The sequence below is a fragment of the Streptomyces sp. NPDC033221 genome, from assembly GCF_055577005.1.
This window is the reverse complement of the sequence record NZ_JBVIQN010000034.1, coordinates 1-103,250: the sequence shown is the minus strand read 5'-3', so window position 1 is coordinate 103,250 and position 103,250 is coordinate 1. Positions and strand designations below refer to the sequence as shown.

111 protein-coding genes, 2 pseudogenes and 4 CRISPR repeat arrays are annotated in these 103,250 nt (G+C 69.0%); of the genes and pseudogenes, 49 read left to right on the top strand and 64 right to left on the bottom strand.

What is annotated here, in order from left to right; genetic code table 11:
• Window positions 1-171 precede the first annotated feature (171 nt).
• Window positions 172-600: a DUF4240 domain-containing protein gene (locus ACZ53K_RS33720; protein WP_468844269.1), complete on the bottom strand. Its 429-nt coding sequence runs from the start codon at window positions 598-600 to the stop codon at window positions 172-174.
• Between the two features lie 326 nt (window positions 601-926).
• Here ACZ53K_RS33720 and ACZ53K_RS33715 point away from each other — a divergent pair.
• From ACZ53K_RS33715 to ACZ53K_RS33705, 3 genes and pseudogenes are all read left to right on the top strand, one after another.
• Window positions 927-1,406, top strand: a pseudogene (locus ACZ53K_RS33715) (tyrosine-type recombinase/integrase); the annotation flags it as partial.
• Window positions 1,336-1,869, top strand: coding sequence for a tyrosine-type recombinase/integrase (locus tag ACZ53K_RS33710; RefSeq protein ID WP_468844283.1), 534 nt, complete (start codon window positions 1,336-1,338; stop codon window positions 1,867-1,869). The pseudogene ACZ53K_RS33715 and the gene ACZ53K_RS33710, both read left to right, overlap by 71 nt.
• A gap of 2 nt (window positions 1,870-1,871) precedes the next feature.
• Window positions 1,872-4,199 carry a tyrosine-type recombinase/integrase gene (locus ACZ53K_RS33705; protein ID WP_468844281.1) on the top strand — a complete coding sequence of 776 codons (2,328 nt, stop codon included), beginning with the start codon at window positions 1,872-1,874 and terminating at the stop codon, window positions 4,197-4,199.
• Window positions 4,200-4,442: 243 nt separating this feature from the next.
• On the opposite strand, the gene ACZ53K_RS33700 is transcribed toward ACZ53K_RS33705, so the two are convergent.
• Window positions 4,443-5,282 carry an IS5 family transposase gene (locus ACZ53K_RS33700; protein ID WP_468844267.1) on the bottom strand — a complete coding sequence of 280 codons (840 nt, stop codon included), beginning with the start codon at window positions 5,280-5,282 and terminating at the stop codon, window positions 4,443-4,445.
• Window positions 5,283-6,244: 962 nt separating this feature from the next.
• On the opposite strand from ACZ53K_RS33700, the pseudogene ACZ53K_RS33695 reads away from it, so the two are divergent.
• Window positions 6,245-6,352 (top strand): annotated as a pseudogene (locus tag ACZ53K_RS33695) (IS21-like element helper ATPase IstB); the annotation flags it as partial.
• 58 nt (window positions 6,353-6,410) lie between these two features.
• Here the strand turns inward: ACZ53K_RS33695 and ACZ53K_RS33690 are convergent.
• The 9 genes from ACZ53K_RS33690 to ACZ53K_RS33650 all read right to left on the bottom strand — a co-directional run bounded on the left by ACZ53K_RS33690 (window position 6,411) and on the right by ACZ53K_RS33650 (window position 11,716).
• A complete protein-coding gene (locus ACZ53K_RS33690) occupies window positions 6,411-6,623 on the bottom strand; it encodes a hypothetical protein (RefSeq protein ID WP_468844266.1) in 213 nt (70 codons plus the stop codon).
• A gap of 53 nt (window positions 6,624-6,676) precedes the next feature.
• Window positions 6,677-7,444 (bottom strand): MerR family transcriptional regulator, encoded by a 768-nt coding sequence (locus tag ACZ53K_RS33685; protein ID WP_468844264.1) that lies wholly within the window; start codon window positions 7,442-7,444, stop codon window positions 6,677-6,679.
• A 230-nt stretch (window positions 7,445-7,674) separates the two neighbouring features.
• Window positions 7,675-8,061, bottom strand: a complete 387-nt coding sequence (locus ACZ53K_RS33680; RefSeq protein ID WP_468844262.1) for a hypothetical protein — start codon at window positions 8,059-8,061, stop codon at window positions 7,675-7,677.
• A complete protein-coding gene (locus tag ACZ53K_RS33675; RefSeq protein WP_468844260.1) occupies window positions 8,058-8,756 on the bottom strand; it encodes a GGDEF domain-containing protein in 699 nt (232 codons plus the stop codon). Before ACZ53K_RS33675 ends, ACZ53K_RS33680 begins: the two co-directional genes overlap by 4 nt.
• Window positions 8,757-8,845: 89 nt before the next feature.
• Window positions 8,846-9,151: a hypothetical protein gene (locus ACZ53K_RS33670; RefSeq protein ID WP_468844258.1), complete on the bottom strand. Its 306-nt coding sequence runs from the start codon at window positions 9,149-9,151 to the stop codon at window positions 8,846-8,848.
• Window positions 9,152-9,242: 91 nt separating this feature from the next.
• On the bottom strand, window positions 9,243-9,965 hold the full coding sequence (locus tag ACZ53K_RS33665) for an NUDIX domain-containing protein (protein ID WP_468844256.1): 723 nt from the start codon (window positions 9,963-9,965) through the stop codon (window positions 9,243-9,245).
• A gap of 115 nt (window positions 9,966-10,080) precedes the next feature.
• Window positions 10,081-10,776, bottom strand: a complete 696-nt coding sequence (locus ACZ53K_RS33660) for a hypothetical protein (protein ID WP_468844254.1) — start codon at window positions 10,774-10,776, stop codon at window positions 10,081-10,083.
• A 96-nt stretch (window positions 10,777-10,872) separates the two neighbouring features.
• Window positions 10,873-11,259 (bottom strand): hypothetical protein, encoded by a 387-nt coding sequence (locus ACZ53K_RS33655; RefSeq protein WP_468844252.1) that lies wholly within the window; start codon window positions 11,257-11,259, stop codon window positions 10,873-10,875.
• Window positions 11,260-11,386: 127 nt separating this feature from the next.
• The gene (locus tag ACZ53K_RS33650; RefSeq protein WP_468844250.1) at window positions 11,387-11,716 is read right to left on the bottom strand and encodes a hypothetical protein; all 330 of its coding nucleotides are present in this window, start codon (window positions 11,714-11,716) and stop codon (window positions 11,387-11,389) included.
• 225 nt (window positions 11,717-11,941) lie between these two features.
• Here ACZ53K_RS33650 and ACZ53K_RS33645 point away from each other — a divergent pair, with 225 nt between their 5' ends.
• The 3 genes from ACZ53K_RS33645 to ACZ53K_RS33635 all read left to right on the top strand — a co-directional run bounded on the left by ACZ53K_RS33645 (window position 11,942) and on the right by ACZ53K_RS33635 (window position 14,352).
• Window positions 11,942-12,310 carry a VOC family protein gene (locus ACZ53K_RS33645; protein WP_468844248.1) on the top strand — a complete coding sequence of 123 codons (369 nt, stop codon included), beginning with the start codon at window positions 11,942-11,944 and terminating at the stop codon, window positions 12,308-12,310.
• On the top strand, window positions 12,307-13,182 hold the full coding sequence (locus tag ACZ53K_RS33640) for a sigma-70 family RNA polymerase sigma factor (RefSeq protein WP_468844246.1): 876 nt from the start codon (window positions 12,307-12,309) through the stop codon (window positions 13,180-13,182). The genes ACZ53K_RS33645 and ACZ53K_RS33640 overlap by 4 nt, the downstream gene beginning before the upstream one ends.
• A gap of 594 nt (window positions 13,183-13,776) precedes the next feature.
• The gene (locus ACZ53K_RS33635; RefSeq protein ID WP_468844244.1) at window positions 13,777-14,352 is read left to right on the top strand and encodes an Imm21 family immunity protein; all 576 of its coding nucleotides are present in this window, start codon (window positions 13,777-13,779) and stop codon (window positions 14,350-14,352) included.
• Window positions 14,353-14,355: 3 nt separating this feature from the next.
• Here the strand turns inward: ACZ53K_RS33635 and ACZ53K_RS33630 are convergent, their stop codons facing one another.
• From ACZ53K_RS33630 to ACZ53K_RS33610, 5 genes are all read right to left on the bottom strand, one after another.
• On the bottom strand, window positions 14,356-14,799 hold the full coding sequence (locus ACZ53K_RS33630) for a hypothetical protein (RefSeq protein WP_468844242.1): 444 nt from the start codon (window positions 14,797-14,799) through the stop codon (window positions 14,356-14,358).
• A 305-nt stretch (window positions 14,800-15,104) separates the two neighbouring features.
• The gene (locus ACZ53K_RS33625; RefSeq protein ID WP_468844240.1) at window positions 15,105-15,503 is read right to left on the bottom strand and encodes a RapZ C-terminal domain-containing protein; all 399 of its coding nucleotides are present in this window, start codon (window positions 15,501-15,503) and stop codon (window positions 15,105-15,107) included.
• Window positions 15,504-15,630: 127 nt separating this feature from the next.
• Complete coding sequence (locus ACZ53K_RS33620) at window positions 15,631-15,945, bottom strand: hypothetical protein (protein WP_468844238.1); 315 nt, start codon at window positions 15,943-15,945, stop codon at window positions 15,631-15,633.
• Between the two features lie 145 nt (window positions 15,946-16,090).
• Window positions 16,091-17,032, bottom strand: a complete 942-nt coding sequence (locus tag ACZ53K_RS33615; RefSeq protein ID WP_468844236.1) for a DUF4097 family beta strand repeat-containing protein — start codon at window positions 17,030-17,032, stop codon at window positions 16,091-16,093.
• 80 nt (window positions 17,033-17,112) lie between these two features.
• Entirely contained in the window at window positions 17,113-17,592 is a 480-nt protein-coding gene (locus tag ACZ53K_RS33610; protein ID WP_468844233.1) for a hypothetical protein, read from the bottom strand.
• Between the two features lie 266 nt (window positions 17,593-17,858).
• Between ACZ53K_RS33610 and ACZ53K_RS33605 the strand changes: the two genes are divergently transcribed.
• Together ACZ53K_RS33605 and ACZ53K_RS33600 are read left to right on the top strand one after the other, a co-directional pair.
• Window positions 17,859-18,437 (top strand): YrhB domain-containing protein, encoded by a 579-nt coding sequence (locus ACZ53K_RS33605; RefSeq protein WP_468844230.1) that lies wholly within the window; start codon window positions 17,859-17,861, stop codon window positions 18,435-18,437.
• Between the two features lie 90 nt (window positions 18,438-18,527).
• Window positions 18,528-18,905: a hypothetical protein gene (locus ACZ53K_RS33600; RefSeq protein WP_468844227.1), complete on the top strand. Its 378-nt coding sequence runs from the start codon at window positions 18,528-18,530 to the stop codon at window positions 18,903-18,905.
• A gap of 451 nt (window positions 18,906-19,356) precedes the next feature.
• On the opposite strand, the gene ACZ53K_RS33595 is transcribed toward ACZ53K_RS33600, so the two are convergent.
• The 19 genes from ACZ53K_RS33595 to ACZ53K_RS33505 all read right to left on the bottom strand — a co-directional run bounded on the left by ACZ53K_RS33595 (window position 19,357) and on the right by ACZ53K_RS33505 (window position 34,154).
• Entirely contained in the window at window positions 19,357-19,833 is a 477-nt protein-coding gene (locus tag ACZ53K_RS33595; RefSeq protein WP_468844224.1) for a DUF7919 family protein, read from the bottom strand.
• Window positions 19,834-20,030: 197 nt separating this feature from the next.
• Window positions 20,031-20,606, bottom strand: a complete 576-nt coding sequence (locus ACZ53K_RS33590; protein WP_468844222.1) for a DUF6197 family protein — start codon at window positions 20,604-20,606, stop codon at window positions 20,031-20,033.
• A gap of 61 nt (window positions 20,607-20,667) precedes the next feature.
• Window positions 20,668-20,856 (bottom strand): hypothetical protein, encoded by a 189-nt coding sequence (locus tag ACZ53K_RS33585; RefSeq protein WP_468844219.1) that lies wholly within the window; start codon window positions 20,854-20,856, stop codon window positions 20,668-20,670.
• An 80-nt stretch (window positions 20,857-20,936) separates the two neighbouring features.
• Window positions 20,937-23,063 (bottom strand): chromosome segregation protein ParM, encoded by a 2,127-nt coding sequence (locus tag ACZ53K_RS33580; RefSeq protein ID WP_468844217.1) that lies wholly within the window; start codon window positions 23,061-23,063, stop codon window positions 20,937-20,939.
• Window positions 23,064-23,143: 80 nt separating this feature from the next.
• Complete coding sequence (locus ACZ53K_RS33575; protein ID WP_468844215.1) at window positions 23,144-23,563, bottom strand: conjugal transfer protein TraB; 420 nt, start codon at window positions 23,561-23,563, stop codon at window positions 23,144-23,146.
• Between the two features lie 16 nt (window positions 23,564-23,579).
• On the bottom strand, window positions 23,580-25,826 hold the full coding sequence (locus ACZ53K_RS33570) for an ATP/GTP-binding protein (protein ID WP_468844212.1): 2,247 nt from the start codon (window positions 25,824-25,826) through the stop codon (window positions 23,580-23,582).
• A 562-nt stretch (window positions 25,827-26,388) separates the two neighbouring features.
• Complete coding sequence (locus ACZ53K_RS33565) at window positions 26,389-26,697, bottom strand: hypothetical protein (RefSeq protein ID WP_468844210.1); 309 nt, start codon at window positions 26,695-26,697, stop codon at window positions 26,389-26,391.
• Complete coding sequence (locus tag ACZ53K_RS33560) at window positions 26,694-27,212, bottom strand: hypothetical protein (protein ID WP_468844208.1); 519 nt, start codon at window positions 27,210-27,212, stop codon at window positions 26,694-26,696. The genes ACZ53K_RS33565 and ACZ53K_RS33560 overlap by 4 nt, the downstream gene beginning before the upstream one ends.
• Window positions 27,213-27,337: 125 nt before the next feature.
• Window positions 27,338-27,499: a hypothetical protein gene (locus ACZ53K_RS33555; RefSeq protein WP_468844205.1), complete on the bottom strand. Its 162-nt coding sequence runs from the start codon at window positions 27,497-27,499 to the stop codon at window positions 27,338-27,340.
• A gap of 35 nt (window positions 27,500-27,534) precedes the next feature.
• Window positions 27,535-29,208, bottom strand: a complete 1,674-nt coding sequence (locus ACZ53K_RS33550) for a DUF2637 domain-containing protein (RefSeq protein ID WP_468844203.1) — start codon at window positions 29,206-29,208, stop codon at window positions 27,535-27,537.
• Between the two features lie 239 nt (window positions 29,209-29,447).
• A complete protein-coding gene (locus ACZ53K_RS33545; protein WP_468844200.1) occupies window positions 29,448-30,296 on the bottom strand; it encodes a hypothetical protein in 849 nt (282 codons plus the stop codon).
• A gap of 101 nt (window positions 30,297-30,397) precedes the next feature.
• Window positions 30,398-30,589 (bottom strand): DUF5999 family protein, encoded by a 192-nt coding sequence (locus ACZ53K_RS33540; RefSeq protein ID WP_468844279.1) that lies wholly within the window; start codon window positions 30,587-30,589, stop codon window positions 30,398-30,400.
• Window positions 30,590-30,887: 298 nt separating this feature from the next.
• Window positions 30,888-31,028 carry a hypothetical protein gene (locus ACZ53K_RS33535; RefSeq protein WP_468844197.1) on the bottom strand — a complete coding sequence of 47 codons (141 nt, stop codon included), beginning with the start codon at window positions 31,026-31,028 and terminating at the stop codon, window positions 30,888-30,890.
• Entirely contained in the window at window positions 31,025-31,546 is a 522-nt protein-coding gene (locus ACZ53K_RS33530; protein WP_468844195.1) for a WhiB family transcriptional regulator, read from the bottom strand. Before ACZ53K_RS33530 ends, ACZ53K_RS33535 begins: the two co-directional genes overlap by 4 nt.
• A gap of 162 nt (window positions 31,547-31,708) precedes the next feature.
• On the bottom strand, window positions 31,709-32,095 hold the full coding sequence (locus ACZ53K_RS33525) for a hypothetical protein (RefSeq protein ID WP_468844192.1): 387 nt from the start codon (window positions 32,093-32,095) through the stop codon (window positions 31,709-31,711).
• A gap of 32 nt (window positions 32,096-32,127) precedes the next feature.
• The gene (locus ACZ53K_RS33520) at window positions 32,128-32,472 is read right to left on the bottom strand and encodes a hypothetical protein (protein ID WP_468844189.1); all 345 of its coding nucleotides are present in this window, start codon (window positions 32,470-32,472) and stop codon (window positions 32,128-32,130) included.
• 148 nt (window positions 32,473-32,620) lie between these two features.
• Window positions 32,621-32,785 (bottom strand): hypothetical protein, encoded by a 165-nt coding sequence (locus tag ACZ53K_RS33515; protein ID WP_468844186.1) that lies wholly within the window; start codon window positions 32,783-32,785, stop codon window positions 32,621-32,623.
• 107 nt (window positions 32,786-32,892) lie between these two features.
• A complete protein-coding gene (locus tag ACZ53K_RS33510; RefSeq protein ID WP_468844184.1) occupies window positions 32,893-33,504 on the bottom strand; it encodes a hypothetical protein in 612 nt (203 codons plus the stop codon).
• Between the two features lie 425 nt (window positions 33,505-33,929).
• On the bottom strand, window positions 33,930-34,154 hold the full coding sequence (locus ACZ53K_RS33505; protein ID WP_468844182.1) for a helix-turn-helix domain-containing protein: 225 nt from the start codon (window positions 34,152-34,154) through the stop codon (window positions 33,930-33,932).
• A 163-nt stretch (window positions 34,155-34,317) separates the two neighbouring features.
• Between ACZ53K_RS33505 and ACZ53K_RS33500 the strand changes: the two genes are divergently transcribed.
• From ACZ53K_RS33500 to ACZ53K_RS33490, 3 genes are all read left to right on the top strand, one after another.
• Complete coding sequence (locus tag ACZ53K_RS33500) at window positions 34,318-34,848, top strand: GntR family transcriptional regulator (protein WP_468844180.1); 531 nt, start codon at window positions 34,318-34,320, stop codon at window positions 34,846-34,848.
• Between the two features lie 2 nt (window positions 34,849-34,850).
• Window positions 34,851-35,612, top strand: a complete 762-nt coding sequence (locus tag ACZ53K_RS33495; RefSeq protein ID WP_468844178.1) for a GntR family transcriptional regulator — start codon at window positions 34,851-34,853, stop codon at window positions 35,610-35,612.
• 335 nt (window positions 35,613-35,947) lie between these two features.
• Window positions 35,948-37,522, top strand: coding sequence for an RNA-guided endonuclease InsQ/TnpB family protein (locus ACZ53K_RS33490; protein ID WP_468844176.1), 1,575 nt, complete (start codon window positions 35,948-35,950; stop codon window positions 37,520-37,522).
• Window positions 37,523-37,719: 197 nt separating this feature from the next.
• Here the strand turns inward: ACZ53K_RS33490 and ACZ53K_RS33485 are convergent, their stop codons facing one another.
• A complete protein-coding gene (locus ACZ53K_RS33485; RefSeq protein ID WP_468844173.1) occupies window positions 37,720-38,463 on the bottom strand; it encodes a hypothetical protein in 744 nt (247 codons plus the stop codon).
• Between the two features lie 972 nt (window positions 38,464-39,435).
• On the opposite strand from ACZ53K_RS33485, the gene ACZ53K_RS33480 reads away from it, so the two are divergent.
• Together ACZ53K_RS33480 and ACZ53K_RS33475 are read left to right on the top strand one after the other, a co-directional pair.
• A complete protein-coding gene (locus ACZ53K_RS33480) occupies window positions 39,436-42,078 on the top strand; it encodes a hypothetical protein (protein WP_468844171.1) in 2,643 nt (880 codons plus the stop codon).
• 178 nt (window positions 42,079-42,256) lie between these two features.
• Window positions 42,257-43,012, top strand: coding sequence for a DUF5131 family protein (locus ACZ53K_RS33475; RefSeq protein WP_468844169.1), 756 nt, complete (start codon window positions 42,257-42,259; stop codon window positions 43,010-43,012).
• Here ACZ53K_RS33475 and ACZ53K_RS33470 read toward each other — a convergent pair.
• Window positions 43,002-44,105 (bottom strand): three-Cys-motif partner protein TcmP, encoded by a 1,104-nt coding sequence (locus ACZ53K_RS33470; protein ID WP_468844167.1) that lies wholly within the window; start codon window positions 44,103-44,105, stop codon window positions 43,002-43,004. The genes ACZ53K_RS33475 and ACZ53K_RS33470 overlap by 11 nt on opposite strands.
• Before the next feature lie 533 nt (window positions 44,106-44,638).
• The gene (locus ACZ53K_RS33465; protein WP_167745406.1) at window positions 44,639-44,803 is read right to left on the bottom strand and encodes a hypothetical protein; all 165 of its coding nucleotides are present in this window, start codon (window positions 44,801-44,803) and stop codon (window positions 44,639-44,641) included.
• Window positions 44,804-45,780: 977 nt separating this feature from the next.
• On the opposite strand from ACZ53K_RS33465, the gene ACZ53K_RS33460 reads away from it, so the two are divergent.
• The 16 genes from ACZ53K_RS33460 to cas2e all read left to right on the top strand — a co-directional run bounded on the left by ACZ53K_RS33460 (window position 45,781) and on the right by cas2e (window position 65,157).
• Window positions 45,781-46,044, top strand: coding sequence for a hypothetical protein (locus ACZ53K_RS33460; RefSeq protein WP_468844277.1), 264 nt, complete (start codon window positions 45,781-45,783; stop codon window positions 46,042-46,044).
• A complete protein-coding gene (locus ACZ53K_RS33455; protein WP_468844165.1) occupies window positions 46,016-46,540 on the top strand; it encodes a DUF6879 family protein in 525 nt (174 codons plus the stop codon). The genes ACZ53K_RS33460 and ACZ53K_RS33455 overlap by 29 nt, the downstream gene beginning before the upstream one ends.
• 16 nt (window positions 46,541-46,556) lie before the next feature.
• The gene (locus ACZ53K_RS33450; RefSeq protein WP_468844164.1) at window positions 46,557-47,405 is read left to right on the top strand and encodes a helix-turn-helix domain-containing protein; all 849 of its coding nucleotides are present in this window, start codon (window positions 46,557-46,559) and stop codon (window positions 47,403-47,405) included.
• Entirely contained in the window at window positions 47,402-47,626 is a 225-nt protein-coding gene (locus ACZ53K_RS33445) for a hypothetical protein (protein ID WP_468844162.1), read from the top strand. The genes ACZ53K_RS33450 and ACZ53K_RS33445 overlap by 4 nt, the downstream gene beginning before the upstream one ends.
• A 304-nt stretch (window positions 47,627-47,930) precedes the next feature.
• A complete protein-coding gene (locus tag ACZ53K_RS33440) occupies window positions 47,931-48,209 on the top strand; it encodes a type II toxin-antitoxin system prevent-host-death family antitoxin (protein WP_468844160.1) in 279 nt (92 codons plus the stop codon).
• Window positions 48,206-48,457 (top strand): type II toxin-antitoxin system RelE family toxin, encoded by a 252-nt coding sequence (locus ACZ53K_RS33435; protein WP_468844158.1) that lies wholly within the window; start codon window positions 48,206-48,208, stop codon window positions 48,455-48,457. Before ACZ53K_RS33440 ends, ACZ53K_RS33435 begins: the two co-directional genes overlap by 4 nt.
• 1,937 nt (window positions 48,458-50,394) lie before the next feature.
• Window positions 50,395-50,912: a CRISPR direct-repeat array (repeat unit 29 nt).
• A 352-nt stretch (window positions 50,913-51,264) separates the two neighbouring features.
• Window positions 51,265-51,660: direct repeats of the CRISPR family, unit length 29 nt.
• A 451-nt stretch (window positions 51,661-52,111) separates the two neighbouring features.
• Entirely contained in the window at window positions 52,112-52,387 is a 276-nt protein-coding gene (locus tag ACZ53K_RS33430; protein WP_468844156.1) for a hypothetical protein, read from the top strand.
• Between the two features lie 50 nt (window positions 52,388-52,437).
• Window positions 52,438-52,629 carry a hypothetical protein gene (locus ACZ53K_RS33425; protein WP_468844275.1) on the top strand — a complete coding sequence of 64 codons (192 nt, stop codon included), beginning with the start codon at window positions 52,438-52,440 and terminating at the stop codon, window positions 52,627-52,629.
• 44 nt (window positions 52,630-52,673) lie between these two features.
• A CRISPR array of direct repeats spans window positions 52,674-55,328; the repeat unit is 29 nt; unit sequence CGGGTCACCTCCGCTCGCGCGGAGAGCAC.
• 463 nt (window positions 55,329-55,791) lie between these two features.
• Complete coding sequence (cas3, locus tag ACZ53K_RS33420; protein ID WP_468844155.1) at window positions 55,792-58,608, top strand: CRISPR-associated helicase Cas3'; 2,817 nt, start codon at window positions 55,792-55,794, stop codon at window positions 58,606-58,608.
• A 191-nt stretch (window positions 58,609-58,799) separates the two neighbouring features.
• Window positions 58,800-60,347: a type I-E CRISPR-associated protein Cse1/CasA gene (gene casA / locus ACZ53K_RS33415; RefSeq protein ID WP_468844154.1), complete on the top strand. Its 1,548-nt coding sequence runs from the start codon at window positions 58,800-58,802 to the stop codon at window positions 60,345-60,347.
• The gene (gene casB / locus ACZ53K_RS33410; RefSeq protein WP_468844153.1) at window positions 60,344-61,153 is read left to right on the top strand and encodes a type I-E CRISPR-associated protein Cse2/CasB; all 810 of its coding nucleotides are present in this window, start codon (window positions 60,344-60,346) and stop codon (window positions 61,151-61,153) included. Before casA ends, casB begins: the two co-directional genes overlap by 4 nt.
• 35 nt (window positions 61,154-61,188) lie before the next feature.
• Window positions 61,189-62,361, top strand: coding sequence for a type I-E CRISPR-associated protein Cas7/Cse4/CasC (cas7e, locus tag ACZ53K_RS33405; RefSeq protein WP_468844152.1), 1,173 nt, complete (start codon window positions 61,189-61,191; stop codon window positions 62,359-62,361).
• Window positions 62,358-63,182, top strand: a complete 825-nt coding sequence (gene cas5e / locus ACZ53K_RS33400; RefSeq protein ID WP_468844150.1) for a type I-E CRISPR-associated protein Cas5/CasD — start codon at window positions 62,358-62,360, stop codon at window positions 63,180-63,182. Before cas7e ends, cas5e begins: the two co-directional genes overlap by 4 nt.
• On the top strand, window positions 63,179-63,856 hold the full coding sequence (gene cas6e, locus ACZ53K_RS33395) for a type I-E CRISPR-associated protein Cas6/Cse3/CasE (RefSeq protein ID WP_468844149.1): 678 nt from the start codon (window positions 63,179-63,181) through the stop codon (window positions 63,854-63,856). Before cas5e ends, cas6e begins: the two co-directional genes overlap by 4 nt.
• Complete coding sequence (gene cas1e / locus ACZ53K_RS33390; protein ID WP_468844147.1) at window positions 63,853-64,821, top strand: type I-E CRISPR-associated endonuclease Cas1e; 969 nt, start codon at window positions 63,853-63,855, stop codon at window positions 64,819-64,821. The genes cas6e and cas1e overlap by 4 nt, the downstream gene beginning before the upstream one ends.
• A 27-nt stretch (window positions 64,822-64,848) precedes the next feature.
• The gene (cas2e, locus tag ACZ53K_RS33385; RefSeq protein ID WP_468844146.1) at window positions 64,849-65,157 is read left to right on the top strand and encodes a type I-E CRISPR-associated endoribonuclease Cas2e; all 309 of its coding nucleotides are present in this window, start codon (window positions 64,849-64,851) and stop codon (window positions 65,155-65,157) included.
• Window positions 65,158-65,197: 40 nt separating this feature from the next.
• Window positions 65,198-65,730: direct repeats of the CRISPR family, unit length 25 nt; unit sequence GTGCTCTCCGTGCGAGCGGAGGTGA.
• Window positions 65,731-65,783: 53 nt separating this feature from the next.
• On the opposite strand, the gene ACZ53K_RS33380 is transcribed toward cas2e, so the two are convergent.
• Window positions 65,784-65,927, bottom strand: a complete 144-nt coding sequence (locus ACZ53K_RS33380) for a hypothetical protein (RefSeq protein ID WP_468844284.1) — start codon at window positions 65,925-65,927, stop codon at window positions 65,784-65,786.
• Here ACZ53K_RS33380 and ACZ53K_RS33375 point away from each other — a divergent pair.
• Window positions 65,877-66,110: a hypothetical protein gene (locus tag ACZ53K_RS33375; RefSeq protein WP_468844273.1), complete on the top strand. Its 234-nt coding sequence runs from the start codon at window positions 65,877-65,879 to the stop codon at window positions 66,108-66,110. The two genes, ACZ53K_RS33380 and ACZ53K_RS33375, sit on opposite strands and share 51 nt — an antisense overlap.
• Window positions 66,111-66,252: 142 nt before the next feature.
• On the opposite strand, the gene ACZ53K_RS33370 is transcribed toward ACZ53K_RS33375, so the two are convergent.
• Window positions 66,253-66,513 (bottom strand): hypothetical protein, encoded by a 261-nt coding sequence (locus ACZ53K_RS33370; protein WP_468844145.1) that lies wholly within the window; start codon window positions 66,511-66,513, stop codon window positions 66,253-66,255.
• 550 nt (window positions 66,514-67,063) lie between these two features.
• On the opposite strand from ACZ53K_RS33370, the gene ACZ53K_RS33365 reads away from it, so the two are divergent.
• The gene (locus ACZ53K_RS33365) at window positions 67,064-67,471 is read left to right on the top strand and encodes a hypothetical protein (protein ID WP_468844143.1); all 408 of its coding nucleotides are present in this window, start codon (window positions 67,064-67,066) and stop codon (window positions 67,469-67,471) included.
• 41 nt (window positions 67,472-67,512) lie between these two features.
• Window positions 67,513-68,853: a VanZ family protein gene (locus tag ACZ53K_RS33360; RefSeq protein WP_468844142.1), complete on the top strand. Its 1,341-nt coding sequence runs from the start codon at window positions 67,513-67,515 to the stop codon at window positions 68,851-68,853.
• A 278-nt stretch (window positions 68,854-69,131) separates the two neighbouring features.
• Here the strand turns inward: ACZ53K_RS33360 and ACZ53K_RS33355 are convergent, their stop codons facing one another.
• The gene (locus ACZ53K_RS33355; protein ID WP_468844141.1) at window positions 69,132-69,407 is read right to left on the bottom strand and encodes a hypothetical protein; all 276 of its coding nucleotides are present in this window, start codon (window positions 69,405-69,407) and stop codon (window positions 69,132-69,134) included.
• 145 nt (window positions 69,408-69,552) lie between these two features.
• On the opposite strand from ACZ53K_RS33355, the gene ACZ53K_RS33350 reads away from it, so the two are divergent.
• Together ACZ53K_RS33350 and ACZ53K_RS33345 are read left to right on the top strand one after the other, a co-directional pair.
• A complete protein-coding gene (locus ACZ53K_RS33350) occupies window positions 69,553-69,870 on the top strand; it encodes a hypothetical protein (protein ID WP_468844139.1) in 318 nt (105 codons plus the stop codon).
• Between the two features lie 119 nt (window positions 69,871-69,989).
• Window positions 69,990-70,244, top strand: a complete 255-nt coding sequence (locus ACZ53K_RS33345) for a hypothetical protein (protein ID WP_468844138.1) — start codon at window positions 69,990-69,992, stop codon at window positions 70,242-70,244.
• A gap of 155 nt (window positions 70,245-70,399) precedes the next feature.
• Here the strand turns inward: ACZ53K_RS33345 and ACZ53K_RS33340 are convergent, their stop codons facing one another.
• From ACZ53K_RS33340 to ACZ53K_RS33250, 19 genes are all read right to left on the bottom strand, one after another.
• Window positions 70,400-70,654: a helix-turn-helix domain-containing protein gene (locus ACZ53K_RS33340; RefSeq protein ID WP_468844136.1), complete on the bottom strand. Its 255-nt coding sequence runs from the start codon at window positions 70,652-70,654 to the stop codon at window positions 70,400-70,402.
• Window positions 70,655-73,061: 2,407 nt separating this feature from the next.
• A complete protein-coding gene (locus ACZ53K_RS33335) occupies window positions 73,062-74,516 on the bottom strand; it encodes an FAD-dependent monooxygenase (protein WP_468844134.1) in 1,455 nt (484 codons plus the stop codon).
• Entirely contained in the window at window positions 74,513-75,655 is a 1,143-nt protein-coding gene (locus ACZ53K_RS33330) for an MAB_1171c family putative transporter (protein ID WP_468844131.1), read from the bottom strand. Before ACZ53K_RS33330 ends, ACZ53K_RS33335 begins: the two co-directional genes overlap by 4 nt.
• A complete protein-coding gene (locus tag ACZ53K_RS33325) occupies window positions 75,652-76,236 on the bottom strand; it encodes a hypothetical protein (RefSeq protein WP_468844128.1) in 585 nt (194 codons plus the stop codon). The genes ACZ53K_RS33330 and ACZ53K_RS33325 overlap by 4 nt, the downstream gene beginning before the upstream one ends.
• A 28-nt stretch (window positions 76,237-76,264) precedes the next feature.
• Window positions 76,265-76,798, bottom strand: coding sequence for a helix-turn-helix domain-containing protein (locus tag ACZ53K_RS33320; protein ID WP_468844126.1), 534 nt, complete (start codon window positions 76,796-76,798; stop codon window positions 76,265-76,267).
• A gap of 881 nt (window positions 76,799-77,679) precedes the next feature.
• Complete coding sequence (locus ACZ53K_RS33315) at window positions 77,680-78,201, bottom strand: helix-turn-helix domain-containing protein (protein ID WP_468844124.1); 522 nt, start codon at window positions 78,199-78,201, stop codon at window positions 77,680-77,682.
• A gap of 2 nt (window positions 78,202-78,203) precedes the next feature.
• On the bottom strand, window positions 78,204-78,422 hold the full coding sequence (locus ACZ53K_RS33310; protein WP_468844121.1) for a recombinase family protein: 219 nt from the start codon (window positions 78,420-78,422) through the stop codon (window positions 78,204-78,206).
• Window positions 78,423-78,609: 187 nt separating this feature from the next.
• Complete coding sequence (locus ACZ53K_RS33305) at window positions 78,610-78,960, bottom strand: hypothetical protein (RefSeq protein WP_468844119.1); 351 nt, start codon at window positions 78,958-78,960, stop codon at window positions 78,610-78,612.
• Window positions 78,961-79,314: 354 nt separating this feature from the next.
• Window positions 79,315-81,882 carry a M16 family metallopeptidase gene (locus tag ACZ53K_RS33300; RefSeq protein WP_468844116.1) on the bottom strand — a complete coding sequence of 856 codons (2,568 nt, stop codon included), beginning with the start codon at window positions 81,880-81,882 and terminating at the stop codon, window positions 79,315-79,317.
• A 14-nt stretch (window positions 81,883-81,896) separates the two neighbouring features.
• Entirely contained in the window at window positions 81,897-83,399 is a 1,503-nt protein-coding gene (locus ACZ53K_RS33295; protein ID WP_468844114.1) for a flavoprotein, read from the bottom strand.
• Window positions 83,396-84,358 carry an LLM class flavin-dependent oxidoreductase gene (locus tag ACZ53K_RS33290; protein WP_468844111.1) on the bottom strand — a complete coding sequence of 321 codons (963 nt, stop codon included), beginning with the start codon at window positions 84,356-84,358 and terminating at the stop codon, window positions 83,396-83,398. Before ACZ53K_RS33290 ends, ACZ53K_RS33295 begins: the two co-directional genes overlap by 4 nt.
• On the bottom strand, window positions 84,355-86,145 hold the full coding sequence (locus tag ACZ53K_RS33285) for an ABC transporter ATP-binding protein (protein ID WP_468844109.1): 1,791 nt from the start codon (window positions 86,143-86,145) through the stop codon (window positions 84,355-84,357). The genes ACZ53K_RS33290 and ACZ53K_RS33285 overlap by 4 nt, the downstream gene beginning before the upstream one ends.
• Window positions 86,146-86,163: 18 nt before the next feature.
• Window positions 86,164-87,174 carry a methyltransferase gene (locus ACZ53K_RS33280; protein ID WP_468844107.1) on the bottom strand — a complete coding sequence of 337 codons (1,011 nt, stop codon included), beginning with the start codon at window positions 87,172-87,174 and terminating at the stop codon, window positions 86,164-86,166.
• Between the two features lie 123 nt (window positions 87,175-87,297).
• Window positions 87,298-87,474, bottom strand: coding sequence for an LxmA leader domain family RiPP (locus ACZ53K_RS33275; protein ID WP_468844105.1), 177 nt, complete (start codon window positions 87,472-87,474; stop codon window positions 87,298-87,300).
• A 57-nt stretch (window positions 87,475-87,531) separates the two neighbouring features.
• Window positions 87,532-87,750 carry an LxmA leader domain family RiPP gene (locus ACZ53K_RS33270; protein WP_468844103.1) on the bottom strand — a complete coding sequence of 73 codons (219 nt, stop codon included), beginning with the start codon at window positions 87,748-87,750 and terminating at the stop codon, window positions 87,532-87,534.
• 90 nt (window positions 87,751-87,840) lie between these two features.
• Complete coding sequence (locus tag ACZ53K_RS33265; protein WP_468844100.1) at window positions 87,841-88,779, bottom strand: T3SS effector HopA1 family protein; 939 nt, start codon at window positions 88,777-88,779, stop codon at window positions 87,841-87,843.
• Window positions 88,776-90,086 (bottom strand): class V lanthionine synthetase subunit LxmK, encoded by a 1,311-nt coding sequence (gene lxmK / locus ACZ53K_RS33260; RefSeq protein WP_468844097.1) that lies wholly within the window; start codon window positions 90,084-90,086, stop codon window positions 88,776-88,778. The genes ACZ53K_RS33265 and lxmK overlap by 4 nt, the downstream gene beginning before the upstream one ends.
• 14 nt (window positions 90,087-90,100) lie before the next feature.
• Entirely contained in the window at window positions 90,101-90,763 is a 663-nt protein-coding gene (locus ACZ53K_RS33255; RefSeq protein ID WP_468844095.1) for a LuxR C-terminal-related transcriptional regulator, read from the bottom strand.
• Entirely contained in the window at window positions 90,760-91,638 is an 879-nt protein-coding gene (locus tag ACZ53K_RS33250; protein WP_468844092.1) for a DedA family protein, read from the bottom strand. Before ACZ53K_RS33250 ends, ACZ53K_RS33255 begins: the two co-directional genes overlap by 4 nt.
• A 609-nt stretch (window positions 91,639-92,247) precedes the next feature.
• Between ACZ53K_RS33250 and ACZ53K_RS33245 the strand changes: the two genes are divergently transcribed.
• The 4 genes from ACZ53K_RS33245 (at window position 92,248) to ACZ53K_RS33230 (ending at window position 95,459) form a co-directional block, all read left to right on the top strand.
• Window positions 92,248-92,718 (top strand): hypothetical protein, encoded by a 471-nt coding sequence (locus ACZ53K_RS33245; RefSeq protein ID WP_468844089.1) that lies wholly within the window; start codon window positions 92,248-92,250, stop codon window positions 92,716-92,718.
• Window positions 92,715-93,005 (top strand): transcriptional regulator, encoded by a 291-nt coding sequence (locus tag ACZ53K_RS33240; RefSeq protein WP_468844087.1) that lies wholly within the window; start codon window positions 92,715-92,717, stop codon window positions 93,003-93,005. Before ACZ53K_RS33245 ends, ACZ53K_RS33240 begins: the two co-directional genes overlap by 4 nt.
• A 415-nt stretch (window positions 93,006-93,420) precedes the next feature.
• Entirely contained in the window at window positions 93,421-94,566 is a 1,146-nt protein-coding gene (locus tag ACZ53K_RS33235) for an NF041680 family putative transposase (protein WP_468844085.1), read from the top strand.
• A gap of 65 nt (window positions 94,567-94,631) precedes the next feature.
• Entirely contained in the window at window positions 94,632-95,459 is an 828-nt protein-coding gene (locus ACZ53K_RS33230) for a hypothetical protein (protein WP_468844082.1), read from the top strand.
• A 261-nt stretch (window positions 95,460-95,720) separates the two neighbouring features.
• Here ACZ53K_RS33230 and ACZ53K_RS33225 read toward each other — a convergent pair whose 3' ends face one another.
• Genes ACZ53K_RS33225 through ACZ53K_RS33215 form a run of 3 tightly spaced genes read right to left on the bottom strand, consistent with a single transcriptional unit; the run spans window position 95,721 to window position 97,237 of the window.
• Window positions 95,721-96,149, bottom strand: coding sequence for a DUF4240 domain-containing protein (locus tag ACZ53K_RS33225; RefSeq protein WP_468844079.1), 429 nt, complete (start codon window positions 96,147-96,149; stop codon window positions 95,721-95,723).
• 43 nt (window positions 96,150-96,192) lie between these two features.
• Window positions 96,193-96,384: a hypothetical protein gene (locus ACZ53K_RS33220; protein ID WP_468844271.1), complete on the bottom strand. Its 192-nt coding sequence runs from the start codon at window positions 96,382-96,384 to the stop codon at window positions 96,193-96,195.
• A 13-nt stretch (window positions 96,385-96,397) separates the two neighbouring features.
• A complete protein-coding gene (locus ACZ53K_RS33215) occupies window positions 96,398-97,237 on the bottom strand; it encodes an ISL3 family transposase (RefSeq protein ID WP_468844076.1) in 840 nt (279 codons plus the stop codon).
• A 416-nt stretch (window positions 97,238-97,653) separates the two neighbouring features.
• Here ACZ53K_RS33215 and ACZ53K_RS33210 point away from each other — a divergent pair, with 416 nt between their 5' ends.
• The 6 genes from ACZ53K_RS33210 to ACZ53K_RS33185 all read left to right on the top strand — a co-directional run bounded on the left by ACZ53K_RS33210 (window position 97,654) and on the right by ACZ53K_RS33185 (window position 101,196).
• Window positions 97,654-98,193 carry an SMI1/KNR4 family protein gene (locus ACZ53K_RS33210; protein WP_468844073.1) on the top strand — a complete coding sequence of 180 codons (540 nt, stop codon included), beginning with the start codon at window positions 97,654-97,656 and terminating at the stop codon, window positions 98,191-98,193.
• A gap of 275 nt (window positions 98,194-98,468) precedes the next feature.
• Window positions 98,469-98,678, top strand: coding sequence for a hypothetical protein (locus ACZ53K_RS33205; protein WP_468844071.1), 210 nt, complete (start codon window positions 98,469-98,471; stop codon window positions 98,676-98,678).
• A 42-nt stretch (window positions 98,679-98,720) separates the two neighbouring features.
• Complete coding sequence (locus tag ACZ53K_RS33200) at window positions 98,721-98,903, top strand: hypothetical protein (protein ID WP_468844068.1); 183 nt, start codon at window positions 98,721-98,723, stop codon at window positions 98,901-98,903.
• A gap of 687 nt (window positions 98,904-99,590) precedes the next feature.
• Complete coding sequence (locus tag ACZ53K_RS33195) at window positions 99,591-100,367, top strand: DUF6461 domain-containing protein (RefSeq protein ID WP_468844065.1); 777 nt, start codon at window positions 99,591-99,593, stop codon at window positions 100,365-100,367.
• Window positions 100,368-100,651: 284 nt separating this feature from the next.
• Window positions 100,652-100,993 (top strand): hypothetical protein, encoded by a 342-nt coding sequence (locus tag ACZ53K_RS33190; RefSeq protein WP_468844062.1) that lies wholly within the window; start codon window positions 100,652-100,654, stop codon window positions 100,991-100,993.
• A gap of 80 nt (window positions 100,994-101,073) precedes the next feature.
• The gene (locus tag ACZ53K_RS33185) at window positions 101,074-101,196 is read left to right on the top strand and encodes a hypothetical protein (protein WP_468844059.1); all 123 of its coding nucleotides are present in this window, start codon (window positions 101,074-101,076) and stop codon (window positions 101,194-101,196) included.
• Window positions 101,197-101,260: 64 nt separating this feature from the next.
• On the opposite strand, the gene ACZ53K_RS33180 is transcribed toward ACZ53K_RS33185, so the two are convergent.
• Complete coding sequence (locus ACZ53K_RS33180; protein WP_468844056.1) at window positions 101,261-101,521, bottom strand: hypothetical protein; 261 nt, start codon at window positions 101,519-101,521, stop codon at window positions 101,261-101,263.
• A gap of 39 nt (window positions 101,522-101,560) precedes the next feature.
• On the opposite strand from ACZ53K_RS33180, the gene ACZ53K_RS33175 reads away from it, so the two are divergent.
• From ACZ53K_RS33175 to ACZ53K_RS33160, 4 genes are all read left to right on the top strand, one after another.
• A complete protein-coding gene (locus ACZ53K_RS33175) occupies window positions 101,561-102,133 on the top strand; it encodes a hypothetical protein (RefSeq protein ID WP_468844054.1) in 573 nt (190 codons plus the stop codon).
• Between the two features lie 195 nt (window positions 102,134-102,328).
• Window positions 102,329-102,604 carry a hypothetical protein gene (locus tag ACZ53K_RS33170; protein WP_468844051.1) on the top strand — a complete coding sequence of 92 codons (276 nt, stop codon included), beginning with the start codon at window positions 102,329-102,331 and terminating at the stop codon, window positions 102,602-102,604.
• The gene (locus tag ACZ53K_RS33165; protein WP_468844048.1) at window positions 102,601-102,732 is read left to right on the top strand and encodes a hypothetical protein; all 132 of its coding nucleotides are present in this window, start codon (window positions 102,601-102,603) and stop codon (window positions 102,730-102,732) included. The genes ACZ53K_RS33170 and ACZ53K_RS33165 overlap by 4 nt, the downstream gene beginning before the upstream one ends.
• A gap of 201 nt (window positions 102,733-102,933) precedes the next feature.
• Window positions 102,934-103,080: a hypothetical protein gene (locus ACZ53K_RS33160; RefSeq protein ID WP_468844045.1), complete on the top strand. Its 147-nt coding sequence runs from the start codon at window positions 102,934-102,936 to the stop codon at window positions 103,078-103,080.
• Window positions 103,081-103,250: the final 170 nt, after the last annotated feature.

Below are 103,250 nucleotides of genomic sequence, written 5' to 3'. Positions count from 1 at the left end.
GTGGGGAAGCTGCGTGAGGATCCGCAGGTGCATGTCCAGGCGTAGGGCTGGGTGCGGATGTCGTCGCGGGTGGCGGTGGCAGTGGCTATGTAGGGATCTGTGGGGATCAGGCACATATTCCGTGAGGACGATCACTGGGGGCGGGACCTGCCTAATGGGAGGCAGTGGTGTTCAGGCAGCCCAGCCGCCGGTGTTCGAGTACGACTCGTAGGAGTAGCGGGTGCTGCGGTCCCATTCTTCGCCGGTGATGCGTTCGTAGGCGTGGTCTGGTGTGTAGAGCAAGCTCTCGGCCCAGATGAAGTCGGTGGCGAACGGGGCGAAGGCACCCGGGTCCTGGAGTACACCTTCGAATACCTCACGGCCGGCGGCGACGACTGCGCAGCGTGCGTAGAGGAATGCGTCACCGGAAAGGCCCTGTCCGAGTTCCCTGCGGTCCAGGCGGTAAAGGGCCCAGGACAGCTGCTCGGCGAAACCGGTGACCACGAACACCGGGGACTGGGCGAGGTGCTCGGTCAGTGCGGCTGCCAGTTGCTGGGAGTCGGGGTCCGGTCCTGTGGGCCTGCAATCCTCGATGAGCTTCCAGAAAGTATCTTCGTTCACACCATCGAGCATGACGCAGGGGTCTGACACTCAGCCTCCGGAGTCACCTGTTCGCTGCTGCTGTGAGCAGGACCCGCTTACGGAGCAGGGGGAGCTTGGCGCGGCCGAACATCTGCCGTTTGATCATTTTAAAAGTTACGTGGAATCTGCCGGGGTGATCATGTCTCTCCGGTACAACCACGGACTTGGGAGATGTGTTGAGCGGCACGACGGTGCTCACGGAGAAGTGGCCGGTACTCGGCCGCCACGAGCAGGCAGCGACCTGGCTGACGATCTGGACGGATCTCGGACGTGCGCCCCGCACGATCGATGCCTACGCCCGCGGGATGGCCGAGTACCTGCTGATGTGCGAACGGGAGGACGTCGACCCGGTAACCGCGAATCGCGCGCATACCGCCGCCTACGTACGGGAGTTGACCTCACGGCCTCACCGCCGAGGGGTCAACGTGGTTTCGATCGACTCAGGGGCGGGACTGGCCAACGCCACCATCCAGCAGCGCCTGGTGCCGGTCCGTCTGTTCTATGACTTCCTCATGGAGGAGGGCCTGCGGGAGTCGAATCCGGTCGGCCGGGGACGCTACACCCCCGGCCGCCGGGCCGGCGCTGGCTATCAACGGGGACTGGTGCCGCGACTGACCAAGCTGCCGTGGATCCCCGGTGAACAGCAGTGGCTGCGGATCTTGGAGGTGGCCCGGCGTGAGCCGGTCCGCAACCGGGTGATGCTCGCCCTGGCCTATGACGCCGCGCTGCGGCGCGAGGAGTTGTGCTCGCTGCGGACCGATGACGTCGATCCGGCCCACCGCACGCTGCGGATACGGGCGGAGACAACGAAGAACCGGCTGGAGCGGGTGGTGCCGTACTCGGCGTCGACCGGGGTGCTGCTCTGTCGGGCTACCTCGCCCACCGTGCCGCCGTCAGCCGGGCCCGGGGCCGCTGTTCCTGTCGGAGTCGCGCCGCAACCATGCCCAGCCGCTGAGCCTGTGGACGTGGTCGAAAGTGGTCCGCAGGATCGCCCTGGCCTCGGGCGTCGAGCGGTTCTCCACGCACACGACCCGGCACTTGTGCTTGACGGACCTGGCTCGGATGGGCTGGGAAGTGCATGCCATCGCCTCGTTCGCCGGGCACCGGCACACCGACTCCACGTTGCAGTACATCCACCTGTCCGGCCGCGATCTGGCCGACAAGCTCAGCCGCGGCATGGAGCACATCCACGCCTGGCGCATCCAGGCCCTCACCGCGGCCGGCGGCGACGCGGAGGTGCCCCGGTGATCATGCCCTCCGCGCAGTCGACTCCCGGAGAACACCTTCCGCGCTGGCAGTGGCCGGTCGCCCCGGGCCGTTACGACATCAAGCGGACAGTCCGGGCTGCTGAGAAGCAGGCCATCGTCGACCTCGGCGTGGTCAACCTGCGACGACTGGCCCGCCACGACCCGTCAGCCCCGCAGTGGCGTCAGATCCGACGACTGCTACGGCCCCTGGACGACGCTGCTGCCGCTCTGGACTCGCCGCCCACGACCCACCGCCGGCGGGCGACGCTGGACGCCGGCGCCATGATGCTGCTGCGATGCGCGGAGACCGGCCGATCGTACTGGTCATGGACCGAAACAGAATGGGCCGACCTACTCGGCCACGACCAGCAAGGCTTCCGCAAGGCCGCCCCCAGCTGGGCAGATGACGCCGTACGTCCCTACCTGGCCGCACACGCCTTCCTCCTCGGCGGCTTCACCGCGTTCTACCGGCTCGGCAGCTTCAGCCGGCTCACCCTGGCCTGGCGCGTCTTCGGCCGTGACCGCGTGGAGGGCGAGATCCGCCGCCTCCGCGCGGTGCTCGACGGATGGGGCTACCAACTCGGCCGCGAGGACGACACGGTGCTGCCGATGGTCGCCTGCCAGGTGTTTCTCCTCAACCGGAGCCCTCACATCGAGGAGCTGACCACCGAACTGTTCGAGCGAATACGCGGGGAACGACTCCTTCCTGACCTGCGGCTGAACACCCTGCACGCCATGCAGCGGGCCGCCGCCGAGCTGGGACACTGCGAGCCGCCCCAGCAGATGACGGGACGCCACTCAGCGAGGGCGACCGGCGGAGCGCAGGAGTGGGCTCGGTGGGTGGACCGCTGGTTCGACACCTCCACGCTCACGCCTCGCGTCCGCGGCAGCGTCCGCTCGACCTTGTTCAAGGTCGGGCGGTGGCTGGAGGCCGAGCACCCCGAGGCTGCGGATCCGGCGAGCTGGACGCGCCAGACCTGCGTGGCCTGGATCGCCGCGCTGGACCGAATGAAGGTCGGCGACTATGTTCAGCGGACCGTCGGCCTGAAGGACCGCATCGGCAAGCCGCTGGAGGCACCCACGAAAGCGACCCAGCTCAGCGCGGTGCGGACGTTCTTCCGTGACTGCCAAGAGTGGGAATGGATACCCAGGCGGTTCGATCCGCAGCGCGCGCTGGCCACTCCGCGCAGTGTCGCCGCCTTGCTCGGCCCAGACCCCCGTGTGATCGCTGACGAGGTGTGGGCAAAGCTGATGTGGGCGGGACTGAACCTCAAAGAGGACGACCTGCCCCAGACCCGGGCCGGGAACTTCTACCCCCTCGAACTGGTCCGGGCAGTCACGCTGACCTGGTTGTTCTCCGGGCAGAGAAGCGATGAGATCGCCCGGCTGCGGGTGGGCTGCATCCGCTGGCAGCATGACGGGGCCACGATCGCGGGCGACTCGAAGCAGGTCCTGGCCCGTGACGCCGTGTGTCTGCTGGACGTGCCGACTCACAAGACCGGCACCGCGTTCACCAAGCCGGTCGATCCGATCCTCGGCCAGGCCCTCGATGCCTGGCAGGCGATCCGCCCCGAGCAGCCCAAGTTCACCGACCGCCGCACCGGCGAGCTGGTGGACCTCCTGTTCGCCACCCGGGCCCGGAAGCTCTCCTCCGCTTACATCAACAACACCGTCATCCCGATGCTCTGCCGCAAGGCCGGCGTCCCCGCCGCAGACGTACGTGGGAACATCACCAGCCACCGGGCCCGGTCCACGATCGCCAGCCAGCTCTACAACGCGAAGGAGCCGATGACGCTGTTCGAGCTGCAAGCCTGGCTCGGCCACCGATCTCCACAGTCCACGCAGTTTTACGCGAAGATCAGCCCGACGACGCTGACCCGGGCCTACGACGACGCGGGGTACTTCTCCCGCAACGTCCGCACAATCGAGGTCCTGGTCGACCGCGACACGGTCACCTCCGGCGCCGCCGCGGCCGGCGAACCCTGGCAGCACTACGACCTCGGGCACGGCTACTGCACCTACACCTTCTTCGAGCAGTGCCCGCACCGCATGGCCTGCACACGCTGTGACTTCTACACCCCGAAGGACTCCAGCAAAGCCCAACTCCTAGACACCAAAGAAAACTTGCAAAAAATGCGAGCCATGATCCCCCTGGCTGAGGACGAGCAGGCCGCCGTCGACGACGGCCAGGCATCCCTCGACCGTCCCCTGGGACGCCTCGCCGACACTCCCACCCCCGCCGGGCCTACACCCCGCCAGCTCGACGTCCCGCCGAACGCTTCCCTCCTGCCGATCGTCGACGTCCGACAGGGCAAAGCACCGCAAGCTTGACAAATCTGATTCCACAGAATGATGTGGTTAACGCGGCCCTCGACGGGGCCGGAGTTCCAGCGGGTGGTCAGCCCCTGGATCACAGCCTCCCAGTCCTTCTCCAGGCCGTGCGCGAAGGTGTGCAGCCCGGGGAGGTCTTCAGCTCGGACGGCGATGACCAGTCCTTGAGATGCTGGCCGGAGCGGGTGGTGAGAGGACGTTTCCTCCCAGTGTTTCGTCCCGAGACGCGTCGTTGCTGAGGTATCAGAGCCCCCGCCAGGTTGGGGTGGGTTCTCTGGTGAGGCGGCGGGTCATCAGGGCGATCATCGCGAGGTAGATCATGGCGGTGGAGCGGGCCGGGAGGGCTTCGTAGTCGCGGGCCAGGCGGCGGTGAAACATCAGCCAGCCGAGCGTTCTCTCCACCGCCCACCTGCGCGGGAGCACGGTGAATCCGCGGGTGCCGGAGGTGCGGCGGACGATTTCGAGGTCGATGCCGAGACGGGCAGCGTGGTCGACGAGGTACTCGCGGTAGCCGCGGTCCGCCCAGCCTTTGCGGATGGCGGGATAGGTCGCGGCGATCCGATTGAGGAGGGTCTCGCCGGCCGTGGAGTCCTGGATGCTTGCGGCGCTGACCAGGACGGCCGGCAGCAGGCCGGTCGTGTCGATCACGACGGACCACTTGCGGCCCACGATCTTCTTGGAGACATCGGCGCCCTGACCGGCGGCCGGGACGTTGGTGGAGGTCTTGACGCTCTGCGCGTCGATCACCATCGCGGTCGGCTCCGGTGTACGGCCCTCGTCCCCGCGTACCCGGCGTCGTAACAGGGCGTTGAGCTGCTCGAAGATGCCGTCCTTTTCCCAGCGGCCGAAGTACTGGTAGACCGTGTTCCAGTGCGGGTAGTCGTGCGGAAGGTAGCGCCAGGGGATCCCGGTGCGGGCCACATACAGGATCGCGTCCAGGAGGTCGCGCAGGTCGTGGCGGGGCGGGTGGCCGATGTTCAGACCGCGGCGGACCTTGTCGTCGCGCCTACTCGACAGGAGCGGCTCGACCAGGGCCCACCGGGCATCGGACAGGTCGCTGGGATAGCGGCGGCGCACGCTCATGTCTCCTGCATAGCTCCGGTCCGTGCCGTCAGTCAGGGCGCAGGGTCCGGACGGCTGGGGCATTCGGAGCCAACCGGCGTACTTCGCGACGAAACAGGAGCAGAGGGAGCGCAACAACCGGATCCGCAGCCCGGCTGTCACATGAGCGCCACGTACCGCACTCAACTCCCCAGCCACTCACCAGAATTCACCGCACTATCCCGCAAAAAGCAGCAAAACGCCCTCTGAGCATCGGTGTGATGACACTCGCCTGAACAGGCGTACGGACGCGCGGTCTCCTCCGGCTTCTGGACAACCCGCTCACGGAGCCGAGGCGGGACGTCCTCGCTGACCACCGTCGCGTCCATAGACTTCTCTCGTTCAGATGCGGGCGCGGCCTCTTGGGAGGTGGCAGACGGTCAGGTCGGCGTACAGAACTCTGGCTCATGCCGCTGGGGCGTCGCCGTTGTAGCGTCCCGGGTCGGCGCAGGTTCAGGAGCATGTACTTCCAGCGGCCCCAGATAGTGGGGTGGGTGTGGCGCCAGGCGGCGCGGTCCACGCGGACCGGGTCTGCGTGGCGCTGGGAGAAGCCGCAGGTGCACACCAAGCCGTAGGGCATTTTCTGCTTATCGTCCCGGGTAGTGGTGACGACGACGCGGCCGCCGTCGTGGCTGCCGTGGTATGTGCCGACCCAGAGTGGTGGGAGCATTTCGGTTCCATTCAGTGCGTGGCGGATGGCGTCGGGGCGGCCGGGCCTGCGGCCGACGGCCCCCTCGGGCCGGGCCCAGCACCACTGATCGAGCTGGTAGGCGGCGAGCGCGCATAGCGGGATGCGGTAGCGCTGACCGTGCTCGTCTTCGACTGTGAGCTGGTCGGTCTCCCGGCTGATGATGAGCAGCAGGGAGGGGGCGGGTGGTGATGTCGGGGCGCAAGGTCCAGGTCTGGCCGGGGTCGGCGAGCAGGAACGGATCTCCGGCGAGGACGCCTTGGTCGATCGCCTCACTTTCGGCGGCAACATCATCGAGACCGGCACCGACTCCTACCGCCTCGCCACCACCCGTGCCCGCGCGGAACAGCAGTCCCAGGGCTGAGAACCCGTGAACTGCTCTGAATGAAGGCGGTGAGGCGGCTGCGGGAGACTACGTCTGCTCACACGGAGTTCGGGTCGGAGCGGGTCTTCGACAGCCTCTGCTCCAGGCGGGAGAAGTTGATGGCAGCGTGGACCACGAGCGCCACCGGCAGGGCAAGGAGAAGGGTCCACGGCACCGAGCCGACCGCGGCCAAGAGGCAGATGACGGGAAGGGTGAGGAGGGTGGGGACCGTTGATGCCAGGGCGATACGCATACGTGTTCGACGGTTCATAACCAGACTCCTTGGGCACATGAGGATGACGGGGTGACCACAGCAGGCGCGAGTCAGGCGGGGCTGTGGCGAGCGCGGTCCAGGTACTCAGCCAGCTCGCGCCAGTCGTCGGCCGGAGCGTCGGGGTCTCCCGACATGGCGGCCGGTTCGTCATGCCAGGCAGCCCTCACACCGGCGGAGATGCCGGCGTCGCCGCCGGTAAACAACGCGCTCAGCTCATCCATGCGGGCCACCAGCCGGCGGACCTTCTGATCAGTAGCAGGAGTTCCAGCCGCACGGAGGCGTTCGGCCCTGCGGTACAACTCGGGCCACTCGACTTCCAGCAGGTAATGCATCGCGGGCCCCAGAGCGGCGGCACGGGTCTGCAGGACCTGTATCTCGTCGGCATCCAGGTGGTGGCCCAGCGTGTGCTCGCCCTCCGGACCGGTGCCGCCGATCGCCCGCAGTGCATCGAGCAGAGCCGTGGCCGTCGGAGCCTGGTCAGCCGACAGCTCCTCACCGAGTCGCACGAGCCGCTCTCGCAGGACACCGAACGCGGCGATGGATGCCTCCACACCCGCCAAGTGATCCCGGACCAGCCGTGTCGGATCGACACCTGCATCGAGGCAGACGGCGATGGTATCCAGCGCCAGCCCCAGACTACGCAGCGCGAGCACCTGATAGAGACGAACGAGGTCGTCCTCGGTGTATTCCCTGTGGCCTCCTGTGGTGCGCTGTGAAGGGCTGAGCAAACCGATGGTGTCCCAGTGGTGCAGCGTGCGCACGGTCAGCCCGCTGGCCTCCGCAAGTCGGCCTACTTTCCAGGTTGCAGAAGTGGTCATGGACCCACGATGCATCCTCACACCGCGTGAGGTTCAAGCCATGACAGCAACCCTGACTACCCTCGCCCCAGGCAGCCTCGATCAGCTTCGATTGGCCGAGGCCCCTCGGGGCCATCTATCGGTCTTCGTCACGGCACGACGCGCCGACGAGGTGTCTCGTAACTGGACGACATTCTGGACCCGCCTGATCATCATCTGTTGCTCGAACTCGGCATCAATCGTTCCCGCCCTTACACCGACGAAGCCAGCCCGAGCTGCCCGCCCGCAGGGATGGGCAGGGCAAGCTCCTGGACGTCGGCGAGGACCAGGTGGTGCACGTCGCGCTGCGCCCAGGGACTGGTGCACTGCCCGGGGTCGGTGTGGCAGCCGGCGATGCGGACGATGCCGAGGACCGCGCGGGTAGGCAGCTCGCGGCCGCGGACCGCGCGGGTCACGAGCGGATTGCGCAGCGCGGCCCGGTCGATTGCGGCTGCGGCGTGCAGCAGGCGCCAACCCGGCACCCACGAGCGGGGCCGGTTCTCCACCCGCTTGTCACCGTGCAGGACGCACGCGGCCCAGGGCTGCCTGAGGGTGATGCCGCGGATGTGGTCCGGGGCGTAGAGCGTCGGCCGCTTCACGCGGCGGCTCCGAGGGCGCTGGTGCCCGGCCGCCCGGCGCGCCGGCCGTTGACGGACGGCACGGTGGCATGGGAGCGGTCGGCGAGGACGGGACGGCCGGTGTGCTTGCCCGCGTACATCGCCGCGTCTGCGGCCCGCTGCAAAGCGGACAGGTCCACCGTGCCGAGGACGTCGGGGGCGGCGGCGCCGACCGACGCGGTGACGTCGATCAGGGCGTCATCGTCGATCTCCACGGGCTGCGCGAGCAGGGTGATCAGCTGGGCGAGCCGGAGTTCGCGGCGGGCCGGTGCGACCCTGACCGTGACGGCGAACTCGTCCCCTCCGAGCCGGCCGACCGCGCCGCGACTGCCAGCCCAGGCGGTGAGGCGCTGCGCGGTGGCGGCCAAGACGCGGTCGCCGGCGGCGTGCCCGCCGGGGCCGTCGTTGATCTCCTTGAAGCGGTCGAGGTCTACGAAGACCACCAGGGAGCTCTCGCCGTACCGGCCGGTGATCTGGCGGGCCTTGGCGGTGTAGCCGTCGCGTCCGAGCAGCCCGGTGAGCGGGTCACGGCGGTCGGCGAGCTTGCGGTGGGCGGCGGCGAGTTTGCGGTGCAGGCTGACGGCGTGGACGGCCCAGCCGGTCAGCGGCACCGCGAGACTGGTGAGCATCAGAGCGCGTTGCCCGGAAGGGGCGTGGACGCGCACGGTGGAGGCCATACTGGTCTCTCCCTCTCATCTCGTACGGGATGGATGGGCCCGGGGCAGCCGTCGAAGCCGCCAAGCAGAGCGGCTGTCCCGGGGCGGAACTACAGGTCACTGACGCGGCGCCAGCTATACGGGGCGTTCCAGCGGCCGGCGGCCGCTGCCGTCCAGTCGAGCTCCCAGCCGGGCCGGTAGCCGCGGGCTGCCCAGCCGTCCGGCCGCCCGCGCGGAACTTCGCGTCCGGCCTGCTGTGCGGTGCGGGCCGCGTCGTAGACCTCGTGCGCGATCCGCACGGCGGCACTGCGGCTGTCGGCGGGGCCGGTGAAGACATGCACACCGCGTAGGCCCGGCTGGCGGGTGCTGCGTATGGGGACATCGACTTCGAAGTAGGGCAGGGGCATGACGTCCATCTCCCTTCGCTTCGCCTGGTTGAGGGGCTACCGCGACCGCCCCGGCCCGGCGGTGCGGGCCGGGGTGGCACGGTGTGCGCTCAGCACACGGTCAGCGGGTGGCCTCGATGGCATCGCGCAGGCGGGCGCGCGCTTGCGCCAGGAGCACCCGCGGGTCGCCTTCGGAGCTGGTCAGCGCGTCCGTGAGGCAAGAGGCGGCGTCCAGATCCTCGCCGGCTTCCTGCAGGTAGCCGACGCTCGCGGTGACCAGGACATCGCGGACCCGTTCGACCAGGTCGATGAAGCCGGTCGCGGTGAAGTGCTGCGGTGCTTCCTCCGAGACGAGCGCGGCGAGGTCGGCCGCGAAGCAGTCGCTGAGCGCGGCGAAGGTGTTGGTGTCGGCCCTGGTGGTGGCAGGCCACTGGGAGACGGCAGCTGCAACGATCTCGGCGTGGTCGAATGCCAGGCTGGGGAGTGCGTCCAGGGGCCACCAGCGGGCGGCGGTGGCGTCGTCTGCCGCTGCCGGCGGGACCGGCGAGGGCAGGGCGGCCGTGTAGGCGACCGTGACGTACCGGCCGCGGGGATCACGGCCGGGGGCGTCGAAGGCACCCACCTGCGACAGATCGGCGGTTGGGATCGTGACGCCGGTCTCCTCTTCCAGCTCGCGGGCGGCGGCGGCCAGGCTGCTCTCCCCGGCATCCACGTGACCGCCGGGCAGGGCCCAGCAGCCGGCGTACGGATCCCAGCCCCGCTCGATCAGCAGGACGCGCCCGGCGGCGAGCAGGATGACGTCGGCGGTGTAGCAGATCGTCTCGGCGACGGTGTCGGTGTTCATGGGCAATCTCCTGGTCTTGAAGGGGATGAGGAACGGGCACTGGGCATCGAAAGCGAGCCGGGCTGGTTGACTACCGGTCCGCCCCGGTCGAGGCCGGGGCGATGCGGGCGGCCCGTCAGGCGGGCAGACCGGCGACGTCGTCGTCCAGGACGTCGTCTCGGACGCGGTCCTCGGAAGCGGTGGCTGGTGCCACAGGCAGGCCGGCGGCACGGGCGGCGAGGTGGTGGCGCAGCTGCGCCATGCCGGTGATGGCCACCGGCTGGTCGGCGTCGCCGGTCAGCAACGTGAAGCAGGGCTCGGTGTTGCCGTACCTGTTCGTCTCACTGCGGTAGTGGAGCCAGAGGCCGGGGGCGAGGTAGTAGGTCGCTTCGCCGTCCTCGTAGCCGCGCCACCGGTCCTCGTCCCGCAGGAAGCCCTCGCCCTGGTCGATGCGCCAGGCGGCCGTCGCGGCTCGGACGGCGGCGTCGTCCTCGGTGGCGGCGGCGACCTGGGCGAGGCCCTCTTTCAGGGTGGCCGGGGCACTGGGTGCGGTGTGGCCGCCGGCCCGCGAGCGGGTGGTGCTGCGGGCCTTGTTCAGCAGTTGGCGCAGCGGGGTCAGGAACAGCTCGGCCAGGGAGTTGACGGCGACGGCGGCCACGACTGCGGCACCGCCAGCGAAGACCAGGCGCCAGTCGCCGGACCAGGTGTCGGGCGAGTAGGTGTAACCCGCCCAGGCGCCGATGGCGCCGCCGAACACGACGGTGCCCATGTCCAGGCCCTCGGTCGCGGCGTCGGCGATGGCGAGGGTGGCGCGGCGTACGGATGCGTGCATGCTGAGGGTGCTCCTTCTGGTGTGGGATGCGAGCTGGGGGGAGGAGTGGTGCTCCGGGGCGGCCGGGTGTGATGGCCTGCGGCCGCCTCGGGCGTCTCAGGTACCGCTGACCGTGTGTGCGGCGGCGGTGGTGCGGACGGTGTCGGCGAGCAGCACGGTCAGTTCGTGGCCGAGGCCGACGGCGTCCTCCAGGCGCGCGATGAGCTCCTGTGCCAGGCCGCGGTTGCGGGCGCCGGCCAGGACGCCCTCCAGGTACAGCACGTCGGCCAGGACCCGGCCGCGGACGTCCAGGACGCCGGGCTGCACGGCCAGGGCATCGCCGTTCTTCTCGGTGGCCAGGGCCGCGTGGTCGGCGGCTTCGGCGTAGGCGGTGTCGGTCTGCTCGGTGAGCAGGGCGTCGACCGTGGTGGTTTCGCCGTACGCGCGCCGCCAGCCGAAGCGGGCAGCGGCAGCTTCCATGAGGGTGCGGCGGGCGAGGGACACGGTGGCCTCCAAACAGGTTCGGTCGTCCGGTCCGGTTGACCGGGCGGACACCGCACGGCCCCGCCCCGGCCGGGCAGCCGGCGGAGCGGGGCCGTGCTGAAGGCGTCCGGTCAGGCGGGGCGGCACTTCAGAGCCGTGTACGCGGCACCCCGCCGGTCGTCTCCGGCGCGTGCGCCTCGCCCCCGCCGGGGTGGGCGCCGTCCTGGTCGCGGCCGGTGCGGTCGGGGCCGCCGTGGACGGTGCAGACGATGGCCGGGTGCACGATGTAGGTGGTGTGCGCGGCCAGGAGGTCGCAGACCGAGGAGACCGGCGCCCACGCGGACGCATCGCAGTCGTCGTCGACCGGGCAGGCCACCAGCAGGTCGAACCCGAAAGCGCCAACATCCTCGCTGCTCGTGCGCAGGGCGAGGACCAGGCAGGCGGTCGGGGCCGAGGCGGATCTCGCCGACGCGGTCACCGGTCCTCTTCCCGTGGCACGTGGCCTCTGTCCGGTCCAAAAGACGGCAGAGCGAGACGAAGCCCGCACGATGCTTCTCGGGCACCAGCGGTGAGGCGTGCTCTGTTTCCGCTCCCGCGGACCGGTCTTGTTACCTTCTCCCGTCGGCACTCGTCATGAGAGCGACGACCGCATACGAACGGTCGCATCAACGAGTGAATCGAGAGCAGGATGCTGACCAACATCATGTACGTGACGGTCTACGTCACCGATCAGGACCGCGCACTGAAGTTCTACACCGAGGGGCTGGGCCTGGAAAAACGGCTCGACTTCCCGGGGCCCGACGGACGGTTCCTCACCGTCGGGGTGCCAGACAGCCCGGTGCAGATCATCCTGTGGTCGCATGCGGCGGCCGCGGGACAGCCGGGGGAAGCGGGTGCACCCGGTCCGCTGATCCTCGAATCCGACGACCTGCGAAAGGATTTCGAGATCATGCGTCAGCGCGGCGTCGTCTTCGAAGAATCCGAGCCCGAGGACTATCCGTTCGGGGTCCGCATCGAGGCGGTGGACCCGGACGGCAACCGGGTCTCGCTCCGTCAGCAGCGGAAGCCGTGACCGCCCACCCGTCCGGCCTTGTGACCGAGGCGTTCGAAGCCCAGCGCGATCGGCTGCGCGCCGTCGCGTACCGCGTGCTGGGCTCGCACGCTGATGCCGAGGACGTGGTCCAGGAAGCCTGGATGCGCCTCGTCCGTCAGGACGCGGCGACCATCGGCAACCTGGCGGGCTGGCTGACCACGGTGGTCGGCCGAATCAGCCTGGACCTCCTGAGATCCCGCCGAGCCCACCCCGAAATCGCCTACGAGCAGGAGTTCGCGAACCTCGTGGTGATACCCGACGATGACCCCGCGCCGGACGAGCAGGCGGCGCTGGCCGATTCGGTCGGCCTCGCCCTGCTCGTCGTGCTCGACTCGCTCACCCCGAGCGAGCGCCTGGCGTTCGTCCTGCACGACATGTTCGCAGTCCCGTTCCACGAAATCGGCCGGATCCTGGGCAAGTCCACCGCTGCCACCAAGATGGTCGCCAGTCGCGCCCGCCGCAAGGTCCACGCCACGGGCCGACCGGCGGGCTCCGGCCGCGAGCACCGAGAGATCGTCCAGGCATTCGGTGCCGCCGCCCGCAGCGGCGACTTCGAAGCACTGTTGCGTGTCCTCGACCCGAACGTGGAGCTGACCGTCGACACTTCCGACGGCGTGGTCGTCACCCTCGGCGCCACCAAGGTCGCCTCCGGGGCCCGCATGTTCTCCGGCGAGGTCGCCCGCAATCGGCCCGTGCTGGTCAACGGCATCCCCGGCCACATGTCCTGGCGCCCCAACGGAACCCCTCTCTCCCTCATCGCCTTCACCGTCACCGAAGGCCGGATCACCGGCATCCACATCGTCGTCGACCCGGCCAAACTGGCCTCTATCCATCTGCCCGCCGAGACCTGAGCCGGTGTCGGGCACCTCGCACACCGACAGGACGGTATCCGGTGCGGTGGCGGAACCACGCTCCTCCGGCATCGAGTCCACACGCCATCCGCCGTGGCCAGCCGCACGGGCTGTGCCCCGGCGCCATGCCTCCGAGACAGCACACTCGTCCGCAGCGGACCGCGGGAGACAGGATCGTGGGCCGAAATGGGCTGGCCTCACCATGCAGAGGGACATTCGATATCCGGGCAATTCCGCAAGCCCGAATAGCCGCAGTTGCCAGTATCGGGGATGGTCGTATCGAGCGGCTGCATGGGGCCCAGGTGCGTGCGCTTCGTGGTGCAGTTCGCAACAGGAGGTCCGCGAGCTGCCGGACGTCGAGGGTGTCGGCGCTCAGCTCGTCCTCGACCTGCTGCAGCGCGAGGGCGGCGATGCCGGAGGAGGCGCGGACACGGTCGAGGGCGGTGCGGGTCACCGGCTGGTGGCCTGGGCGGTGGCGATGAGCGCGGCGATGGTCTCCCAGCCGTGATGCTAGGAACTGTCGGCAGGTTCGGATATTCCTCTGTGCGGAATAGCGGCTCAAGCGGTGTCAGTGGGCAAGGGCAGACTGATCACATGACCGCATCTCGCAACGTCTCTCGCCACGTCCATGACGAACTCGCTTGGGTGCAGTCGATGGGTGGCCCATTGATCGTCATCCCGGTCTCTGCGCTGAACCAGTGGGGCGGGTGCACGGAAGACGGGATCATCGTCGGCGGGACCGACGTTCCCGACGACTACGACCGCGCATGCGATGTAGAGAACTGGGCTGGGATTATCGACGTTGGCACCGAAGCCTCGGGGTTGGTGCTGGCCGACGAGCCGGCCACGACTTGCTACCTCTCCGAGCAGAATGTCTTCGTGCGGTGGCTCGCCGCTGATTCAGAAGCCGAGCTCCTTGAGGCCGCGAGGGCCGTCTTGGACGACCCCGCCACCGGCTGGGAGGACTGCGGAGTGTGGGAGACCGATGGGTCGGCGGTTCTCCTGGACTCCGCCGTAGCTGGAGCGGATCTCACCATGGAGTACCCGGATCAGGGAGGTCTGCCAGAGCAGGCCCAAATTTCTGTCCCCGCAGGACGCTGGAGTGTTCGCGCGACTCACAAGACAGGCGACTTCCCGTGGGTGGGGGTCATCCAACTCCTCCCTGTATGACTGTCATGACTCTGAACGGCGGGCCACCTCGGCGGCGTTGCGGTACGCGTGCGGCATACGGGACGGGGCTCCTTGTCCGGCGGATGGTGCGGGCCCGGGCTGTCCGGTTCTCCGCACCGCCCCGGCCTCGGAAACCAGGGAGCTGGGGCGGCACAGGGGGCCGTCAGCCGCGCACCCGCGGCTCGTTGGCACCGCGGGTCGCGCCGGCGAGCGTGTGACGGTGATGCCGCCGGTGTGCTCGGCGTAGAAGGCGTCGTGCCAGTCGTGCAGAACCAGATCAAGGCCCGCTGTCTCGGCGGCGCCGACCAGGCGCTGGATGACGGCCGGGTCCGTGGCGAATCCTTGCACGGCCGTCTTCCGCCATAGCCGGGCACTGTCGAGTCCGGCTTGCGCGGCCGCCGCGAGGAACCCGGTGCGGTTGGCGGCGGCGAGCACCGGCACGTGCATGGCGAGGGCGGGGTGGGGGCGGGGTGGGGGCGGTGGCCCGCGCGGTGGCCGGGGAGGCTGCGTACGGAGTCCTCCCACCAGTCGGCGGTGAGGCAGCCGAGGTCGGCCAGCGTGCGGGCGGTACGCCAGCGGATGCGGTCGGTGCGGCTCATCCACGGCAGTCGGATCTGCATCGGATCACTCCCAGGTCGATGGAGGCGGTGCACGAGCGGGCTGGCCGGCACTTGCGGGGCCGGGCAGCCGGGCGGGTATGGCGACGCCCTGCCCGGACGGACAGTCCGGGCAGGGCGGCAGACGGTGCAGGGTCAGTGGGTTGCGGGCGGTGCCGGTCGCCCGAGGTGGCGGTGGATCACCTGCACCTGGACTCCGGAAGCGCGCAGTCGGTCGGCGATCTCCTCCGCGACGGCCGGCGCCCGGTAGTGCCCGAGCGGACTGCGCACGTGCACGGCGACCTGCCCGCCGGGGCCGAGGCGCTGGCGGATCCGCTCCAGCGCCTGGCCGACGACGAGGCGGCCTGCGGGGCTGCGGGTGACGTAGGCGCGGGCGGCCGGGCTGCGGCCGCCGAGCTGCTGCCCGGCCCGGGACACGGCGTCCGGCGAAGGCAGCAGCGAGGCGTCGACCGTCACCGGCCGGATTGCCTGCGGGACATCGTGGTGCGCGGCACCGTACGACGTGATCACCACGGTGCTGAGCGGATGCAGCATCCCGGCTGCTCTCCTGACCTCGATGGGGCGGGAGGCTGCAGCCTCCCCGGACACGGCAGCCGGTACGCAACGACCGGTCTTGACGTTCATCGAACGCCGGGGTGGCCAGGGCCGGTGATCGTGCGTGTCACGACGATGCGATCGCAGTCTCAGGGCGTCGAAGCAAGCGGCTTTCGGCGTCCACGGGGTGCGCGTGCCGGGTACCGGAGTACGGGCAGGAGATCTCCGCGTCGTCCGCGCAGTTCTCGACGGCCCTGGCGGCCTGCAGGGTGACGACAGCCCCTCGCTCGCTGAACTCCTTGGCGACCCACAGGCCGTCGAAGGCGGTGCCAGTGCGCAGCTCGACAGCGTCACCGACGCTGAGGTCGCGCAGGTTCTCACCGTTGTCGAGCTCGATGGCCCAGGTGTCGATGGTGATTTCGCGGGCCTCGCGATCCGTCATGTGGTGGGTCCCTTCAGAAGATGGGCGGCAGGCATGTGGTGATCGCCATCGCTCGGAACGGCGGTTCGTCCGGCCAGGCTGGCCGGTCCGCCACCGGCGGTCCCGGCGCGCAGCAGGCGCGCCGGGAGCGGGCGAAGCGGACGGGTCAGCTGCGGCGGCGTCGGGGGCCACCGGTGTGGCGCTGACGGCGGTGGGGGATGCGCACGTCACCGGACATGCTGTGGGCGCGCACGTCCAGGTCGCCGTCGACGGCGCTGTCGGTCGCGGTGACGGTGACGTCCCCGGACATCGTCTTGGCGGTGAGGTCGCCGCCGGCAGTCGCGTGGACGCGGATGTCACCGGACATGCTGCTGAGCTGGGCGGTACCGCCGAAATCGCGGACGTGGAGGTCGCCGGACATGGTGCTGGCCTCCACCACATCGGTGCGGCCGAGCCGGATGCCGCCGGACTGCGTTGTGGCGATGATGTGCGGCGCGTTGTGCACGTCGACATCGCCGGACTGCGTGTTCGCGGTGACCCGCTCGCTCTGGCCGGGGATACGGACGTCGCCGGACTGAGTACTGGCGGAGACGGCCGCGAAGGTGCCGTCGGTGATGACGTCGGCGGACTGCGTGCGTGCGGTGACCGAGCATCCCTCGGGCACCACAGCGGTGATCTCGACGGGGGAAGCCTCCTGGATCACGTGAACGGTGCCGGTGCCATGGAACTGGTAGCGGCCGCCGCCGACGTTCAGGTCGCCGCCGGACACCATGACCACCGATCCGACGTTGTTCTGCACGTGCTGGACGACGCCGAAGTTGGATCCCGCGATGAAGGTGCCGCCGCGGCTGTTGCCGACCGTGGTGCCGCCGCTGGCACCGCCCGTGCCCTGGACATGGGCGACCAGCGCGCCGCGGGCATCCCAGCGCAGCTCGGCGTCACGGACCGCATCGGCCGAAGAGCCGGACTCGTCGGCTGTGCGGATAGTGATCTCGGCTTCAGGGCGGCTGGCGTCGGTGCGGACGGTGACGGTGCCGCCGACGCCCAGGAGCTGGGCGTCGATCAGGACGGGGCCGGACTGCTGGGCGGCCAGGGTGCGAACGGGCATGGGAGAGCTCCTCTGTGAGACAAGACGGTGCGAGGGGTGGGGAAAGGACTTGGGAGGCGGCCGCCCGGGCGGCCTGGTGGTCAGGGAGTCAGGCGTGCGGTGCTGGCGGCGAGGAGTGCGTTGTCGGCGTCGATCGCCCGCTGCCGTCGTGCGGCCAGCTCCGGCTCGGTGACGGTCGCCAGGTCCTCGCCCTTGGCCTTGACCGCGTACGTCACGGCGACCGCGGCGTCGGCGGCGGCCAGCAGCGCGCGGTCCTGGGTAAGCGCATACAGCCCGTAGAGCGCGAGGGTGATCTCGCCGCGCGAGGCGTGACTGGTCTCCCGGGCCTGAGCCGTCTGGGCCGGGGTGGCGGTGGTGCTGTGGGCGAGGTCCCAGCGGGTGTAGAGGTGGCCGCGGTACACGCTGAGCGCGTACGCGAGGCGGACGATCGTGTCCCGGACGGTCTGCCGGTGGGCGGTAAGGTCGGCGTCCCGCGCGCTGCGGACCACAGCGCGCTGCTGGAGCACGCTGCCGATCACGACACCGGCCAGACCGATCAGGGCCGGTAAGACCATCTCCATCAGAACGGCTCCTTCCGAGACGGAACAGGCGGCCAGTCGGTGCGCGACCGAGGTCCGCGGCGGGAAGCAACAGCTGTTCGAGCCGGCCGAGGTGCCGTCGTGGCACTCCAAACGGGGCCGGAGATACTTCAGCGGCACTGGCGCAGAGCACTCGTTCCGTGGCTGTCGCATTCCTGGGCAAAAAGGTCCGTCAGGCCCCTCGCACGGAGCTCTGGGCCGTGCGAATTCGCTGGTCGGCAGAGGGACCCGTACGGGATGCTGCACCCGTGATCGAGCGAGAAGCCGCAGTTCAGGCCGTCGAAGAAGAACTGGAGCGCGAATACCAGAAGTGGCGGGCTCTAGGGGTGGAGCCGCTGCGCATGGTGGTAACGGACGTCAAAGAGCACGAGTTGGTGTGGATCGTCCGCTGGACGTCCGAGGAGTTCGCGCGCACCCGGAACCCGGAGTTGATGCTGGCGGGCAACGGGCCGTACCTGGTCGACCGGATCGACGGAGGACTGCACCGGATCGGCGTCCCCTCCGCGGGCTCCGGAGCGTGGGAGGACGACTACCGAGCCCGGATACGCGGGCTGCCGGTACGCACCGCCGTGGACGACCTGCACGACGCGCTGCGCGAAGCCGCCGCCACGCACGGGCGCATGCCCGCGGTGCGGGCCCTGCGCCAAAGACTGCCCGTACTGTCGCCCGCGGAGGCCATCGAATACGTGCACGCTCTGCTGGAAGGTGACGCTCCAGCGCACCTGGTGGCCCTGGCCACCGCACAGTTGGTGGAGCCTCTCAACCCGGTGCTCGCTGTGGAGACCATTATCAGCGGGGAAGCAAGCCGAGCCGGTCAGCAACTGTGACTTTCCGAGACGGATGGCGCTTGATCGAGCTGCGTGACACTGACTGCATCCCAACCGTCATTCGGGACGTTGACCTGGGACAATGGGCGTATGGCCCACCTGCCCGTCGAACCTCGTCCGTTGAGCGTCTCCGAGCGAGCCGTGCTGGAGCACATCCTTTCGGCCGACTTCGTTGGTGCTTCCGATCTGCGTAGCCAGCTTGACCAGACGGAGGTTGTCGCCCTTTGGGCGCCCGAGGCTGTGAGCGTCGACCTGCGGGTCCGGGAACCGGTGCAGCGTTCGGCCATGCCCTCCGAACTGGTGCCTGTCGAGGCGCACGTCCAAGACCGGTCCGGCGAGTACATCGGTGAACTGCTCGTGTGGACCGACAAGGGTGCCACCCTGGCGGCCCTGGAATTCGCCTGGATCACCGATACGATGCCGAATTCCCTGCCGCCCGCTGACCAAGTGCTGCTCACCGTGCGCTGACCGCCTGCGCCCGGGAGGTGACAACGAGAACCACCCGGCGGTGGCAAGTAGAGCGATCCGACCGACCAGGCACTCCCAGGTCAGCCCTGCACCGTGAGTGTCAGTCGATCGGCAGCTCGTCGAGGCGCTGGACGGACCTCGGGTGTTCATCCCGTCTGCCGCTGCCTCCGACCGAGCGTGATACTGCCGGGTGATGCGCCGGTCGGCCTCCGGCAGCAGCGCCTCCCTACGCGCACCCGCGTCACCGCACGGCGGCGCCACTTGCGGACGGGGCATCGCCGGATCCAGGCGCCGGGCAGCCGACGAGGACGGTGGCGGGGGATGAGCACGAGTGGTCTCCCCAGCAGGTAGATGGGCGGCACCGCGCCCCGCCGACGTCGTACGTACGCGTCGGCGGGCGCAGGAGACGGCGCGGCGGGGGCCGGGCGGCTTGTCCGGTCCTCGCCCGCCGCTACTCCAGCATGCGTTCCGCGTCACCCGGAACCCAGGGAAAGGGGACGTCGGGCCACCGTGTAGCGGCCCATGCGTCGAGGTCGATAGCGAGAACAGCATCCATGAAGGCCTGAGGCGGCCGGTAGCCGTGGACGGTGACATAGTGCGTGATCAGAAACGGAGCGGCATATGCGATGCCGGGCCCGCCCGGAATCCGCACCTCCCCGTTCCCTTCCGGAGCCTCGTCCTCAGGACACAGGTCGCACTCGTGGACGCCGAGACAGACGTTCATCCACTGGACCTCCTGAACAGCCTTCAGCTTCTCCGCGAATGCTGTGGCAACGGTCCCTGTCGAGTACGGCTTGCCGGCTTCCAGCCAACCGATGTTCAGGCGGGTGTACGCCGGGCGGTACCAGAGAGCGTAGAAGCCCGACGCCCTGTCCGGGAACACGTCCTCGTCCTGGTAGTCGTACTCGCTGAGATCTTCGTAGAACACCCGCACATCATCGCCGCGGCGAGACTTTCGTCAGGCAGAGGCGCTGGCTGCCGGTGGTCTGGTCGTCGGTCTGCAGGGCGGGCGGCTTTCTCACTCGGTATCGAGGCGGTGGTAGGTGGTGGGTGGTGCGCAGGCCGGACGGCCTGGCCCGCGCCCGGCTGTGTGCGTTCGGGGGCGAGGCAGGTGGCCCGGGCGGGTTACAGGCCGCGGGCGTCGGCGAGGATCGCGGCCTGGCCGAGCAGGCGCAGCGGGACGCGGGGGCTGCCGAAGGCGTCGTTGAACGCGGGCACGGACTCCACGTCGCCGAACCGCCTGCGGATGGCGTCCAGGAGGACGTCCAGGCCGTCGGTGAGCAGGCGCTGGTTGCCACCGGCTTCGGCGTGGAGGGCGCCGTACAGGCAGCGGGCGCCGTCGGTGTCGACGAGGGTGCCGGTGCACCAGCCGTCGGTGAGCAGGCGGTGGTGGGCGCGCTGGAGCAGGGCGGCGACCGGTGTCGGATACAGCTCGGGCAGCGGCCGGGCCGCGGTCCCGGCCGGGCCGGCGGGGCCAGTGGGGCCGGTGACGACGTCGGCCAGGTCGACGGGTTCGGTGGCGAGGTGGGTGGTGTTGACCTCGTAGGCGACGGCGGCCTCGTCCAGTTTCACGGTCATCGCGGCGTCGATGAGGGTGAGGCGGTCCTCCAGGGACAGGTTCGCCGTCCGCTCGGATGCCCTGGCGCTTTGGGGGGCCGGGGCGGGCTGGTGGGTGGTGGGGCTGGTCGGGGTGCGGTGCATCGGCGCTCCTGCGGCGTCGAACGTGCGGGGGAGGGTCTTTGACGCCGATGGCGGGGCGGTGTCAGATGCTGGCGATCCAGCCGGCGACGGCGACGCTCGCGTTCCGGATGACGGGGGCGATACCGGTGGAGGCGAGGTAGAAGCCGAACCCGGCGCAGGCCAGGGCGGGCCACAGGCGGACCCAGCCGCTGCGGATCATGACGAAGACGATGATGCCGAGCAGGACGACGACGGAGAGCGATACGGCCACGGGCGGTGTGTCCTTTCCAGGTAGGAGCGGGGCCCGGCCGGTGGCCGGGCCCTGCGGGGCGGGTGGGGTTGCGGCGTGGGTCAGGCGTCGGTGAGGTGCTTGATGGCTTCCAGTGCCTGGCGGGTTGAGGTGATCTCCTCGGTATGGCGGCTGGGTGCGGTTCCGCGCCTGCCACCGCCGCCCTTGGCACCGCCGCCGCGGCGGCGTGATGAGCCGTCGTCGTCCTTGGGGGCGGGCCAGAACTCGCCGGGCTCGGGTTCGCGGTTCCAGTCGCCCCACAGGCCGCGCTTTTCCAGCTCGCGGATCTCGTAGTCGGTGAGCCGGTTGGCCTCGTCGGGGAACAGGTGCGCGAGGTCGGTGTCGAAGTCCGCGTAGAGGCTGCGCATCAGGACGGCGCGGCCGTTGTCGAGGACGATGACGGCGACGCCGCCGGTGGAGACGCCGTTTTCGGGGTCGGCCTCCCCGCGCATGGCCCGCTCGATGGCGGAGCCTTCCTGGCGGGAGTAGCGGGCGGGGATGGTCGGCACGTCGTAGGGGTTTTCCATGGTGCCTTCGGCGGCCTTGCGGGTGGCGCCGGGGCTGCCCATGTTGAAAATGACCGGGCGGCTGTTCTGGCGCAGGTTGTCCTTCATCTCAGTGGAGAACCCGTTGTGCGCAAACGGCGACTGGCCGGCGGGGTTGAAGCCGATGCCGTACTTCAGGCCGGTGACGGTGAGGTCGTCGCCGTTGGTCTGGATGTCCTCACCGAAGTCCGTGTCCTGGGCGGCGGTCATGAACTCGTCCGCGTACACGTTCAGCTGCCGGTACGGGCAGCGCGGGTCGCCGGGCTTGTAGTCGTGCGGCTTGCCGTCGTGCGGCCAGGGCATCTCCGCGCGGATCTCACACAACGCCTTCGCCGCCCGCAGCTGCCGGGCCATCCACAGCGCGGTCGAGCCCTGCCGGTCGATGTGCTGCCCGAGTGTGGTGGTCTTCTCGTCCTTGCGGACGGTCGACAGCCACACCACTTGGCCCGCCAGGGACTGGGCGGCCATGTTGATCGCGAAGTACTGCGTCTTGCCGGAGCGGGAAACGCCGAGGATCAGGCCGTGTGCGGCGGCGTTCTTGTCGTGCTGGAAGACCATGTTCTTCACCGGCTGGCCGGTGATGGTGAACCCGCACACGAACATGCCCTTGGCATCGGGGGTGAGCAGGTCCCGGGTGGCGGAGAAGATCTGCGACAGCGGCGGTTCGTCGAACGCGCTGATCAGGAACTCGGCGCCGTCGATGAGGACGAAGACACAGGAGTCGTCGTCCTTGAGCTGCAGACCGCGGCAGACCTTGGCCAGGTCGATGCGCGGGGTCTCGGTGGCGTCGGCCATCCTCGCCCGGTAGAACGTCACCCCGCGTTCGCCGTCGCGGGTGGTGTGCACCAGGACGGAGCCGGGCGCGCCGCCCCGGGGCCCGGCGACGCGGTCGATCCAGCGTTCCTGGTCGGTGGGGGCCTTGCGGCGGCGGGTGTTCGCCTCGGGGGTGAGGCGGGCCTCCAGCCAGCCGGGGCCGCCCTGGCGGCCGGGCTGGATCGCGACGTCGGCGAACTCCACGTCCTTGGCGTGGATGTCGAACGCGGCGGCGACGTCGGCTTCCGACAGGCCGGTGATGGGGCGTCCGGTCTCCGAGGCGCGCAGCAGGATGGTGAGGTCGTGCTGCATGCCGGGGTGGCGGGTGGCCTTGACGATGTGGGTGCGGGCGGGCGTTCCGGCGCGCTCCCACAGCGTCCGCGCGTCGCGGGTGAGCGGGTCGGCGCCGTCGTCCGGCTGCGCCGGGGACGACTCCGGTTCGGGGGGCCGGAGCTGCGGGGCGGGGGTGGCGAGGGCGGGGCGGTGGCGGCGGCGGGCGTGCCGGGCAAAGGGCATCACCAGGCAGCCGGCGGCCGCCCACCCGCCGGCGAGCAGGGCGTCCAGCCCGTACGGGCCCCAGCCGGCCGTGTGCTTGGCGGCGATGTCGACGGCGGCGGCCCCCACCAGCGGGGACCAGCGCAGAATCTTGCGTCCGGCGCCGGTCTCCTCGCCCTTGGCGGCCAGGACGAAGCCGCCGATTCCGGCGGCGCCGGCCAGCTGCACGACCATGTTGACGGGGCTGTCGGGAAAAAGATTGGGGGCCACGGCCAGCGCAGGCGCGGCGAGGGTGTAGGCGAGGCGTTCGAGCACGACGCTGCGCGGCGTGGTCACCGGTTGCTCCTTCGCGGAAACGGGCACGGGCGGCCCCGCGCTGTATGCGGGGCCGCCTATTGGCGGGGCGATAGGGGAGGTCAGCGGATGAAGAACCCGGGCTTGGGCGTGCGGTCCCTGCGCCCGGAGCGGATGGTGTCCAGGCCCTCGTAGAGCTGGGCGTGGTTGTGCCGGGTGTCGTAGGCCAGCGCGGAGACCTCTTCGGCCGTCTGGTGCAGCCTGCGGGCCTGGACGGCCGCGCCGCCCAGGGCCGTCGACACCTCCGAGGTCATGTCCACGTACTTCGGGTCGAGGTCGGCGTCGTCGATCAGGCCGGCGAGGTCCTGGGCCCGCTGCGCGGTGGTGCGCATGTCGCTGCGCAAGATGCCCAGTTCGACGGTGGCGTCGTCCATGGCCCGTGCCAGACGGCCCAGCTTGGCCTGGAGGGACTTGTAGCGGTTGTCGCCGTCCGCGGCCGCCGCCGGGGCATCGGCTTTGCGGGGTTCCAGTTCACTGCTCATCGAGCTGCTCCTTGTCTCAGTCGTGGTGGACGGCGGCGGAGGCGTACTGCAGGCCCCTGTCCTCGACCTCCTGCATGTCCTCGCCGTAGACCCGGGCGACGCGGGCGGCCACCAGGCGGGCGGCCTCGGCGGCGGTGCCGCACTCCACGGCACACCGCTCGGCCTGCACCTTCATGCGGCCCGCGGCGTCGGCGAGGTCCAGGACCAGCTGCGTGACCTGGGTGGAGATGTTGTGGTCGTTGATCAGGTCGGCGGCCATCTCCCGCAGCGCGTCGGCGACCAGCTTCAGCGCGTGGGCCAGTTCCACGGCCCGGTCGCGGTTGGCGGCCGCCCGCACCGCGATGTTGGCCATCTCCATCAGGTACTCATCGAAAGTGATGTCGGTACGGTGCTGCGCGGCCAGGCCGCCCTGGCCCGACGCGGTGCTGACGTCCGCGGGCACGGTGCTCTCCTTGGGGGTGGGTCGGGTGGTGCCGGGCCGCTCGAAGTGCGGCTCCGGGGCAGGGGCCAGGGCCCGGGGCGGCACGATGTCCGCATCCGGAATGTCCTCCTCGGCCGGGCCCCGGAACGGCGAGGACCGCGGAGGCTGGCCCGGCCGGTCGGGTCGGTCCATGGGAACCCACAGCGGCCCGGTCCGCGGCGGGCCCGGTGTCCCGGGAGGCTCGGCGTCGTTCTCTGGCTTCGGCCCGTGCTCCTGCTTGCGGAACCGGATCCTGTGGAGGGCCTCCCGCCACCACAGGTCCTCCCGGGCTTCGTCATCTGCGACGCCGTCAGGGTTGTCGTACGGGCCCTCCCCGGGCCCGGCGCCGTCCGCGCCCGGTGCGGCGTCCTTGGGATCCGCCGCGCCGGTTCCGGACGGCTCCGTGCCGGCCTTCTTGCCCCTGCGCCGCTTGCGTTTGCGGGACTTGCGGGCCTTGGAGCTGTCTTTCGGGGCGTTGGCCTGCGGTTCAGCGCCGCCGTCCTTGGGCGCGTCATCGTCCTTGGCGCCGGTGTCCTTGCCGGCGTCGCCGTCGTCAGGCGCCTTCTTGTCGTCGTCCTTGTCCTGGGGCCGGTCCTTGTCCTTGTTCTTGGGCTCGTCCTTCGGTGTTTTTCCGGGCCCCTTGTCATCTTCGCCCTGATCTTTCGGGTCCTTGGGCAGGTCGACTTTCGGGGTGTCGGAATCGCCCTTCTTGCTGGTCTTGTCCTCATCGGCCGCATCAGCCGCCTTGCCGCCCCCGGGCTTGTTCTCCGGCGTGTCGCCCCGGTCCTTCTTGTCCTTGGTCAGGTCGACCTTCCGGTCACCGGGCACGTCCTTCGTCTTGCCGCCGTCCTTACCGGGCTTGTCCTGGTCGGCGGCGCGGCGCTGGTCCCAGCGCCGCTGGGCTTCCTCCGCCAGGGCCGCGCCCAGCGTGGTACGGCCGGCGCCCGCGGCCTGCTGCTTCTTCGCCTTCCGCGCGGCGTCACGCTCGGCCTTCTTCGCCCGGCGTTCTTCCCATGCGGTCTGCTTGCGGGCGCGGGCCTGGTCGCGGTCCTTGGAGCGGCCGTCCAGCTTGGCGGCCTGGTCGGCGGCGCGCCGCTGCTCCTTGGCGGCCTGCCGGTCCGCGGCCCGCTCCTGTCGGCCCCGGCGGCGTTCCGCGGCCGCGCTGGAGCCGGAGGCGTCCGGCGCCTTGCCGGAGCCGTCGTTCCTGCCGCCCTTGCTGCCGTCCGCCTTGCCTCCGCCCCTGCCGCCCCCGTTGTTCTTCGAACCGCCTCTGCCGCCCCCGCTCGAACCGCCCTTGCCTGAACTGCCGGAGCCGCCAGAGCCGTTGTGGCGACCTTTGGAGGCGCCGGATGACTCCTTGCCCCCGCCGGGGCGGTTACGGCCGCCGGGGGAGCGATCAGAGCCCTTTCCGGCGCCGCCGGACGCGCCGCCCGCCCCCAAGCCGCGGCCGGGGGAGTCCTTGCCCTTGCCGCGCTGGTCGCGGCCGCCGGCCGAGCGGTCGGAGCCCTTCCCGCCCCCGGTACCGCTGCTGTTGCCGTTGCCGTTGGAGCGGCCAGGCCCCTTACCGCCGGAACCGGAGCCGGAGTTGTTGGTCGCCGGGCCGCGGCCGCCGGCTCCCCGGCCGGAGCCGTTGGTGCCGCCGCCGGATCCGGACGACGTCTTGCCCCGGCCTCCCTTGTCGGTTCCCATCCCGGCAGCGGACCGGCCCGACTTCGCGGCGGCCGCGTCAGACTTGCCCTGGGCGCCCGCCCGGTCGGCCTGCGCCTTGAAATGGGCCTGGCGCAGTTTGTTCTGCGCGTCCAACAGCCCGTTTTCCCTGGCGGTTCTCGCTTCGAGCAGGGCGACTTTCCGCGCTATTTCCGCCTCGCGGTACGGGGCCTCTTCGTCCAGACGAGCCCGGCCTACGGCGATCCGGTACTCGAGCCAGTCACCGAGACGGTCGGCGAGAGAACGAGGCTGAACATACTCACCCTCCTCGTATTCACCGTCCTCTTCATCGGTTTCCGCTGCCGCAAATCCATCCGTGCGCAGTGAGTTCACCGGGTCCGGTGCAGATGGAATCGGCGGCAGTTCCCTTGGCGTTTCTCCCGCCAGCTGCGGTGACTCCGCAGGGATCTCGTCCGGCGACAGAATGGTGTCGGCGAAATCAGGGATCGGCGGCGGTGCGTATGAGGAATCACCGCTCCAGGGGCCGCGGACCAGGCGTCCCCCGCCGTTTTCATCGGACTCGTCGGACACAGTGCACCTCCCTCCAGGGGCTTGACAGAGCGTGGGGTCTCGTGTGCACGCGCGTGCACGTGCACGGGTGCACGCTTTACGCGCGCGAGGCCCCGCCGGCGTCCGGCGGGGCCTTCGGTGGTGACGTTCAGTGACGCGGGCCGTGCTGCTCCAGCACCTGTGCCGTGTACTGCATGAGGTGGTTCCACAGCCGCGCGTCGCCCTCAGCCCGCCTGTCCATCGCGAGCTTGAACAGGCGGCACACGCTGGTGAATCCGGCGATGACATCGCCGCGACCGGCTTTGATGTCTTTGGAGATACGCGAGCGGGTGACGCGGAGCCAGAACTCCATCCGGCCCCTCTCGCCACGCGATTCGATCGCCTTGCGCTCTTCCTCCTGCAGCCAGCCATTCCGCCCGCGAATCGAGCGCTCGACGCTGGTAAGGGGGCGCGTCACGCCGACTCCCGGATACCCATGTCGTAAATCGACGTGGGACCATCGCATCCAAGGTTGCCGCTTTGCGCTTCCTTCTGTGGCGGGTTGGGGGCGGCCTGGAGTTGCGGGTTTTGCTTCCGCTGCTTGAGCTGGATCTTTTCTTTCCGCTGCTTCTTGACCTCCTTCACCTTCTCGTCGTGGGCGTAACGCCGGTGGGCGCTCTTTTCCAGCCCGGCAACGGCCTTCTTGAGGTTCCTGATGACGTCGTGCAGGGACTTTTCCACCGGAAAGGACCGCAGGAAGGCCTGGCTCCTCTTGTCGCCCTCCACCCGGGTTCCGCGGCAGTGCACGCGGGTCTCGTGCTGAAGGGCCTCCAACTGGGCCTGCATGTCCAGCACGACCCGGTTGAAGTCCGCGAGGTAGCGCGCGTAAGCGGCGGGATTTTCTGCGATCCCGCGCAGCGCCGCGTTCGGATCGTCGAAGAACGGCTTCCCGTTCTCGTCGGTGAGGGGCTTTCCGGGTTTCTCGGTGCTCACGGGGGTCCTCCGCAGGGGTCGGATCTGCTGTACTCGGGGGGCTGTGGACTGCTTCCGGCAGTCGCAGCGAAGGCCAGCCCAATTGCCCTGGGCTGGCCTTCACTGGTGGTGCCGGCAGGCGCGGGTCAGCGCCGCTTGCGCGGCAGCAGGCGCGGGTGGCACCACCAGCAGCCGGGGCCGTGGTCGTCCAGCGTGCGGTGGTGGGCCATGAACAGCGGCGTGACCAGCAACATGGCCAGCAGCCACAAGACCAGCAGCCAGCCGATCACGTACTCCAAGATGCTCATGACGAACTCCTCTCCTCGGTGGTTCGCAGGTCAGCTCACGGGCGGTAGCCCTGGCGGAGCAGCTCGGCTGCCTCCTGGCGGTACTCGGAAGCGGTGCCGGGGGAGACCGCCGTCTCGCTCTGGATGTCGGTGAGCGTCACCCCCGACGGGGCCGACCCGGCGGCGAGGATCATCCGGGCGACCTTGCGGATCGCACGCTCGCGCGGGGTGAGCTTCGCTGCGTCCTCGAGTTCGACCGCGCGCCGCTCGACTTCGGCAGCGGCGAGCCGGACTTCGGCAGCGGCCTGCTCGGTGTCGGCCTCACGCTTGCGGGCCGCCTGGATGTTGGCGTCGGCGACCGCCTTCCGCTCGGCTTCCTCCGCCGCGGCCCGGTCGGCTTCGGCAGCACGACGGCGGGTTTCGGCAGCGGCCTTCTCCGTTTCGGCAGCGGCCCGGTCGGCTTCGGCAGCACGCCGCCGGGCCTCCGCGATCTCCGCCGTCTCGATCGCCTGCGCCTCGGCCGCGGCGACCCGGTCGGCCTCCGCCGCCTCCTTCCGCTTCTGTGCCGCCTGGCGCTCCAGCTCCGCCGCACGGACATCAGCGGCGGCCTTGGCCTTGCGCTCCTCGGCTTCCTTGCGCTGCGCCTCGGCCTCGCGGGCGCGGGCCTCGGCGGTGACAGCCGTCTCCAGCGCCGCCTCCTCCAGCTCAGCTGCCCGCTCTGCAGCGCTGACCTGAGCCCGGGCCTGTGCACGGGCCTGCCCGGTCTGACCCTCGATGCGGGCCCGGACGGTTTCCAACTTGCCCTCCGCCTCCAGGCGGTCGGCCTCGGCCTGCCTCCGGGCGAGCTCCTGGCGCGTCTCAGCCTCCAAGCGCCGGCGCTCGGCCTCCTCCTGACGCTGCTGCGCCTGGCGTTCTTGCTGCTCAGGCAGTGCGAGAGCCTGCGAGACGGTGTAACCGTAGGCCGCCATCTTCATCGGCAGCTTCTCGTCGTCGCTCGCCTTGCCCAGGTCCCCGTCGTACTTGCGCTTGAGCCACTGCTCGTAGGCGATGAGGTCCTGCTGACGCCGGATCATCTCCGGGTAGGAGGTGACCCCGTACAGCCGCATCCGGCGGTAGAACCGCGGCGTCGCCAGCGGGGACAGCACCCAGCGCAGCAGCGGGATCCGGTCAGCATGCGTACCCGCTTCGAGCTGGGCTTTCTTGATGACCAGGCGGCGGGCAGCCTCCACCCCGATCACGAACAGGACCGGCATGACACCGTGGCTGGCGGCCTTGACCGGGTTGGCCGCGATCACGCCCTGCGAAGAGGCGTTGAACCAGATCGTGGCGGCAGTCATCCCGTGCGCGGCCAGGCGCAGCACCGGCCACGGAATGCCCTTGCGGATCAGGAACAGGTCCAGTGCCAGGAACGCAAGGATGGATGCATCCACTCCGACCGGGAACCACGGGGCCAGTTCCACGCTGAAGCCCCAGGCCAGGGCGACCTTGGCGAGGGTGCTGTAGGACATGGCGAAGCCGATGACGCCAACCACCGTCCCGCCGATCGCAGCGGCGAGCGACAGTGCCGTCATCAGCCGGTCACGACCAGGCTTGATCGTCTTCCGCTTCTGCGGGCGCGAACCGGTTCCGGCTGCTGCCGAAGTCGCCTCCGGCGCGCCCGAAACGGCGGTCGGCGGGCGCGAAGCGGAGATGTCGGGAGCCGCGGTCTGCGGCAGTTCGGTGATCGTCACGAGGGCCTCCGAGAAGGGGTGGTTCAGGTGGGGGCGAAACAGCGGCCGGTGCTCCCGAAACGCGGCGGTGCGTTCCCGAAACGGCGCTCGGTACAGACGGCTGCCGGCGAACCAGGCAGTGGCTCTACCCGCTGCGGGCGCACGAAGAGACCGGCCGCCCGGGAAGCGGACGACCGGTCCAAGGCGCGCCGCGGGGCGGGCTCGAAACTGCCTGCCGCTCCCGCCGGGCGGGCACGAAGTCAGGCGGGAGACGCCGACTGCGTGAGCGCCCTCAGCGCTGCGGTGCCCTGCCCGGCGCAAGCGCGGCGCGCCACCTCCCGCTGGATGCGGTCGGCGGCCGCCAGGGATCCGGCGTCACGGGCCGCCTGGTGGGCGTGGACCAGTACCAGGTTGTCCACCTCGCCGAGCCCGTCCACGCAGTCCGGGCAGCCGGTGGCGAGATGGGAGGCCAGGACATCCGGGTCGTAGCTGCCGTGCTCATCCGCCCGCCCCGGTGGCAGCACAGCGGGCTTGCGGGCCTCCAGGGCCCGGTAATACTCCTCGATGGCCGCGGCCTGCGGCGGGTCCGGCACCGGCGGCAGAGCGCCTGTCGCGTGCCACCAGCCGACGGCCGGGTCGGCTCCCTCCCGCGGCCTCCACGCCGACAGGTCCTCCACCATGGGATCGGCCTGGCGTACAGCCTGCCCGGCGTCCGCCTCCGAGCGGTGAACACTGTGCAGGCGCCCGTCGCGCACCAGCACATGCACCGACCCGCCATCAGCCTCGAGGTAGTAGCCGAGCGCATCTTCCAGCAGGGTCCGGATGCGCCGCAGCTCGCGGACCTCAACCGCGGCCCGGTCCAGATCGGTGTCGGCGCGGTCCAAAGCCTCGCCGTACCGCCGAGCACGGGCCCTTTCCGTGGCCAGGTCACGCTCCAGCCGGCCGACGCGGTCAGCCAGCGAGCCGGCGACGATGACAGCGGCGCTGGCGGCAGCGGTCGCACCATCTCGGTCGCTCTTGACGCGGGCCAGCCGACCCTGCACCGCCTGGACACGAGCGGCGTACTGGGCACGTTCGGCGTGCCGGCGCTTGCTGATGAACCAGGTCATGAAAACCCCCTGTTGCGATCGGTCCGGACTGTCCGGCTCCCGTCACCCCCCGCACCGGCCACCAGGAGATGGGTGGTCGGTGCGGGCGGATCAGGCAGCCGTCAGGCCGCGGCCCCGAGGCACCGGTGCGGAGCGATGACCTGCCCGTCGGGCAGCAGCTCGCCGGTGTCCTCGAACAGCAGGACGGCGTTGCACAACAGGCTCCAGCCCTGCTCCGGGTGGCGGGCCACAACGCGGGCGGCCTCACGGTCCGGACTGTCGGCGGTCGGGCACGGCGGCATGTGCCGACACAGCGACTCCGGGAGCCGCGGAGCCGTGCCGGGGGTGGTCGTCGCGGAGTCGGGTCGGGTGGTCGTCATTGAGACTCCTGGCGGGGGAGGAAGACCCCGGTGCTGTACCGGGCCGGAGACGTGCAAAGAGCTGGCCGGCCGCCCGTCGTGCGGACGGCCGGCCCCCATGGGCAACGGATGGCTGGTCAGTGCTGAATCGGACAGCGCGTGAGGTAGTCGTCCACGTGCACACCGCAGATCCAGCACGTCCAGCGCAGCGCGGCCAGACCCCGGACGATCCGGGCGGCCTGGCAGGCCCCGGTCACCGTTTGCCGTCCTGGTCACGACGGTCGGCGAGCCGGGCATCGGCCTCACGGGCCAGACGCAGGAAGAGGTCGGCCTGCTCCGTCTGCAGCTGCTCCGCAGTCCGTACGGGTGCCTTGGAGGCGGGCTGGTGGTTCATGCCGCACGCCCCCAACCGTTACTGGCGCGCCGTGCCGCGACCGCGGCGGCCAACTCCGTGCGGGCCGCCTGCACCGGGCCAGTGGGCTTGAGAGCGTGCATGACGCGCACCGCCGCCTGGTTGACCGCCCGGCGCTGCTCGGCGGCCAGCCGGTCCGCGGCCGCGGCCTCCACCAGCCGGATCTCCTGCTCCCGGGCCAGGTGCCCCAGCTCCTGCGTGGTCAGCCCGGCGCGCACCATGTCGTCGCCACGGTTGATGTCGCCGTCACCCTCGCGCAGCGCCAGCTCCCGGCACTGCTGAAGGACAGGGCAGCCGGTGCAGTACCGGCGCAGGTAGGCCGCACGAATGTGCCAGACGGCCAGCTTCTCGCCGTCACCGCGGAACCACAGGTGCTGGTTCGCTTCGTCCGTGGTGTTGTCGGGTTTCTCCGCGCAGCGCGCCTGGGCGTCGACGGCGGCCTGCAGGGCCGGCCGCCGCATCGCCTGGGCCTGAGCGGCACTCACTGCCATGATGGTCACGGGTCGCGTTCCTCTCGCTAAAGGGTGTCGACCTGCCGACGGCCCCGGAGCGCTATCTCCGGGGCCGTCTCTGTGCTGACCACTCGTCGCCGAGCAGCCACAGCCGTTCCCGTCCGTACGGTGCTGGACAGGAACGGCTGTGGTCGTTCGCCGCAGTACCGGCTACGCCGTCAGGCGACGCTCGGCCTCGGACAGCTCCCAGATCCGATCGGCGATCTCCCGTCGCTGCGAACGCGACAGGTGCGTGGCCACGAGCTTTCGGCGTGTCGCGGCCAGCTGCTCACGGATCTGCTGAAGCACGACAGCGACCGGGACAGCCGGGTTCTTACCGCTGCCCGTGGTCCTCGCCATGAACGGCCGAAGAGCCAGGTCTGCGACGACCGTGCTGCCCTCGGCGTGACGGCCGACGATGATGCGGTCGCTCGCGGCGGCCTCGGCGTAGACCGGGCTCGCGGCCTCCAGCATGTGCTCGTAGCCCTCGAAGTCGGCGGCGGACCAAGTGGTGATGTCGCCGTGCGCGGAACAGAAGGCGTCCGGGGTGGTCTGCATGGTGATCGTTCCTCTCGGTTCAGCGGCTGCTGTCACGCCGCGGTGCCCCAACTGCTGCGGGTGCGGTCCGGTGCTTCGCGCACCAGGTGGTCGGAGACGCTCCACACCGACCCGACGGCGAACGGCTCGCCGCCCGCGCGCAGTACGTCGCGGACGATGAGCGCCCACCGCGCGCTCTCCCGGCGCAGCAACACGCGGGCCTCGACGGGATCGGTGACCACCGACAGCACCTCGAACGCACCATCCGTGTTCTGGTAGATCGCGCCCCTGCGACGCGGACCGATCTGCGCCTCGACCTCCTGCCGCGAGGCCTCGCCCGTCACGGGGAGGAACTGCGCCGCGGCAGGGGCAAGCGGCCGTGCAATGCTGATGTCCATCTGGGCTTCCCAAGTGGTCCAGTGCGTGAGATCAGCCCCCGGGGAGTGCGATTCCCCGGGGGCTGTCGACTGCCGTACGGACAGCCACGGCGCGCCCCCGTCCAGAACTGCGGGCGGGGACGGCCGTGGTCGTTCGTCGCGGGGCAGATCAGATACCGAAGCGCTTGGCCTGCTCGGTGAGGTCGTGGATGCGGTCGGCCAGCCGGACCCGCTCCGAACGGGACAGGCTCGGCCCGGCCAGCGTGCGACGCGCCGCCGTCAGCTGGTCCTGAACGCGTTGCTGGGGAGTGCGGGGGTCGGTCGGAACAGGCATGGAGTGCTCCTCACGTCGTCAGGAACGGCCGCCGGGCGAGCAGCCACGGCCCGGGCGCTCCGCTCACGTGCGGGGCGCCCGGGCCGTGGTCGTTCGTTCAGAGCGGGTCAGCTCACGCGGCGCTCGGGGCGCAGCGTTTTAAGCGGTACCGGCGGCGCTCCCAGCGGCGCGTCACCGTCGGGCAGCTGCGTGCGGCGGGTGTCGGCGTCGCGGACCGCGGACTCGGTCGACGCCCACTTCATCTCGCGCAGTAGCCACAGGGGCCGGCCGTCGCCAGAGTCGCCGACCGTCGTCGCCGTCTGCTTCTGCACGGCGATCTGGCTGACGGCCGGGGCGGGCGCGACCTTCGGCTTGCGCCGCACGGTGGTCCGGCGGCGGTGCACGGTCTCCGAGGCGCCGCCGACCAGACGCTCCTGCCATTTCTTGACCGTCATGTCAACGGTGATCAGGCGGTTGCTGCCCAGGCGGCAGCGGACGGCCGCGTCCGTGCCCGCACGGCCAGTGTCGTGCGGCACGAGCTTGGGCTTCTTGGTCTGGAGGCCGGTGATCGGCACCCACGTCTCGCAGTCGGGGCAGACCAGCGACGCGCAGTCGGGGCGCAAGTCGTACTGGTGGGGCTTGAGGGTGGAGACGGCGAGTGCCGGGCGGGCGTTGACGGCACAGGAGCGGGTCCGGCTCCGGCGGGGACGAGCGGTGCGCTCAAGGGTCGAAGCAGACATCAGGCCTCCTCAGGGACGGAGCGGCGGGGACGCGGATCGCGATGCTCTCTCCGCCCTCCGGGCCGCACGGCACGAGGCCGGCGTCCCGCAGGACAGACAGCGCACAGCGCTGCGACGTGCACGCAGTCGTCGTGCCGTCAGGCTCCGGGGGAGTTCGATGGTGCTCTCACGCCCTCAGCAAGCTGGGGCTACCCCGGCCGCCCCGAGGGGCGGACGACTACTGCGGTGGTGCTCTTGCGAGGAACCGACGTTCCGGCTCCCTCATCCGGCGCCGCCCGCGGGGGCGGTTCCGGGTGGGGGAGCCGGGCCCGAAGACCCGGCGGGTTAGGCCGCGAGCAGCACCGGCGCTGTCGCGACCGACGGCTCGACGCGCAACTGCGTGGTGAGCTGCGGGAGGCGGATCGGCTCGGCGGCGCAGGCGATCATTAGACGGCCTCCGCAGACTCGGGCGGACGGTTCAGCTCGGACTCCGGGATGCGGATCGCGCCACCGGCACGCTGCTCATCGCTGGGCTCATAAGGCTTGCCGTGTCGCAAGGCCTTCATGTGTCCGACCTTGATCCACCTATAGACGGTCGCCGGATGCACGTTCAAGCGCGTTGCGACCTCCTTCACACTCAGCACCAAGTCCTCCGATCGCAAGCTTCGCATCTGGCAGCAACCATACTTGCTCGATAGGTTTTATATCAAGGCTTGCGAGGCGCGAAAGGCTGGCACCAGCCTCTCTCTTGTGACAATCAAGGGATTAAGGTGGAGGTCAGGACTATCGCGGCGCCCGCCGCCGCGACGGCCAACTCCAACGAGGAGGTGACGAATGAGCAGCAAGTGGACGGGAGAGTCACTCCCGTACGTGACGCCACGAGATCCAGGCGATGTCGACGCATGGACCGCGGAGAGTGCCAGCAGCGGCGGCACGCAGCGACTGATCGAGGCAGGGGAAGCGCCACCACCACCCGAGGTGAAACGCGCCCTGAACCTGGACACCGACGAGGCGGCCGTGGTGCGACGGCGCGTCATGTGCGTCAACGGCGCGCCCATTGAGCTGACCGACTCCTGGTACCCCCTTCATGTCGCCGCAGGGACCCCCCTCGCCGAGCTTCGCAAGATTCGAGGTGGAGCTCCGACGCTCCTCGCGAAGCTTGGTCACGTGCCGCGGTTCGTAACCGAAGAAGTCGGCGTCCGCCCCGCCACCGACAGCGAAGGTGACCAACTCGGCCTAGCGACGGGCGAGGGCGTACTCACACTGCTCCGCACCTCGCGAGCATCCGACGGCGACCCCATAGAGGTTTCGCTGATGGTCATGAAGGGGCCTCGACGGATCCGATACGAGATCGAGGTTGACTGAACTTGACCAGGCACAAGGACAAGCGGCCGATCGCCGAAAGAATCGCGGCAGACATCCGTGCAGCGATTATGGCTGGCGAATGGGAGCCCGGCAGCCAGGTACCTAGCAACAGCTACCTGCAGGACCGGTACGGCACCTCGAACATGACAGTGCAGCGCGCGTTGGCCACGCTCAAGGATGAAGAGCTGATCGAGGGACGATCTGGCAGCGGCGTCTTCGTTCGGGAGCACGCCGCCCTGACCATCTCTCCCGCGTCCTACATGGCGCCGTCCGAGCCAGGCGAACCGTACCGCTGGATCAGTGAAGCCACTCAGCGCGACCAACGCGGCAGTAACAAGATTCTGCGAGTCGCAGAGGTGAAGCCACCGAAGCGAGTCGCAAAGGTGCTCGGACTCGATGAGCAAGGCACCGCCATGCTGCGGTCACGCATCGGACTGATCGACGACGAGCCGGCGGAACTCGTCAACTCGTACTACCCGATCGACCTCGCCAGAGGCACACGGTTGGCCGACCGCCGCAAAATCCCTGGCGGCTCTCCCACACTGCTCGGGGAGATGGGATACCCGCCGCGGGAGCAGGCCGACGAAGTCGCCGCCCGCAAAGCCACCCAGGAGGAGCACCAGCATCTCGAGCTTCCCGGCGACGTGGCGGTCCTGGAAATCTTTCGCATCGTCTACTCCGACAACCGGCGAGCCGTCGAGGTCACCGAGCTGATCAAGCCCGGCCACCTCTACAAGATGGGGTACCACCTGCCGACGTACTGACCGACAGAGTGACGCAATGCCCTCGAACAACAGTGAGAGTGAGTTGGGGCCCACCGACTCGCCACCTTGCTATAAATGCGATCGAGGCCTACGGTCGTGAGCAATCGCTCAAGCAGCAGCAACGGCCGGGTGGAAGCACCCACGCCTTGCCCCTGGAGGGCTCGCCGCATGGCCGAGCGCATCCGTCGGAACACCTCAAGACTGGCACTCTCACGAAGCTCAACCCAACAGAGCCACATTGGCGGGCTTTCGGAGCCCACGCTCTTGTACAGGTGCGCTCGTGACCGGAGCCAGCACGGTCGTTCGGTTGGGTTGAGACTAGACGAAGGGGGTTCATGGCCGTGCAGCAGGAAGTCCTCAAGGCATTCCGGTTCACGCTGGATCCTCGTCCTGCCCAGGTGGAGGTGCTGCTCCGGCACGCCGGGGCAGCGCGGTGGGCGTTCAATCACGCGCTGGGCATGAAGGTGGCTGCCCACACGGAGTGGCGGTGCCAGGTCCAGGCGCTCGTCGACCAGGGTATGCCGGATGTGGAGGCGCGGCGGCGGGTGAAGGTGCCGGTGCCGTCGAAACCTCAGATTCAGAAGCACCTCAACCTGATCAAAGGCGATTCACGCAAGGGTGGCCTGCCGGAGGGCGTGCTGGGGCCGGAGCGGCCGTGTCCGTGGTGGCATGAGGTGAACACGCACGCGTTTCAGTCGGCGTTCATCGACGCGGACCGGGCGTGGCAGAACTGGCTCGACTCTGTGGCTGGGAAGCGGGCTGGCCGTGCAGTGGGCTATCCCCGGTTCAAGAAGAAGAGCCGCTGTCGGGATGCGTTTCGGCTGCATCACGATGTGAAGCGGCCCCGGATCCGGCCGGTGGGGTACCGCAGGTTGCGGCTGCCGACGGTTGGTGAAGTGCGGCTGCACGACTCCGCGAAGCGTCTCGTGCGGCTGCTGGACCATGGCAGTGCGCAGGTGCAGTCGGTGACCGTCTCGCGGGGTGGGCACCGCTGGTATGCGTCGGTGCTGTGCAAGGTCGTCGTTGAGCTGCCCGCCAAGCCGACGAAGGCCCAGGCTAGGCGCGGCAGCGTCGGTGTCGATCTCGGCGTGAAGTACCTCGCTGCGCTCTCCCAGCCCTTGGACGCGGACGAGCCGGAGAGCCGGTTCGTGGACAACCCGCGGCACCTTGCGAGGGCTGAGAAGCGGCTCGCGAAAGCGCAGCGGGCCCTATCCCGGACGCAGAAGGGCTCGGCGCGCCGTCATAAGGCACGGTGCCGGGTTGGCCGCCTGCACCATGAGGTGGCAGTGCGGCGGGCCACGGTGCTGCACGCGATGACCAAACAGCTCACGACCCGGTTTTCGACGGTGGCGGTGGAGGACCTGCACATCGCCGGGATGACCCGCTCCGCCCGCGGCACCCTTGAGGCCCCCGGCAAACGGGGCCGGCAGAAGGCCGGGCTGAACCGGGCGATCCTCGACACCGCGCCCGGTGAAGTCCGCCGGCAGCTCACCTACAAGACTTCCTGGTACGGCTCTAAGCTGGCGGTCCTGGACCGCTGGTGGCCATCCAGCAAGACCTGCTCGAACTGCGGATGGCAAAACCCACGCCTGACGCTGAACGACCGGGTGTTTCACTGCACCAACTGTGAATCGAGCATGGATCGAGATCACAACGCGGCGCGGAACATCGCCCGCCACGCCGTGATCTTTGATTCGCCTGTCGCCTCTGACACAGGGGAGACACGAAACGCTCGCCGAGCACCTGTAAGACCTCTCGTCCCACAGGGCGGAAGGCGGGGTGCGCTGAAGCGAGAAGGCATCGGCCCTCCGGGCATGGTGTCACCCCAGCGGAGTGATTCGCTGGCGTCCCTCGCCCCTGGTGAAGACACAGCCAAGCGTGAGCTAAGTGCCACGTCGGTAAGGGTCTGACCCAGGCGCGTGCGGAACGGTCGGCACGGTGTCGTCTCCGTTCTGTGCGGGTGCTGTCTGACCCAGGCGCGTGCGGAACGGTCGAGCAGAGAAGGCACCCAGAGCGACGCGCGTCTGACCTAGGCGCGTGCGGAACGGTCGGAGGTCACGTCGTGGTTCGTGGCCAAACCGCTTTCGCTCCTGCCAGCGACACAGCGCTACGCCCGGTGCGAAGGCGCGACGAAGGGATGAGCAAGATGATTTCGCACGATCGTGTGCTTCTCTTTCGCCGCGCTATCTGGGTTGAGGGCGGTGAGGGCGGCCTTCAGCGTCTTGCTCTTCGGCTGCCAGCGCTTCGGTGCGACGAGCTTCAGCCGAGGCGCTTCTTCGGGGGGAAGGACCTGACTCCTGCAGTCGATGACTGGGATGAGTCCGAGGTTGTGCCCGTAGAGCAGGACGGGTTTGCTCGCGACGAGCGAGCGGAGTTCGAGTCGGGCGATGGGGCCGAAGAGGTACACACGGCTGCCGGCCCGCTTCTGCTTGCCGACCATAACGATGCCGTCGATCTCTTGGACGAGACTGTCCCAGTCGTACGGGCGGTCATCGGTGAAGACGTTGCGGTAGTGGAGGATGTCGACGCCGTCGGGCAGCTCCTCGGTGATCTGGGCCAGCCAGTTGTCCCACTTGGGACTGTTCATCATCCTGGGTGCTGCGCTGATGTACACGCGCACGGGAGTGCCGGGCGCCCGGTCGGCAGCGATCCGCTCCATCGCTGCGGCGAAGCGGCGCTGCTGTACCGGCTTGGCGAAGGTCTCCACGTCCAAGGGGTCAGCATCAGTCGACGTCACGTACATGCCGCTCATCATGCCGGTCAACACGCTCCGGTCGCGCCGCAGGGGCCGGGCAAGGGCGGTCCCGACGAGCTGGCGGGACGTCAAGACGTCGCTGAGAAAGGCCGACACGGAGGGCCCCAGAGTGTCGTTACACCCCGTGCGGGAAGTACTGTGTCCGCAGATAAGATCAATACGGACATGGCTAAGCCCCGCGAGGCTGCACTCCGGGGCACGGCCGCAGACCTACCTACGATTGGTCTCGACGTGGACAAGCGTACCCGTCCCTTCCGCCAGACACACAAGGCACCCACTGCCGTAGTAGCGATGACCTGCGCGTCGCTCCGGCTGATGGGTGCCTTTGTTCTTCCGCGCCGGTCCGGGTGCGGGCACACCACCGCTTCCGCGGAGGTTGAGATGACGTAGTCCTTCCGAGGCGGTGGGCCTGGCCCCTTTGCCGAGGGGCCTCCTCTACCGCCTGGCCGCTGCCCGGTAGGTGTTTGCCGACACCACCCGGCCTCGCGGCCCGTACTGCTGGTCCGGTTTGCCGACCGTCCCAGCGCCCGGTTTGACCCGGCTGCCACGCCGGCATCGCTCCGAGCGATTTGCTCTCCCCAGAGCTGCCCCACCGAAGCGGGGCTTTGTCGTACCCACTCCTAGGAGCGAGGACATCCCCATAATGCAGCACACTGCTGCCATCTGTCAGCTCACCCATGCCCGAATGGCGTGTAATGCGCCACTCCTGCTGACGCGGCGCCCGTTTTGTCCGCTCGCGCGGTCGGTTTTCGCTGCAGTGCCGCGCGCGGCGGTACGGTCCGCGGTCGGGTTCCGTCGGCGTGAACGGTGCCGTCGATGCCTGCGGGCGGCGGCTCGGCCAGCCGGTCCGGCGGCGGCCCCGGTATCGCGGTTTTCCCGCCTGGCGGGACCGTATCCCAAGACGGTGGTTCGCGGGGCGGGAGCGGCGGCCCGCGGAAATCTATCCACAGGCGTAGCGGGTGAAGGTCGGCAGATGACGACCTTCACCCGCTTCTTTCCTGCTCTGATCTCATCCGTCGCGCGTCGGTCGGCGTCGGTGCGCCTGTCCGTTGCGGCCGGGGTGTCCCGGTGAGCGCGCTCGCGGTGGAGGCCGCGGGGTGGGTGCCGGGGCAGCGCCGGGTGCTGCGGGCGGTTCCGGACCGGCCGGACCAGCAGCCGGGTCCGGTGGTGGAGCTGGGTCTGGGTAATCCGCTGCTGCTGACGAAGAGCATGCAGGCGCGGCTGCTGGGTGCGGTGCGTGCGCTGGTGGATGGTCCGGCGTTGGCGGGTGCGTCGTACGGGGCGCGGCTGGCCACCGTGGTGTTGATGGCGAAGGCTCGCGCGGGCCGCGGGCACCGGGTCGTGATCCAGACGCGTGAGCTGGGCCGGTGGCTGGGGGTGGGGCGGGAGCAGGTGGCGCGTACGGTGCTGCCCGAGCTGCGTCAGGCCGGGGACCTGGACGACCGCGTGGTGCTGAACGGATCTGGGTGTCCGGCGCTGGACTGTGCGGTCGTGCCGCTGGTGCGGGCGCAGGAGGCGGGGGACCGGCGGCAGCCGCTGGCCTTGTCGCGTCCGGAGCTCGCGGTGCTGCTGGCTCTGTGCGAGGCGCTGTTCGCTCCGGGCTGGGGTGGTCAGGGCCGGGGGCTGCTGGCGGGGCGGTGCGGCAAGGGGGCGGCGATGGACCGGCTGGGGCTGTTGCTGATGGTGCTGTCGACGGCTCCGTCGGGTTGGCTGCGGCTGTGTCCGGGCACGGTGGCCGGTGACCGGGGGCGTCCGGCGGCCACGGTGGCGCGGCTGCTGGGGTGTTCCGCGGATGCCGCGGCCCGGCTGCTGGGCCGGTTCGAGCGTGCGGGGCTGGTGCAGACGGTGCGGGGGGAGACGGCGTCGCGGATGCTCGGCCGTGGCCGGGTGTGTGTGGTGCCGGTGGCGAAGGCGCGGGGCCGCCGTACGGACGCCGGCCGGCCGTACGGAGCGGGAACCGCGGGGATTCGGGACCGCGCGGATACCGCACACGGAGATCTTGGGCCTGCGGGGCAGGACGAAGCCCGTGGGGTTACTGGGGTTTCGGGTCCTGTGGAGGCTGTGGAGGCGGAGTCAGCGGACCGCGCGGATACCGCACACCTTCACACGGGTCACGCTTCTGGGGCAGTTGAGGTGGGGGATGGTGCGGGTGCTTGTGGGTTTTCCGGCGAAGGCCGTGGAGGGTCCGGTGGTCTGCCGGAGCGTGCGTGTGGGCGTGAGGATCAGCCCGCGGACAGCCGAGACGAGGCTCAGCTGCAGGCGGCAGAGGGTGCAGGTGGCCCGCTGCGCGGGGACAAGCCGAACAGCCTCCACGCCACCGTCCCTCAGCAGAACGGACAGCCCCAGGCGGCCGTAGCGGGCCAAGCCTCGACCAAGACCCCCTCGGGGCAGGAGCATGCACGCATGCCCCGCACCAGGTCCGGCCTGGGGCGCGCCAGTGGTTCGCGGGGCAAGATTCCGCGGCCGCGCGGCGACCTCGAGGCGGTCCTGGAGCCGGTGCAGATGCTCTGGGCCCGGCTGGAAACGTCCGGGGCCCGCCGCGTGGTGGAGCAGGCGGTCCGCCGTGAACTGCGCTACGCCGCCGGCGTCGTCGGCCCGGACTGCGCCGCCGGGGCCCTGGCCGCGCGGCTGACGCGGCGTCTGGTGGCCCAGGCCGGCGGACCGGACGCGGTGACTGACCCGGTCGGCTGGCTGCTCGGCCGCGGCCTGCCCCGGTCCAGCCCGTGCTCCGACGCCCGCTGCGACGAAGGCGTCCTGATGCCCACCGGCGCCGCGTGCGAGCGGTGTTCCGACCTGCTCGCCGACCGGCGCCAGCGCCGCGCCCGCGTCGCGGGGCAGGTGCGGGCCGAGCTGCCTGACGCCGACTCCGAGATCCGTCGGCAGGCGGTGGAGGGCCGGCTGCGTGGCGTGGTGACCGCGGATCTGGCCAGTGACGAGCAGCGCCGTCGGCAGGCTGCCGAGGCCGAGGCTGCCCGTGCGGCAGCCGCGCAGTGGGTCCGGGTCGAGGCGAAGGCCGCCGAGCAGGCTCGCCGGGCCCGGCCGTGTCAGCGGTGCGGGGCGCCGGATGCGGGCGGGCTGTGCGGGGTGTGCCGGGCTCAGGAGGAGACCGAGACGCTGATCCGGCAGGCGGTCGCCGCGGTTGTGGCCGGCTGCGGCCATCCGGTGGGCTCCAGCGCGGCCGCGGGGCTGTCCGACGACACCGAGGCCGCGATACGAGCCCACCTCCAGCACGCCTGCGACCAGGCCCGGGCGGGCGGCGGGAACGAGGTGACCGCCGCGGTGACGGGCCGGCTGGCCGCCGAATCCCTGCTGCACAAGTGCCGACGGTCGGCGCTGTGGGCGCTCGGCCGCGGGCCGCAGGCCATGGAGGAAGCCGAGCAGGCCCGGGCCGTGCAGCGGCGCCGCCGTCACCTGCACCCCACGGCCCAAGCCGCCGAGGAGGCAGCGGAGGCCGTCGCACAGGAGGCGCGCTGGCGCACCGCCGGCCACCTGCTCGCCGTGCGCAGCAGCGCCTGGCTCGCCGCCCGGGGCCCGGCGCCGGCCGATGCGCCGGTCCCGCGGGGCCGGGTCGCCGTGTACGCGGTAGGAGCAGCGAAAGCCCGGGCCGCCATGGCCGCTGCGGCGGCCGGCGCCCCAGGACGTGCTGTGGGTACGGAGGCTGATCGTCCGCGTGACCGGATGGTCGCTGGTGGCTGGTCGCGGTTGTCGTGACATGACCGATGCGGCAGATCTCTTGAAAGGGGATACGCACAGATGTTCCATTTAGGGGTATCGGGAGCGCCCGTGGGGCAGGCGGTGGTTGGATGCCGGTGTCCGCTGGGGCCAGGGTTCGTTGGGCAGGCTGCTTCGCGTACCCGTGGCCGGTGCGTGGCGTGGGGAGGGGTGTCCGGTGAGTGACCGGAGCACGATCGAGTGGACCGAGGCGACGTGGAACCCGACGACCGGGTGCGACCGGGTCTCCGAAGGCTGTGACAACTGTTACGCGCTGACGCTGGCGAAGCGGCTGAAGGCAATGGGGTCGGCGAAGTACCAGAACGACGGGGATCCCCGGACGTCCGGACCAGGGTTCGGGCTGACGGTGCATCCGGACGCGTTGCGAGTGCCGTACGGGTGGAGGAGTCCGCGGACGGTGTTCGTGAACTCCATGAGCGACCTCTTCCACGCCCGGGTGCCGCTCGGCTTCGTCCGGCAGGTCTTCGCGGTGATGGCGGAGACGCCGCAGCACACCTACCAGGTGCTGACCAAGCGCGCCCGCCGACTGCGGCAGGTCGCAGAGAAGCTGGAGTGGCCGCCCAACGTGTGGATGGGCGTGTCCGTGGAGACGGCCAGGGAACTGCCGCGCATCGACGACCTGCGGCAGGTGCCGGCGGCGGTGCGGTTCTTGTCCTGCGAGCCGCTGCTGGGCCCGCTGGACGGCCTGGACCTGTCGGACATCCACTGGGTGATCGCCGGCGGTGAGTCCGGCCCGCACTTCCGGCCTGTGGAAGAGGAGTGGATCACCGGGGTCCGGGACGTGTGCCTGGACGCGGGCGTGGCCTTCTTTTTCAAACAGTGGGGAGGGCGTACGCCGAAGGCGTCCGGCCGCCGTCTGCAAGGCCGTACCTGGGACCAGATGCCCAGGCCCGCAGCCGTGCCTACAGGCTGACCAAGCTCTTCGTGGTGAGCTTTCCTGTGCCCGGGACGGTGATCAGGCCGTCCCGGCGCATCTGCCGAACTGCTTGGAGCGCGTGCTTGGGCATCCAGCGGGCGGTCTCCGTCAGCAGCCACTGGCCGACTTCCTCCACCGTTGCCGTGCCGGTGCGCAGCCGTTGGGTGACCAGTTCGAGCAGTTCGTCGTCGACCAGGCCAGCTTCCTGGAACAGGTCGAGCTGGCCCTCGGCTGTGGCGCCGCGGGCGCGCGGGTCGCGGAAACTCTGGCCGTCCAGGCCGTCGACCTTCCACATGGCGTCTTTCATCGCCAGCAGGCCCTTGGGGTTGCCGGTGCCGAAGACGAGGTAGAGCGGCTGCCCGGTGCGAGGGACGAGTTCGAACTGCAGCTGGTAGCCGAAGCCGGCACGCCGCAGCGCATCCCGGTAGGTGCGCAGCCACTCGCGCCAGCGTTCGTCAGAGCGCGACTCGTCGGCGGCCGGGGTCCAGAAGGCGCGGCCGCCGAAGACCGCGTCGAGGATGTCGGCGTTGAGGTCTTCGCGGCGGCTGAACCAGTTGGGGCCGAACGTGGTGATGACTTCGCTGGCCGGGTTGCGAGCGATGCGCCGCATGACGTCCAGGGGTACGTTGACGCTGCCCCAGCTGTCGAAAATGCCCAGAATGGGGTGGCCCCAGGCGCCGAGCTCGCTGAGGATCGCCAGGCTGTCGCGGCCGGCTTCACCACGGCGGACCTCCACCCGCACGGGCAGCCCCGCCAGCGAGCCGAACTTGGCGGTCAGTTCCGCCATCAGATGTTCGTGACGGGCCCGGTCCTTCTCGATGAACACCAGGTGCACGCGCTCCGGGCTCAGAGCCATGCGGTCGACCGCCTTGTGGCGCAGCAGGCGATCGAGAATGAACACCGGGGAGCCGGGCTCGTTGTCCTCGTAGCGTCCGGGGCCGGCGAAGGCGTCCAGCAGGGTCACCCGGGGCCGGGCATATCCCGTGCGCTGGGACGTCTGCAGCAGGATGGGCCACCAGGCATCCAGATACCGCTGATACAGCCGGTGTTTGGCCGCCGTCGCCGGTTCCAGCTTCCACAGCACACCCATACCCGCCCCCTGAGTCCGCCCGTATGACACGAATGTCGGCAAAAATTGTCCACTCCCAGGCAATACGCCGCCAGACCGTCGACCACGAGCTGGCCGACAACACGCTTCTGGCGCGAAACCGTCTGTGGGGGCGACCGACCGCAGCGCCCGGTCGCCGCAACAAGCCGGAGCACACCACGGCTGTCGAACGAGCGGCTGCTGCACCTCGGTGCCCTACCGCTCGCGGTCGCCCACGCCACGGGCTGCAAAGTCGCCGTGTCGGGCCCGACGATGCGGCGGATCGCCGGTCTTTCCCGGCTTGGCCCGGACCGATGCCCGCGACGCGTTCGTCACAGCCGACGCCGCCCGTTCCATGCTGCACACCTGCGGGCAATGGAGCCCGCCGACGAGAGACGGCCGCCGAGCTGGAGATGATCGCGGGCTTCAATCAGAAGCTCGCCTGGCGGACCCCAGACCGAAGCCGGTGAAGAGGCCCTCTCGCAGCGCGCACGGGGATGCGCTGCCCGTTGCCTGCGCCGCACGGCCGGCGTCAGTTACTCCGCTGGTGTCCACGGCGGGTCGTGCGTGTAGTTCAGCCCATCGCAGGACCAGCAGTTCCACTCGTCCGGGACCCGGTACAGCTCCCGCCAGAAACCGGTGGGCTCGCCGTAAACGACGCAGTCCTCGCCACACCACCCGCACTCGAACGAGAAGTTCACGAGCTTCCCCTCCCCGACCCGTACGGGCCACAGGCCTCCCCTTGTTAGCAGTAGTGGACCTGGGGAAGGCACCGGAAACCGGTCGAGGTAGACGGCCCCGCCCCTGCCGGTTGCCCGGACGGTGCTCTCCGCGCGAGCGGAGGTGAGCCGCACGTGGGGTGTGTGGTCACTGAGTGGGAAATGTGCTCTCCGCGCGCGGAGAGCACAGCCACGTGCGTTCACCTCCAAGGAAGTGCCGGTTTACCTCAGCTCGGGCGGAGAGCACCACGGCCAGTCGCCCTCGATGTCGCCGACCTCCGGCTCACCTCCGCCTGCGCGGAGAGCACCAAGACTGCGTCGTCCGGCTGGATGTCGAGTGCGGGGCATCTCCGCTCGCGCGGAGAGCACCACTCGGGCGATGTACTGCAAGAACGACGACCCGGGTCACCTCCGCTCGCGCGGAGAGCACGACCTATCTCCGGTCGCGTGAGGAGCACACCGGGTCGTCCAGCCCCCGCTGAATCGCCGACTCACCTCCGCCTGCGCGGAGAGCACTTAGCGTGAAAAGCTAGCCTCAGATCGTCCGACGGCTCACCTCCGCCTGCGCGGAGAGCACCTTCGCCTCGAACCGGGCGGCGTGGGCGGCCTCGGCTCACCTCCGCCTGCGCGGAGAGCACCAGGTCGTTGTACTGCCGCAGCGGTCCGGACCGGACAGCGCGATCGATGACCTGCTGGAGGAGTTCGTCTGTGCTGACTGTGGGCATGGGCGTGCCTCCGGGGAGGTGTGCCGCCGTGCAAGGGGAGCGGCGTGCGTGGACGGGTGGGCGGGGCGTCCCTGCTCACAACGTAGGAATGCGCTATCCACGGTGGCTACCGATGTGCACCGTTGTGCACGGCAGTTGGTCCGTGCAGGGCAACGGGCGCCAGCGGTCTTGACCGATTTGGTATGTGCCGTGAGGGTGGCGAACATCGGTGCACACCTCGTCAGGGAGGGCGCTATGCCGGAGCTACGGTTCATTGGGATCGACCCGTCCACCTCGGAAGGGGAGAGCCCTACCGTGTGGGTCGACCAGGAGCGCGAGGAGTTGGTCCTGCAGGGATGGAAGGCGGGAGCTGGGCTCCATGCCAAGTGTGCGGCGTTCGAAGTACCGGGACACGCCAAGGGCATCCCAGACACGGAAACCGTGATCAGGATTCCGGCGCGTATGACAGCGATCGTCAGGGAGGCGTGTGATGAGCTCGACCGTTTCGACCTGGGCTGAGCTCCTGGGCTCGGCCACCCGGTCTGCGGTTCATCTGGAGATGCGCGATTCGTACGCTGTCGACTACGAGACGGGCCCGTTCGCAGACTGGCGCGCCGGCGTGCGTCTGGACCCGGACGACCGGGTGTCCTGGTGGCGCCCGTGGCACGACCTGATCGCCGAGACGGTGGGGCGTGGTGTCACGGTGCGCCGGGCCCGGGTCGTCTCCGAGCCGGTGAGCGAGTACACGCGGTTCCTGTACGACGGGACGTTCAAGAACGTCATCGCCGGGGAGCAGGTGCGGTGGCTGCCCCGGCGGCAGGCGTCGGACCTTGCCCTGCCCGGCAATGATTTCTGGCTCATCGACGGCAGCCTCATCCGGTGGAACCACTTCACAGGTGATGGCTGCTCGGCGGGCGGGGAGACCAGTCAGGAGCCGGACGTGGCCGCGCTGTGCGAAGCCGCGTTCGAGGCGGTGTGGTCGCGGGCCGTGCCCCACGAGAACTACAAGGTGTAGAAGGCCGAGCCAGCCCATGCCCCTGTCCCCGTCGTCCTCGGCTCAGGCTGCCCGCGAAGCGGTAGCGCAGCGATTGCGGGAGGTACGGGCCGAGGCGGGGCTCACAGGTACTGAGCTGGCCTCGCTGTGTGGATGGTCGCATTCGAAGTCTTCGCGCATCGAGAATGGCCGCACGCCGCCGTCCCCGGAGGACATCCGACGATGGTGCGCCGCGTGCGGAGTTGCTGATCAGACGCCTGAGGTAATTGCCCAGTCGCCGAATGCAGCAGCTCTGTACGTCGAGTGGCGCCGTAAGACACGCCAGGGGTTGAAACAGCTCCAGTATTCCTACCTGGCACTGTTTCAATCCACTTCGACTTTCCGGGTCTATTCGGCAACGCTCGTTCCTGGCCTGCTGCAAACCGCCGGTTACGCGACAGGGCTGATGACACTGATCTCCCAGTTCAGAGACCTGCCGGACGACGTTGCAGACGCAGTGACCGCGCGGCTCAACCGATCGCAAATCCTGTACAGGGGTGGGCGCCACTTTGTCCTGCTGGTTGAGGAGGCGGCGTTGCGGTACCAGGTCAGCGATGCCGAGTCGATGGCTGCGCAGCTCGGGTACTTACTGACGGCAGGAGCGCTGCCCTCCGTTTCGCTCGGTGTAATCCCCGCCTCGCGTGCGTCCCGGTCGATCTGGCCTATGGAGACGTTCCACATCTATGACAACACGCTGGTCTCAGTGGAACTCATCTCCGCCCAGGTCACAGTGACGCAACCCAGCGAAATCGAGCTGTATGAGAACGCCTTTGAACGACTGCGGGCTATGGCAGTGTACGGAGCTGATGCCCGGTCTCTGATCGTGCAGGCTATCGACGCGCTGTGACGCTTCTTCTGGGCGGGGTGTCGAAAGCGGAATGCTTCACCCCCGCCGAAGCTGGGGGCGTCGTCGGCAGCCGACGCAATTCAGATCGTCACGGCCGCACCGACCACCGACACCAGCACCGCCAGCGGCCACCGCGATCTCTGCGGCGCATCGAGACGGGACTCATGATCAGCGAGCTGTCGGTCCGTCTGGTCGAAGCGTTGCATGAGCAGGCCCAGTGACGCCTCAGCGACTGCGCGCAGCCGCTGCCTGCGGCTCACCTCCGCTCTCGCGGAGAGCCCAGGATCGTCAGCCGCTCCATCAAGCCCGCTGCGGCTCGCCTCTGCTCTCGCGGAGAACACGGTTACGTGCTGTGCGAGGAACTGGGTGGTGGAGGCAGCGTACCGGTCGACAGATCGTGCCGCTGGGGTGTCGCGTCGTGCGGAGGCTGCTGGCCCGGTCAGACGGCGGCATCCGGGAACACCGGGCCGAGAGGGAGGGGAAGAAGACGCTGTGTGCGCACCTGCGAGTGTGTACAGTTTTGGTATGGAGGATGAGACGTATCCGCTGGTGCAGGCGCGCAATGAGCTCGGCCAGTTGGTGAGCCGGGTGCGGCACGGCGGCGCGCATATCGTGATCAGCGAGTACGGCAAGCCCGCGGCGGCGCTGGTGCCGGTGGATGAGCTGGAGGAGCTGCGACGGCTGCGCGACGAGGCCGACATCGCCGAGGCCCGGCGCCGCTCTGCCGCCGGGGGAGAGATGAAGTCGCACGAGGCGTTCATGGCCGAGCTGGAGGCCGAGGACCGCCGGGCTGCTGCTTCGTGACCTACACCGTCATCTGGCAGCACCAGGCCATGGACGAGTTCCGCCGGCTGCGCCGCCTGGACCCGGCCGGCGCCAAGGACTGCGCGGCGGCCGTCCGCCGCCTCGGCGACGAGCCACGCCCGCCGCAGGCCCACCAGCTCGGCGGCTCCGGCTACTGGCGCCTGCCAGTCGGCGACTGGCGCATCCTCTACCAGCCCGACGACCACACCGTCACCGTGATCGTCCTCAAAGTCGGCCGCACCACCTAGACCAGCACCACCTCCAGCCGTCCGGAGAGCGTGGGGTGAAGGCAAACGTGGCGTCGAGCTACCTCCGCCTGCGCGGAGAGCACAGCACCTGGACCGGCTGCAGCGCGACTGCCGGGACACCGGCTCACCTCCGCTCGCTCGGAGAGCACGTACCACCGAACCGGAGCCTGTCATCGATGCCCGGTACATTGCACCCATGCGCCATCAGTTCTCACATCACGAAATGGCAAAGCCCTTCTAACACCGCAGGTCGCGAAGGGGTGCTCTCCGCGCGAGCGGAGGTGAACCGTTCAGCGTGGTGCTCGTCGTGAAGGGTGTCGAGTGCTCTCCGCGCGAGCGGAGGTGAACCGGCCACGGTGGTGGTCCGCTGTGCGGGGTGGCGTGCTCTCCGCGCGAGCGGAGGTGAACCGCCGCCGGCCAGGGGCACGAGCGGGGTCACCAGGTGCTCTCCGCGCGAGCGGAGGTGAACCTCGGGGTCCAGGTCCGCCAGCACCCCATACAGCGTGCTCTCCGCGCGAGCGGAGGTGAACCGACCTCGACGCCCTCGTCCAGCACCTCCAGGAGGTGCTCTCCGCGCGAGCGGAGGTGAACCGGCTTCGATCTTCTTCATGAGCCAGTGGGCAAGGTGCTCTCCGCGCGAGCGGAGGTGAACCGCGGCGGTCCGGGGTCACCGCGGCTGAGGTGATGTGCTCTCCGCGCGAGCGGAGGTGAACCGAGCAGGGCCAGCACTTCCGGGAGCGCGCCGGCGTGCTCTCTGCGCGAGCGGAGGTGAACCGGACGCCGGCGATGGTGTAGTGCTCCTTGGGGGGTGCTCTCCGCGCGAGCGGAGGTGAACCGTCCGAAATGCCGATCGAGCCGTGGCAGCCCCTGTGCTCTCCGCGCGAGCGGAGGTGAACCGACACCGAGCTTGTCCTGGACGAGCTCGCCGTCGTGCTCTCCGCGCGAGCGGAGGTGGTCCGTTGTACTGGAGGTGGTTTGAGCCCAGGTGAGGGTGCTGCGGCAGGTGGTGCCCGCGGGCGTGGCCGACTGCGGCGATTCGGTGGACTCGTCGTGACCGCGGATGCCGAGATGTGTGCCCGCGTCCAGTGTGTCTTCGGTCCCGTCCTGCCGAATGCGGGACGGAAGCGATCGCTGCGGTCACGGGCAGGCTGTCTGCTGTGCCTCTCCTGCACGAGTGCCGTCAGCCGGCTGTGCGGATGCTCGGCCGCGGGCCGCAGGCCGTGGCGGAAGCCGGGCAGGCCCGGGCCGCGCAGTAGCGTCGCCGCGCACCCCACGGCCGAAGCCGCCGAGCAGGCCGCTGACACCGCCGCCCAGGAGACACGCCAGCGCACGGACGCTCGCGCGGAGAGCACGGCAACCGCAGCGCCGCCCCCACTAAACCCCGCGGCTCACCTCCGCCGGCACGGAGAGCTCCGAGACGGCGATGGACTTGGCCAGGGTGGACGGATCATCGCTGCTTGCGTGGAGAGCACCTCCTCTACCGGGCTACCGAGCCCGACCTCGGCGGTTCACCTCCGCTCGCGCGAAGAGCACTTCCGCAACGCCCTGCCGGGTGAGGAGACCTCCGGGGCACCTCCGCTCGCACGGAGAGCACAACTCCTTCACGAGGGCCAGCACGGCGTACGCCGGTTCACCTCCGCTCGCACGGAGAGCACCAGTCAAGGCCGTTGGCGGCCTCCTGGTAGCGCGGTTCACCTCCGCTTGCGCGGAGAGCACGGGGAGTTCCCGTAGGACGCGTTCGCCCCGGCCGGTTCACCTCCGCCTGCGCGGAGAGCCCGTGGTCACCCACCGCCTGGCCCATCTGCGCCTCGGTTCACCTCCGCCTGCGCGGAGAGCCCGGCCACGGACCTGCTGTGCCACGTCGTGGGCCTGCTTCTTGGTTCACCTCCGCCTGCGCGCAGAGCCCACGATGTGACGGGCTCCCGTGACAGGCTGCGGCGGTTCACCTCCGCCTGCGCGGAGAGCCCAAGCGGTGGGGCTGGACGATCAGGCCGACAACGGTTCACCTCCGCCTGCGCGGAGAGCCCCGGAGCCCGTTGGCGGGAATGCCCCGCGGGGGCGGTTCACCTCCGCCTGCGCGGAGAGCCCCGCTTCACGTCCTTGAAGGCGCTTTGAAGATCCGGTTCACCTCCGCCTGCGCGGAGAGCCCTGGTAAAACCATCGATGGTGTGGCCTCGGTCGATGGTTCACCTCCGCCTGCGCGGAGAGCCCCAGGTGATCGAGCAGGCGGCCGGTTGGCAGTGCGGTTCACCTCCGCCTGCGCGGAGAGCCCGGGATCGGGGCGTTGCCCGCGTAGTCGATCGCCGGTTCACCTCCGCCTGCGCGGAGAGCCCGCGCTGCGCCATCCTCATTCCGACCCCTGCCCCGGTTCACCTCCGCCTGCGCGGAGAGCCCGCAGCCCAGCTCCGCGCAGTCGCTCGCCCGCTCGGTTCACCTCCGCCTGCGCGGAGAGCCCCCTTCGCGACCTGCGGTGTCAGAAGGGCTTTGCCGTTTCGTGATGCGAGGCTCGGTGGTGCATGGGGGCAATGTATCGGGTGTCGACGACGGGCTCCGGTTCGGTGGTGGTGCTTTCGGGCGGCTGGCGCCGTTTTGCGGGTTCGGTCTTGGTGATCTGGTTTCTCGAAGGGCGGGGCAGCGCCGGACGGTGGTGGAGGCGTCCCGTGTGCTGCTGAGCGCAGGTGTTCGGGCCTCTGGCCGCGACCGCCCGGAGAACGTGCGTCCACGTCATCCGGAGCCGCGTGCCTCTACGGTTCGTCTCCGTCGGCGCGGAGAGCACACTCGTCACGACACCTGGTCCTGCGCGAGCGTCGGTTCGCCTCCGCTCGCGCGGAGAGCACACGTCAGAGCGCCTGTACGGCGCGTACAGCGGCGGTTCACCTCCGCTCGCGCGGAGAGCACCACCACGCCCTGTACCAAGACGACGTGCACGCCGGTTCACCTCCGCTCGCGCGGAGAGCACAGGGTGCCGGGCTCGGCCGCCATCAGGTCGATCGGTTCACCTCCGCTCGCGCGGAGAGCACACCCGCTGACGCCCGCCGAAGCGCAGTTTGAACGGTTCACCTCCGCTCGCGCGGAGAGCACGGCGGAGACGTCCTGGCCCTGCTCGGCGCGGGTGGTTCACCTCCGCTCGCGCGGAGAGCACAACCGCAGGTCAGAGCATGTTTCCGCGAGGTGCGGTTCACCTCCGCTCGCGCGGAGAGCACCCTTCGCGACCTGCGGTGTCAGAAGGGCTTTGCCATTTCGTGATCCGGGGGTCGGTGGTGCATGGGGGCAATGTACCGGGCGCCGACGACAGGCTCCGGCTCAGTGGCGGTGCTTCCCAGACGGCGGTCGACCTCCTGGAAAGCGGCCTTGGTGAGGCGGTGCCAGATGCAACGTCGCGGCACTCTCGCTGGCACGGAGAACAGACTACGAAGGGCACACGTCGCCGCTCGCGCGGAGAGCACTCGCGGACCTGGCCTGGTGGGCCGTCACCGCCCGGCTTACCGCCGCCCGCGCGGAGAGCACGGCGCCCTCCGCTCCGAAGCATGAACACAGGCCGGCTCACCTCCGCTTGCGCGGAGAGCGCATCAGTTTCAGCAGCAGGTTCTCACGAAGAAGATGCTTGCGGTGCGGGGCGGCGGCGTACCGTACAGAGCAGGAAGGAGGCCTCCTGTGGACGCCACTCTCAAGACCGTCATCGGCGGTGAGATCGTGGAGCTGCCCGGCACGATCGCGGCCATCCGCGCCTGCCTGGACGAGGACCGGGCCGCCGAGTTCGACCGCGACATCGAGCACGTTCCGGCAGCCGAGCTCCCTGCCGCGCTGGTGCGCTGGGCCCTGGCCGGCACCGGTGCCGACGACGAGGATGAGGAACTTTTCGAGCGGCTGGCCCGCGGCGAGGACATCGGCGCCACCGACGCAGGCACCCCCGGTTCGGAGGTGGCGTGAGCCGCTACCGACTCCAGTACGCCCCGGCCGCCGACCAGGCCCGCCGCGCCATGCCCCACGCGTTACGGGTCTCCTTCGACACTGCGATGCAGCGCCTGGCCGCCGCCCCGTACGGGCACGGTTCGACCGCGGTCAAAGACGATGAGGACCGGCGCGAAGCGGTGGTCAGCGGGGTGGTGGTGCGCTACTACGTCAGCGCCGCAGTGCTGACCGTCACCGTGGTCCGCCTGGTCTACATCTGACGGCTACACACAAAGCGAACCAACCGAGACCGTGACTCCTCCTGACGGTTCGCCCCCGCTCGCACGGAGAGCACGTCCTGGTCCTGGTCGCCGTCGGGGCGTTGGTCGGGTCACCTCTGCTCGCACGGAGAGCACGTATTCCGCAGCGTCCCGCATGTTCTCGGTGGCGGGTCACCTCCGCTCGCGCGGAGAGCACTGGGCGGAGCACGGCAGCACCCGCCGCCTGTGCGGGTCACCTCCGCTCGCGTGGAGAGCACGAGCTGGCGTGGCTGCGCGGGTGCGCCACGGTCGGGTCACCTCCGCTCGCGCGGAGAGCACCGGTGGATGGTTGCGTGGGCGGGCCGGTAGTACGGGTCACCTCCGCTCGCGCGGAGAGCACTCAGCAAACGCGGCGATACATTTGCGCGTCGTCGGGTCACCTCCGCTCGCGCGGAGAGCACCACACTCTCCTGCCAGCGACCAGACCACCCAGTTGGGTCACCTCCGCTCGCGCGGAGAGCACGCAGCAGGAAAGGTCCACCGCGCTCGGCGAGCCGGGTCACCTCCGCTCGCGCGGAGAGCACCCATCATTTGCCCCCTACGAGAATCTGCGCTGCGGGTCACCTCCGCTCGCGCGGAGAGCACTTCCTGGCGCTGGCCGACCACGAGACGCGGTGCGGGTCACCTCCGCTCGCGCGGAGAGCACAGCACCGAGAGGTCGCCCGGCACCTCGCGGGCCGGGTCACCTCCGCTCGCGCGGAGAGCACCACGGCGTTCCCGGCCTGCATCGTCTGCTCTCCGGGTCACCTCCGCTCGCGCGGAGAGCACGGCGAATTCCTGGATCTCCTCCAGCGGTGTGCCGGGTCACCTCCGCTCGCGCGGAGAGCACGCCGGGGGCATCCGCTGTCCCCGGGGCACCCGCGGGTCACCTCCGCTCGCGCGGAGAGCACCATGCACGGGTTGTCCGGATGGTAGACGGCCACGGGTCACCTCCGCTCGCGCGGAGAGCACACATAGATCCAGGAAGTGTTTCGGGCGAAACACGGGTCACCTCCGCTCGCGCGGAGAGCACCCGTAGGTGCGCACATTCGCGGCAGACCACAGCGGGTCACCTCCGCTCGCGCGGAGAGCACGGAACCGGATGCCGCGGTACTGAGCGCGGACGCGGGTCACCTCCGCTCGCGCGGAGAGCACGGTCGATCGCGACCTGGCATCTGGTGCAGGACCGGGTCACCTCCGCTCGCGCGGAGAGCACTTGCGCCGGTCGGCGCGCAGGTCGGCGATGTGCGGGTCACCTCCGCTCGCGCGGAGAGCACGGTTCCGCCGTGGTACGGGCGCCGCATCTTGCCTGGGTCACCTCCGCTCGCGCGGAGAGCACGTCGGCGGTGAACCAGAACGCGTCGCGGTTGGCGGGTCACCTCCGCTCGCGCGGAGAGCACTCGGTGGAGTCGCCGACGGCGGACCGCACGATCGGGTCACCTCCGCTCGCGCGGAGAGCACGTGCACCGGATCGTCAAGAAGATCGTTCGGGACGGGTCACCTCCGCTCGCGCGGAGAGCACAGGCTCAGGCACCGGGGCCGGGTGGACAGGCGCGGGTCACCTCCGCTCGCGCGGAGAGCACTGTCTCTGCGAGATGGGAGCGGGCCGGTCGGACGGGTCACCTCCGCTCGCGCGGAGAGCACGCAAAGTGGCCGGCGGGGAGCCCGGCGGCGATCGGGTCACCTCCGCTCGCGCGGAGAGCACCGGCCGCCGGGGCCGATGCGCTGGCGGATGCGCGGGTCACCTCCGCTCGCGCGGAGAGCACCCGATTCAGTCGCTCTTGCTGCCCATCGCAGGCGGGTCACCTCCGCTCGCGCGGAGAGCACCATCCGGCCGGGACGCCGCCGCGCTCCAGGGGCGGGTCACCTCCGCTCGCGCGGAGAGCACTGTCTCCTGCGAGATGGGAGCGGGGCGACCGACGGGTCACCTCCGCTCGCGCGGAGAGCACGGATAGCCGGCCGCGAGCAGCTGCACGGCCTGCGGGTCACCTCCGCTCGCGCGGAGAGCACCGCGCACAAAGGACGCGCTCCGCGCGGCGTCCCGGGTCACCTCCGCTCGCGCGGAGAGCACAGGCTCAGGCACCGGGGCCGGGTGGACAGGCGCGGGTCACCTCCGCTCGCGCGGAGAGCACTGTCTCTGCGAGATGGGAGCGGGCCGGTCGGACGGGTCACCTCCGCTCGCGCGGAGAGCACGCAAAGTGGCCGGCGGGGAGCCCGGCGGCGATCGGGTCACCTCCGCTCGCGCGGAGAGCACCGGCCGCCGGGGCCGATGCGCTGGCGGATGCGCGGGTCACCTCCGCTCGCGCGGAGAGCACCCGATTCAGTCGCTCTTGCTGCCCATCGCAGGCGGGTCACCTCCGCTCGCGCGGAGAGCACCATCCGGCCGGGACGCCGCCGCGCTCCAGGGGCGGGTCACCTCCGCTCGCGCGGAGAGCACTGTCTCCTGCGAGATGGGAGCGGGGCGACCGACGGGTCACCTCCGCTCGCGCGGAGAGCACGGATAGCCGGCCGCGAGCAGCTGCACGGCCTGCGGGTCACCTCCGCTCGCGCGGAGAGCACCGCGCACAAAGGACGCGCTCCGCGCGGCGTCCCGGGTCACCTCCGCTCGCGCGGAGAGCACTGCGCCCCCGGCAGCCCCTCCATGAACAACGAAGGGTCACCTCCGCTCGCGCGGAGAGCACCCTTCGCGACCTGCGGTGTTAGAAGGGCTTTGCCGTTTCGTTATGCGCGGTGGGCGGGTCATGGAGTGCAATCTACCTACCGGGTACGGGCTGCGCAGGAGGAGATACGAGGTACGCGCCGCGACGAGCCTGCGGCCCCTGATCCAGGTATCCGGCGGACCGGACCGCCGGGCTCATCTCCGCTCGCTCAGAGAGCACGAGGGAGCTGAACAGGCGATGGGCCCAGGTTTTGGGTTCACCTCCGCCTGCGCGGCGAGGCTCATTGCGGCATGCATCGTCAGAGGTGCCGCTCTGTTTCGTGATGTTCATGCTGTGTTGCGCAGTGAAATTTTAATGGGTTTGGTCGGTATTGCGGTTCGGTGCCTGGTGAGTCGGATGACTCGGTGGAGCGGTTGGAGAGCCCGGTTGTCAGTGCCTGCTGCTACTGCTGTGGTGTCACGATCTCGGGTGAAGGGGTGAGGGCATGTCGCAGGGGAGTGTCGGCATCGATGTGCGGTTATGGGGTAAGGAGCGTGGGCTGCCGGGCCGGTATCCGTTGATCTGTCATCTGCTGGATACGGCGGCGGTTGCGGGGGAGCTGTGGGATCGGGTGCTGACGGGGGCGGCGCGGCAGCGGTTGGCGGAGGGGCTGGGGTTGCCGGAGAAGCGGTGCCGGCGGTTGGTGTGTCTGTGGGCGGGGCTGCATGACGTCGGGAAGATTATTCCGGTGTTTCAGGCGGGCGTGCCGTCGGTGTACGCGGAGTTGCTGGAGGACGCTGTCTACGGGCATCGGGCGGGGGCTGAGCGGCAGGCGTTGCGGCACGATGTGGCGACGCAGTGGGCTCTGACGGAGCTGTTCGCGCAGTGGGGGTATCCGGTGGCGAAGCCGGCGCGGCGGTCGGTTCATCATCAGGTAGCGCAGTTGCTGGGCGGTCATCACGGGTGTGTGCACCAGGCGCTGGAGAGCCGGAAGCTGAGGGCTGTGCAGGACTGGGTGCCGCAGCTGGGCGGGGTGGGGTGGGGGGCGCAGCGGGTGGCGCATGCGGAGGCGGTGCGGCGGGTGACGGGGTGCGCTGCGGGGGATGTGCCGCGGGGTGTGTTGCCTGCGCAGGTGGCGGTGGTGCTGTTGGGGTTGGTGGTGGTGGCGGACTGGTTGGCGAGTCAGGAGTCGGTGATTGAGCAGCGCTTGCCTGCCGAGGGCTGGTGTGGTGATGAGGCTGAGCTTGGGGCGCATTGGTTGGTGGCGGTGGCTGGGGCCGGGGGGTGGGTGGCCGAGGCCGGGCTTGGGGTGGCCGGCTTTGTGGAGAGGCCGTTCAGTGAGCGGTTTGGGTTTGGTCCCAATGCGTTGCAGCGGTCGGTGGCGGAGGAGTTTGCGCAGATGGCGGGCGGGCCGGGGCTGTTGCTGGTGACGGCGCCGACGGGGGAGGGGAAGACGGAGGCGGCGTTGCACGCGGCGTCGGTGCTGGCGCGGGCGTCGGGGGCGTCGGGGTTGTTTTTTGCGTTGCCGACGATGGCGACGGCGGATGCGATGCATGGGCGGGTGGGGGAGTTCGTGGCGCGGAATGTGGTGGGGGAGCGGTCTTTGGCGTTGCTGCACAGCATGGCGGGGCTGAGTGAGGACGGTGGTGTGTCGGCTGGTGTTGAGGGCTCGCAGGTGGTGGGGGATGCGCGTTCGCGGGTGGTGGCGGGGCAGTGGTTGCGCGGGGCCCGTCGGGGGTTGTTGGCGCCGTTGGCGACGGGGACGGTGGACCAGGCGCTGGCCGGGGTGTTGCCGGTGCGGTACAACGTGTTGCGGCTGGCGGGGCTGGCGAACAAGGTGCTGGTGGTGGATGAGGCCCATGCGTACGGGCCGTGGATGCATGCGTTGCTGGTGCGGCTGCTGGAGTGGCTGGGGGCGCTTGGGGCGCCGGTGGTGTTGTTGTCGGCGACGTTGTCGGGGCAGGCTGCGTCGTCGCTGGTGGAGGCGTACCGGCGGGGCGGCGGACACATGGAAGCGTCGGGAGTGGCGCCGGTGTATCCGGGGTGGCTGTATGTCGACGGGCGGTCCGGTGCGGTGGCGGCTCCGCGGGCGGTGGAGTGCGGCCGGCCGCGGCGGCTTGAAGTGACGTCGGTCGAGGTGCGGTGGGATGCTGGGGTGGAAGGAGACGGCGGGCGGGGCGCTGTGGTGGTGGAGCAGCTGCGGTCGCTGGTGGAACGGGGCGGGTGCGCGCTGGTGTGCTGCACCACGGTGGCGGACGCACAGCAGATGTTCGGGGTGCTGCGGGCAGCGTTTTCGGAGCTGGCCCAGACGCCGGAGGGGTTGTTGCTGCTGCACTCGCGGTTTCCGGCCCAGCGCCGGGCGCAGATCACGCAGGTGTGTGAGGAGGCGTTCGGCAAGCCGGGGCCGGGCCGGCGCCGTCCGGGGGTGTCGGTGCTGGTGGCGACGCAGGTGGTGGAGCAGTCCCTCGATCTCGATTTTGACTTGGTGGTCAGTGATCTGGCGCCGCTCGCGCAGTTGCTGCAGCGTGCCGGGCGGTGCCTGCGGCACGACCGGGGCGGTCTGGCGCCCGAGAACGGCGGGCGGGCTGCCTGGGCGGGACCCGAGCCGCGGCTGGTGGTCCTGGAGCCGGTGACCGGGCAGGGCCTGGTGCGCGCTCCGCAGGAGTGGGGGCAGGTCTATGACGCCGCGTCGCTGACGCGGACCCGGCGGGTGCTGCGGGAACGGGCCGGGCGGGGCATTGCGGTACCGGGCGACGTGCAGGAACTGGTGGATGCCGTGTACGCGCACGATTTCGGCGAGGGCCTGGCGGACGCAGCCGAGCAAGACCTCCTGGCGCGCCAGGACGCCGAGCGTCTTGGAGAGATCCTGGCCCAGCAGGGACTGGCGCAGCTGACGATGATCAATCCGCCGATGGGCATGGTGGATCTGGCGGAGCTGAGCGGCGGCGGCAGGGAAGTGGACGAGGCGCTGCTGACGACGCGGCTGGGGGCGGATTCCGAGCGCGTGGTGTGCGTCTACGAGCAGCCCGGCGCAGCGGTGACGCTGGATGCCTCGGGGGAGGTGGCGGTGCCGGGCTGGGACGGCGGGCGTGTGTCACCGGAGCAGGCGCGCGCTGTGATGCGGCAGACAGCGCCGGTCCCTGGGCGGTGGCTGCTCGGGCGGGGCGCCGAAGAGGCGGTGCCGCAGGCGTGGGAGCGCAGCGTGGCGCTGCGCGATCTGGTGGTCCTGCGGATGCGGCGATCAGAAGGAGACGACTCCTGGTCGTGCACCGTCGGAAATCAGACAATCTCCATCGGGGAACTCGGGCTTTCCGTCACTTAGGCACTCCTCCTTCGGACTTTGCATACCGTGTGACCACTTCGTCCGGCACGCCGTGGCGTGCCGGACGAAGATCGCCCGCTCGCGCGGGCAGTACGGCGCTGCTTGAGGCGGTTACGCCTCCCTCGCACGGTTCACCCCCGCGGCTGCGGGGAGCTGCCGAGACTACTCACCGTTTCGCAACTCGAGGTGTCATGTCTGCTGATCTGCACGACCTGCTCACTGAGCCGGACTTTCCGGTCCGGTGGGCGGATACCGTGCCCGCCGAGGACCGGCCCGATGCGGTCGGCTTATCCGAGCTGTTCTTGCGCGCGCACGAGATCCGGGCGCTGACGGTGGCGCTGCCTCCGGCGCTGTCGGGGCTCTACCGGGTGCTGTATGCGCTGACCGCTCGCATCACCGGCCTGGACGGTGCCCCGGACTGGCACGGGCAGCGTGAGCGTGTCCTGGCTGCCGGCCGCTTCGATCCCGGCCAGGTCGACGCCTACTTCTGTGCCCACGCCGACCGGTTCCGTCTCTACGACCCGGTGCACCCCTTCTTGCAGGATCCCCGGCTCGAGACCGAGTGCGACAAGCCCGCCGGGGCCAACAAGCTGGTCACCACGCGGCCCTCCGGTTCCAACCACGCCTGGTTCGAGCACAGCGTCGATGCCCGGCCACAGCCGGTTGCCTCGGCCGAGGCGCTGCAGCATCTGCTGGTGTGGCGCTACTACGGGCCCTCCGGCCGCTGCGCGGCGCGCACCGTGCGGGGCGTGAAAGAAGCCAACAGCGTCGCAGGCCCCCTGCGGACCGCCCTGTCCTACCACCCACTGGGCCCCACGCTGTTCCAGACGCTGCTGGCCGGGCTTGTTGAACCCGAACGCGGCCGGCGGTATGTGCGAGAAGACGACCCGTGTCCGTGGGAGCGTTCGAGCCCACCGGATCCGCTGACGCTCGAGGGCGTGGTGACCGGGCCGATGGCGAAGCTCACGGGCCTGCACCAGCACGCCCTGCTGCTGGTGCCCGACGCCGCCGGCACGCACGCGGCCGACGCCTACATCACCTGGGCCTTCCGGCAGCGCCTGCCGCGCATCGACGACTACCTGATCTGGCAAACCAGCCAGGCCGGCAACGCCTACGCCCGGTACGCCGACTCCCGCCGGGCCCTGTGGCGGGATCTGGACGCCCTGCTGCTCAGCAACCCGCCCGGCGTCGAATGCCGGCGCCCGCCGGTGCTCGACACGGCCGCCGACCTCTTCGAAGATGACGACGGCCTGCGAATCCAGGCACTGGGCATCGACCAGGAGGGACAGGCCAAGGACACCCAGGTCGTCGCCGCGACCACCCCACCCGTGGTGCAGCTGCTGGAGGAACGCGACAGGGAACTGGCACAGCTGGTCGGGCAGCTGCGGCTGGCCGGCGAGCGGACCGGCCAGCGCCTGGAGCGGGCCGCGAAGCATGCCTGGGCGCTGTACTGCGACGCCAAGGTCCGCGACTGTGCCTGGTCGGCCGCGGCCGCCGCCCGCTACTGGCCTCAGGCCGAGACGGAGTTCTGGCAGCGCCTGCACGAACGGCGCTTCGACGGCGCTGCCCAGGCCTTCCGCGCCCACGCCGAACGGATCTACGACCAGATCACCGACCGGGCAGCCGGCACGATGCGTGGAGCCCGGGCCCGGGAAACCGCACGCATCGAGCTGTACGGCGGCCGCCCCAAGAAGACCGCGGCCGCGAAGCCCCTGCTCCAGGCTGGAGACCCCCGATGACCGCACCTGCTTCCGCCCCCGCGCCCGGCGAGGCGCCGCCAGGGCCGTCCCCATGGCTGAGCGACGCGCGGGCCTTCGTCCGCGACATCCTGACCCTGACGGCCCGCGACACCGGGGCCCGTGCCGCCCTGCGCAGCGGAGTGGGCAAAGACCTGGACCGTATCCCGCGGATGCACCGCATCGTGGCGCCCCGACTGCCCGGCTCAGTGATGCACGACGAGGACGGCCAGCGCGCCTACTACGCTGTGGCGGCTTTGATCGCCGCCTATCACCGAGCCGACCACGCCGCCTCCGGCCCCGGCCAGCGCAGCGCCACCGAGACGCAGCCATCAGGCGGCGCGGCCGTCCTGCCCGATGCACCACATCAGCCGACCGATGCCCCGCCGGCCAAGGCCACGGCCCCCGCCGACCGCGCGGCCCAGCGAGCCGCTGCCGATCAGCAGCGACGCGACCGTTTCGGCGACAGTCTGGGGCTGGCCTACGCCACAGCCGTCGCCCGCGGCCCCCGCAGCGGCATCCGCGACAGCGCCGCGGAAACCCGGCTCCACCTGCTCAGCAAGCAGAGCACCCCCGGACTGCACCGGCATCTGCCGGCCGCAGTGCGCCAACTGTGCGACCGCAACACCCCACCGGACTGGTCCCGCCTCCTGGTCGACCTGCGCACCTGGCCCGAGAACCGGCACCGCGTCGCCCGCCGCTGGCTGCAGGACTACTACCGGGCCCGCACCGCCTCGGACCTACAAGCTGCACAGCACGCCGACGACACCCGGCCGGACATTACCGCTTGCGCCGACTCCGGCAACTGATCACTTTTCGACGCACCGACCTTCAGGAGCATCACATGGCCAGCACCCGCGACGCGTCCTTGCCGACCCCCGGACGGTTCATCGACCTCCACATCCTGCAGAGTGTCCCCTACGCCAACCTCAACCGCGACGACACCAACTCCGTGAAGACCGTGCAGTACGGCAACCGGGAACGCACCCGGGTCAGCAGCCAGTGCTGGAAGCGGGCGGCGCGGCGCTACTTCCAGCAGACCACCGGCGAATCCGCCCTGCGGACCCGCCGCATCGGCGAAAGCGTCGAGCACCTGCTGCGCGAGGAACGCGGCTGGCCGCAGGACCTGGCCCGCCGCGCCGGCCAGCACATCGCCACGGGCAGCAGCATCAAGGCCGACCCGCCCTCCGATGACGTCCCGGCGTGGAGCACCAACGCCATGGTCTACGTCCCCCAAAGCGCCATCGCCGACCTCGCTGACCTCGCCGAGACCCACCGCGAGCAGGTCGAGAGCGCCAAAGACATGAAAAAGGGCGTCAAGAGCGTCCTGCCCCAGCACGCCATCGACGCCATCCTGCGCAGCCGCAACGGCGTCATCAATCTGTTCGGCCGGATGCTCGCCGAAGTCGATGACGCCGGCGTCGACGGTGCCGTTCAGGTCGCCCACGCCCTGACCACCCACGCAACCGACGTCGAAGTCGACTACTTCGCCGCCGTCGACGACATCACCGACGCATGGCGCGACACCACTGGCAGCGCCCACATGGGCAGCAGTGAATTCAGCGCCGGCGTGTTCTACCGCTACGCCACCATCGACGTGGCCGACCTGCTGCGCAACATCGGCGGCGACCTCACAGCCGCGCGCACCCTGACGGCGGCCTTCGCCGAGGCATTCATCCTGTCTCTGCCTGAGGCGAAGAAGACCGCCACCGCCCCCCACACCATCCCCGACCTGCTGCACCTCAGCGTCCGCAGCGACCGTCCGCTGTCGTACGCCGCAGCCTTCGAAAAGCCGGTCAGCGCCGACCGCAACGGCGGCTACGCCGAACCCTCGCGCCAGGCCCTTTGCCACTACGCGCAAGCCGCCCACCGCCTGCTTGGCCCCCGGGGAAAGGCCCACGCCGGCTGGGCCAGCCTCGAAGACAAAGACCTGGCCGGCCTCGGACAACGCCACGACTCGTTCGACGAACTGATCACCACCTCCGTCAGGGCCGCCCTGGGCGAGGCCGGCGCATGAACACCCCAGAACCCGACGCCCCCGGCCTGCTGCTGCACCTGGCCGGCCCCCTGCAGTCCTGGGGCACCCGCAGCCACTACAACGAACGCGACACCGCCCCCCACCCCACCCGCTCAGGCATCATCGGACTGCTCGCCGCCTGCCTGGGACGCCCCCGCCACGCCCCCGTCGACGACCTGGCCCGCCTCGCCCTGGTCACCCGCACCGACCGCCCCGGCACACTGCTGCGCGACCTGCACACCGTCGGCGGCGGCCTGCCCGCCAAACACACCGTCACCACAGCGGAAGGCAAAAAGCGTCCCCCCGCCCAGGGCACCCTCCTCTCCCACCGCTCTTACCTGGCCGACGCGGCCTTCACCGCATGCCTCACCGGCGACCCACAGACCCTCCTCGCCTGCCACGAAGCGCTCCTCACCCCCCAGTGGCCGCCCTTCCTGGGCCGCCGTTCCTGCCCCCCCGAAGGCCCTTTGCTCATCGGCCTGTGGCCCCGTCCGCTGCACCACCTGGTCCACCTGCCCCTGGCCCGAACCCACACCGGCCACCCGGTACACATCCCTTTCCACGCCGACGCCCCCCTCGACCACCTCGCCGCCACCGAGCCCGGCCAGCAGGTCCAGCCCCACGCGCTGGACGGTGCCACGCCCACCAGCCACATCAACGACGAACCCCACCGCGTCCCAGGCAAGCAACACGCCTTCCGCACACGAGACCTCTACCAGCGAACCCTCACCCTCCCCGCACACCGATGCGCCGGCCTGGGCCCCACCTATCTCGACGCCCTCACCACCTACCGCGCCCACGTCACCCAAGGAGCAGCGTGACGAACACGTTGTGGCTCACCCGCATCCAGCCGGACCTGCGCCACCGCACCGCCCGCCGCGACCTCGCCAGCGCCGTCGCCCTGCACCACCGCCTGATGAGCCTGTTTCCCGACAACCTCGGAGCCCAGGCCCGCCGCCAGCTCGGCATCCTCTTCCGCACCGAAGACACCGGCCCGGCCCCTCTCATACTCCTGCAAAGTCACCTTCGCCCCATGCTCGACCACCTCCCCGCGGGATACGGCACCGCAGCCACCAAAGACCTCAGCCCGCTGCTGAAGGCCCTGCGCCCGGGACTCACCGTCCGCTACCGCATTGCCGCCAGCGCCGTCCGCAAACCCGGACACACCACTCGCGCAGCCACCCAAGGCCCCGCCGTCATCCCCCTGACCGGAGCCGACGCCGAACGGTGGTGGCACCGCCAAGCGGAGGAGAACAGCGGCCTGCATCTCGCCACCGCCCACGCCACCCCCCTGGACACCGCCCGCGGCATCCGCATCCACGACAAACACCGCATCGCCCACGCCCGCACCCGCTTCGACGGCACCGCCCTCATCGCCGATCCCGACCTGCTGCGCCAGCGCATCCTCGACGGCATCGGCCGCGGCAAAGCCTACGGCTGCGGCCTGCTCAGCCTGGCACCTGCGACCACAGCCGCACCACGGGCCAGCGCATGAACGACCACTCCACCGCACGCCGCAAACTCGCTGCCCCAACCGTCGCCATGCTGCCGCGCATCGCCGACTCGCTATCGTTCCTCTACCTTGACATCGTGCGCGTCCAGCAGGACGACACCGGAGTCTGCGCCGTGGTCACCACCGAACACCGCGGCACGGAACTGGTATACCTGCCCACCGCCGCCCTCAGCTGCGTACTGCTGGGGCCCGGCACCAGCATCACCGCCCGCGCTTTGGCCACCCTGGCACGCCACGGCACCACAGTCGTCGCCACGGGCGCCGGAGGAGTACGCACCTACAGCTCCACCGTTTCCGGCTCCCTGAGCACCCGATGGCTCGAACGCCAGGCCCGGGCATGGGCGGACGACACCGAACGCCTCGCTGTCGCCATTCGCATGTACGAGCACCGGTTCGGGCCCGCAACCGCACCTCCCGCCTCCACCCTGGCAGCACTGCGCGGCATGGAAGGCCAACGCGTGAAGGCCCTCTACAAGCTCCTCGCCCAGCAACATCGCATCAAACGGTTCAAACGCATCTATGATCCCGCAGCGTGGGACGCACAAGATCCCGTCAACCTCGCTCTGTCCTCTGCGAACACCTGCCTTTACGGCATCGTCCACGCTGCCCTCGTCTCCATGGGCTGCTCACCTGCACTCGGGTTCGTACACAGCGGCAACCAGCAAGCGTTCGTCTACGACATCGCTGACCTTTACAAGGCCGAGCTCACCATCCCCTTGGCGTTCTCACTCCACGAGTCCACCCACCCGGAGCAGGCCGCCCGACGGAGCTTCCGCAACGAGCTGAGGCTCTTTCGACTGATGCCGCGCATCGTGGCCGATATTCAGAACCTGCTGGAACCAGGCCGGATCCAGGACACCGAACTTGAAGAGCAACTTGTCGATCTCTGGGATCCCGTCAGCGGAACCGTGCCCGGCGCCGTCAACTACGCAGAAGGCAAAGAATGATGCGGCCGACTTGCTCTGGAGACTCCTGTGCCTTCAATGATCACCCTCGCAGCGACAGCAGTCCCCGAACACCTACGAGGAGCCCTTTCACGTTGGCTACTCGAAGTCACCCCGGAACTCTACGTCGGCACCGTGTCGGCCAAAGTCCGAGATGAACTATGGGAGGCGGTCAGCTCCTGCGTGGCTGACGGCATCGCCGTACTCACCTACCCAGCCGACAACGAGCAAGGCTTCGCTCTGCGAGTGGCAGGACAGCGCCGACGGATTCCCAAGGACTATGACGGTCTAACCTTGATCAGCTTCTCAAGTCCCCTAGAGGGCGACCTGCAAATGTAACGAACTGATAAACCAAGTATGAAGCGGCAGGTCGCGAAGGGTGCTCTCCGTGCGAGCGGAGGTGAGCCGTCCCGAGAGGAGGTCCGGTGGCCGCACGAATCGTGCTCTCCGTGCGAGCGGAGGTGAGCCCGTGCGAGCGGAGGTGAGCCGTTGCGCGGGATGTGGAGGTAGCGGCGCGGGTCGTGCTCTCCGTGCGAGCGGAGGTGAGCCGGAGTCCCTGTGACGGAGAACCGCGTGCACGACGTGCTCTCCGTGCGAGCGGAGGTGAGCCGGTGCACCGGCAGGTCGACCCGGACCATCCGAAGTGCTCTCCGGGCGAGCGGAGGTGAGCCGCCCAAGACCGCGACCGTCACGGAGTGCTGGGAGTGCTCTCCGTGCGAGCGGAGGTGAGCCGCACTCCAGCAGGGTGCGTGGATCTCCCTGGCGGCGCTCTCCGTGCGAGCGGAGGTAAGCCGGCGCGCTGTGCCCTGCTCGGCATCGAGATGCAGTGCTCTCCGTGCGAGCGGAGGTGAGCCAGCGTCGTCTACGACGACGAGGCGTTCCACCAGGTGCTCTCCGTGCGAGCGGAGGTGAACCCAGGGCTCCGGACTGGCTGCCGCGAGCGAACAGTGCGCCCGCCACTGCGCTCAGGAGCTGACCGGAGAGGTGGCGAAGTGAACCAGATTCCCCAGGAACCGTCCGAGCTGGATGCCTGGTGGCGTGAGGCGGTCGGCGAAGACGTGGCCTACTGGGTGCAGCCCGTCCGGCTCGATGCTGACAGGCGGCTGCACGTGCGGTGCCTGACACACGCCTGGTCGACCCAGATGAAGCTGCTCGGCCAGCCGGTGACGGCGCGCCTGAACGCGGCTGGTACTCGGCACCGCTGGCCCGCGACATCGGCATCGCCGAGTACCACGTCGGCGACACCGAGCCGGGCTCGGACGGCCCCGCCATCTACGTCGCCCGCATCGTGATCTCGGACGACTGGCCCGACTTCTGAGCGCCCTGGCCTCCAAGGTCCCCGTCAGGGCCGCTGCGGCTGCTGACGCGGCGGCCTGCGCCCGGAGCGGCTGCTGCGAGGGCGGTGATGCAGTGTCTTTGCCGCGTCATGGACCGCTATCGAGTGTTCCAGTGGGTGAGGGCGGGGACGGGTGCGGGCCGCGGGCGGCGCTGGACCACGTTGACGATGGGGGAGGGCGCGGACCCGGACGGGAAGCCGGCTTCGGCGGCGGTGAGGTGCTGGAGCGGTGCGGTGAGGGTGTCGCTGAAGTCGGCCAGCAGGTCGTCCAGCCGCTGGGTGGGCGGCGGCTTCGCCGTGGCCGCACTCGCCGACAACCACGACGGCTGGACGTTACCCTGGCCCGCCTGGCGGGCCATGATCGCCCGCGTGCGTGCTGCGCACCGCCGGGGAGGAAGGGGAAGCTCCAAGTGCACGTGCACCCCGATGCCGTTGCCGAGCTGCTGGTCAGCGCGTGGGGCGGAAATGGCCGGCCCTCCGGCACGGCAGAGCAGCAGATGCGCACGTTCCTTGTCTGCTGCCTGCCCGGCATCGCCACACCAGCGGTCGCACCCCTGCTGGAGATGGCATCGTGGCTGGGCCCCGACGCGGTGAGGACGTCGTGGGCGGCGTCCGTCCGTCAGCAGTCCCGAGGCCATCACCCCGGCCGCGGCCGCCCTCACCGCTCGTATACCGTGCCCCGGGCCGGGGCCTGCAGGCAGCGTGTGAGTCATTTTCAGCCGACGGCCAACGTGCCTAGATCGTTCCAGGGGGAGAAAAAGGGGGTGGGGATCGTGATCGCTTCGGGATAAAGTCGAATCGAACGCTCGTTCGAAGGAGGCGAGTGGCGGAGCAGGAGCTCCGGTTGTCCTTTGGGGCGATTGGGAGCGGGGTCTTTCCCTGCGCTGCACATTTCGAGGGGGTTGAAACGTGAACATTATTCCGCAGAAGGTGGCGCGGATCGTCGCTGTCGGAGGGGTCGCGCTCGCCGTAATGGGTTCCACGGTCGCGTATGCCAGTACGACGTCCACCAGCCTGTCGAACGGGACGCTCAGCTTTACCGCGGCCAATGGGCGCTACCTCGGCACGACCGGCACCAAGTTCTTCTCTTCGGCCAGCTACCACAAGACGGGCGGAAGTGCAGTTACGGTCACGCTCGGTCTCGACACCCAGACGTCCGAATTCAACTCCCCGCCAAAGACGGTGAAGGCGGGGCAGACGGTGAGCCACAACTTCGGCGGAAAGCCCGTCAGTACGGTGCCGAAGTGCTACGCCATCGGCTTCATGCGGTCGGGCGGGAAGCTGTACGAAACGCCTTCCATCAGGGACCTCTGCTGATCCGGCGCCTCCCTGTTCCCGCTCTCTGAAAGACATATCCGGTGATTGAAGCATCGGTCGGTGCGCTACCCGGCCTCATTCCGGCCTTCTTGATTGCTGTCGCCCTCCTGGGCACACCTGCATTCTTGATCGCCAAACGCAAGGGCCGGCCTGTCGGCCTGCCGCTGCTGCTGGCCGTCTTCCTGGCCGGTGTAATCGCCGTGACGATGATGCCGGGAACTGCCGGGACCGGGCAGGCCAAATCGTGTGACACCGGCCTGCCCGGCCTCGACTTCCTGACATCCGAGTCGGCCCGGCTGAACGTCCTCCTGTTCGTGCCGGTGAGCTTCCTCGCCGTGCTCCTGTTCCGCCGCCCACTCCTGGTGCTGGCTGCGACACTGGCGCTGACCTGCGGGATCGAGCTGGTGCAGGGCTGGACGGAACTGGGGCGTTCGTGCAGCTACGACGACATCAAGGCCAACGCCCTCGGAGGGATCCTCGGGCTCCTCCTCGGCTGCCTGTATCTATGGGGCCGTCAGCGTCGGCTCCCCTTCACCCGCAAAGACGCAATATGGGGCACCGGCGCGGTCGTTGCCGTGACGGCTGCCGTCGCAGTGCTTCTCCAGTCCACTCTCACCAGCGTCAACTACGAAGAACTGCACGCCCGTGCGAAAGAAGATTTCGGTGACCCTGCCGAGAAGCAGGAGTGGCTGGCCAAGACAGTCAAGGAACTTTACGGATCCCACGCCGAAGTCGGGGAGACGGAAGTTACGAAGCTCGCCGGCGACCGCTGGCGTATGCGGGCCACAACAAATCGCGGCACCCTTGTCGCTACCTGGCCGGACCGAAAACTGGTGGAGATGACCACGGACGGCAAGCCCGACGAGGGAAGTAACCTTCCTTCGGATGAGATAAAGAAGACGGCTGAGCGGTTCGCCCGCAAGTGGTTCCCGGGGGATATAGAAGGCGCCACCGCCGAGTTCCGGACTGTCGCAAAAAGGCATGAAGGGGGAATGCGCCTTCTGAGCTACCGCCGCTACAACCACGACGTTATGATGCCGATGCGACTGGACATCATCGTCAGCCCGGCCGGACGGGTCATCAACCTAGCCGCCCGAAGCGTTGCAGACCCTGCCCTGCCCGCTGTCACTGTTAGCAAGGCGGATGCGAAAAAGCAGGCCGAACGCGGTGCGCCAGAAAAACAGGCCCAACCGGTATCGCTCATGGCCCAACGCATCGACGGCACCTGGCGGCCTGTATGGCTGATCGGCCTCAGACCAAAGAACGACCCTCATAACGTGGACAAGGAAACCAGTATATTCCTCGATGCCGTAACCGGGAAAAAGTCCACGCCCGACAAGATTGACGAAGGCAATTCCTCAGTCAGTCCGAGTGCGCACTGAAGAAAGAGGAAGGTTCTGCCGGCAGTGTCGCGGGCCTTGGCAGGGCCGGCTCGTCGCGTTCTCGAAGAAGACGAACGAGGCCCAGGCCGGCCGGGGCGGCGACGGCCGGAAGCCGGCGACAGCCCGGACCGCGAAACCTCTGGCGGGCCTGCGGGTACCCGGGCTACCCGCAGGAACCCGGAGCGGCGAGACGCTTGCGGTGCCCGTGCCGTGCACTGGTCGGGCTGGCACTGGTGCAGTCGGGACCACGGTCCCAGGAGACGCTACGCGGCCCGCGCTCACTGTTCGACGGCCCGCCGGACCTGTCCGAACACACCCACGCGTACCTGCACCGGTGACCACTCCGCCGGCCTTCGCCGTCGCCGACACCTCGGCCCTGGCTGCCAGAATCTAGGCCCGGTCTTCGACGTCGGTGCCGGCGTCGCGCAGGAGGCGGCGATGCGGGCGTCCAGGGTGGCGGCGCGCAGGTCGACGGCGGCCAGGAGGTGATCGGCGAGGTCGATCTCGTCGTCGGCGGTGGCCGGGGCGGTGAAGGCTAGGGTGAAGGCATGCATGGCCTGGGACATAGCGGCCTCGCCCCGCTTGCCGTGCTCTTCTCCTTCGAGCCGCGCGTTATGGAAGCCTGTGCGGCGCCGGTGATGTCGCCCTGGACCCAGGGGTGGGGGCGAGAGGCTGCAAGGTGCGCGCCATCATGGGGCGATGCCGACCGTACTCAACGACCCTGGACAGCTCCCTGCCCCGTGGTGGGTGCCCGACGGTGACCTCCATGGTCTGGAACGGGAACTGCGCCGCGAACTGCCGCCGGACCACCCGCTCTACGGCGCCCGGGTCCGTGCGGCGGCGCGCTGCGAAGCCTGCGACGACGTCCTGTTCAGCCTCACCGGCCAACCATTCCGCTGGGCCGTGGTGCATCTGACCTGGAGCGGCCACCAGGAGCAGCTTCCCTGGCCCCGGACATCACCACTGGCCCACCTCAACGACCTGCTCACTCGACACGACTGCACCAGTGGTCCCTGACTCAGCCAACCGAACCACTTCGGCTTCTGATGCGTGGATTGCTCAGGAACCGACGCCTATCCGACGGCGTCGGCGTCCCACTGGTCCCATGATCGACGCCGGTGCGTAGACTCCGACCAATGGCCATAGGATTTGCGATCTTGTACGTGCTGATCGGCGTGCTCGTCCTGTTCGACATCGGCGGGTTCATCACCCGACGGTGCGAGCGGGTGCAGCGCACGGCGGCGAAGCGTCACCACGACATGATGGCCCGCCACCGCCACCTGCAGACCACCTACGTGGCGGGCCCGCTCGCCCAGCCGGCGTTCCTCCGCGCCCTGGGAGTACCACTGATCGCTCTGGGCGGCCTGCTGTTGCTGCTGCACTTGAGCTGACATGCCCCGCGCAACCAGTACATCCTGAGCCTGAACGAAACCTTCCCGCCTGTTCAACATCACTGCTAGCGACCCTGGCCAGGGCCTGCACCCCTTCCGTGACTCGGACGCGCCCGAGGACGATGAGGAGGAGTAGGTCACCGTCGCCTTCACCCTCACCGAATGCGAGTGCGCCACCTTCTGGTTCGTCCACCCGTGGGCGACCGGCCCCTTGGCCAATTCGCTTTCAGCGCCGCGAACAGGGTCTCGCTCAGCTTGGGGCGGGCCGCCGTCCCCCTGGAACGCAGACCCTGCCGCCCACCGTTCTGCCAGAGGCGACGCCATCGTTGCACCGAGCGCACACTGACGCGCAGCTGCTTTGCCACCACCGGTGTTGTTCTGCCCGAGCACGAACATCTCGGCCCCTCCATACGAATGCGCTCCTCGGTGGCCTTGTCGCCGATGCGGTGGAAGCATCGGCGGCCGTCTTCACGGCCGACAGGACGGGCTTGCCTTCGCCTCCGCGTGAGCGGCAAGCCTGACCGCGAGACGCTGCCCGGCTGGGTTGAGCCCGAGGGCAGCGGCACGCTGACGGGTGTCCTGCATCCGTTGAAGAAAAGCGCGCTGCAGATCTGTGCCGCCTACGACGCCTTCATCCTGGTCGCGCGTGTCCCAAGAACGGAGTGGTGTGACGTGGTCGGCAAGAGCATGGTCCAGACAGCACTCACCGCAGACCTCCTCCGTTGTGAGTTCGTCTGTCAGCCCGCATTTAGCACACGTGCCAAAGGCCGACGCAGAGCGGGTCGTGCACGGAAGGCAGGTCTGTTTGCCCCGGCGGGTGCCGTGCCAGGTGCGGTCGCAGCGCGGACAGAGGGTGATCGGCGGCAGGTGGGCGAGCAGCCAGCCGAGCGGGGAACGCAGGTGATGGCGGTTCTCGTGCTGTTCAGGCGGTGGCACTGTTGCGAGTTGCGACGCCAGGTCCGACGACAGCCGCTGTGCGGAGAAAGTGCGTAAGGCGGCGCCGACAGCGGCGCAGGCGACGCGGAGTTCTCCGGAACGGAGCCGGTCACGCAGTGGGGCGACAGCAGTCAGTACCCGATGTACGTCACCTGGCAGCGTCCAGTGAGGGCCTTGGGGCGGTCTCTTGTCTTTCGCGCCCGCGCGCGCACTCCCGGCGATGGCGGGTCGGTCCCACACGGCTTCGCCGGAAGAAACCCAAAGATCACGGTCAGGGTCCTGGCTTGCCTGTGCCTCAGGAGCGTGAGTGGTGTGGAGGAGGCCAGCAGGGGAGAGGTCTGCCATTGCCGGGCGGTACGTGTCACTACCCCTGGGGATCCCCCATCCGTTCGGGTCTGGTGGGCCTCCGCTGGGCCCGGGATCCCCGAGCGTACTTATGGGGTGCTCGGGCATCCCAGAGGAAGAGGGGGTATTCCGGGCGGCAGCCAGCGGCATGCCCCTTCGCAGCCGCGTTGTTGGTGACACCGATTCGGCAGGATGGTGTCGGACCGATCGTGTCTCGTGAGCAGTCGGGCCGAGCGCGGCGGGCTCATCACTGGTGGTGGCTGCGCGATGTCCCGCGCGCGCGACGGCGGGCAGGAGCACGTGCGACCGTGCTTGCAGACCCGAGCGGGTTTTGTATCGGGCGATGGTCGTCACGCCGTGGGCATTGAGTCTGGAGAGGATCTTCGCGCCGCCCGATGCGGAGCATCCCATCATCCGGGCGATGGTGACCGCCGGGCGGCCCCGCTGGGTGTCCACGGTGCCGGGACACATGCGCAGCCGTCCGTCGGGGCGTGTGTCGAGGGCCATGAGGAGGAAGGCGAGCCGGTCCGTGGCCGCGCCGCGGCCTCGGCGTTGTGACAGGAGTCCTGAGGGCGTCGGGTTGCCGTTGAGGGGAGCCCATCCGGGGCCGAAGAGCGCTTCGGAAAGTCGCAGCAGGGTGGCCAATTCGACGCGTCTCAATGCCAGGGGGTGGCTGGGCGCATGCTGCCAGGCCTGCTGCAGGGGCAGAAGGACACAGCTCAGCCCGCTCGTCCTGCCACGGGCATTGGTGACCGGCTCCGAGCGCACCGCGCCGGACCTCCGGAGAGCCGGCAGGACCGTATGGTCGATCAGCGACTCGGACACCCCGAGCCAGCGGCCCAGACCGCGGGCTGTGATGGCGGCGGTTCCCGTTCGGGCATTGGTCTTGGCGGCGAGCACGACAGCGGCGAGGCGGACCGCGTCGGTCTGGCCGCGCAAGGCTGGGGCGTCGAGCAGGGCGCGTACCGCACTACGTAATCGGCGGCCCATGGCCCGACCGAGATGCAGCGGACTGCTCGTGCTCCGGTACTCGTCTGTACCGCCGGGGGGAGCTGCTGCCTGACGAGGCAGCGCGTGCCTGGACGGGACATTCACTGCAAAAGCGGGTTCGGCCGGAGTCATCGGACGGTGCCGGTGCCGTCCGGAGAGGCCAGTCCGGGAGCGCCGCAAGAGGGCGGCACCGGCCGTACCTGCGGGCTTCGTGGGCGCCCGGGCTGACAAATGGCAGTGTTGTACTGCACCATGTGAGAACTTCCTCAGTTTCACTGAGCAGGGAAGGAGTGAGCCCTTCAGGGCCACTCGGGGTTCGCGAGAACCGACTGTCCGATCCGTGTGATCGGACCTTCGCCCGGCGAGCAGGCCGGGCGGTGGCATGACGGCCGAGCGTGATCAGGTGTTGGCGCACCTGGTCTGCGGCCGGGGCGGCAGGAGTCCTGTGGCGGGACTGTGCCGCCCATCTGTCATTTCATGGCCTTCTACCTCCTGGGTCAGGGGAAAGCAGCGTTGTCTTGACGCTTCCGCTGGGCAGCGGAACGATCACGGTCCGGCGCTGTCACCTCCCGCGAAGTGCCGGGTGGAGGTGTCGGAGGCGGCATGCTGGGCCGACAGGGGCAGCGGAGGCCCGCTCAGGGGCGGCCGTGCGGGGCCCAGCAGGACTCTGGCCGCCACGTTCGGCCGCATCAGACGCTGTAGCGGTGCGGACAGCGTCATCACGTCGAGCAGGGCTTGGGTGACGACCGGATCACCGGTGGCGGTCCTGAGCAGCCGGTCGGTGTAGCCGCGCAGGAGCCGGGTGGCCGCGGGCGGCCGTGGGCCCACGGCGCCGGGGTAGAGGATGTCCTGGCCGGTGGCCATGGCCCAGGGAGCGTGGGTGAGGCGTCCCACGGTGCGCTGTAAGCGCTGGGCCAGGCTCGGATCGCCCAGACCGTACCGCGCCAGCGCATCGCCGAGGGCGGCGGCTTCCTGGGCGGCGACCGACATGCCTTGGCCGTAGAGGGGGTTGTAGGTGGCGACGGCGTCACCGAGCACGGCGAAGCCCCGGGGCCAGGACCGCAGGAGGTCGAAGCGGCGGCGCCGGTTGACGGTGCTGCGGGAGAGGCGGACGTCGGTAAGCGGTTCGGCGTCGGCGATGAGGTCGGCCACGATGGGGTGGCGTACGTTGCGGGCGAACGGCAAGAACTCATCGGCCTCCCTGGTCGGCTGCCCGCCACGGGTGCCGGAGAGGGTGACCAGCCACCGTGCCTCTTCGAGGGGAACGAGTGTCGTCGTCTGGCCGGGGACCGGGGCGGAAGCGTCGGACTGCACGTTAACGATGGGCCAGTGTGCTGTACCGGCCGGGGCGCGGAAGATCCGGGTGGCGTAGGCCAGGCCGGAGTCCACGTGCTCCTCCGCTGCGGGCGGCATGCCGAGTGCAGCCAGCCAGGTGGCCGCCGCGGATCCGCGCCCGGTGGCATCGACCACAAGGTCGGCGTCGAGCCGTTGGACGTCCCCGGTGGCCGTGTCGCGTACGTCGACACCGGTGACGTGGTCGGCGCTGCCGGACAGCCCGACGGGCTCGGTGCGGGCAAGGACACGGATCCCGGGCCGGGCTAGGACCTGCTGGCGTACCCCCCAGTCGAGCAGATCGCGTGAGCAGGCGATGAGGTACTGCATCTCGGGCCACCGGCGCAGCCAGCCCTGGGCGGTGAGGGACACCAGTCCGGTGGGCAGCGGAATGCGGCGGGCGCCCGCCGATAGCCACCGCTGTGTGATGCCGGGCAGCAGACTTTCCATGGTCCGGGCACCGCCGGACCACAGCAAGTGGGCGTGCTGGGCCTGAGGCAGCCCTTTGCGCGGAGCGGGGGATGCCGGCAGGAGGTCGCGTTCGACGATGTGCACCTCGGCGTGAGCGGCCAGGACGGCGGCGGCCAGCATGCCGGTGAGGCCGCCGCCGAGCACCACGGCGGTGGGGGAGGGCGCGGAGCTGGGGTGCGGAATGCGCTGGGTGGTCACAGGCGGTGCTCCCTGGTGTGGTGCGTGGTCAGACTCTGTGACAGTTGTACGAGCGCGGCCAGGGGCAGTGGCTCGGTCAGCGTGCGGAGCGGACCGGTGTGCTCGGCCGTTGGCGTGAACGGCTTCCCGGCGGCCTTGTTGCGGATGGCGTGGTGCAGCGCCGAAGCCATCGCCTGCGGCCCGGCCGATTCCGGCGAGGGGGGTGGCCATGTGGACACGTCGTAGTAGGGGCGCAGGGCGAGGAAACCGTCATGGATCTCTGTGATCCGCCGCGTCAGACGGAGGCGGACCGCCCACCAGGGCGCGGGCACGGGGACGGCGCCGCTGGGCTGAGCCGCGTTCAGGGTCTCCCACAGCGGGTGCAGTGCCCGCAGCGTCCGGTAGCTGTCGTACAGGGTCCGCACGGCCGATATCCGGTCGGCGATCAAGTGCAGAGTGAAGCCCACGGCGACACACAGCGTGCCTATCGCGCCGATGGCCGGTGCCGCGAGGCACAGCCAGTCCCAGTCGGCGCCGGCCCAGCGGGCGACCACCGCGGTCAGCCGCGCGGCGTCGAAACCGAAGTGGAACACCGTGCCGACGATGAGCAGCATCAGGCCGCGACGCAGCCAGGTGCGGTCGTTTACACGCGTCGACCAGCGCCAGCACATGACGAACATGGCTACGGCTGCCGCCATGGACGCCACCAGGTAAAGGGTGATCATCTCGCGGGTGAAGGCAGTGTTGGCGTAGTACGTGTCGAAGTCCACGGGGCGTTCCACAGGTGTCCGTCCGACGGCGAACAGCAGGAACAGTACGGCGGCGGCCGCGGCGTAAGCGAGTGACCACTGGCGGACCCGGCGGTTCACCTGGTCGGCCGGCCCTCCGCGCCAGCGCAGGATCAGCACGATGCTTGAGGCACTCTGCGCGAGAATGAGGCTGTAGACCAGCGGTGCGGCGACGTTGGTGATCCCTGTGCCATGGTTGATACGACCGACGAGTGTGGGGTTGGCCAGGGTAAAGCTGCTGCTGGCGAAGAAGAACACCGCACAGACTGCGCGCAGCAGTGGGTCGTGTGGTGCGCGGCAGAGGGCGGGAAGCCGGCTGGCCAGCGCGAGCCAGCCGGCCGCGGCGGGGACCCAGTAACTGTTGTTGTTCATCGGGCCGTTCTCCGTGGGCTGAGGGAGGTCTCGATCCGGTGGGCCAGGCCCGAGGGCGATGATGCATCTTCCGCAGCAGAGGTGGAGAGAAGGGGCCAGGCCCGGCTCCCTAGTAAGGAACCGAAGTATTCGCAGGCGGCCTCTTCCTCCTGGTCATGGGTGTGAAGCGTGGAGCGCCGCGCAACCCGCTCGACCGTGGCAGAGTTGACGTCCGGGGCGAGCAGGCGAGCGGCTTCCGTTGCGTTGGTTGTATCCGCCAACCCCTCGTGCGTCTCCAGGTGCCAGAATTCGTGGCCGATGATGACCAGTTGGTGCTCGGGTGCCGTGTCCTGCTCACACAGCACCAGGTGCTGGGTTGCCGTGGCTATCCACAGACCACTTACCGTTCCAGCAGGGAACTTGACCAGGCGGTGGCTGACCGGGCGACCGTTACGCCTGCTCATGCCGTCACAGAGGGCAGTGAACAGGGCTGACGGAGAACTGGTGTCCTGGCTGCGCAGACCGTGGAGCAGGTCGGCACACAGCCGCCGCATTCCTTTCTTGTTCAACCCTTTCTCCGCCTCGCTTGCTCTGTGGCTCACGTGATTTTCCTGAAGCACTGCTCCCTCTTCAGGTGCGGGCCGCGCCGCCGTCGCGGTTCTCGCCGCGCAGGAGTTGCTCCACGACGCCAAGTACCGCGATTCGAGCTTCTGGAGAGAGCTGGCCGGCTCGCATCGCTAGCTCTTTCACTCCGTGTTCGTCCTGCAGTTGGCTCCACAACGCGCCTTCGGTCGCGCACTCGTCGATCCCCTCTGCGGGAGAGGCGCTGGAAACCGCGGTGTCCCCGGAGGTGGAGAAGCGCCTCTCCACTTCCAGTACGTGGGGATCGTCGTCCGGTCTGAGGAAGTAGTCCGCGTGCTCGACCCCGAACAGCTCGGCCAGCTTCTGGGCCTTCTCCACCGACGGCACCGACTTCCCACGGCGAAGATTTCGGACGTACTGACCGGTTACACCGACGTATGCGGCGATCCGCGCATCCGAGAACCGACTCGAACCGCGGGAACTCTCCGCATCAATCAGGCGCTGGAGGCGCCTTCCGAACACTGCAGCTGTAGCACTGTTCTGCTGGGAAGGCATGGCTGCCTCTGGCCGGTGCTGGGGCATGGCGTGATCGTAAGGGCGTCGGAGCGGCTTCCGTAACCCGGGTTCAACAATAGTTTGGCAGGTAACTTGATATGGCGTGAAAGCGTCGGTCCGCTGCGGCGAGACGCGCCGGGGCTGGTAGAGGCCGACCTGGTCACAGAGCGTTCGCATCCGCCGGATACCCAGGTTCCAGGGCCGTCACCAGCAACATTGCGGTCGATCTCGAATGTACGGATTGTGCGCCCGAAGTGCGGCCTTCAGTGGCTGGCGAGTGCCCCGGTCGGGCCGGACGGAAGCTGGTAACCGGACGTGCGGAGGACGGGAACCTTCCTCAACTGCTTCCCTCCGGCGCGGTGCGGTCGCGTCCGGGCGCCGCGTCGGCGATGTGACGGTTCAAGGCTGCGGAGGAAGCGCTGTGGTGCCGGAACGGAACGCGTTCCCGTAAGGGGTAAGGGGGATTGGTTAGTACCGACCGACTGGGACCAAGGAGCACCCGCGGCGCTGTGCCCCGCCGCAGCAGCCGGCTGGGGCGCATCGTGAGGGACATGACGGCGAACAGCGCTCAGGTGACGGCTGGTCGCGGTGCGGCTGAGCCAGTCCACATAACCGTGGGACAACGGTGCGGCGAGCGGCGGCCTTGTGCCCGTGCCTCCGCGGAACAGAATGCCCTGACCGGTGGTCGCCTCCCACGAGGACTGCACCCCCGGCCGACGGCACGCTACACATCCCGTGCCAGGCGTGCTTTGGCCAGCCCCTCGCGCAGCGTGCCACGCAAGGCCGTGACGCTCTGCGCGGCGGCAGAGGTACCCTGCCCGTACACCGGGTCATACGCGGCGACGGCCTCGCCCAAGACGACGAAGTCTGCCGGTCACAACGCGTGGTGTTCGAATAACCGGCGCCGGTTACTGCACGAACGGTTGAGGTGGACATCGGCCCGCGAGCAGGTCGGCAATCAAGGGGCGCGCGCCTGCCGGGTGGAGGCTTCGAACAGGTCCGGATCTGCGGTGGGCTCGCCTCCACGGGTATCCGCCAAGGTGACGTGCCGGCCCTTCGTTCGTTCGTGTAGCGGCTGGCGCCGTACGGGCAGGCTTCGCACGCCACGACGTGGGCCGCGGCTTCGAAAGCCCGACGCAGAGAGGAGGTACCGGTGCGGACGGGTGCGGCCATCGCGTCGTCTCCTCGAGCTCCCTTGCCCCGCCCTCGGGGCTGAGGGCGGAGCGGGCGCCCGCCTTGAGCTCCGGGACATACTTGTAGATCGTGGTCCGGGAGACACCGAGCAGCTTCGCGATCGAGGTGATGGTGTTGTCCAGCTGGGGGAGTAGGGCCCGGCCGTGCCGGATCTGCTCCTCGGTCAACGAGGGCGGCCTGCCGATGCGCTCCCCGCGGGCCCGGACGGCGGCGAGGCCCTCGTAGGTGCTCTGCACGATCAGTTCGCGGGGGAACTCGGCCAGCGCCGCGAAAAGTGGAAGACCAGCCGGCCGCCGAGCGTAGTCGTGTCGAGCGCTTCGTGCAGCGACCGGAAGCCGATGCCGCTCTTGCGCAGGCCACTGAAGATGACGATGAGATCCTGGATGGACCTGCCCAGCCGGTCGAGGAAGGCACCACGAGGGTATCGCCGGGCCGGGCGTAACCGAGGACCTTCCATGACCGGCAGGCTGCGTCCAGTAGGAGGGGCGCAGCCTGCCGAAGCCGCCTCAGCGGCAGGCCCCTGGTGGTCAACTCGCCCGACCACCGGGCATTCTCCAACTCCGCACGGGTGCTTGCCGTTTACTTCATCTGTCGCTCATGCGCGAGGGACGGTACACATCTCAACTCGACACCAGCACATCCGCTCACTTCTTGACGTACAACGAAGTGAGCGGTATCCAGGTATCGGCGAGCTTCGCCATCTGAGAGTGGCACACATAATGTTGCCACTTCCCTCTTTTTACTCCGTCTTCACCTTTCTCGCGGCAGCCGTCCTCGGTCCAGATGAGGTAGGCAACTTCCAGGACGTACCCTGCGGGCGGCTGCCAGTCTGTGCCTTTTTTCATCTGCGGAGACTGCTGACGATCGCTGATGTCAGTACTGGAAGGGAAGTCCGACTGTGTCGATACGGCCTGCGCACTACCTTGGGCGGAAACCGCGAACGCGATGCTGGCCACGGCAACGCCAGCAACGGTGACGACCTTCTTCAGTTTCATATCCTACCCCTTTGTGTTTTCCCAATTAGGTTGGGAGGTGATTCTGGCTCGCCTGCGCCAGCAGGAGGTGGCACCATCATTGCGGATTCGATGAACACAGGAGGCAGCTTTGGCTGCCCCGTTAGCAGGCGTGGCGGTAAATTTTCGCTATACGGCCATCGAGTTATTCATCTTTGATAGCGTGCTCTTGGCGTAGGCGAAACGGCTACTGCCGCGGACACACCGAATCTTCCAGCGGTGCGAATGAGCATGAAATGACCTCGCCCTCTCCGGGGCTGATCGCGAACTCGGGCAGTCCGGTGCTCCGGGCGGCTGGGCAGCCATCGGCCCGGGCCCGCCGGGTCATAGGAACGGTCATGTGGCGCGATGGGCCCTCCACTGGTCGCAGGCTTTGATGACTGCCCCATACCTGCCGAGCACGACGAGGTCCATGTCATCGAGGGAGAAGAGTGCCGTAGAGGCCGCGGCGACCTCTGCTGCGGTCACCTGCGATAGGAGTCCTGGCAGGCGCTCCGCCCAGTCCGCCGGCCGGCCGGCGGACAAGCCGTCCCGGAGCAGATCGGCCTTGGTTGCCGGGGAGTCGAAGGCGCCGAGCAACTGGGCGGCGCAAAAGGTCCGGATCGGTGCCAACTCTGCCTCGGTGGCTGGCGAGCCGCGGAAGGCCTGCAACGTCTGCCGGACGGCGGCGATGCCCTTTGCTGGGTCCTGCCCGTGTAGGGTCGCCCTGATCATGGCTCGGGGGACGCCGAGGCAGACGTCTCGGGCAGCGTACAGCCTGGGTACGAGGTGCTCCGGTACACGGGCGCTGTACTGGGTGCAGATCACCGCCGTGGCCAGGTAGCGCGCTGCGGCACCTGTGTCGCCTGCTGGTTCTGCGGCGCTCAGCACTAGCCGTACGTCGTCCGAGGTGTCGTCGTAAAGCGTCAGGATCCCCCCGGCTGGCCGCCTGTCACCGAAATCTTTCAGGACGGGCGCAGTCGTGGAGGATGCCCCCGGCCAGTCGGATAGCGCCCGTGATGCGTCAGCGATAAAGCGTTCGGGGTCGAGGGTGCCGATCGCGACCAGCCAGCCGCCGTGCTCCAGGAGCGAGCGTTGCACGGCGTTGAGGCTGTCGTCGTAGGCGGCCACCGGATGGGCGGCCCTGAGCCAGTGGCGGCGCAACGCGGTGTCCATCACCGCGTCCGCAGCATGCGGCTGCGGACGGCCCAGTACCGGCAGCGGGCCGCTCACCGGGGCGGCCAGTGCAGCGAGCCGGTCCAGCCACACTGTCACCAGGTCCGGTGTGGTGTAGCCGGTGACATCAAACCACTGTCCGTCCGTGAACATGTGGAAGCTGCCCCCGGCGGTCTCAATGTGGCGGCCAGTCGCTCCGCCGCGTCCGGCCAGCAGCCGTACCAGCGCCTCGGCCGCGTCCGGCCGCTGCCACCCCAGAGGTCCCAGGGGCAGTCGGAACCGCAACTCCACCAGGGGGGCACGATGGTCTTGAACGGCTAAGACGGTGGTTCCGCCGGCAAGTTTGGTCTGGCATCGGAGGCCATGGTGTGGCCTGGCCTGCACACCGAGCGGTGGCAGGTGGCGGGCCGCCACCGGTGTCTGTGACAACGGTGTGGCGACGGCTGGAAAGTTCCCTGTCGGATTCGGCACGGGGCCGGTACCGGACACCGGAACCGGGCGGGTTCGCCCAGTCCCGGGGACCATAATGAGGACGCCCTTGGGCGCAGGACCCAGGCGCCGGGCTACTGCCGCCACCTGGTCAGAGCCGACCTCTGCTAGCCGGGCGGGGTACTCGTCGAGCAGTTCGGCATGGCCGAACAGCAGCTCCAGGCGGCCCAAGGCACGACTGCGCGGGTAGACGCCGGCATGTTCGCGGTGATGCCTGGTGACCAGGCGCTGTATGGCCTGTGGCTGGGTCTGCCCGAAGTCAGGGGCGTCGGCCCAGACGCCCCACTGGTCGGCGAGGGCCGTCACGGCGTGCCGGATCGGGACCACGGGAGGCACGAGTGCCGTGATGACCAGGAGGTCAGGGTCCCTGGCGTCGAGCGGTCCGAAGACACCGCATCCAGCCGACACCGCCTGCAGGCCATCTAGGCCGTCCAGCCCAATCATCTCAGCCAGAACAATGTGCGCCAGGTAGCCGGCCATATCCCGGCGGGGGTCGGGCAGTCGGTAGCCGAGCGCGAGGGCCGCTGCGGTTACCCCTGGTTCGGTGCAGGTCTGCCACCGGTCCTGAGTGAGGCTGGGCTCGCGCAACTCTGGCGACGGCATGCACGGGCGCGCCGGTATGTCCCCGAAATGTCGCTCGACCAGGGACAGCAGCGCATCCGGGTCATGGTCCCCGACCACGGTGAGCACCGCGTTGCCGGGCGCATAGTGGCTGTGGAAGAACGCCTCACAGTCAGCGACGGTGGCCTCACGCAGCCGCTCCATTCGACCGTAGCCGTCGTGCGCGTTGGCGAAGCGCTCGAAGACTACGCCGGGGAGTAACGGCCAGGGCAGCCCTCCATACGGAGGGGCCACCACCGCTTGGTGGATCTCCTCCTCGATACCCTCAAGCTGTTCGGCCAGCGTCTCGTCGGTAAACACCGGAGCCCTCATCCGGTCGGCTTCGCTGAATAGGGCGCGCTCCAGCGCGTGCGCCGGAACGAGCTGGTGGTAGTCGGTGTAGTCCTGGTGCGTGGTGCCGTTGGCCTGTCCGCCCAGCGGATGGATATGTTCGAAAAAGCGTCCCGGCGGCAGGCTCGCGCTGCCACGGAACATCAGGTGCTCGAAGAGATGAGCGAATCCCTCCCAGGTGGGCTCCTCGGACCGGTATCCGACGCCGTAGTGGACGCAGACCGCGCTGCGGGGGGAACCGGGCCAGCGTTCCAGTACCACCCGCAAGCCGTTCCGGAGGGTGGTCTTGTGCATCTTGCCTGCCGTCACGAAATCGTCCGTTGCTAGAGATCGACGAGGAAGCGGAGGAAGCCGCAGTAGTGGTCGAACCCATGGTGGTAGTCGTCCAGGTAGGCGGCGATGTCATGGACGTGCAACAGGATCCGCAGCGCGGCGATCTCCTTCCACCGCGTCCCCAAGTCACGTCCGTACCCCTCGAACAGCGCGTCCGTAAGCGGCTGCCACGTCCCCTTGTTGCCACCCACCTGCCACTGCAGCTCGACGAGCTCACCAACCACCCAGCCAAGGTCGACGTACCAGGGGGCCCGGCAGACGTCCTCGCCAATGAGCAGGTCGACACTGCCGGAAGCGCGGTCGAGAACAAGTGATCCGAGGCCGGCCGCGCCGTGCGCAAGGGTGGTGTCGGGTTCGTCCACTGTCCGCGCATGCCAGTCGAGCACCTGGGCCCAGCGCTCTTCGCCCAGGCTCCGGCGAACCTGTGCCTGGGCGCACGCCGCCCGAGGGCTGGCGGCGCGTCCGGAAAGCCAGGCATTGAGCCGGGCTAGCCCGCGGGACATACCAGACTGCGGCGCGGGCGGCGTGAGATCATGGACGGCGCGTAGTAGCCGGCCCAGGTTGTGCAGTGGCTTCGCCAGCTCCGCGCCGGGTCCTTCGTGCAGGAGCAGGTGGGCGGCAGAAACCTCGCCAGCGACATCGTAGAGCCGGGCCAGGCCATCGGCTGTGCCCAGTGCCAGCCGTGCACCGCCAAGATCCCCGATTCCGGCCAGTAGCCGGTACTCTTCGCCGCCAGCGGTCTTGAAGGGCACCGGTGCAAGCGGTCCCGGCTCGCGGCGCCACCGCTGACCGCCGTTCGGCAGGTTGTGGACGGCAGTGCGCAGCAGCCCGGTTCCGAATGCCTCGCCGGACGGTAGCCAAGCGGCAGATTCGGCCGTGGTGTCGAGCGGGGACTGCACTGACCGCCCTGCCCGGTGTTCGACGATCACCCTGAGCGCCTCCGGCAGCGGTGGCGGCACCCAGGCATCCTCACGGCCCGTGGTCAAGCTGCGTCCGGCGATGGGCGGCACCAGCACGGTGTTCGGACGGGCCGCCAGGGCAGCCCAGTGCTGCCGGACCGCAGCACTTTCCAGGCCGCCGGGCGGCAGGGCGGGAGCTACCACGACCGTTTCCCGGGTGCACTGGGCGGCCAGCAGGGCGGGGCTGTCCGCCAGCCCCAGCGCAAGCCGCGCTATGAAGTGCAGGGTCGCCGGATAAATCAGGAAAGCGTCGGCCCACTCTGCCCACTCAACGTGTCGTGCGAGGGCCTCTTCGTCCGGCCAGACATCGGTCGAGATGGCCCCGCCCACCCGGGACGCGACGGCCTGCGGTGTCACGAATCGCTCCGCACTGCGGGTCAAGACAACCCGAACCTCCAACTCAGGGCAGTGCAGGCGCAGCCATTCCAGCCAGTAAGGGGTGGACCAGGCGTAGGCAGAACCGGTGACGACGACAAGCAGCCGGTTCAGATTCAGCTCTGGGCCGGGCACCGTGTCGTATGACTCGTCTATCACCGTGCAACCGCTTCCAACAAGGCCTCCAGCTCTCGCAGAGAGGCCCGCTCGCCGTATCTCATGTGCACCCCAGTGACGTTCAGAACGATCTCGTCCGCCCCGGCCGCAGCGAACTCCGCCAGTCGCGCCGCGAGTTCTGCCTTGTTTCCGTAGAGGAAGGCTTGTCCGGCCAGCAGCGCCTCGGCGTTCCCGCGGAGATCCTCGGTCGAGGTCTCGATGCCGGAGCGGCGCAGCATGTCGGCGTAGTGCGGCAGCATGGTGTGACTGGTGTTGCTCAGCGCTGCCAGTTCGACCGGGTCTCGGTCATCCGCCGCCAATGCCAGCGGAACAATCACTACCGTGCGGGGCGCAGGACGACCGACGACCGCGGCGCCCTTACCGAGTGCGGGCACGATCACATCACGGACGTATGAAGCCGGCGTCAGCCAAGTAATCGCGGCATCGGCAATCTCCCCGGCCAGGCGAGCCATCCGGGGGCGCAGCACCCCTAGGCCGATCTCTACTGGTGGCCGGGGCAGGAGGGCGAACTGCGAGCGGCAAGTGAAATACTCGCCTACGTGGTCGGCTTCGCCCTTTTCCAGAAGCGCCCGCATTATGGTCACGTATTCGCGGACCGCGCTGAGCTGGCTGCGGTACGGCGCCCCCATGACGCAATGCTGGAACATGGCGGACCCCGGCCCGAAACCAGCGACCACGGGGTGACCGCTGGCGATTGCCAGCGAGTGGGCCTGGATGGCTGCCTGGTATGGGTGGCGCAGCGGCATCAGTGTGACGCCGGTGCCGGTGGGGACGCGGAAGCCACAGGCGGCGGCGTGAGTGAAATCCTGGAACGGGTCGTTCAGCACGGCCTGTCCCTGCCACATTCGGTGGGCGTCGCTCCACTGCGCCAGCGCAGCGTACGGCAGCAACTGCTCCGGACGATGCGGGACGATCGGCGCCAGGAACGAGTAGGTGGTCATCGGTCGCCTCCAGCCAGGACGGTGAGCGTGGCATCGGATGTGTCCAGTTGCTGTCCGCGCACGAGTTCCGCGTACATGGGGCTGGTGTGCATCAGTTCGTCGTGCCGACCCTGCGCCGTCACCTGGCCGCGGTCCATCACGATGACGTGGTCAGCGTGGCGCACGGTGGAGATGCGGTGGGCGACCACGAGCACCGCGCGATCCCGGCTGATCTTGTCGATAAGATCGCGCAGCCGTAGCTCGTTGACGCTGTCCAGCTGCGAAGACGGCTCGTCGAGCAGGATCAGCGGCGCGGAGGACAGGCTCGCCCGGGCCAGCGCCAGGCGCTGCCGCTGGCCGCCGGAGAGGTTGTGGGCCCCGCCCAGCACCGTGTCGAGGCCGTCCGACAACCGAGTGATCTCCTCCTCCAGGCCGACGTCGCGCAGAGCACGAAGCAGGACGTCGTCCTCAACCGGCTCGGTCTGGCCGAGGGTGAGGTTGGTGCGCACGGTATCCCGAAGCAGGGTCGCCTCCTGGTCGACGTAGGTGAGCCGGCTGCGCAGCTCGGCCAGAGACCACCGATCCGTGCGGTAGCCGAACACCTCGACATGACCCTCTTGCGGGTCCATAAATCGCTCGATCAGTCCCAAGACAGTGGACTTCCCAGAACCGGAGAGCCCGACCATGGCGGTCAGCCCGGTGGCGGGCACGGTCAGGTCGACCTGCCGCAGCACGGGCTCGTCGCCGTAGGCGAACCCGACCTTCTCGAACCGTACGGCGGGAGCAGTTGCGACGGGCGACGGTACGGTGGTTTCCGCCTCCCCCAAGGGCACCTGTTCCGACGGCAGAGCGAACAGCTCGTCGAAACGTTTACGGGCGGCCAGCCCTGCCTGGATCGTGCCCATACCAGACATCGCCATGATCAGTGGCGCGGTGAGCTGGAAGAGGTAGAGCAGGAACGACACGAACGTGCCGAGGTCCAGGGCGCCGCTGGTGATCCGAGCACCGCCGCCCAGGACGACCGCCACCAGGGCAATCTGCTGGCCCAGGTTGATGACGGGCACCATCAAGGCCTCCATCGCGGACGCCCCGATCGACAATCCGGCGACCCGGTCCGCGCGCGTGGCGAGTTCCGTCGAGACGACGCGCTCGGCGCGATGTGCCTTGATCACTGTCAATGCATCCAGCGCAGCGACAAACTGCTGTGCGAGGGCACCGACTTCGTGCTGGATCGCCGTGTATTTGCGGCGCAACGCAACGATCACCACGCTGACTACGCACAGCGCCGCGAGGAAGGCGCCAAGTGTGATGAGCAGCAAAGCCCAGTCCAACACACTCATGATCGCCAGTGTGCCGACCAGCGTGACCAATGACATCGGCAGTTGGATCGGCCCGATATCGACGATGCCTTTGACCGCGGAAGCATCCGCGGTGACCCGTGTCGCAAGGTTTCCGGCACCCTCTCGGCGAGCTGCATGAAGCCTGAGCCCGATGGCGTGGCTCATGGTGCGCACCCGCAGTCGACGGACCAGTTGGTGCCCCATACGGGAGAGCAGGTAAGCGGCCAGGGCATTGGCAGCCGCCGATCCGAGTCCAACTGCGACCATGAGCCAGGTCCAAGTACCGAAGCCGTCGTTCAGCTGGATCGCCGCTAACAGCTTTCCCACCGTCCACGGAAGTACCAGTGTTGCCCCTGTGCCGATCAGGGCAAGGGTCAGGATGAAAACCATCTGCAGGCGACGGCCGTGGAAAATCTCCCGCAGGACGAACAGTTGCTTAGGTGGCCCGTCCGGATGTGTGGCTGTCATGCTCACTCCCATACTCTCCTAGGCCGCCGAGAACTCGATCAACGACCGGACCGGTGTCGCCGGTCCCTCCCACAACACCCGCAGGCCTGCCGCGTGCCCCAGTCGCTTCAAGTCCTCTATGGTTCGCACGGGGGTGGGCATCATGGCGCGGAGCCACAGTTCCATCCGGGCCGCCTGCTCACCGCGCATGACCACATCCATGTTGACGTCAGCCAGAAGTACCTTTCCGGTTTCGCCGGCCGCTTCGGCGCAACGGCGCAGGATCTTTACGGCCTGCGTGTCGTCCCAATCGCCCAGGATCGCCGATAGCAGGTAGATGTCGTGGCCCGCGGGGAGCGGGTCGAAGAAGCTGCTGGCCATGGCTTCGCAACGGTCAGTCAGACCGGCGCGGACGATGGCCTCGGCCGCGACCTGTGCTTGGTTCGGCAGATCGACTAGCACACCCTTCAGGTGCGGGTACCGGTGCAGCAGATCGGTCAGAATCGTGCCGCTGTTCCCGCCCACGTCGACGACGCTGCGCAAGGTGGTCCAGTCGTAGCCCTCGAGAATTAGCTCCGCGTCGAAGACCAGTTGTCCTGACGAGGCGCGTGCGATGGCCTCGGCGTGGGTGGGGTCCTCGTTTAGGCTGTCCCAGTAACCGCGGCCGAAGAGCCCTATATGGGCGGGTTCGCCTGTGCGGACCGTGTGGGCCAGGCCCATCAGCGCCACGTCCGACCTGCCGGTCATACCGTCCAGCCGCAGCATCTCGCGCAGGGAATACGGGTGGCTCTCCCTCAACGGTTGCGCGGCCTCCCCAAGGGCGTATCCACCGTCTTCGCCGTGGACCAGCAATTCCAGCTCGACCAAGTAGCGCAGCAGGCTGTCGAGCACGTCGGCACGGGTTCCGCAAGTCAGCGCCAGCCGATTGGTGTCGGTGACCCCGGCGGCAATGTGGTCGGCCACGCCGAGCATCGCCGCGGTACGGATCGCGGCCGGTCTCAGCAGGTCAGCCATATCCGCGAGGTGCTCAGCGTGAGCCAGGTCGTCCATTGGTCAGTGCCCCCAGGTATTGCGGTAACAACGATGGTGTGCACCAGCCGGTGCGGGCCGCTTGGCGGCCCGCACCGGCTGGTAAACCGGGATGCCCGGTTGAGAGTCCCCAGAACGACTGGCTCAGCAGCCGCCCTTGATGGTCTTGCCCGAGAACTGGCTGGCCAGCCACGAAACACCTGCGGCCCCGCAGACCACCGTTGTCGCAGGGGCTTCAGCGGCGGATCCGAGCTTCAGCTCGGTGGAGTCGGCGTAGGCTTCGTAGCCCGCGACGAGCTCCACGATCGCGTCGGTCTTCATTACCTCACCTCCTTAGTGCAAGTGGCACCGGAAACCCGGAGCATCATGCCCGCGGCTTCAGCAGGTGATTTCGTAGGTGGCGCCGCTGACGGCGCTGCCTACGGCACTCGCCCAGCTCGCGCACTGAGCCGAGCTCACGCGGGAGGCGACGGAGATGGAGGCGCAGATCGGGCTGGTGGCCGGGGCGCCAGCGGCCGCGGAGACGTTCAGCTCACCGGCCTCGGTGTAGGCGCTGTAGCCGGCGACCAGGTCAGTGATGACGGTGCTCTTGTCCATTTCAATACCTTCCAAATGTGGTCCTGAGAGGAATCCAGGAGGCGCGGATACGCCTCCTGGAAACACCTCAGCCCCGAGCCGTTCGGCCTTCTAGGCGTCCGGCGAGTCCACGTTCCGCGAGGGGTCGGCGGGGGCAATATTGGCTTCGAGGAGGAAGCCGTGCAGGACGTCGATGAACGTTTCGATGGCATCGGCGGTCTCCACTAGGGCCTTCGCCAGCACACTGGCCCGATGCTGACCAAAGCTCAAGCCGTCCATGCCAGGCGAGGGGTCGCGCGGTTCCCACGCCGTCGCTACACCGGAGCGGAGCTCTCGAGTGAACGCCGATGTCTGAGTACCGATACCGGGCAGGTTGCCGACGGCCTCGGCGATACCCTGCGCGGCGTGCCGGTCCTGCCGGTCCAGGTAGACGACCAGGGCGTCGCGCCGCGGGTAGAGGAGCTTGCTTGAGACAACTTTCGCCCGGTACATCACTTCCCGCGCTTCCAGGTATCCGAGGACGGTGTGCCAGATGCCTGGTGCCGCGGCCCAGTCCGTGATGTGGATATAGACCCTCAGCAGATCGGCTGAGCGATGCGGTCGTGTGCCCTCCACCAGGAAGAAACCGGGCGAGAGGGCCGGTCGCAGCGAGGTATTGACCACACCGACGACGCCGCCGGGGGCAACGGCGTCGCCGGCGTGGATCTTGTCGGCCGGTACATGGACCCGCACACCGCCAAGCTCAATCACATGTGCATCGTTCCCGGCCACCCTTACCAGACCGCGCAATGTGGTCTGCCGGTGCGGCACGGCTTGCGCGAGTTGCTCCTCGAACGCGGCGTCTCGCAGCCGGAACGGGAGCGAATTCTCACCCAGAGACAGCCCGGCGTGCAGCTCGTGATAAAGCTCATCCGAGAGCAGGCGCCGCAGCTCCCTGGCAGTATCCGCTTCAACGCGCCGGTCCCCCACGGTCGCGTAGGAGCGGTCTCGAGCCACGCAGACCCGGCTGCTGGCGTTGAGCAGCGCGGAGGAAATAGGTCGGATACTCATTTAATTTCCTCGAATCCGAGCAGGCCGACAAACTTGTGCGGAGTTATAAGAGCGCCTCGCCCGATTCCGGCGGCGGCCCGTTCGATACCGGACAGCCGCGAGCTCTGAGCCGCACCAGCGATGAGCCGATCCAGCATGTGCCAGCCAGCGAACGCGGTAGCCCGTACCGGAAAACCAGGGTCGACTTCGCGCTGCGTGCGATACCCCTGCCAAAACCGGTGGACCGTTGGCAGTAGCCGCTCCATTTTTTCCGTACCACGGATGAGCACCTGCTGATGCGTCAACTCAACGTCGGGGAAATCCCTGTCGCCGTCGCCGCGATTGGTGACTATGTCGAGCACTGAGCGGTAAAGCCATTCACCGGCGAAAGCGCCGACGTCGCGGGCTGGATCGGCGAGCCGAAACTCCTCCCAGTCCGCAATGACCGGAATGTCGCCGTCGCTGACAAGGAGCTGGTCCACTCGGAAATCGCAGTGCGCCGGGCAGCGAGGTGCCGCCTTTTCCTTTCGCTGAAGATCCTCTAGGGCTGCGCGCAGTTCAGCGTCGCGCTGCATGAGTCGCCAAGCTTCGAGTTCGGCGAAGCTGAGCTCGTTGTGCATGCTCAACGGAAGTGCGTGCAGCAATCCTGGTTCCGGCAGTACGGGTGCTGTTTCGTCCATGCCTTCGATGGCGGGGGCGGCATGCAGCGCGCCAATCTTTTCCCCCACGCTGAAAGCCAGTTGGTCATTGAAGTCCTCATCGACCATCAGCTCGGCGCCGCTCCTCGCCGATAGATGGCCAAAGACTACGAGGCCCGCTTCCCGATCGCAGCCGAGCAGCGTCGGCACATGGTTGGCCAGCTCAGGCACCTGAGATACGAAACGCTCGAACGTGAGCGTACGTGCCATGCGGCCCCGAACGTCCGAATCAGTTCCCACGAGCCGTTTCACGAAAATTCGGCGACCGCTCTCGGTCGGTCCGGACCAGGCATGATTACGGCCTACCGGAGCGGTCACTGTATCCCGCAGGAATCCGCCGAACCCGAGTTGTGCCAGTAGTGCATTCACTTCGGGGAAAGCATCTAGATCCACCGGGCGGAAGATCGGAGTTTTATTCTTGTCCTTGTTCTGGCGTCCGGCGGCGCGCTCAGTCTGGCTGGGCGCTTCCTGGTTGGCAGTCTGCATTTCTCCCCCGGTTGTCCCTGCTTGCTGAAACAATAATTGACCGAGGGTGAGCGTTCGCGAAAGCCGCCGAAGGTCGGTTATCGCCAGTCGAGTGGCGGCCGGCGCAGAGGAAACGACGCCGATCGGCTGGCTTGTGCGGACCATCGGACGTCAGTGCGTCAAGCGGCATGTGACCTGGGGACGCGTGCTCGGTAGGCGATCACCGCCGCCTGGACGCGGTTGACGACGCCGAGTTTGTGGAAGATGTCGCTGACGCAGTCTTTGACCGTGCCGGTGCCCAGCATGAGCCGACGACCGATGTCGGCGTTGGACATCCCCTCTGCGATCATCGCTAGCACCTCATGCTCACGTGTACTCAGCGACGCGGTCATCCGGCGTGCCGTCGAGGACTCGTCGAAGTCCTGCATCTCGTCCTTGAGCTCCGACAGCAACTGCGAGGCAGCCAGCCCGGATAGGACGGTGTTACCGGCGGCCAAGGCACGTACCGACGCCACCAGTTCCTCTGGACTGGCTCCCTTCAACAGACAGCCTGTCACCCCTAAGCGCAGAGCGGGTAGGACGCATTTGTCGACCGAAGGCGAAGAGAGCACTGCTACCCGGGGCTGGTTGGGCAGCATCAGAAGGTCGCGCAGCAGAGCGAGCTCGCCGGTGGCACGTGCGGGCAGGTCGAGCAGTACGACGTCCGGCTGGGAGCGCCGTGCCTCGGCCAGAGCATCAGCGGTACCAGTGGCGTGTGCTTGGAGACCGTCAGCCGACTCGATAATCAGGCGCAGGCCAGCCCGCAGCAGCGGGTCGTCGTTGATGATGAGTGTCAAGGTCACGCTTTTCTCCTGGCGGAGCGACGGCTCATCAGCATCTGAAGGAGGAAGCCTCCGACGATGGCTGCGAGGGAAACCCAGACCGCGTGGTCGGAGATTGTTTCGGCCAGGTCCACTGCCGGCTGCCCAATAGCGTAACCCAGGCCGGTGAACAGCCCGGTCCAGGCGGCGGCGCCTAGGAGATGGAGTGCTAAGAAGGTTGGAAGGCGCATGCCCACCCAGCCCGCCGAGGCGAAGGCCAGCGGACGGGGAATCAGCGGCAAGGGAGCAACTACGACAGCGGTCCCGATGATCCAACGACTGGCTGGCTCGTCACGGGCCAGAATGCTGCGGCGTCGCCTAACGGTGCCATCGGGCGGCGACCCGGCGAGCAGTTGCACCATCTTCCCGCCCCACAGTCGGCCAGCCAGCCAGAACACCCAGGAAAATTTCACCACTCCGAAGATGCCAGCGGCCAGGGCCAGGACCAGTGGGGCCTCGTCGACACGAGCAAAGGCGCCCGCAACGGTCATCGAAGTTTGCTTGCCCGTCAATGCCGCCAGCAGCACTGGATTCGTGCCGATCAGCCAAGGTTTGAGCGGCCACATCGCAATAGAGTAGGTAAATACCAGCCATACGCTATACCAACAGAACAGGTCCATCTTCGAGGGCGCGCCGCCCCACGGGAGCCAGGGTTTGTCAAGCGGTCGTAACCTTTTTGCGCGAGTACCCTGGCTTTGGGTCTCGGTGGACAAAGAACCTCCAGTGCCGTTACGTTTCCTTCTGGATGGGGGGCTGCCGCGGGAGGACTGCGCGTGCGCGCAATTGCGCAAATCAAGGATTCCGTCGACGCCAAGCGCGTAGAAGAGGGTCGAACGCACGCATTGCCAGTAGAACAAGGTTGCGGGCTTTGCCGGGCGCTCTTTTCGCGTGCAGCGGCTGTCAGTGTCGCTCGGCGAATGCCTCTAGAATGGTTCGACGACACAGTGAAAGGACAGCAGGAGGACGCGCCAGGCTAGATGCGATGTCGAAATCATCAAAAGCGGATTAAGAGTTCGACAAAATTCTGAGGGTCCTGCAGTCACGCGGACCCGCACACTCCTGACCGCAGCCGTGGCAGCGTAGCAATCCAGGAGAGCCTTTCGGTCGTGACGGCACTGAAACGAGCACCAAGCATGGAGACCCCCGTCTCGAAAGAAACTCGATTCGTCTGCTGTGGTCGTCAGCAGCGAACCGCATGATCGCATGCAAAACAGGATTGTTTCAACCGCTCAAGGCCTGATCGGCCTCTTTCGTCGATCTTTGACGCGAAATAGGCGCAGCATGGTCGGCGCAGCCGTTCTGGGTTCGCCTGTCCCAGTAAGCAGTGGATGTCGACGGGCGAGGCTTCCGGCGTGCAGGTGCGGCCCCGCTGGCGACCACCCGCAGTCCCTGCGTCAAATTCGGAAGTAAGCCCTCCGCTTTCTGATACTTGCCATGATGGCAAGTGAACTGCGATGCTTTCCATCATGGAAAACGACTCGGATAACTACCGAAGCTTGACGCCGGATTCGGCCCGCTCGGCCCTGAACACCGTCGCCACCTGCCAGGCACATGCGGCGGCGCGCATCGCCGCCCCGTGGTGGTACCACTGGGGCCTGGGCGTCGCGCTCACGCTCTTCTTCCTCGCCGTGAGCCTGCGGGCTGCCTCGTCGGCTGGCGCTGCACTCGTCGCTGCGATTGTCGGTCTCGTCTATGCGGCCCGCCGAGCCACTGGCGTCTCATACGAGCGTTACACATCCACCCCCGGCGCCATCAAGATTTACAGCGGATACATCCTGGCTCTCTTCTTACTGGCCGCCGCTGGCATGTACCTGGAGTGGAGCGTCGACGTGCCCTGGGCCATCGCCATGGCCGGCGGCGTCATCGGTGTGCTCACGGTAGTCGTGGGGTACCGCGTCGACGCCGTCGCCCAACGCGACATCCGGGCCGGGCGATGATCGGCGCGGCCTTCGACGAGGTGATCCATGCTCCAAATCGGTTGCAGATCTGCAGCATGCTCGCCCCTGTCGATGCGATGGAGTTCTCCGTCGTCCGCGAGGCGCTCGACGTCAGCGAATCGGTACTGAGCAAGCACATCAAGGTGTTGCGGGCAGCCCAGTACGCCAAAGTCACGAAGGTTCACCGGCGCACCTGGCTAGCACTCACCCCGGAAGGCCGCCAGGCTCTCGCCGGACATATCGCCGAGCTCAGCCGCATCCTTGGGCAGACGACAATCGAGCACTGACCGCGCGGGCACACTCTCTCAGCTCTCGATGCGGTGCTCGTCATAGCCCAACCAAGGGTGGCTGCGCTTAGCTTCGCTTTTATCCCTGCTCCGTGGTCGTCCGTTGTTGGTCGGCGCATGGGCGGAGACGTGGAACGGCCATCGCGGGACTCTCCAGGTAGGTGAAGACCGGGGAGGGCGCGATGGCCGTCGCTGTCAGTGTGCTCGGGGTCGGCTCGGCTCGCCAGAGCCGCACCGCCTTGCAACGCTTCCGCCAGGGGTGGCATGCCTGTCTGACCAGACGGGCGGACGCGTTGTTCGAGCTGACCGACGCCCTGCTGGCAGCCGGCCCGGTCATCTCGTTGCCGTATCTGTCGCTGGACGGGCTGCACCGGCGGGCCATGGCAGCACCTACGCGGCCCTGGCGAGGGGCCGCGTGGACACCGAAGCGGCACGCGGCCTGCTGGCGGGCTCACTGCCCGGCGCCGCCCATCCGGTGTTCGCGGTGGATGTGAGCGTGTGGGCCCGCAGCGATGCCGAATGCTCGCCCGGCCGCGGCTACTACTACCACCCCTCCAAACACTCGGCGGGGCAGCCGATCGTCGCTGGCTGGGCCTACTCCTGGCTGGCCGGCCTGGAACTGGCCACCAACTCGTGGACCGCGCCGGTGGACGCCCGGCGGCTGGCCCCGGGCGAGAAGCCCAGTGCCGTCGCCGCCGGCCAGATCCGCGGGCTGCTGCAACTGTGCCCCAGACTGGGCTTGCGCACTCCGCTGTTCGTCTTCGACGGTGGTTACGACTGCGTGCGCCTGGCCCTCGGCCTTGCCGGGGCCCCGGCCCAGCTCCTCGTCAGGATCCGCTGCGACCGGTCCTTCTATGGCGACCCGCCGCCTCGTCACCGGCCCGGCGTGGGACGTCCCCGCCGGCACGGCGCGAAGTTCGCCTGCGCGGATCCCGCCACCTGGCCGACGCCGGATGCCGTGCATACGTGCGCGGACGAGCAGTACGGCGCGGTGACCGTGGAACTGTGGCACCGCCTGCACGCCAAGACCCAGCAGCACGACGGGCACGGCAGCCGCGGCCCCCGCCCGGTCATCCCGGGCACCCTGGTCCGGCTCGGCGTGGACCGGCTGCCCGGCCGCAGCCGAGCCCCGAAGACTCTGTGGCTGTGGTGGGCCGGGCCGCCCGGCCACACCCCCGACCCCGACCTGCTCTGGCGGGCCTACACACGGCGCTTCGACATCGAGCACACCTTCCGCTTCGCCCGGCAGACGCTGAACTGGACCCTGCCTCGTCCCCGCACCCCCGGCCAGGCGGACCGCTGGACCTGGCTGGTCCTCGCCGCCTACACCCAACTCCGCCTCGCCCGGCCTCTGGCGGCCGATCTCCGGCTGCCCTGGGAGAAACCACTGCCGCAGCAGCGACTGACGCCCAACCGGATCCGGCGCAGATTTCGCTCGCTTCAGGCGGCAGCGGGCACGCCCGCCGGCCCACCGAAACCCTGCGGACGCTCGCCCGGACGACCTCAAGGCACCCGCCGGGGCCCAGCACCCCGCCATCCAGCGGTCAAAACCACCGCATGACCAGCGAACCCTTACCTGCAGGGATAAAAGCGAAGCTTAGGTTCGCTCTCGATACCGCCGGACACGTGGTGCGCTTCGATCCGGAGACCGCCGAGCGCACCGTCCTGGGCGACAGCCTGGAAGACTGGGCACTATGGCTGCTGGCCGACCCCGACGTGCGCGGCGCCCACGCCTTCGCCACCCGCTGGCAGAACCGCCATGGCGCCCTCGCCCACGACCAGCGCCTGATCCCCTGGCGCCTGTTCACCCTCGGCGGCACCTACGAGGACGACAACCTCACCGTCAAGGACGCCGCGCAGTGCATGCGCATCCGCGGCCCCCTCGCCCAGACCCTGCACGCCCTGCCCGACGGAGCCGACTTCCACATGACCTCCACCCCGCCCCCGAACGACCCCGACCTGCTGGCCCACCACGAAATCGAGGCCTTCGCCGACTACTCCACCCTGCTGATCCAGGACGACGGCGCGTACCTGGGGGACACGCCCGAACGCGCCTGGTTCGAGACACTGGCTGCGGACTGGATCAACACTGCCCCCGGTGTCATCGGCATCGGAGCCGCCCGCCCCTTCGACGTCCCCGTCACCGTCGACGTGCGCCGCACGCCGCCAGCCGACGATGCGGAACTGCAGCAGGCCGACCACGTCACCCAGGCCGGCCTCACACTTCCCTCCGGACGCCTGCTGATCTCCATGCAGGACTTCGACGACGAGCTGCCCCGCATCCCCCTCACCCCCGGCGCCTACGCCGTGCGCATCTACTCTCATGACCTGCGCACCGTCTCCGAGGACGGGCTGGACGGCGAAGACCACTACCACGTGGTCCTGTGGCCCACCGACGAGGACCACCCCGCCCGGGTGCTCAAGCGCTACCCCGAGCCTCTCCCCGGCGGCTGATCCGAGGCTTGGAAGGGCGCGCCATCGCGAAGCCGATGCCATTCTGCCGGGCCTCGCTGCTGCCCCGGTGCCCTGGTGGCCGGAACGCCGGACCGGTTCCGCGAAGCGGCCTTTCGCAATGGGGGATACGCGAAGGGGCGTGAGCCAGTGTGCCATCGCTGATGTGCTCACAGGGTGGCTGTGTACGCGAGAACGGGGATCAGGCACAAATGCCGTGAGGACGATCACCGGAGGCGGGTGCCTCGTGGGAGGCGCTGGTGTTCAGGCAGCCCAGCCGCCGGTGTTTGAGTACGACTCGTAGGAGTAGCGGGTGTTGCGGTCCCATTCTTCGCCGGTGACGCGTTCATAGGCGTGGACTGGTGTGTAGAGCAGGCTCTCGGCCCAGATGAGGCCGGTGGCGAACGGAGCGAAGGTGCCCGAATCCTGGAGTACACCTTCAAACACCTGACGGCCGGCGGTGACGACTGCGCAGCGCGTGTAGAGGAATGCGTCACCGGAAAGGCCCTGCCCGAGTTCCTTGCGGTCCAGGCGGTAAAGGGCCCAGGACAGCTGCTCGGCGAAGCCGGTGACCACGAACACCGGGGACTGGGCGAGGTGCTCGGTCAGTGCGGCTGCCAGCTGCTCGGAGTCGGGGTCCGGTCCTGTGGGCCTGCAATCCTCGATGAGCTTCCAGAAAGTATCTTCGTTCACACCATCGAGCATGACGCAGGGGTCTGACACTCAGCCTCCGGAGTCACCTGTTCGCTGCTGCTGTGAGCAGGACCCGCTTACGGAGCAGGGGGAGCTTGGCGCGGCCGAACATCTGCCGTTTGATCATTTTGATGTGGTTGACGCGGCCCTCGACGGGGCCGGAGTTCCAGCGGGTGGTCAGCCCTTGGATCACAGCCTCCCAGTCCTTCTCCATGCCGTGCGCGAAGGTGTGCAGACCGGGGAGGTCTTCAGCTCGGGCGGCAATGATCCAGTCCTTGAGAAGCGGCCTCGATGGGCGACATCTCCTTCGTCGTGCCCTCCGGCTGGGCGAAGGGGGTGTTCACGGTGCCGTTCGCATCGGCGTCGGGCGGTTTGAGGCAGGCGTTGTGCCGGCGGACGCAGCGTTCCGCCGCGGTGCTGAGGTTCTGCAGCAAGTGGAAGGGGCCTGCGACCTGGACCGCCTGGGGTGCTCCGGTGCGGGCGCCGTCGGCATAGGAGCCGGCCCGGTCCCGGCAGATGACCTCAGAGCCCGGATGGGCCCGCAGCCAGGCAGCCAGAGTATCGGCGTCTCGTCCGGGCAGCAGGTCCAGGGGCTGACCGCTCTCGCAGTTGATAATGACGGTGCCGTAGTGCTGCCCTCGGCGGATGGCGAAGTCGTCCACCCCCAGCACCTTCGGCACAGACCAGGCGGGGTCGGGCATGGCCATCACCAGCCGGAGCAGCGTCACGCGACTCACGACGCTATGGAGGGCTTTCGCGAAACGAGCTCCACAACGGCCGGCGAGAGCGACAGCCACCGCCTCCAGCACCCGGCGGAAAGCCGGTGTCCGCCTGCCATACCGCACGGTCAGTCCGTCGACCTGCTCAGCGAACGTACGGCGTGGGCACCCAGCATTCTCGCAGTACAACCGCCGGACGGTCAGGTCGATCCGTACCGCCTGATCACCCACCGGGCCATCGGCAAGATGCCGCTCGTAGACGCTATGCACCCGCTCCGACGCCACCGCGCAACCGGGACATCTCACGACGGTGCCCCGGGTTCTGGCCACGACGTGCACCACCCCGTCCGCCCGAAACACGGTGTCCACCAACACAGTGTCGAGGTACGGGAACAAAACACTGACGAGCTCGTTACACCACACTACGGTCCCAGGAGACGCTACGCGGCCCGCACTCACTGTTCGACGGCCCGCCGGACCTGTCCGAACACACCCACGCGTACCTGCACCGGTGACCACTCCGCCGGCCTTCGCCGTCGCCGACCGGAATAGGCGAGGTGGCAACCAGCGTCCGGATGTAGACGCCGTAGGAGTAGACGATGAAGAGTCGGCGGCTGCTACAGAACGCGCAACAGATCAAGAATCGGTGCGACGGGGGCGTACGGCGGCGGCGCGCTGTTCGCCCCGGGGCCGGTTCGGTCCGGCGTGGCCGCCCTGGACGCCACCGCCGCGGCGAGGCGAGCGCACCTCGGGTGCCCGAGTGTCCGAGAAAAGAAAGGAACGCCATGAACTCTTCGGTTCAGCGGCTGGCTGAAGTCTTCCCGCCCCCGGGAGGCGCGCAGGACCGCGACTGGGAACTGGTGGAGAGCCGCCTCGGGGCCCCGCTGCCCGCCGACTACAAGGAGCTGATCGATACTTATGGCGGCGGATACTTCGACGAGGCCATCTGGGTCCTGGAGCCCGACAGCTCCAACGAGTACTACGACTTGCTGAACGAGAACGAAGGCCGGATGGAAGCTGTCGCCCGGCTGTGGGAGTTGGGAGAAGCCAGGCCGGCCCAACTGGAGGCGGACGAGAACCGGCTGATCGCCTGGGCCCTCACGGAGGACGGTGCTTACCTGTACTGGCTCGTGCGTCCGGAACAGGACCCCACCCACTGGACGGTGATGATCAAGGAAGGACGTGGCTCCGAATGGGAGCACCACCCCATGAGCTGCACTGCGTTCCTGGCGTCCGTGCTCGTGGAAGGGGGCGTGGAATCGGAGGTCTTCGACGAACTCCCGGAGGAAGAGCACCTGTTCCAGCCGACCTCTGACTTCGACTGACAACTCCGTGCTGCCTGGAGGCAAGGCGCTCACCAGGTAGCGACCAGCGGTGACGACCTGAACAGGGCGCTGGAGGCCTGGGGTGGAGCACTCCACGGGCTCATGCCCTGAAGCTCAGCTACGACAGCCCGCGCTACTGTGGCGCCCTACATGTGCTGGAAAACGATCACCCAGCAGGCAGGGAAAGATCTTCAGGAGGCGGCGACGTCGCAGATCAAGGCGGCTCGTGAACACCCCACTCAGCCACCCTCGTCATCCTGCCCGAAGGCGGTGACATGGGCATCAGCGGGTTCGGTTTCACTCCCGAGGCAGCCTACGAAGACTGCCGGGCAGCATTCATCCGGTGGGCCCTGGCGTGGCGCGGGGCCGGAGGGCGCCCCGGCGGCACCGCCCAGGACCTCCTGGAGCCGATCGAGCACCACAGGTGGTTGTGGACCTACACCGCCTACATCGACGGCGACCCCGAAATGCCCATCCCGCAGTGACACAGCGGACAGACATGGGCGAAGAACCGGGACACTGCCCTGATGCAAATCCGCCATACGCTGGCCGCCGAATTGCTCCCCGGCGACCGCACCGGCGCCCTCACCGTGCAACGCCTCGGGGACCGCATCTTCGGCCAGCCGACCCAGACGTTCACACCCGAGACCATCCGGATCACAATCGAGAATAACGCTTCGCGCCTCGCGTTCGGGGTGAGCGGACCCTAGGAGTCCCTACGTGGGAACGGTTCCCGGCGGCCCCGCCCGACTACCGCGCCCAGCGCAGTCGTCCCGCAGGGCGCGGTAGTCGGCGATGAACTGGGCCACCGGTTCGCTGGTGTAGCCGTCGGCCGCCTTCGGCGCGGCCTCGGGCAGCTCGCCGGCGCGGTAGCCCAGGGCGGGGCGTCCGGTCAGGTGCTCGCACAGGGCGTTGAGGTGGTCGAGGAGTTCCGCCTGCCGGGCCTGTTGGGGGCTGAGGGAGCGCCACCAGGCGTACCGGCGTCGGGGCGCGGGGCGGGAGGCTGCGGCGCAGGGCGTCCGCGCGCATGCTCATGGCGTTCCAGACGGGCACCGTCAGCCAGTGGGCGAGCCGGGTGCGCGTGTCACGGTTGGGTGGCGACGCCGTACTCACGTTCATGTGTCCCACTCTGGCAGCCACCACCGACAACCGGCCGGGACCGCGCGGCGGCCGCCGGCGGGTTGGCCGAGACGGGCGACATCGGATCGAGGCAACCGGCGCCGGGACGAGCACGACTGCCGCCAGAGAACAGAGCAGATCGGACGGCGGAGCGGGGTGGCAGTGCAGCCTTTTAGGGTGGCGGCGAAGGTGCAGGCGGTCTGCAGCCAGATCCGGGGAGAGGTGCCGTGGGCGACGGAATGCAGTGGTTGATCGATGGAGACACCGGGACGGACCCGATGACCGGTCTCGTGTTCGCCCGCGGCATCGACGCCCGCGAACTGGCGGCGCGCCTGGGAGCCTCCGAGGGCCCAGGGGCGGGCCCGATGACCGACGCGGAGATCCTGGACCTGGATGTGGAGGCATACCGGCCGGGCGGGAGCGGTGATGGAGTGGTCCGCGTCGGTGAACACGCCGGGTGGGCGTTCGCGCTCGAGTACGGCGACTGCGAGGGCCTCTCACGCCTGGAGAACGTCTCCCGGGAGGGTGTTGAGGCCGTGTACTACTCGCACAACCCCCACCATCCGCCGGCCATCGTGTTCTACGCCCGCGACGGCCGCCGCATCTGCGGCTTCGGGCTGCGCGAGGAGTGGGTCCGCTGGGGGGAGGAGCCGGATCTGCTGGTACCTGATCTCGTCGCCGCCCGGATCCTCGCAGCCGACGGCACCGGCCTTCGTAAGGATGAGGGTGACGACGCCGCCGATCGCAAGCGGCGGGCCCTGGCCGTCTTCGAGGACCGCTTCGGCCTCTCCCTGCCCCGGACCGCCTTCACCGTCGACCGGCTTCCCGTTCACACAGTCAACGGGGCACCCGCCCCGGACTTCGACGCCGTCCGCGCCTGGGCCAAGGCCCAGGGCCACCCCGTTCCGGATGAGCGTCTGGGCCTGGTCCCCGCCGGTCTTCGCCGCTCCTACGACCATGCCGTCCACGGGCAGCAGCACCTTGACGGCATGGCCTCGACGCCGATCGTCGCCACCTTCCACACGAGCGGAGTGCTGAGGCACGCCTCGGAGTAGGTCTTCCCCTGGGACCGCAATGCCGGGGCAGGTACGGCGGCCCTTGCGTATCCCGTCATCCCCGATGTCGGCGCGCCCCGATGAGGCCCTGTGCCCTGACCTGGCCCGCGACGGAAGCGGGCGTGGCTATGCACCCGTCAGCGGTGCTCAGCCACGCCCGTACAGCAGCGGTGAGAGAACCAGAATGATCACGGTCTCAGTGCGCCGGGTCGACCGAGTTCGACTGCCCCTTCGAGAGCGGATGCCCGCGCTGGCGTCGGATGCGGCTGCGAGACAATCAGCTCATGGGGATCGACCTGCAACTGCACAACGGCCGCCCGCACTGGCCCGGCCGGCGCTCGAAGCGCAAGCCGACACTGATCCGTCAGTCCCACGAGCATGGCGAAGCACTGGCTCAGCTCATCGCCACGCTTCCCTCCAACACGTCGGGGAAGCTCTCGACGGCCGACCCGTACAACGACACCCTCCTCAACGAGCAAGAAGATGAGGCCGCACTCCGCGAGATTCCCGGGCTCCTGGACCGCTGCACCGACAGCTCCGAAACCGCTGCCGTCCGCGACCTCGCCGCACACCTGAAGGACTGCGCCTCCACTCCCGGCAGCTATCTCCTCCTGGTGGGCGACTAGCCGGGACGCAGAAGGTCATGGGCAAGCTGAAAGAGCACCAATGGGGACGCCCTGGTCCTGTCGGGGGCGAGGAGGGGCGGATGGCGATCAGGCACCTGGTCCGGCTTCAGTTCGAGGGCTCGGAGGCGGCCATCACGTGCGTGATCTGCCGGCCCGAGGCGGTGCTGCGCACGCTGCCTGCGCCGCCGGACGACGCGTTCTGACAGCCCTGCGTCCGTCAGCTTGCTGACGAACCCTCATACAAGATCGAGGTCAGGCGATCAGGAGTCAGCGCCACTCAGGAGGAATATTTTCCAGCTGCGTCAGCAGATCCCAGTTCTCCGGTTTGTCGCTCGGCCTGAACCACTCAGAACTGCGGCACACCCAGTACCCGCGAGTTTCCCGGACGCCTTCCAGCATGGTGTCCTCGATTCCGGACTCCGAACCACAGCAACCGCAGATGCTGTTGAGGGCACAACCCCCCTGCCGGAAGGGACCGTCGACGAAGCCGCAAATTCGGCACACGCACTCTTCGTCAAGGTTTTCCATCTCTTTCCTTTCTTATACCGTCGACCGAAGCTACCGCTCATGGCAAAACCACTTCGCGGCGCCGTCCCGCCCGCCGTGGTCGACCTCATCCACGACGAGCTGCAGCGGCACACCCCGGCCCGGCTCGCGGCGCGCATCGAGCGCCGCTGGTGGCAGAGCTGGGCCGGGCGCCCCCTCAAGCGCGAGGGCGACGCCCAACATGACGGCTACGGGCCCGACGATGCCGCGGTGTGGCTGCTGACCCCCACCGCCTGCAACGGCCGGTGCGAAGACGGCTGGCACCTGGTTCCGCCGGAGCGGCCCGACCGCGACGACCAGCCGTGCACCGTCTGCCGGGGCGGGCGGCTGCTCGCGCCCAGGCGTGGCGAGTCCGACCCCGACGGCCTCGACGATGAGGCCGAGTCGCAGCCGGCCACCGCCCGCTCGCTCGCCGACGCCGTCAGCTATCGGCCCCCGGTTCAGGAATGCACCGGCCGCGGCGGCACCTGCGGACGGCCCGTCACATCCCCGCACCCCCAGTGCCCCGAATGCCTCGACTGGCCCTGGTGCATCTGCCGACGCCGCCGTCACAACCCCGAGCAGGCCGCCTGCCCGGCCTGCGCCACACGGTGACCACACCGACCACCGCTCTTCTGCGAGGCGCAGCCACCGCAGAAGAGCGGTGGCGCAGGATGTGCCGCGCCGGGGCCGCCGTGCGCGCCGACGGGGCCGTGGCATGACAACACGGCCGGCGGTTCGCGAACTGCTGGGCTGATGGCCCGCCGTCCCGACACACTGGGGGGAGCGACGGCGACAGGAGGTGCCGTGATGAGCGATCAGCCGCCCCCCCCCGAGCTGCTGCCCGAGGACGGGCCCAGCTTCACCGCGCACGTCACGGCCACGGGCGCCACCGCCGACTACCTGCGTCGTCTGGCAGCGGTCACCGGCCAGTCCCCGGAGGCTCTCACCCCCCAGTGGGCCGCCGGCCAGGTCGTCGTCCCCGACACGGCACTCGCAGACGACCCGGCCGTACCCGACTGGCCCGCACTGTTCGACGGCCCGCTGGACCTGTCCGAACACACCCACACCTACCCGCGCCGGTGACCGCTCCGCCGGCCTTCGCCGTCGCCGACACCTCGGTCCTGCTCGCGGTCTTCAACGCCCGGGACCGTAACCACCCCGGCACCTACGGGCCCTGCCCGGCCCACCCGGACCGACCCGGCGACCACTGACGATGGTCGGAGAAGTCATCAGCCCCGGCGGACCACGCCGGGGCTGATCTGTTTCCGGCTCACGGCGGAGCCACCACCCTCATGAGAGGGCACAACTAGAGAGCCCACTGGGCAAGAGACTTGCTTCTGACGGAAAGGCCCACTGAGCAAGGGACTGAACCGATGCTCTGACCAGGCGGGTCTCCCGCTTGGCCGTGCAAGGTGATCGCCTCCTCCTGCGAGCCCCGGGCCCCGGGCCGCCTGCCCGGCGCCGAGGAGGCGACGCAGGCGGCGACGCAGGCGGCGCTGGGGCGCCTGACCAAGGCGAGAGCCCGCAAGCTCATCACCGCCCTGGTCGGCCACGACTAATCCGGCCGTTCCCCGTCGTCGTTCTCGTCCAGCTCCGGCGTCGTCGGGTCGCGCAGCGGGCGCAGGGCGCCGGCTGCCCCGTTATGTTCTTCGCGGCTCTGCAATGGGGCTGCTGGCCTCCGGGCCCGGCATGGCTGTTGCCCCCTGTCGAAGGCATGACCTGGGGGGTG

Coding starts and splice junctions, on each gene's coding strand:
- ACZ53K_RS33555 (WP_468844205.1), bottom strand. CDS start 27,499: ATGAGCATCTTGGAGTACGTGATCGGCTGGCTGCTGGTCTTGTGGCTG.
- ACZ53K_RS33180 (WP_468844056.1), bottom strand. CDS start 101,521: ATGGAAAACCTTGACGAAGAGTGCGTGTGCCGAATTTGCGGCTTCGTC.
- ACZ53K_RS33270 (WP_468844103.1), bottom strand. CDS start 87,750: ATGGACAAGAGCACCGTCATCACTGACCTGGTCGCCGGCTACAGCGCC.
- ACZ53K_RS33615 (WP_468844236.1), bottom strand. CDS start 17,032: ATGCCCGTTCGCACCCTGGCCGCCCAGCAGTCCGGCCCCGTCCTGATC.
- ACZ53K_RS33535 (WP_468844197.1), bottom strand. CDS start 31,028: ATGAACCACCAGCCCGCCTCCAAGGCACCCGTACGGACTGCGGAGCAG.
- ACZ53K_RS33345 (WP_468844138.1), top strand. CDS start 69,990: ATGGCCATAGGATTTGCGATCTTGTACGTGCTGATCGGCGTGCTCGTC.
- ACZ53K_RS33440 (WP_468844160.1), top strand. CDS start 47,931: ATGGAGGATGAGACGTATCCGCTGGTGCAGGCGCGCAATGAGCTCGGC.
- ACZ53K_RS33660 (WP_468844254.1), bottom strand. CDS start 10,776: ATGCACGCATCCGTACGCCGCGCCACCCTCGCCATCGCCGACGCCGCG.
- ACZ53K_RS33625 (WP_468844240.1), bottom strand. CDS start 15,503: ATGCTGCATCCGCTCAGCACCGTGGTGATCACGTCGTACGGTGCCGCG.
- ACZ53K_RS33265 (WP_468844100.1), bottom strand. CDS start 88,779: ATGAGTATCCGACCTATTTCCTCCGCGCTGCTCAACGCCAGCAGCCGG.
- cas3 (WP_468844155.1), top strand. CDS start 55,792: ATGTCGCAGGGGAGTGTCGGCATCGATGTGCGGTTATGGGGTAAGGAG.
- ACZ53K_RS33645 (WP_468844248.1), top strand. CDS start 11,942: ATGTACGTGACGGTCTACGTCACCGATCAGGACCGCGCACTGAAGTTC.
- ACZ53K_RS33320 (WP_468844126.1), bottom strand. CDS start 76,798: ATGCCCCAGCACCGGCCAGAGGCAGCCATGCCTTCCCAGCAGAACAGT.
- ACZ53K_RS33705 (WP_468844281.1), top strand. CDS start 1,872: ATGCCCTCCGCGCAGTCGACTCCCGGAGAACACCTTCCGCGCTGGCAG.
- ACZ53K_RS33185 (WP_468844059.1), top strand. CDS start 101,074: ATGGCGATCAGGCACCTGGTCCGGCTTCAGTTCGAGGGCTCGGAGGCG.
- ACZ53K_RS33620 (WP_468844238.1), bottom strand. CDS start 15,945: ATGACGGATCGCGAGGCCCGCGAAATCACCATCGACACCTGGGCCATC.
- ACZ53K_RS33700 (WP_468844267.1), bottom strand. CDS start 5,282: ATGAGCGTGCGCCGCCGCTATCCCAGCGACCTGTCCGATGCCCGGTGG.
- ACZ53K_RS33350 (WP_468844139.1), top strand. CDS start 69,553: ATGCCGACCGTACTCAACGACCCTGGACAGCTCCCTGCCCCGTGGTGG.
- ACZ53K_RS33635 (WP_468844244.1), top strand. CDS start 13,777: ATGACCGCATCTCGCAACGTCTCTCGCCACGTCCATGACGAACTCGCT.
- ACZ53K_RS33505 (WP_468844182.1), bottom strand. CDS start 34,154: ATGCGAAGCTTGCGATCGGAGGACTTGGTGCTGAGTGTGAAGGAGGTC.
- ACZ53K_RS33500 (WP_468844180.1), top strand. CDS start 34,318: ATGAGCAGCAAGTGGACGGGAGAGTCACTCCCGTACGTGACGCCACGA.
- casA (WP_468844154.1), top strand. CDS start 58,800: ATGTCTGCTGATCTGCACGACCTGCTCACTGAGCCGGACTTTCCGGTC.
- ACZ53K_RS33245 (WP_468844089.1), top strand. CDS start 92,248: ATGGAAAACGACTCGGATAACTACCGAAGCTTGACGCCGGATTCGGCC.
- ACZ53K_RS33520 (WP_468844189.1), bottom strand. CDS start 32,472: ATGGACATCAGCATTGCACGGCCGCTTGCCCCTGCCGCGGCGCAGTTC.
- ACZ53K_RS33610 (WP_468844233.1), bottom strand. CDS start 17,592: ATGGAGATGGTCTTACCGGCCCTGATCGGTCTGGCCGGTGTCGTGATC.
- ACZ53K_RS33515 (WP_468844186.1), bottom strand. CDS start 32,785: ATGCCTGTTCCGACCGACCCCCGCACTCCCCAGCAACGCGTTCAGGAC.
- ACZ53K_RS33690 (WP_468844266.1), bottom strand. CDS start 6,623: ATGAACCGTCGAACACGTATGCGTATCGCCCTGGCATCAACGGTCCCC.
- ACZ53K_RS33170 (WP_468844051.1), top strand. CDS start 102,329: ATGAGCGATCAGCCGCCCCCCCCCGAGCTGCTGCCCGAGGACGGGCCC.
- ACZ53K_RS33340 (WP_468844136.1), bottom strand. CDS start 70,654: ATGGAGGGGCCGAGATGTTCGTGCTCGGGCAGAACAACACCGGTGGTG.
- ACZ53K_RS33200 (WP_468844068.1), top strand. CDS start 98,721: ATGCAAATCCGCCATACGCTGGCCGCCGAATTGCTCCCCGGCGACCGC.
- ACZ53K_RS33710 (WP_468844283.1), top strand. CDS start 1,336: ATGACGCCGCGCTGCGGCGCGAGGAGTTGTGCTCGCTGCGGACCGATG.
- lxmK (WP_468844097.1), bottom strand. CDS start 90,086: ATGGTCCGCACAAGCCAGCCGATCGGCGTCGTTTCCTCTGCGCCGGCC.
- ACZ53K_RS33665 (WP_468844256.1), bottom strand. CDS start 9,965: ATGAACACCGACACCGTCGCCGAGACGATCTGCTACACCGCCGACGTC.
- ACZ53K_RS33455 (WP_468844165.1), top strand. CDS start 46,016: ATGAGCTCGACCGTTTCGACCTGGGCTGAGCTCCTGGGCTCGGCCACC.
- ACZ53K_RS33330 (WP_468844131.1), bottom strand. CDS start 75,655: ATGAACAACAACAGTTACTGGGTCCCCGCCGCGGCCGGCTGGCTCGCG.
- ACZ53K_RS33590 (WP_468844222.1), bottom strand. CDS start 20,606: ATGCACCGCACCCCGACCAGCCCCACCACCCACCAGCCCGCCCCGGCC.
- ACZ53K_RS33510 (WP_468844184.1), bottom strand. CDS start 33,504: ATGTCTGCTTCGACCCTTGAGCGCACCGCTCGTCCCCGCCGGAGCCGG.
- ACZ53K_RS33285 (WP_468844109.1), bottom strand. CDS start 86,145: ATGACAGCCACACATCCGGACGGGCCACCTAAGCAACTGTTCGTCCTG.
- ACZ53K_RS33545 (WP_468844200.1), bottom strand. CDS start 30,296: ATGACCTGGTTCATCAGCAAGCGCCGGCACGCCGAACGTGCCCAGTAC.
- ACZ53K_RS33240 (WP_468844087.1), top strand. CDS start 92,715: ATGATCGGCGCGGCCTTCGACGAGGTGATCCATGCTCCAAATCGGTTG.
- ACZ53K_RS33205 (WP_468844071.1), top strand. CDS start 98,469: ATGGGCATCAGCGGGTTCGGTTTCACTCCCGAGGCAGCCTACGAAGAC.
- ACZ53K_RS33290 (WP_468844111.1), bottom strand. CDS start 84,358: ATGACCACCTACTCGTTCCTGGCGCCGATCGTCCCGCATCGTCCGGAG.
- ACZ53K_RS33190 (WP_468844062.1), top strand. CDS start 100,652: ATGGGGATCGACCTGCAACTGCACAACGGCCGCCCGCACTGGCCCGGC.
- ACZ53K_RS33630 (WP_468844242.1), bottom strand. CDS start 14,799: ATGCACGTGCCGGTGCTCGCCGCCGCCAACCGCACCGGGTTCCTCGCG.
- ACZ53K_RS33685 (WP_468844264.1), bottom strand. CDS start 7,444: ATGACCACTTCTGCAACCTGGAAAGTAGGCCGACTTGCGGAGGCCAGC.
- ACZ53K_RS33210 (WP_468844073.1), top strand. CDS start 97,654: ATGAACTCTTCGGTTCAGCGGCTGGCTGAAGTCTTCCCGCCCCCGGGA.
- ACZ53K_RS33370 (WP_468844145.1), bottom strand. CDS start 66,513: ATGGCCCGCCAGGCGGGCCAGGGTAACGTCCAGCCGTCGTGGTTGTCG.
- ACZ53K_RS33275 (WP_468844105.1), bottom strand. CDS start 87,474: ATGAAGACCGACGCGATCGTGGAGCTCGTCGCGGGCTACGAAGCCTAC.
- cas1e (WP_468844147.1), top strand. CDS start 63,853: ATGAACGACCACTCCACCGCACGCCGCAAACTCGCTGCCCCAACCGTC.
- ACZ53K_RS33470 (WP_468844167.1), bottom strand. CDS start 44,105: ATGGGTGTGCTGTGGAAGCTGGAACCGGCGACGGCGGCCAAACACCGG.
- ACZ53K_RS33280 (WP_468844107.1), bottom strand. CDS start 87,174: ATGGACGACCTGGCTCACGCTGAGCACCTCGCGGATATGGCTGACCTG.
- ACZ53K_RS33575 (WP_468844215.1), bottom strand. CDS start 23,563: ATGAGCAGTGAACTGGAACCCCGCAAAGCCGATGCCCCGGCGGCGGCC.
- ACZ53K_RS33460 (WP_468844277.1), top strand. CDS start 45,781: ATGCCGGAGCTACGGTTCATTGGGATCGACCCGTCCACCTCGGAAGGG.
- ACZ53K_RS33310 (WP_468844121.1), bottom strand. CDS start 78,422: ATGGAAGGTCCTCGGTTACGCCCGGCCCGGCGATACCCTCGTGGTGCC.
- ACZ53K_RS33525 (WP_468844192.1), bottom strand. CDS start 32,095: ATGCAGACCACCCCGGACGCCTTCTGTTCCGCGCACGGCGACATCACC.
- ACZ53K_RS33195 (WP_468844065.1), top strand. CDS start 99,591: ATGACCGGTCTCGTGTTCGCCCGCGGCATCGACGCCCGCGAACTGGCG.
- casB (WP_468844153.1), top strand. CDS start 60,344: ATGACCGCACCTGCTTCCGCCCCCGCGCCCGGCGAGGCGCCGCCAGGG.
- ACZ53K_RS33425 (WP_468844275.1), top strand. CDS start 52,438: ATGCCCCACGCGTTACGGGTCTCCTTCGACACTGCGATGCAGCGCCTG.
- ACZ53K_RS33600 (WP_468844227.1), top strand. CDS start 18,528: ATGGCCCACCTGCCCGTCGAACCTCGTCCGTTGAGCGTCTCCGAGCGA.
- ACZ53K_RS33450 (WP_468844164.1), top strand. CDS start 46,557: ATGCCCCTGTCCCCGTCGTCCTCGGCTCAGGCTGCCCGCGAAGCGGTA.
- ACZ53K_RS33305 (WP_468844119.1), bottom strand. CDS start 78,960: ATGAAACTGAAGAAGGTCGTCACCGTTGCTGGCGTTGCCGTGGCCAGC.
- ACZ53K_RS33355 (WP_468844141.1), bottom strand. CDS start 69,407: ATGCATGCCTTCACCCTAGCCTTCACCGCCCCGGCCACCGCCGACGAC.
- ACZ53K_RS33175 (WP_468844054.1), top strand. CDS start 101,561: ATGGCAAAACCACTTCGCGGCGCCGTCCCGCCCGCCGTGGTCGACCTC.
- ACZ53K_RS33670 (WP_468844258.1), bottom strand. CDS start 9,151: ATGGACGTCATGCCCCTGCCCTACTTCGAAGTCGATGTCCCCATACGC.
- cas5e (WP_468844150.1), top strand. CDS start 62,358: ATGAACACCCCAGAACCCGACGCCCCCGGCCTGCTGCTGCACCTGGCC.
- ACZ53K_RS33490 (WP_468844176.1), top strand. CDS start 35,948: ATGGCCGTGCAGCAGGAAGTCCTCAAGGCATTCCGGTTCACGCTGGAT.
- ACZ53K_RS33675 (WP_468844260.1), bottom strand. CDS start 8,756: ATGGCCTCCACCGTGCGCGTCCACGCCCCTTCCGGGCAACGCGCTCTG.
- cas7e (WP_468844152.1), top strand. CDS start 61,189: ATGGCCAGCACCCGCGACGCGTCCTTGCCGACCCCCGGACGGTTCATC.